This window comes from Streptomyces sp. NPDC059002, from assembly GCF_042740435.1.
In the GTDB taxonomy this organism is placed as follows: domain Bacteria; phylum Actinomycetota; class Actinomycetes; order Streptomycetales; family Streptomycetaceae; genus Streptomyces.
Window position 1 is genome coordinate 1 of the sequence record NZ_JBHYJI010000017.1, and the last position, 111888, is coordinate 111888.

Genomic DNA, 111888 nt, shown 5'->3' on the forward strand with positions numbered 1-111888 from the left:
CCCGGCGGGGGAGTCCGGCCGCCGTGGGCGTATCCGCGGAGCGGATCAGTCGCGCCGCCCGCGCACCGCGGCGAGCACCAGCACGCCGAGCCCGCACAGCGCGGCGGCGACCCCGCCGTACAGCATGGTCGACGAGTCGCTGCCGGTCGCGGCGAGCTGACCGCGCGGGTGCTCGCCCCGCGACCCGGGCTCCTGCGGGGCGGGCCTGCCCTGCACCCGCTGGGCGAGGATCGCCGTGGTGCACGGGTCGTCGCCGCCGCGCGTCGACTTCGCGCAGTTGCTGCCGGGCGCCGTCACCGTGATGACGGTGACCTCGCCCGGGGTGCAGGACACCGTCACCTTCTGGGTGATGGTGACCTTGCCCTTGGCGGGCACGGTGCCCCGCCACACGTACGTCGAGCCCTGCTTGGTGACCGTCCCGGAGCTTGCGACGGGCGTCGAGCCGGGCTTCACGGGCCAGGACGCCGTGGCGCCGATGCGCGGGTCGTCCGACGTGTTCGTGAGGGTGATGGTGTTGGTGGTCGAGCCGCACGCGGGGACGACCCTGCGGACGGGCTGGCTGACCACGGTGATCGGCGGCTCGGGGTAGTCGATGACCGGCTCGGACGTGCAGTTCGGGTCGGTGCTGCCCTGGTCGCAGTTGGAGCGCGGGGTCTCCACGTCGACGTTGTTGAGCAGTTTTCCGTCGCCGCTCACCGGGTCGTTGACGGTGACCGAGTAGGTGACGGTCGCGCTCTGTCCCGCGGCGATGTCACCGACGTAGCTGATCTTCGGCTCCTTGTACGAGACGGTGCCGGTGGACGCCTTCGCGTCGTTGTTGTACGTCGCGTCGTCGAGGTTGCCGCTGAGGTCGTCGCTGAACTTGGCGCCGGGGTACGGCAGTTTGCTGATGTTCTTCGCGGTGACCGTGTACGTCAGCTTCTCGCCCGGCTTGACCTTGGCGGGCGACGCGGTCTTGGTGACCTCCAGGTCGGGCACCGGCACGGAGAGCGCGAGCTGCGAGGGGACGTACACGTCGCCGGTGCTGGTGAAGGTCAGCTTGGCCGAGGTGGCGCCCACGGGGATCGCCCCGTCGGGCACCTCGAAGGCCTTGGCGTCGATGCTCAGGTTGTTCTCGTACTTCGGGTTGACCGCGCCGTCGTCCTCGCTGATGAAGAAGTTGTCGGTCTTCCCGGTGTGCGACTCGGTGACGGGCTGGTCGTTGACCAGGAACTGGTCGCCCTTGGTGTTCCAGTCGCCCTCGTACGCCGTGGTGCTGGCGTGGATGTCGCCGTCGGTGCGGTAGAAGCCGTCCACCGGGATGGTGGTGGAGCCGGCCGGGGCCGCCGCCCGCTTGACCGAGCGCTGGATGACGTGGCCGCCCCAGATGTAGACGTTGCGGCGGTCGGGCGCGTACTGGTCGTTGGGCCCGTCGTACTTGTAGACGACGGTCAGCGACCAGCCGCCGACGCAGCCCTGTCCGTTCGGCGCCCAGATGTTGCCGACGGCCACCTCGACGGGGCTGCCGGTCGCCGCGCCCGCGAAGGAGGAGGTGACGTCGGCCTCCGCCGTGTAGTAGTGCGGGCCCTGGGTGGCGTCGGGGGAGCGGACGGCGTTCTCCACGTTCACCGTGGACTGGGCGCCGCCGCCGACCCGGATGACCGGGCGGGTGGTGAGCGGGTCGCCGGGGGCCGGGTCCACGGGCAGGTTGCCGTCGCGGTTGAGGTCGCAGATGGTGCGGACGGTCCTGCCGAAGCGGTGCGTGCCCGCGTTGCCGCCCCAGAACAGCCGCGCGTAGTCGACCTTCGCGCCGGGCGGGATGGTCACCTGGCCGGTGCTGGAGTCGAAGGTGCCGGTGAGCCCGGCGGTGTCGATGCGGTGCTCGATGAAGTTGTTGTTGTTCTTGGTGCCCTTGGCCTGCTGGGTCTCCTTGCAGGCCGCGGCCACGTCGGCCGGGCTCGTCGGGCAGTCGAGGACCGTGTTCCCGATGGTCTTGAAGTCGCCGTACAGCGATTCCTCGTAGCGCTTGGCGAAGGGCTCGATCACCTCCGCGGCGGCGGGCGTCGCGGTCGCGGTGAGCACCCCGGCCGCGAGGGTGGCGGCGGCGACCGTCAGCGCGCCCGCCCGCCGGATGGCTTTTCCTGCATGTCTGACCCACATAAATGGGCAATGTGGGCAAAACGCATGATCGTCGACGGTTACGCCACGCGACGATGCGCATACTCGGCGATATCGGTCATAGGCGGACGCTCCTCCGTGTCCACCGCATACGTCCGCGGCTCGAACCCGTGCTCGCCCCGCTCGAACTGCGTCAGCTCGGGACGTACGAGATGGCCGCGCGCGAGCCGCAGCTGCGCCGTCCGGTAGATCGCCGCCGCCATCCGCCCGAGCGCCTGCCCGTCCTGGTGCCGGTGCCTGCGCACCCCGACGTCCACCTGCGCGAGGGCGTCGAGGCCCACCGTGTGCAGCGCGTCGACGAGCAGACCGAGCTCCACGCCGTACCCGACGGGGAACGGCAGCTGTTCGAGGAGCGATCTGCGGGCCGCGTACTCGCCGCCCAACGGCTGCACGAAACCCGCGAGTTGGGGCCAGTGCATGTTCAGGAGCGGGCGCGCCATCAGCTCGGTCACCCGGCCGCCCTGACCCGCCGTCCTGCCGGAGGCGGGCGAATCGAACTCGGCGCCCAGCGGCCGGTCGTACATCGCCTTCACGAAGGCCACGTCCGGATCGGTGAGCAGCGGGCCCACGATCCCCGAGACGAAGTCCGCGGAGAACTCCTTCAGGTCCGCGTCGACGAACGCCACGATGTCGCCGTGCGTGACCAGGAGCGAACGCCACAGGACCTCGCCCTTGCCCGGCACCGCGGGGATGCGCGGCAGGATCTCGTCCCGGTGCACCACCCTGGCGCCCGCGTCCGCCGCGACCTCGGCCGTACGGTCCGCGGAACCGGAGTCGACCACCACCAGCTCGTCGACCAGCGGGACCCCCTCGATCAGCTCGCGGCGGATCTCGGCGACGATCGCGCCGACCGTCTCCTCCTCGTCGAGTGCGGGCAGCACGACGCTCACCGAGACGCCGGACGCACGCTTGGCGGCGACGAGCCGGTCCAGCGGGCGGTCGGCGACGGACCAGGAACGCCTGCTCAGCCAGTGCTCGACCTCTTCCAGCACGGTCAGGGTCCTCCCATATGTGATCCATCTCGCGGTTCGGACGACTATCTCAAGGGTCCGGGGCTTCGGTTACAGTCTTGAACAACGCCGGTGACCATCGCATGTCGGGGTCGCCGCCGCGTCGAGATCAACAACTGAAACCCACAATCGAATACCGCTCATCCAGAGGGGCAGAGGGATACGGCCCGTTGAAGCCCCGGCAACCCTCCCGCCGACCGCGAGGTCACGGTGGGGAAGGTGCCAATTCCGTCTCGCGGCGAGATGCGTCGCGAGGAAGATGAGGAGAAAGGGCCTCGCCTCCATGGCTGTGCAGACTGTCGCCGCCGAAAGCACCACCGCCCCCGTCGACCTCGGACCGGCCTCGGGCCTCTCCTGCCGCGAGTGCGGCACCAGGTTCCCGCTCGGACCGATCTTCGCCTGCGCCGAGTGTTTCGGCCCCCTCGAAGTCGCCTACGACCTGCCGCTCGGCGACCCGGAAGCGCTCCGCAAGCGCATCGAAGCGGGCCCCGCCAACATCTGGCGCTACGCCCCGCTGCTCCCCGTCCCCGCCGACGTCGCCGACAAGCCAAACCTCAACCCCGGCTGGACCAAGCTCGTCAAGGCCGACAACCTCGCCGCCGAACTCGGCGTCCAGCAGGGCAAGTTGTTCGTCAAGGACGACTCCGGCAACCCCACGCACTCCTTCAAGGACCGGGTCGTCGCGCAGGCACTCGAAGCGGCGCGCGCCTTCGGCTTCACCACGCTGTCCTGCTCCTCCACCGGCAACCTCGCCGGTGCCGTGGGCGCCGCGGCCGCCCGCGCCGGCTTCCGCTCCTGCGTGTTCATCCCGCACGACCTGGAGCAGGGCAAGGTCGTCATGGCCGCGGTCTACGGCGGTGAACTCGTCGGCATCGAGGGCAACTACGACGACGTGAACCGCTTCTGCTCCGAGCTCATCGGCGACCCGCTGGGCGAGGGCTGGGGCTTCGTCAACGTCAACCTGCGGCCCTACTACGGCGAGGGCTCCAAGACCCTCGCGTACGAGATCTGCGAGCAGCTCGGCTGGGTCCTGCCCGACCAGCTGGTCATCCCGATCGCCTCCGGATCCCAGCTCACGAAGATCGACAAGGGTCTCAAGGAGCTGATCGCGCTCGGTCTCGTCGAGGACAAGCCCTACAAGATCTTCGGCGCCCAGGCCGAGGGCTGCTCGCCGGTGTCCGCGGCGTTCAAGGCGGGGCACGACGTCGTACGGCCCCAGAAGCCGAACACCATCGCCAAGTCCCTTGCGATCGGCAACCCCGCGGATGGTCCTTACGTTCTCGACATCGCCCGGCGCACGGGTGGTGCGGTGGAGGACGTGAATGACGAGCAGGTCGTCGACGCGATCAAGCTTCTTGCCCGGACCGAGGGGATCTTCGCGGAGACCGCGGGCGGGGTGACGGTGGGTGTCACCAAGAAGCTGGTCGAGGCGGGGCTCATCGATCCGTCCCTGACCACGGTGGTCCTCAACACCGGGGACGGTCTGAAGACGCTCGACGCCGTCGCTGAGACGTCGCAGGCCACCGCCACCATCAAGCCCAGCCTGGATGCGTTCCGCGCCGCGGGTCTGGCCAGCTGACTTCCCCTGCGGGCCGGTCGTGGCTGGTCGCGCCCACGCGGCGGAGCCGCATATCGAAACAGCCCCGCGCCCCTGACGGGGCCTACCTTGAGGTGAATCCCATGAGCGTCAACGTCCGCATCCCCACCATTCTTCGCACCTACACCGACGGCAAGGCCGAGGTCGCCGCCGAGGGGGCCACCCTGGGTGAGGTCATCGCCGATCTGGAGCAGAAGCACACCGGTATCGCGGCCCGGGTCCTGGATGATCAGGGCAAGCTGCGTCGTTTCGTGAATGTGTACGTGAATGACGACGACGTCCGTTTTGAGCAGGGCCTCGAGACGGCCACTCCGGACGGTGCCGGGGTGTCGATCATTCCCGCGGTCGCCGGAGGCTGATCTTCCGCAAGGAAGTGCCCGCAGCGTTCAACCGAATTGCCCCCTCCGTGAGAGAAACGGAGGGGGCAATTCTGCATGGTTGAGCGCGGTACAGTTGGGAAGAGAGCTTCGCCGTTAGTGCCGAGCGCATATACGAAGTCGGCCCGGAGCCGACAAGAAGTAGCCAAAGTGTGCTGCCCATTTGGGCCCTTTGTGGCATATGTCGGGCCCGACTTGCCCTGTCTTCGGGCAGAATCTCCGCTTATTTCCGATCGCGCGTGCCCAGAATTCTCGTCCGATTGACCTGTTGCAGACGGCAGTTGGACAGATACATTCAGCCGCGGTCGACGCGTTCCGGCGCACACCCCCATCTCCAATGGGTGGTGGAGGTCTGACCCGGGTCCGCGAAGTGCGGTCCTGTGCAAGGGCCAGTAATAGGGGAGTTAGGCATGGCTCAGGGCACCGTCAAGTGGTTCAACGCGGAGAAGGGGTACGGCTTCATCGCGGTCGACGGTGGTGCGGATGTTTTCGTCCACTACAGCGCGATCCAGATGGACGGCTACCGCACCCTGGAAGAAGGTCAGCGAGTCGAGTTCGAGATCTCGCAGGGCCAGAAGGGTCCGCAGGCGGACATGGTCAAGCTCGCCGTCTAGCTCGGCGCGATCGGCCACCGACGCAAGCATCGCGAGGGGCCCGTATCCCGACAGGGGTACGGGCCCCTCGTGTGTGCGGGGGCGTCCGCGCGGGCAGCTCTGAGGCTGTCCGGGATCCGTAAGAGGCGCTTGCACTCGCAGGGGTCGAGTGCTAATCATTGGGCTTAGCACTCTACGAGTGAGAGTGACAGAACTTGGATCGGGCCGGTGAGGTCCGCAGACCGGGTGGGGCAAGGAACCACAAGGGCTGCAGGCCGTCCGTCGCGGGCACCAGTGCGGTCCGGATTTTCCACCCCTGTCCGGGAGGACCACTTCACATGGCCAAGATCATCGCGTTCGACGAGGAGGCACGGCGCGGCCTCGAGCGCGGCATGAACCAGCTCGCCGACGCCGTCAAGGTGACCCTGGGCCCCAAGGGTCGCAACGTCGTCCTCGAGAAGAAGTGGGGCGCCCCCACGATCACCAACGATGGTGTCTCCATCGCCAAGGAGATCGAACTCGAGGACCCGTACGAGAAGATCGGCGCCGAGCTGGTCAAGGAGGTCGCGAAGAAGACGGACGACGTCGCCGGTGACGGCACGACGACCGCGACCGTCCTGGCCCAGGCCCTGGTGCGCGAGGGTCTGCGCAACGTGGCCGCCGGTGCCAACCCGATGGCTCTGAAGCGCGGCATCGAGAAGGCCGTCGAGGCCGTCTCGGGCGCCCTGCTCGAGCAGGCGAAGGATGTCGAGACCAAGGAGCAGATCGCTTCGACGGCCTCCATCTCCGCCGCCGACACCCAGATCGGCGAGCTCATCGCCGAGGCCATGGACAAGGTCGGCAAGGAAGGCGTCATCACCGTCGAGGAGTCGCAGACCTTCGGTCTCGAGCTTGAGCTCACCGAGGGCATGCGCTTCGACAAGGGCTACATCTCGGCGTACTTCGCGACCGACATGGAGCGCATGGAGGCGGCCCTGGATGACCCGTACATCCTGATCGTCAACTCCAAGATCTCCAACGTGAAGGACCTCCTTCCGCTCCTGGAGAAGGTCATGCAGTCGGGCAAGCCGCTGCTGATCATCGCCGAGGACGTCGAGGGCGAGGCCCTGTCCACGCTGGTCGTCAACAAGATCCGTGGCACCTTCAAGTCCGTCGCCGTCAAGGCCCCGGGCTTCGGTGACCGCCGCAAGGCCATGCTCGGCGACATCGCCATCCTCACCGGTGGCACCGTCATCTCCGAGGAGGTCGGCCTCAAGCTGGAGAACGCCGGTCTCGACCTGCTCGGCCGCGCCCGCAAGGTCGTCATCACCAAGGACGAGACGACCATCGTCGACGGCGCCGGTGACAGCGACCAGGTCCAGGGCCGCGTCAACCAGATCCGCGCCGAGATCGAGAACTCGGACAGCGACTACGACCGCGAGAAGCTGCAGGAGCGCCTGGCGAAGCTCGCCGGCGGTGTTGCGGTCATCAAGGCCGGTGCCGCGACCGAGGTCGAGCTCAAGGAGCGCAAGCACCGCATCGAGGACGCCGTTCGCAACGCGAAGGCGGCCGTCGAGGAGGGCATCGTCGCCGGTGGTGGCGTGGCCCTGCTGCAGGCCTCCCAGGTGTTCGAGAAGCTGGAGCTCGAGGGCGACGAGGCCACCGGCGCCGCCGCTGTGAAGCTGGCCCTGGAGGCCCCGCTGAAGCAGATCGCCGTCAACGCCGGCCTCGAGGGTGGTGTCGTCGTCGAGAAGGTGCGCAACCTGACCGTCGGCCACGGCCTGAACGCCGCGTCCGGTGAGTACGTCGACATGATCGCCGAGGGCATCCTCGACCCGGCGAAGGTGACGCGCTCTGCCCTGCAGAACGCCGCCTCCATCGCCGCGCTGTTCCTCACCACCGAGGCCGTCATCGCCGACAAGCCGGAGAAGGCCGCCGCGGGCGCCGCTCCGGGCGGCATGCCGGGCGGTGACATGGACTTCTGATCCCTCGCGGATCGGCTGTCCTGAGCGCGTAGCTCGTACGAAGGGGCGGCACTCTCCTCGCGGAGGGTGCCGCCCCTTCGGCGTGTGCGCATGCCTATGAGCCGGCGTGCCTTTGCTCACCGTTTACCAAGGACTTAAGTCCCTGGCCCGGGTCTTTTGTCCCGGGTGAGACTTTTGCCCGTGAACTCCCTGGACTCCCTCATCCTGCAAGTGAACGACCGCTTGTGGACGTACCTCCTGATCCCGCTCGTCGTCGGCGCGGGCATCTGGTTCACCGTGCGGTCCAGGGCCGTGCAGCTGCGGCTGCTCCCCGAGATGTTCCGCGTGGTGCGCGAGAAGACGCCCGCGCGGGCCGACGGCCGCAAGCAGGTGTCGTCGTTCGGCGCGTTCACCATCTCCGCGGCCGCCCGCGTCGGCACCGGCAACATCGCCGGTGTCGCCACCGCCATCACGCTCGGCGGGGCGGGCGCCGTGTTCTGGATGTGGGTGATGGCGATCATCGGCGCCGCGTCCGCGTTCGTCGAATCCGCCCTCGCGCAGCTCTACAAGGTGCGCAACGCGAGCGGCGCCTACCGGGGCGGGCCCGCGTACTACATGCAGCGCGCGCTCGGGAAGCGCTGGCTCGGCGTCCTCTTCGCCGTCACCATCACCGTGACGTTCGGCTTCGTCTTCAACGCCGTGCAGTCCAACACCATCACCTCCGTCGCCACCGGATCCATGGGCGCCGGGGAGGCGGAGTGGTTCGCGCCGCTGGTGGGCCTGCTGCTCGCCGCGCTGCTCGGCCTCGCCGTCTTCGGCGGCGTACGCAGGATCAGCTCGGTCACCACCGTGCTGGTGCCCGTGATGGCCGTCATCTACCTGCTGCTCGGCACGGCCGTCGTACTCCTCAACATCGCTGATGTGCCGCGGGTGTTCGCCGACATCGTGGGCGGCGCCTTCGGAGTGCGCGAGCTGGCCGCGGGCGGCATCGGCGCCGCGATCCAGCAGGGCATCAGGCGCGGCATGTTCTCCAACGAGGCGGGCCTCGGCTCCGCGCCCAACGCGGGCGCCACCGCCGAGGTCTCGCACCCCGTCAAGCAGGGCCTCGTGCAGTCCCTCGGCGTCTTCTTCGACACCCTGCTCGTCTGCTCGATGACCGCCTTCATCATCCTGACCGCCAACCCGGAGCTGTCCGGGCGGCAGGGCGCGGACCTCACGCAGACCACGATGACGGACAGCCTGGGCGGCTGGGCCGGGCACGTGCTGACCGCCGTGGTCTTCCTGCTCGCCTTCAGCTCGATGATCGGCAACTACTACTACGGCGAGTCCAACATCCAGTTCATGACGCGCAGGCGCTGGGTGCTTCCGTCGTACCGCTTCCTGGTGCTCGGCACCGTCTTCCTCGGCGCGCTCGGCTCGGTCAGCGTGGTGTGGAACCTCGCGGACGTCTTCATGGGCTTCATGGCACTGGTGAACCTGCTCGCCATCATCCCGCTGTCGACGATCGCCTTCCGGCTCCTCGACGACTATCTGGCACAGCGCCGCGCGGGCCTGGACCCGGTGTTCACCCGGGACCGGATGCCGGGCCTGCGGGGCGTGCAGTGCTGGGAGCCGGACCGCTCCGGTGCGGAGAGGACCGGCTCCGGAGTCAGGTAGCTACGGCAGCCGGTCCAGGATCCAGGTGCAGAGTTCCTCGGTGATCAGGGTGTGGCCCTCGTTCTGCGAGGCGCACAGATACTCGTCGAGTTCGCTCTTCTCGGAGTCCGCGAACGGCTCGTAGAGCTTCTCGTGGGTGTCGATGTCGCGCAGGGCGACCGCGCTGGCCGTCGGCACGAAGCAGTGCGCGCGTTCATCGGCCGTCGAGCCGAGGCCGATGAACGCGGGGATCTTGTTCAGCTCGTCGGCGAGGATCCCGAAGCCCTCCAGGGTGCCGCCGGGGGCGCCGTCGATCTCGGGCAGGCCCGAGGTGCGGATGCGCGGCTTGCGCAGGGTCACCACCCGCAACTGCGCGACGAGTTGGTCCTCGCCCGCGGGCTGGGTGTAGAGGTGGGTGCCGGTGATGGCGAGGCCCCTGCCGTGGAAGGCGCGCTCACCGGGCGCGATGCCGTTGCCCTCGCCGCTCCGTACGCCGTTGGCCACGCCGATCTTCTTCGGCTTGGCGGGCCAGCCGCCGACCCGCTCCAACTCCGCGAGGAACGTGCCGCGTTCCTTGTCCGTCTCGGGGCTGTCCCCCCACTCCGCGATGTGCTGCCACAGGAGCTGGCGCGCGGCCGGGCTGTTCATCTGGTTCGAGAAGGCCGAGTTGAGGCGCCGGATGTAGTGGGCGAACGACTGCAGGGCGATCGGGATCCAGGCGCCGCGGTGCGGGCTGTCGTAGGAGAAGTACAGCTTGGTCTCGTGGTTCTCGTCGTCGTGCTCCATCTTGGCCAGCGCGTACCGCGTGACGAGCCCGCCCATGCTGAACCCGCCCACGACCAGCGGGTGCTGGCCCTTCCGCCGCGCGATCGCCTCCAGGATCGCGGCACGCGCGACATGGGCGTTGTCCAGGATCGAGGCACTCCGCTCGTCGAAGCCGAGCAGGACGACGTCGCGGCCGCGGGCCCGCAGCTCACTGATCAACGGGTACGGGCCGCGCTCCAGTACCTCCCAGGAGAAGTCCAGTTCACTGGGCCCGCTGTTGAACCCGTCGCTCAGGATGACAGGACGGGTCAGCCCCTGCTTGGCATCCGCGAGATACACCCAGGCCGTGCCGCCCGGCAGCGTCCACTCGTCGTCCGGCTCCGGCGCGGCCTCGGTGATCTCGCGGGGTCCTGGCGCGAGCGTGACATGCGCGGCGGACCGCCACGCCTCCGAGATCTGCTGCTCGGTGGGCTCATAGGGCTCGGTGTGCTCATTGCGCTCGGTCATGAAGGGTCCCCTCCGGTCGTGCCGCTGCGGTGATCCCCGCGTGGCCCTGACGTTCGGTGCCATCTTTGGTACGTCAGGTAGCCGCCGACAGACGGCCGCGGCAATCCGCGCGGGTGCCAGGGGCCTTTCGGACAGGGCGACTTCGGCCGGTTCCGGGTGTGACGCGTGGGGCGGTGGCGCCTTGGCCAGTGGCGTCTCGGCGGCCGCGGCGCCGCCGCGGGCGCGGGCCGATGGCGCGTCGGCCATCGGGCCGCCCGGACCGTTCGGCACCGGTCCGCCCCGGGGCGGGAAGTATGTCGCGAAGACGACCGGGAGGGTGGGGTCAGTCGGAGTAGTCCTTGAGTTCTTCGGTGTCCAGAGCGATGCCGACAGGGTCGGGGAGTGCGACGGTTGCGCCGTACGGGTACGAGGGCTGCTGCTGGTACGTCCCGCCCTTCGGCTCGCTGTACACAGTGAGTGTGCTGCTGTCCCGGTCGATGAGGAGGTAGACGGGGATACCGGCCTCCGCGTACCCGAGCGGCTTGTCGACGCGGTCCCGGCGATCGGTGTCGGCATCGTGGGAGGTGATCTCTACGGCCATGAGGACACCGCTGTCTGTGGCCGACCACTCTCCATGGCCCTTGAAGTGCCCGCGAGGCGCTAGAGCCCCGTCTGTCCGGGCACGCCCCTTGCGGTACTTCTCGACCTTGAGGCCGCGCTCGGGCATGAGGTTCAGGTCGGGGCGTTGCTGCATGCACTGACGCATCAGCCACATGAAGATCTCGCCGTGGTTGCCGTCAGGCATGGCCTTGACCTCTAGCCTTCCGTTGATGAACTCCAGCCTCACGGTCTCCGGGGCATGGCGCTCGATCTCCTCGAAGTCCTCGACGGACATCTGCGGGCGCTCTTCGGTGCTGGGGGTCATGGCGTCGCCTCCTCCCCTACATCGTGCCCCGCTTCTGGGGCGGACGGGCTGAACCGTCATGTGTGGCTCCTTGCAGGAGTACGGACCGCAGCGGCACGGACTCGTGCCGCGTGGGCGCGGACCTCGGTGGGTTCCGGAGCCGTGCGGTGACGCACGGATTCGCCACGGCACTCGCCGCACGTGCCGCCAGGCAGGGCCTCGGGGCGGCCGGGGGCGCCGCACGTCCCGCACTCCAGTACGCGGAGTGCGGCGCGCGGCGCGGGCTCAGGCGGGAGCTTCGTGGTCAGGCGGCTGCGTACGAGGGCTGCCGGGCGGTGGACGACGGGCGGAAGCCCGGCGGTGAGCGCGTGCAGGAGGTCCGCTTCCGTGGCGCCCCGGTCGAACCAGCGGGCGGCGTCCGGCGCGAGCGCCGCGCAGTCGGCCTCGGAGAGGGAGAGTGCGGGGGCCGTCCGGCCGAGGGCTGCCAGGAGGATGAACGCGCGGCTTCGGGTGGGGTGTTGGGGTGCGCTCGTATGTGGTTCCGGGACGTCACCCCGTGTGAAGGTCGCCCACCAGATGTCGTCCCGCGCGGTGCGGGAGAACCACGTTCGGGTGATCCAGTGGGCGCTGCCCGTTCCCCGCACGTGTTCCCTGCCGCGCCGCAGATGGCCCGCCGCCTGGAGCCTGTTGAGGGCGGTCCGGAGTGCGCACTGGCCGTACGGGAGGTGCTTGGCCAGTGTCTTCACGGAGATGTCCGTGCCGTCGGGGAGCCGGTCGAGGTAGGCGGCGATTGCCGCTTCGCGGGGTGGTAGGTGGGTGAAGTCGCGTGCCTTACGGGGGCGTTGATCGGGTGCGGATCGCTTTCCGTAACCCGGATTGGCCATCGGGTGCGGGGCTACGTGCGCAGGGCGGGAGGCGGTACTAAGCTTGGCGTCAGCCATGGGATCGCTCGCTTCGATCTTGGTGGTCAAGCCCCCGCAGGTGTTGGTAGCACCTGACGGGGGCTGTTCTGTTCGTTATGCGGGCACGCTAGAGCTTCGTCACGTTGCGTGGCAAGTCGAACGCTGAAAGTGGTCGGCTGTGCCAACTCCCAGGGAGGGAGGGCGGGTTGAGGCCCGCCTCCCGTTCCTTGGAGAGAGGGCTCGGGGCTCGGGGCTTGAGCTCCGGGGTGGCCGGTTGTCAGTTGGCCTTGAGGTCCGTGATGAAGGCGGACCAGGCGGTGGCCCGGAACACGAGCTTCGGGCCGGTGGGGTTCTTGGAGTCGCGGACGGGGACGAGGTTCGGGTGGCCGTCGGCTACTTCGAGGCAGTCGCCGCCGCTCGCTCCGCTGTGGGTGGACTTCCGCCAGCGGGCGACCTCCAGGCAGTTGCCGCCACTTGCATCGCTGTGCGTCGACTTCTGCCAAATGGTGGTATCGAGGTCGTAGTCAGGGCTGGTGCTCTTCATGCGCGTAATCCTCTGCCACTGATTCGATCAGGGCCAGGGATTCTCGGGGTGGGAGTGCGTTGGCCCCGAGTAAATCGTAAGCGAGTTCGTATTGGGCAACGCTTGCGGGATCGTCCTCAAGTCGCCCTGTCCTGAAGCCTTGCAGGTAAGCGAGAGGCGCTGCATCTGTGCAGGACATCAGCTTCAGTGAGCCTTCCATGGCCATGTGGCCCCCGGCCGCGAAGGTGAGTACCTGCACGATGACTCGGCGTCTGCGCCCCAGCGCCGCCACGTGCCGGAGCGCCTCCGCCATGACGGCAGGCCCTCCCACTTGGCGCCGGATCACCGCTTCGTCAAGGACCGTCCACAACAAGGGGGTTGTTGGGTCGTCGAGCAGGTGGGCTCGTTCCAGTCGGGCGGCGACCAGCTCGTCGATCTCGTCGTCCGGCGCGGTGGGGCGACCGTCGCGGAACACCGCCCTCGCGTACTCGCGGGTCTGCAACAGCCCCGGGATCAGCTGAGGCGCGTACTCCCTAATGGCCGTCGCCACGGCCTCCGCCTCGGCCGCCTCCGCGAAGTGGTCCGGGTACTTGGACTTGGCGAGAGCCCGGCAGTTGCGGGTGAAGAAGCCCCCCATGTCAAACGTCTCGTCGAAGTGCGCCGCGTACTCCAGGTGCATCCGGCGCGTACCCGCCTCCAGTTGGCCGATGAACGATCCGCTGACGAACAGCGGCGCGCCCAGCGCCTCCTGGCTGAGGCCCGCCCGCTCGCGGGCATGGCGCAGCTCGGCGCCCAGCAGCGCGCGGGGGTTGGAGGACGGGTCGAGGTCCTTGGGGCGGGTCATGGGCAACTCCTCCGCCGAACACGGGAGTCTGTTGGGTCACCTGCGCTTCTCAGGCTACGCACGCACGAACACTCTGGGTGAGGAAACAGGAACACTCAGTGTGAAAGGCAGAGCTCATGGCGCTGACGACGGAGGAGCGGGTGCGGGCGGCGGAGGAGGCCGTACGGCAGTTGAGAGCGGGCCTGGAACGGGCCGGGATCACGCTGCCGTCGCTGCGCGTGGACCCGCTGACCGCCGCGGGCGAAGGGGCGCTCCCGCTGGTCGAGTTGGGGCGCTGCAACCTCGACACGGCGATGCGTCTCGCCGCCGTACTGGAGGGTGCGCGGTGAACACCGAGGAAGATCCGCGGGTGCCGGAGGCGGGGACGTACGCCGTCGACTACCGGGACGGCAGCGTCGGGCAGGTCATGGGCTGCGAGGGCGGACTCGTGCAGCTCAGGCCGATCGGCGGGGGCAGGGAGTGGGACTGCCCGCCGGGGTCGGTGGGGGAGGCGCCGACGGGGGACGTGCTGCGGGAGCGGGTGCGGCAGGTCAATCGGGAGGGGCGGTTGCCGTGAACCGGGGTGTGTGCGGCGGGTGTTGAGCGTTCGGGCTGACCGCGTACCGGCGCTCGCCTGAGCCGTGGCCGGAAAGGTCGTCCAGGGCGCGGCATCGGATGCGTACGATCCCGGGATGGTGGGATTACTGCTGTTCCTGGTGGTGCTGGTCGCGGCGATCGTGGCCTTGGGGCTCTTCGGGTACGGGTGTGGGGCGGTGACGCGGCGGGGTCCCGCCGTGCGTGCGGTCGCCGCGCTGCTGGGGGCGGTCGCGGCGGCGGCGTACGCGCTGGGTGGGGTCTGTCTGGGGCTCACGGTGCTCGACGCCACGGACGGCGGCGCGGACTCGGCGCCGATGCGGCCGTGCCGGGTGGCGGGGCCCGAGCGAGCGAACCATGTCGTGGACTATGAGGTCGAGTTCGTGCCGTTGGGCTTCACGTGCGTGGTCGAGGACAGTGGGGGCGAAGACTACGGCGTGGGCGACGAGGCTGTTCCGCATGAGCTCAACCTGGTCGCCTTCGGGAGTGGCGCGGCGGCCGTGGGGGCCGGGCTGGCGGGGGCGTACGCGAAGCGGCGGCGTGCGGGTGTGCGGGCGGGCTCGAGTGAGTGAAGCGGCACCCCGGTACAGGGTGAGTTCTGTACCGGGGTGCCGCCTGGCCGGGGGTGTTGGTCAGGCCGTTGCCGGTTGCTTTTCGGGGGGCGGAGTGGTGGCCGGGGCGTCGGACGGGGCCGGGGACGGGGACGGGGCCGTGTCCGTGTTCAGTTCCAGGAGCATTTGCTTGCTGAAGCCGAAGAAGTACGTCGCGAAGAAGCCGACCAGGTAGCCGACGAGGAGGCCGCCGCCGTAGATCGCGACGGTGAGGCCGAGGCCCTTGTTGCCGTCGAGGAGGGGGAAGAGGGCCCAGCCGGAGGGGCCGATGGCCGTGGAGCCGACCTTGTCGCCGATCATCGAGAAGAAGCCGACGAACGCGCCGCCCGCCGCGCCGCCCACGCACGCCGTGATGAAGGGGCGGCCGAGGGGGAGCGAGACGCCGTAGATGAGGGGTTCGCCGACGCCGAGGAAGCCCGCGGGGAGCGCCGACTTGATGGTGGTGCGGATCGAGGTGTTGTGCTTCAGGCGCTTGAACACCGCGATCGCGCAGCCCACTTGGCCCGCGCCCGCCATCGCCAGGATGGGGAGCAGGACGGTGTAGCCCTGCTGTTCGATGAGCGTGGTGTGGATGGGGATCAGGGCCTGGTGCAGGCCCAGCATGACCAGGGGCAGGAAGAGCCCGCCGAGGACGAGGCCCGCGAACGCGCCCGTGTTGTCCAGGAGCCAGTTGGCCGCCGTGCCGATGCCCGTCGACACCTCGCCCGCGAGGAACATCAGGCCGAAGATCGTGACGAGGCCGGAGAGCAGGACCGTGAGGGTGGGTGTCACGAGGACGTCCAGCGCCTCCGGGACCCACTTCCTGCACCACTTCTCGATGTACGTGGCGAGGACCGCGGCGCCGAGCGCGCCGAGGACACCGCCCTGGCCGGGGGAGAGCTTCTGGCCGAACGCCTCGATGTTCGCCACGCCCGCGTACACGATGATCGCCGCGACCGCGCCGCCCAGGATCGGCGTACCGCCGAACTCCTTCGCCGTGTTGAAGCCGACGAACACCGCGATCAGCGCCATGAATCCGGAGGCGATCGCCGCCAGGGCGGGGGTGATCGCCGGGAGCCATTCCAGGTTGATCAGGAGGCCGTTGATGCCCGCGATGATGCCGCAGCCGATCAGGGCGGGGATGAGGGGGACGAAGATGTTCGCGATGCGGCGCAGGAAGAGTTTGAAGGGGGTGGCGTTCTTCGCCTTGCGGGCTTCCTTCATCGCGGCGCCCTGCTCCGCCAACTCCTCGGCGGTCAGGGCGTGTTCGGCGGGTGCCTCGGCGCGGCCCTCCGTCACCATGGCCTCGAACTCCGGGGTGACCCGGGCGACCGTGCCCGGGCCGAGCACGATCTGGTAGGTGTCGTCCTCGACCACGCCCATGACGGCGGGCAGTGCCTTCAGTGCCTCGTCCTGGACCAGGGAACGGTCGGCGAGGCCCAGGCGGAGCCGGGTCATGCAGTGGGCCACGGACGTGATGTTCTGGGCGCCGCCGACGAGGGGGAGGATCGCGGCGGCGGTGGCGCGGTTCTTGTCATCTGGTGCCATGGTGCGGTGCCTTGCTGTGCGGTGCCCGGAGGGCGGGGTTGGTTCAGGTGGCGCGGGCGGCGTCGAGGGCCGCGCGGAGGTGTCCCGACGAGTCCGTGAGGAGGTCCGCGGCGGTGGCGGCGTCGACTCCGCCGAGGATGGTCAGGATGGCGTTCTTCACCTCCCCGTCGGTCGCGGCGAGCGCGGCTTCGATCTCCTCGTCACAGGCGCCGGTGGCGAGGGCGACGATCCGGCGTGAGCGGGCCCGCAGCTTCTCGTTCGAGGCCCGCACGTCCACCATCAGGTTTCCGTACGTCTTGCCGAGCCGGATCATCGTGATCGTCGACAGCATGTTGAGGACGAGCTTCTGGGCCGTGCCCGCCTTCAACCGGGTGGATCCGGTGAGGAGTTCGGGGCCCACGACGACCTCGATGCCGTGCTCGGCGGCGGCCGCGAGCGCGCTGTCCGCGTTGCAGGACAGGCCGATGGTGAGCGCGCCGTACCGCTCGCGGGCGTGCTCCACCGCGCCGATCGCGTACGGGGTGCGGCCCGATGCGGAGATCCCGACGACCACGTCGTCCGCGGTCAGGTCCAGGTCGGCCAGGTCCTGCGCGGCCAGCTCCTTGCTGTCCTCCGCGCCCTCGACCGCCGTGACCATGGCGCTCGGGCCGCCCGCGATGAGGCCGACGACCTCGCTCGGGTCGGTGTTGAACGTCGGCGGGCACTCGGACGCGTCGAGCACACCGAGCCGTCCCGCGGTGCCCGCGCCCGCGTAGATCAGGCGGCCGCCGCGGGCCATCCGCTCGGCGGTGCCGTCGATGGCGGCGGCGATCGCGGGCAGTTGCTCGGCGACGGCGGCGGGGACGGTGGCGTCCTCGCCGTTCATGATCCGCGCGATCTCCTGCGTGGGCAGGCGGTCGATTTCGGAGAGCTCGGGGCGGAACGCCTCGGTGGTGAGGGTGGCGAGCTGGGCGCGGAGCTCGCCGTACGTGCCGTCGCCGGGCTGGGAGGAGGGCTGGGGCGCGGGCTGGGAGGGGGTGGCGTCGGTGGTGGAGGTCATGGCGTCTGCGGCTCTTTCGTGTCCGGTGCGGGGGGTGGGCGCGTACGGAGGTCTGTCCGGGTGCGGCTGCGGGGTCAGCGGCTCCCGCCGCGTGGGCTGTGCCGGTGGGCGAGTGCTTCGTACGAGGCGGCGAGCGCGGGCGCCGCGGTCTCGTACGTCCGCTGGGCGACGCCCACGAACAGGCAGTCCACGACGAGCAGTTGGCTCGTCCGCGAGGACATCGCGGCGGGCCGCAGCTCGCTCTCGCGCGCCGTGGAGGTGGTCAGTATGTGATCGGCGTACTGCGAGACGGCCGCCCCCGGCCGCCCGGTGATCGCGATCGTGGTCGCGCCGTGCTCGAAGGCGACGCGGAGGGGTTCGATCACGTCGCCCGTCGACCCGGAGTGCGTGATCGCGATGGCCACGTCCTTCGCGCGCAGCGTCACCGCGTTCGTGACCGCCAGGTGCGGGTCCGAGTGGGCGTGCGCGACATGTCCGATGCGGAGCAGCTTCTGCGCGAGGTCCTGGGCGACGAGGCCGGATGCGGCGACGCCGTAGATCTCCACGCGCCGCGCGGTGGCGAGCGCGGCCACGGCCGCGCCGAGCTGCACGGTGTCGAGTCCGGCCGCGGTGTCGGCGAGGGTCTGCTGCTCGTCGTACGCCAGTTTCGCCACGACGTCCGACAGCGGGTCGTCGACCGCGATGTCCGCGGTGACGGCGGGCGCCCGGCCCGACTGCTGCTGGGCGGCGAGTCCGGCGAGTGCGAGGCGCAGGTCCCGGTAGCCGGGGTAGCCGAGGAGGCGGGCGGTGCGGACCACCGTCGCCTCGCTGGTGCCGGTGAGCTCGGCGAGGCCGGTGACCGTGAGGGCGGCGCATCCCGCGGGGTCGCCCGCCACGGCCTCGGCGACGCGCTGCATGGAGCGGGTCATCGACGGTGCGAGGGTGCGCACCTTGGCCGCGAGGGCGGCGGGGGCGGGGGGCGCGGTGCCCTCGAAAATTTCCTTCACGTTGTTGGTCACACCTGAAAGATATTTTCGCGACGGGGTGGGGTCAAGAGCCCTTTGGTCCTGAGGTGCGGGGGGACCTTCGGGCGTGCGGGGTTCCGGGTGCGCGGGGTGACAATGGCCTTATGGACGCGATCGACCCCCTGGAGCAGGCGTTGCACGCCGCTCGCGCACTTGTCCTCGCCGACCTCGTCGCCCGTGACGTCGCCGAGGCCGAGGTCGTCTCGCTCGTCGAGGAGGCCGTCGCGCACCGCCGCTGGTGGGTCGAGCAGTGGCCCGAAGGCATCGAGTACGTCGCCGGGCTCGTCGCCCAGGACGTCCAGGACGGGCTCCTGGAGCGGTACGGGCGGTGGCCGCTGTGTCCTGTCTGCGGCTCGGGCGACCCCCACGCGCTGGACGTGGAACCGGAGTTGGGGCCCGATCCGCACTGGGTCTGCGGCAAGGCGGGCGTCGTCGTCGCGCCGGTCGGCGGGCTCGGGGCGGCGGGCTGACATGACCGTCTACATAGACCCGCCCGTCTGGCCCGGCCACGGCCGCCTCTGGTCCCACCTCGTCAGCGACGTCTCGTACGACGAACTCCACGCCTTCGCGGCGGGCATCGGGTGCCCGCCGCGCGCGTTCGAGCGTGATCACTACGACGTGCCGTCGGACCGGTACGAGGACGCGGTGCGGGCCGGGGCCGTCGAGATCGGGTCCAAGGAGCTGGTGCGGAGGCTTACGGGGGCGGGGTTGCGTCGGCCCAAGGGGCGGCCCGCGTAAGGGAGCGGTCAGATGTGCTGTTCCTGGGGGGTTCCCGTCGGGTCCGTGCGCTCCGTGCCCGGCGCCGACGTCGTCACGATGCGGCTCGGCGTCCTCCGGTGCAGGCTCAGCGACAGCGTCACCGCCACGATCGCAAGCGCCGTCATCGCCGCGCCCGCCCATGCCGTCGCCGCGTAGCCGAAGTCCAGGTCGATCACCGTGCCGCCGAGCCACGGGCCGCCCGTGTTGCCCAGGTTGAACGCGGCCGTCGTCGTCGCCCCCGCGAGGGTCGGGGCCGCGCCCGCGACGTTGAACATCCGGGCGTTCAGGGCCGGGGCCGTGTAGAACGCGGACACCCCGAGCAGGAAGCTCAGGGTGATCGCCGCCGCCGGGGTGGCCGCGAACAGGGCCAGCGAGACCAGGAACACCGTGGACGCGGCGATGCCGCTCAGCAGGACCCCGAACAGGTGCGCGTCCGCGAAGCGGCCGCCGATCGCCGTGCCGACCAGGGCGCCGGCGCCGAACAGGCCGAGGATCGTCGGGACCCAGCCCTTGTCCAGGCCCGCCACGTCCGTGAGCAGCGGGGAGAGGTACGAGAACGCGCAGAAGACGCCGCCCGCGGCGAGGGCGGTGATCACGATCGCCAGCCAGACCTGGCGGTCGCCGTAGATGGAGAGTTCCTTCTTGAGCTGCGGCCGCTCCGCGGGGAGCGGGATGCGGGGGATCAGCGTCAGTACGCCGACCAGCGCGATCGCGGAGGCCGCGGCGACCGCCCAGAACGCGGAGCGCCAGCCGAAGTGCTCGCCGAGGAACGCGCCCGCAGGGACGCCGAGGACGTTCGCGATGGACAGGCCGCCGATCATCACCGCCATGGCGCGGGCCCGCTGGTTGAACGGCACCATCGCGATGGCCACGGCGGCGCCCACCGCCCAGAAGCCGGCGCAGGCGAGGGCGCTGATCACGCGGGACGCGAAGAGCACCTCGTACGTGGGGGCCAGGGCTCCCGCGACCTGGCCCAGGCCGAAGACCGTGATCAGCGTGATCAGGGTCGTGCGGCGGGGGAGGCGCAGGGTCGCCACGGCGAGCAGGGGGGCGCCGATGACCATGCCGATGGCGAACGCGGAGATCAGGAGGCCGGCGCGGGGGATCGAGACGTTCATGTCGTCGGCGATCGGGGGGAGGAGGCCGGAGAGCATGAACTCGCTGGTGCCGAGGGCGAAGACGGCCAGGCCGAGCATGTAGACGGCTATGGGCATGCGGGTGGGGGCGGGGTTCGGCATATCTCGTGTGAACGCTGGGGTGTGGTGCGGGATTCCCCTTGGGCTGGTGTTTTCGCCTTGGGTTCGGCTGTGGGGCGGGGCCGCGGGGGTATGTGCGTACTCGCTATCCCGTGGCGGATGCCTCGGTCAGTGTTTGCCGTCACGGTGGCGCACCGTGCTCCGTGCGCACATACCCCCACGTCCCCTCGCGAGCGCTTGCGACTGCGGGTGCGTGGTCGCTCTGCTGTGTGCGCGGCGGCCGCTGGTCGTTCCGCTGTGGGCAGTCGTGCCGCTGGGCGGCACGGGTGGGCACAGCCCACGGTGCAGGGGGCCGCTCACGGAGGCGGGAGGAGGGGGGTGGTCAAGCCCGGCGCAGGCCGTACGCGTGGGTGGGGGCGCGGTCGGGGAGGCGGGTGTAGCCCGTGCGGGTCAGGACCGCGTGGGAGGGGGTGTTCGTGGGGTCGACGCGGGCCAGGAGGGACGTCACGTCGGGGTGGTCCAGGGCCCACTGCGAAAGCGAGCGCAGCGCTTCCGTGGCGTAGCCGTTGCCCCGCGCCGCGACGGCGAGGTCGTATCCGACCTCCACGCAGCCCTCGTCGTCGGGCGGCCCGTGGAACCCCATGCCGCCGACGGCGATCCCGTCGTCGGCGCGGACGAGCACGTGCATGCCCCAGTCGGGCCGGTACACCCCGCCGGCGTACGCCTTGGCCACCATGCCCGCGGCGGTCCGCGTGCCGTCGTAGGGTCCGCCCTCGATCCAGGTGAAGCCACCCGTGCCGCCCGCGGCGAGGTCCGCCGCGACGGCGGGCGTCACCTCGTGGAGGGTGACGTGGCCCGCGGGGATGGTGCGGGCGTTGCGCCAGCGCCAGTGGTCGAGGGGGGTGCGGCCGGGAAGGGGGCCGCGCCCGGTGGCCCAGAGCAGGGTCGCCCAGTGGGTCGCCCCCGTCGGCGCGGGCGGCACATGCGGGAAGAGGTGGGCGAGCAGCGCCTCGCAGAGGTCGGCGGGCGGTTCGGCGTCGACGCCGAATGCCCGCGCGATGTCGTACGCGTGGATGAGGATCTCGGCCACGCCCATCGCCGCGAAGCCCGTCGCGTCCGCGCTGCGGTGCGGGTAGGGGTGGTAGGCCCGTACGCCGGGCGGCGCGGTCCGTACGACGGCGGCGAGGATGCCGCTGGTCGCCTCGATGACGTGGATCGCGCCTTCGGGGTCCGTGCCGTCGTCGAGTGCGATGTCGAAGGGGACGTAGGCGGTGGCGGCCCGCCCTGTCAGCTGGCCCGCGTACCCGACCAGGGCGCCCGCGATGTGTTCCGCCGTCTCCAGGCAGCTCCAGTCGAGCCGGTACGCGGGCACGCTCCAGTCGCGGTCCGCCGTCGCGCGCAGTGTCTTCGCCGCGTGCGCCACGGCCTCGTCGATCCTGTCCCCACCCATGAGAAGCATGCGCAGAGGGTACGGGAGGGGGTGGCGGCGGGGCGCCTGGTTTTACGGGGCCGGCAGGTGTTTCACGGGGCCAGCAGGTCCAGTTCCGTGGTCAGGTTCTCGCGTGCCGGTGCCTCCCAGTTGGCCGCCCCGTACGGCGTCCTGAACAGGCGTGGGAGCGCGAGGAGTTGGCGCAGGATCTCCGCCCTGCCCGATCGGAACGCCTCGTCCGGCACGAATCCGTACTCCTCGCGGACCGCGGCCGCGTAGGCGGCGTACGTGTCGGGGGGTGACGCGAGGATCGCCAGGTCCGCGTCGCACAGCGCCTCGCCGTTGCGGTCGCCGTCGGCGGGGTCGTGCGTGATCGTGAGGCGGACGAGGCGGGCGACCTCGGCGACCGCGGGTTCGCCCAATCCGGCCTCGGTGAGGGCGCGTTCGGCGAGCCGGGCCGAGCGCTCCTCGTTCTCCGAGCGGTCGGGTGCGTACACCGCGTCGTGGAACCACGCCGCCAGACGTACGAGCTCGGGGTCGTCGGCGTGTTCTTCCAGTACGTCGATGTGGTCGAGGACCGCCGCCAGATGGTCGGTGGTGTGGTACTTGCGCTGCGGCTCGGCCCAGCGTGCGAGGAGGCGTTCCGCGTAGGGGGCGGGGTCGGGGGTGCCGCCCTCGGTCGTGCGGTGCAGGGTCGCCGCCCAGCGGGCTCGGAGGTCCTTGTCGTCGGCCATGGGTCGACCCTAACCGTTGAATACCCCCTGGGGGTATGTTACGGTCCCGGACGTCACCTACCCCCGGGGGGTATCTGGCAACTGTCGATCGGACCGTCGTCCGTGGAGGGGAACCGCCATGCAAACCGCCAATCCCATGCGCTGGTGGGCACTGCTCGTGCTCGCCACCGCCCAGTTCATGGTCATCATGGACACCTCGATCATCGGGGTCGCGCTCCCCGAGATGCAGCAGGACCTGGGCTTCTCGCAGGGCGAGTTGCAGTGGGTCTTCAACGCGTACGTCATCGCCTTCGGCGGTCTGCTGCTCCTCGGCGGGCGGCTCTCCGACCTGCTCGGGGCGCGCAAGGTCTTCGTCTCCGGCTGGGTCGTGCTGATCGCCGGATCCGTCGTCGCCGCCGCCGCGCAGACCGCGACCGTCGAGGTCGTCGGGCGCGCCGTGCAGGGCGTGGGCGGCGCGCTCATCGCACCCGCCGCCATGACGCTCCTGATGATGCTCTTCGGGCACAACCCCAAGGAACTCGGCAAGGCCATGGCTCTCTACGGCGCCGCGGCCCCCGCGGGCGGCACGGCGGGCGTCTTCCTCGGCGGCGTCTTCACCGAGTGGCTGAGCTGGCCCTGGGTCTTCATCATCTACGTCCCGATCGGCGTCGCGACGCTCGCCGCGACCCGGCTCCTGCCCGCCGTCGCGGGACGGCGCGGCTCCGTCGACATCCTCGGCGCCGTCTCCGTCACCGCCGGTCTCGCACTCGCCGTCTTCGCCGTGGTGCGGGCGCCGGAGACCGGCTGGGGCTCGACGGGCACCGTGGTCCAACTCGCCGCCGCCGTCGCGCTGTTGGTGCTCTTCCTCGTCATCCAGCAGAAGGTCCGTGAGCCCCTCATGCCGCTGAAGGTGTGGCGCATCCCGCGGCTCGGCTCCGCCAACCTCGCGATGACGCTGCTCGGCGCCGCCTGGATCCCCATGTGGTACTTCCTCAACCTCTACCTCCAGCAGGTCATGGGGTACGGGGCGTTCGCGTCCGGCGCCGCGCTGCTGCCGATGACCGGGCTGCTCATGGTCTTCATGACCGCCGTCACCGCGCGCCTCCTCGGGCGCTTCGGGGCCAAGCCGCTGATCGGCGGCGGGCTGCTCGTCCTCGCGCTCGGCCTGTTCTGGCTCGCGCAGGTCGGTCCGACCGGCTCCTTCGTGATCGACGTCCTGCCCGCTTCGCTGGTCGCCGCGCTCGGCATGTCCCTCGCGTACATCCCGGCGATGATGGCGGCGATGGCGGGGGCGCCGCCGGAGCAGGCCGGGCTCGCCTCCGGCATCGTCAACACGACCTACCAGGTGGGGTCCGCGCTCGGGCTCGCCGCGCTGACCGCGCTCGCCACGTCGCAGGGCGCCGGGGAGCTCGGGAATCTTCCCGCCCTGACGGACGGGTTCAGCGCGGCGTTCACCGGCGCGGGGGCCGTTGCGGTGGTCGGTGGCGTTGTCACCCTGCTGGTGATGCGGAAGGAGGCGGCGGCCTCCGCGGAGGAGAAGGCGGGCGTCTGACGGGGGCGGTGTCCGTCACCGGCTTCGCCGAGTTCGTCCTCGAACGCCGGACGGGCTTATTCGTCCTCAAACGCCGGACGGGCCTATCTGTCCGCAAGCGCCGGACGGGCTGGAAATGGACGGGCTGGAACTTCCAGTCCGTCCGTTGCCATGTGTCCGTCCAGACGGTTGGCTGCCGCCATGACCACTGTCGACGAGACCTACGAACCCGACCGCGCCGCACGGCTCCTGCGGACCGAGCGCGATGCCCTGATCCCCCTGTTGCGGGCCGCGCCCGACGACGCGTACGCGGTGCGGACCTGTTGTCCGGGCTGGACCGTGCGGCATCTGCTGGCGCACTGCGGGGCCGCGTTGACGCGGGTGGTGGAGAGCCGGTTCGAGGAGGGGGTGTACTCGCCCGAGAGCAATGAGAGGGACATCGCCGAGCGGGCGGACTGGTCCAACTCCCGTGTCGTGGACGAGCTGGAGCGCGGCATGACGGAGGCCGGTCCTGCCATCGCGGCGGCCAAGGGGAGGCTCGACGGGGTCGCGCTGGGGGAGTGGGTGCACGCGGGGGACGTACGGGAGGCGTGGGGGAAGCCGGGCGCGTACGGCGGGGAGGGACTCGTCGACGTACTGCCGTTGCTCGGGCAGTTCAGCAGGGGCGCGCACGCCGCCTCGTCGCTGTCGCTGCATGCGGACGTCGACGGCTGGGACGAGCCGGTGATCCTGGGGGTCGCCGACGGGAAGCGGCCGCCGGCCCGCTACATCGGGGACGCGCCGACGCTGGTGCGGCTGGTCGCGGGGCGGCCGCTCACGGGCACGCGGTACGAACTCGCGGGTGCCGCCGAAAAGGAGTTGTGCCTGTTCGGCTGAGGTGGATCATGAGAGGCCCTGCCGACCATTCGTCACGAGGAGCTGTTGCGCGATGCCGTCCGGTGCCGCCGTCCCCGCCGATCCGAACGTGCTGCACCCGATGCCGGGGCAGTCGCGCGTGGTGCTGCTCAAGCCGCTCGTGACCTCGCCGTTGATCGAGGTCGGGGACTTCTCGTACTACGACGATCCCGATGACCCGACCGCCTTCGAGACGCGGAACGTGCTCTATCACTACGGGCCCGAGCGGCTTGTGATCGGGAAGTTCTGTGCGCTGGGGGAGGGCGTGCGGTTCATCATGAACGGTGCCAACCACCGGATGGACGGCCCCTCGACCTTCCCCTTCCCGATCATGGGCGGGTCCTGGAGCGAGCACTTCGACCTGATCAGCGGGCTGCCGGGGCGGGGCGACACGGTCGTCGGCAACGACGTCTGGTTCGGCTACCGGGCCACGGTGATGCCGGGGGTGCGGATCGGGCACGGCGCCGTCATCGCGTCGGGCGCCGTGGTCGTCGACGACGTGCCGGACTACGGCATCGTCGGCGGCAACCCGGCGAAGCTCATCCGGCGCCGGTTCAGCGACGAGGACGTCGACCGGCTGCTCGAACTCGCCTGGTGGGACTGGCCCGCCGAGCATCTGACCGAGCACATCCGCGCCGTCATGTCCGGCAGCGTCGACGAGCTCGCCGCGGTGGCGCCCGCCCCGAACGCGCGTACCCCGAAGGCCGATTGACCTTCGGGGTGCGCGCGTCGCGGGGGCTCAGTGCTGGTGGCCGCCGCCCTGCTCGGTCCCGGCGGGCGCGTCGCCGCCGGTGTGGACCGTGAACGCGGCCGTCCTGACCTTGCCCTCGTGCTTGAAGTCGAGGAACAGGCGGTACGCGCCCTTGCTCGGTGCCGCCGCCATGAACGAGATGCCGGGGCCCGCCTTCGTCTTTCCGTCGCCGGGCTCGCCGTTCGGGTGTACGTGGAGGTAGGCGAGGTCGCCGGAGCGCAGGGCGACCAGGTGGCCGTACGCGCCCAGATAGGGCTGGAGGTCGGTCACCGGCTTGCCGTTCTTCGCCACGTCCAGGGTGAGGTCGCCGCCCGCGCCCGTCTTCAACTCGCCCTTGAGTGTCACGTCGTAGCCGTCCACCGTCGTGGTGGTGCTGTGCGCGGGCAGGTCCTTGGGCTCGAACGCGCCCGCCACCGCGAGGTCTGCGCCGAGGGTGAGGCCCTCCTTGGCGCCCTCGGGGCGGAAGTCGGCGAAGACGCGGTAGCCGCCCGCCTCGGGCAGGCGCACCGGGGTCGACCAGGTGCCGTCCGCCGCGCGGGTCGGGTGCAGATGGCGGTAGCTGGTCAGATCGCGTGAGGCGACGATGAGGTGGAGTTCCTTGTCGTGCTCGGCCCGGTACGCGGTGACGTTGCGGCCCGTGGCGTCCTTGACGACGGCGAAGCGCAGCTCCTGCTCCTTGTCCGCCTCGATGCGCGGGGTCTTCAGGTCCAGCGTGTAGCCGCGGTCCGAGATCTGCAGGCCGCCGGGGGCGGTGGCGCCGTGCCCGGCGTGCTCCCCGTGTCCCGCTTCCTTGCCCGCTGCCTTCTCGCCGCTCATCCGCTTCCCCTTCTCCTGGCCGCCGTCGTGTTCGCCGTGCTGAGCCGCGGGCGCCTTGTCCGTGACGGGGTCGACGGCCGTGCCCACGCCGTACGCGGTACCGAAGGTCGCGGCGACGGCGGCGGCAAATGCGGTGATCTTCAGTCCGGTGTTCATGACGGCTCCCTCGTGATCCCCGTCCGGCTGGTTCCGGTCGGTCGGACTCGATGCACTCGAAGATACCCCCTGGGGGTATGAAGTCAAGCCCGGATCCCCTCTTGCGTTCGGTACCCCCCAGGGGTATACATAGATCTCGTCAGCAGTACCCACCCCGGGTATCGAGACGCAGGTATCGAGTCCCCCGCCGCGGTGGGCCCGCCCACTGACACACGAGGAGCAGCAGACATGTCCACCACCACAAGTCCCGGATCCACCGAGGCGGCCGAGGTAGAACTCGCCATCGGTGGCATGACCTGCGCCTCGTGCGCCGCCCGGATCGAGAAGAAGCTCAACCGCATGGACGGCGTCGAGGCGACCGTCAACTACGCCACCGAGAAGGCCAAGGTCAGCTACCGCGGCGCGGACGTCTCCGTGCAGGACCTGATCTCGACGGTCGAGGCCACCGGATACACCGCGCAGGAGCCCACCCCCGTACGGGAAGAGGCCGACGCGGACGGCGCGGACGAGCGGGCCGCCGACGACGAACTGCGGCCGCTGCGCCAGCGGTTGATCACCGCGGTGCTGCTCTCCGTGCCGGTCATCGCGATGGCGATGGTCCCCGCCCTGCAGTTCGAGTACTGGCAGTGGCTCTCGCTCACCCTCGCCGCGCCCGTCGTGACGTACGCCGCCTGGCCCTTCCACAAGGCGGCCTTCACCAACGCCCGGCACGGCGCCGCCACCATGGACACGCTGATCTCGGTCGGCACCTCCGCGGCCTTCCTCTGGTCGCTGTGGGCGCTGTTCTTCGGCACCGCGGGCACGCCCGGCATGACACACCCCTTCGAACTGACCATCGCGAGGAGCGACGGCGCGGGGAACATCTACCTGGAGGCCGCGGCGGGCGTCACCGCCTTCATCCTCGCCGGGCGGTACTTCGAGGCCCGGTCCAAGAGGAAGGCGGGCGCCGCGCTCAAGGCGCTGCTCCAGCTCGGCGCCAAGGACGTCACCGTGCTGCGCGACGGCGGGCGCGAAGAGACCGTCCCCGTCAGTGAGTTGAAGGTCGGCGACCGCTTCCTGGTCCGGCCCGGCGAGAAGATCGCCACGGACGGCAAGGTCGTCGAGGGTGCCTCCGCCGTGGACGCCTCCATGCTCACCGGCGAGTCCGTGCCCGTCGAGGTCGGCGAGGGCGACCCGGTCACCGGCGCCACCCTCAACGTCGGCGGCCGCCTGGTCGTCGAGGCCACCCGCGTCGGCGCCGACACCCAGCTCTCCCGCATGGCCAAGCTCGTCGAGGACGCGCAGAACGGCAAGGCCGCGGCCCAGCGCCTCGCCGACAAGATCTCCGCGGTGTTCGTGCCGGTCGTCATCGGCCTCGCGCTCGCCACCCTCGGCTTCTGGCTCGGCAACGGCGCGGGCCTGACCGCCGCCTTCACCGCCGCGGTCGCCGTCCTGATCATCGCCTGCCCCTGCGCCCTCGGCCTCGCGACCCCGACCGCCCTCATGGTCGGCACCGGCCGCGGCGCCCAGCTCGGCATCCTGATCAAGGGCCCGGAGGTCCTGGAGACCACCCGCAAGGTCGACACGATCGTCCTCGACAAGACCGGCACCGTCACCACCGGCAAGATGACCCTGCTCGCCACCCACACCGCCCCCGGCACCACCGAGTCCGAAGTCCTGCGTCTCGCCGGTGCGTTGGAGCACTCCTCGGAGCACCCCATCGCCCGCGCCGTCGCCGCCGGAGCGGCCGCCGAGGTCGGCACGCTGCCCGTGCCCGAGGACTTCGCGAACATCGCGGGCCTCGGCGTCCAGGGCATCGTCGAGGGGCACGCGGTCCTGGTCGGCCGCGAGCAGCTGCTCGGCGAGTGGGAGATCAAGCTCCCGGTGGCTCTCGAGCGCGCCAAGGCCGAGGCCGAGGCGGCCGGGCGCACCGCGATCGCGGTGGCCTGGGACGGCGAGGCGCGTGCGGTCCTGGAGGTCGCCGACGCGGTGAAGGACACCAGCGCCGAGGCGATCGAGCGGCTGCGGGCGCTCGGCCTCACCCCGATCCTGCTGACCGGCGACAACAAGGCGGTCGCGGTGTCGGTCGCCGCCGAGGTGGGCATCGCGCCGGAGAACGTGATCGCCGAGGTCATGCCGCAGGACAAGGTCGACGTGGTCAAGCGGCTGCAGGCCGAGGGGCGCAGCGTGGCCATGGTCGGCGACGGCGTGAACGACGCGGCGGCGCTCGCCCAGGCCGACCTGGGCCTGGCGATGGGCACCGGCACGGACGCCGCGATCGAGGCGGGCGACCTCACGCTGGTCCGCGGCGACCTGCGGGCCGCGGCCGACGCGATCCGGCTGTCGCGGCGCACGCTCGGCACCATCAAGTCGAACCTGTTCTGGGCCTTCGCCTACAACGTGGGCGCGCTGCCGCTGGCCGCCTCCGGCCTGCTCAACCCGATGATCGCGGGTGCGGCCATGGCGTTCTCGTCGGTCTTCGTGGTCGGCAACAGCCTGCGCCTGCGGGGATTCAAGCCGCTGTCCTGATCCGCCTCTACGATCACTGCCCGATGTATCGGCACCCCGGTGCGAGCGACTCGGCTCGCGCCGGGGTGTTCTGCGCGTAGGCTGGTAATTGGACTAGACCTATGTGACTGGGATCGCGACCAGAAGGAAGAGACATCCATGAGCAAGCGTGCAGTCCTGGAGGTGATCGCCCTCGGCGCCGAGGACGCCGTCGCCGCCCAGGCCGGAGGTGCGGACCGCCTCGAGCTGGTGACCGACATGGCCGCCGACGGCCTCACGCCGTCCCGCGAGACCTTCGCCGAGATCCGCGCCCGGGTGGACATCTCGCTGCGCGTCATGCTGCGGCTCGCCGACGGATTCGCCGCGGGCGACGTCGACGCGCTCGTACGCCGGGCCCACGAGCTCAGGAGCGAAGGCGCCGACGAGTTCGTGCTCGGCTTCCTCGACGAGGCAGGCGCCGCCGACATCGCGGCCGTGGAGACCCTGGTCGGCGCGCTCGACGGCTGCCGCTGGACGTTCCACCGGGCGATCGACCGGGCCGCCGACCGCGACGCCCTGCGCAAGCAGCTCGCGGATCTGCCCGGGCTCGACACCTACCTCACCGCGGGGGCCGCCGCCGGGGTCGACGAGGGCCTGCCGACACTGCTCGCCGAGGCCGCGCGGCGCGGTGAGCCCGGGTACGAGCCGCAGTTGCTCATCGGCGGCGGCCTCCGGCTTGATCATCTGCCGCGGCTGAAGGAGGCTGGCGTCGACGCGTTCCACATCGGCGGGGCGGCTCGGCCCGGCGGATGGGCCGCGCCGGTCTCCGCCGAGGCGGTCGCGCGCTGGCGGGAGGCTGTCGACGCGTAGCGCTCCGCGGGTTGGGCGGTTCCTGTGCCGCGGGTTCGTCGCGGCCCGGCGTGCCCGCGCGGCGGGCCGCACAGGTCAGAACCCCAGGGGCGCCCCGCAAGGGGCGCCTCGTCGAAGCCGGCCAGAACTGGACCGACCCAAAGGGGACTTCATGACCGCACAGACAGACCGCCCGACGGACCGTCGGGCGAGCCGCGCACTGCCACTCGCGGCGATGCTGCTCACCGGCACCGTCGCGCTCTACATCGCGCTCGTCGCGTTCGGGAACATCACGGACTTCGGCACCAACCAGCAGTTCGTACGCCATGTCCTCGCGATGGACACCACCTTCAAGGGCAACGGCCTGATGTGGCGCGCGGTGGAGTCCACCGCGGTGCAGGACGCGGCCTACGTCGCGATCATCGCGTGGGAGACCGCCGCCGCGGTGCTGCTCATCGCGGCGACGGCGCTGTGGGCCGTCGCCCTGCGCCAAGGACAGGGCTTCCGCAGAGCCCGACGCGCGGGCACGGCGGGCCTCTTGATGCTCATGCTGCTGTTCGGGGGCGGCTTCATCGGCGTCGGCGGCGAGTGGTTCGCCATGTGGCAGTCGGAGAACTGGAACGGCCTCGACGCGGCGACCCGCGTGGTCACCTTCGTGGGCATCGCGCTCATCGTGACCCTCATGCCGTCCGCCGAAACCTCGGCGGACGACGTCAAGACGGCCGTGGGACTACCGGTGGACGACGCGAAAAAGGTCGTGGACTAGGCGAGTTGCCCGGGCAGGTCCGTCGCGTGGACGACGATCAGTCCGGACACGGCACGGGTCAGTGCCACATACAGACGGCGCAGGCCGGTGCGTTCGTCGGGCTCGCCGTCGACGACGGCGGCGGGCTCGTCCAGCACCACATAGTCGTACTCGAGGCCCTTCGCGAGCGACGCGGGCACCAGTGTCAGACGGGTGTCCGGCGTGGTCTCCTCGCCGGGCGACAGATACGTGATCCCGGCCGCCGTCAGCGCGTCGGCGAGCGCGGGGATGCGGGCATCGGCCGCGATGAGCCCGATGGAGCCCTCCTGTCGCAGCGACTCGGCGCAGGCCGCGAGGCACGCCGCGTCCAGGTCGTCGACGCGCCGCACCGCCAGTGAACCCGGCGACTCACGCACCGAGTCGACCTCCGCGAGCCCCGGCGCGATGTCCGGGAGCAGCCGGGACGCGTACGCGATGACCTCGCGCGGCACGCGGAAACCCGCCGTCAGCTCCTCCACCACGGCGTCGCCCTTGCCGAGATGCCCGAGCGCCTCCGCCCAACTCCGCGTGGCCCAGGGCGTGGTGCCCTGCGCGAGATCGCCGAGGACGGTCGCCGAACCCGTCGTGCAGCGCCGGCCCACCGCGCGGTACTGCATCGGGGAGAGGTCCTGCGCCTCGTCGAGCACCACGTGCCCGAGCGAATGCGTGCGCTGGACGAGATCCGTCGCCTCGTCGATCAACACGGCGTCGGCGGCCGACCACTTGGCGGACTTCACGCTCCGCGCGGGCTTCGCCCACAGCACCGCCTTCTGCTCCTCCTCGCTCAGCACCCCCTCGGCGTGCGCGGCGAGGAACTCCGCGTCGGACAGCAGCCGCAGCACCAGCTTCGCCGGATCGACGGGCGGCCAGATCGCCTTCACCGCCGCCTTCACCGCGGCATTGCGCGCCACCGCGTCCTGCACCCGGTCGTCCGGGGCCTCGCCCGACTGCTCCATGCGGACGAGGACCGCGTGCGCGATGCGCTGCGGGAGCGCGTCACGGGCGGCGCCGTACCGGATGTCGCGGTCGAGCAACTCCCTGACGATCTCCTCCAGTTCGTACGCCGGGATCCGCCACCTGCGCGACCCGCGCACGACCACCACCGGCTCCGTCGGCAGCGTGACGTGCGAGCGGACCGCGCCGCGCAGCACCCGGGCCATCCGGGCGTCGCCCTTGACGAGCGCCGCGGCCGCGTCGTCGCTGCCGCGCACCTCGACATGCGCGACGAGACCGTCGACCGTGGCCTGCTTGACCTCCAACTCGCCGAGCGCGGGCAGCACTTGTTCGATGTAGTGCAGGAAGGAGTCGTTCGGCCCGATGACCAGCGTGCCGGTCCGGGCGAGGCGCTCGCGGTGCGCGTACAGGAGATAGGCGACACGGTGCAGGCCGACCGCGGTCTTTCCCGTCCCCGGACCACCCTGCACGCACACGCTGCCGCTCAGGCCACTGCGGACGATCTCGTCCTGCTCGGGCTGGATGGTGGCGACGATGTCCCGCATCGGGCCGACGCGGGGCCGCTCGATCTCCTGCTGGAGCAGCTTGCTGGTCCGCTCGCCCTCCGACGCGTCACTGAGGTGCTCGTCCTCGTACGCGGTCAGGTCGCCGCCCGTGTAGCCGAAGCGGCGGCGCAGCGCGATGTCCATCGGGTCCTTCTTGGACGCCCGGTAGAACGGCTGCGAGACCGGCGCGCGCCAGTCGATGACCATGGGATCGCCGTCGGCGTCGTGCACGTGCCGCCGCCCGATGTAGAACTCCTCGCCCTCCGCACCCTCCGCCTGCTCGGCGCCCGGCGCGTGCAGATAGTCGAGCCGCCCGAAGAACAACGGGGTGTGGGCGAGATCGGCGAGCGACTTGATCCGCTCGTCGAGCTGCCGCTCAAGGACCGCGGCGTTCACCCAGTTCGCGGTGACGTCACGGATGTCGAGGGACTCGGCGTCCTCACGCATGGCGCGCAGGGCGGCGCGGGACGCGGCGAGATGCCCGCGTTCACGGGCGAGGGGATCGGACTGGGCGTGCGCGTGCACGGGATGCCTCCGGCGGTTCTGCGATGTCTTGGTGCGGCCTCTGCTCTTGCACGGGATGTGGCTCGGCAAGGTGCCGACCGGTTTCCGTCCGGGCGGCGGCGCTCCGTGGGGAGGCGGGGAAGGAGGAATCCTAGGACGGGGATGGCTGCCGGGGCCAACGAATTTCCCGGCGCCCCCGAGCGCTCAGTCGTCGGCGAGCTCCGCCACACCCGTGATCCGGTGCAGCGGATACGTGCGCACCTCGTCCGCCGTGTGGTCGTACGCCGTCACGAAGCCGCCCTCCACCCGCACCGGGGCGATCACGCGCTGGCTGGCGGCGCCCTCGGCGTTGACGTAGCCGATCCACACGGCCTCGCCGGTCAGGACCGCCGCCTGCATCGTGGCGAGGGTCTCCGCCGCCGTGGTGCGCGGCAGCCGCCCGTCCGCGGCGGCGGGGGCCTCCTTGCGGGGTGCCGTCGACGCCAGGTCGCCCGCGCGGATCGCCCGCACCGCAGCGCCGACGAGCGTGGCGTCGGGCAGCGGCGGGCCGTCGGGGACCGGCTCGGGGGCCGAGCGCGGCGGGGTGCGGTGGGCGTGCGCCCGGGTGATCAGGACGTCGCCCTCCGCGGACTCGGCGGCGGGCGCGAAGCCCATGGCGCGCAGCCCGTCGAGGAGCGTGCCGGGGTCCGCCTGGGTGGCGAGCACGGTCGGCGCGAGGCGGCGGAGCCGCAGGCCCTGGGAGCGCTTGTCGGCCAGGATTTCGTTGAGCAGCGCCTCGTCGTCGCAGCGCACATACGCGGAGGCGGCACCGATGCGCAGATGGCCGTGGCGGCGCGCCACGTCGTCGATCAGATACGCGAGGGGCTGCGGCACCGGCGTACGGGAGTGCGCGGCGAGGAACGCGTGCAGGTCGGAGGCCGACCGCCCGGCGTCGAGCGCGCGGCGCACGGAACCGGGCGTGAAGCGGAAGACGGTGGCGCCGCCCTTCGACTCGACGTCGGCGAGCACGGCGAGCGCGTCGGCGAGCGGCCGCTCCAGCGGGCCCGGGGCCACCGCGGTGAGGTCGGCCTGGAGCAGCACGTGGTCGAGGGGCTCGGGCAGCAGGGGCGCGAGCAGCCGGGCGGCGCGCGCGGCGGCGACGGCCTGCTCGGCGGGGCTCGTGCCGTCGTCCCCTTCCGCGTCCGCGTCCAGGAGCGCCCGGCCGTGCGTCGACAGCGCGCCGCGCCCCGTGATGCCGAGCAACTCGGCCTCGTTCAGGGTCCATCGGGCGATACGGGAGCGCAGGTCCTGGGACGCCGGGGACGGCCGCTCCCAGCGCAGCCGGGTCAGCACCGCGTCGGCGTCGGGCGAGGCGCCCTCGGGCAGTGCGGCGAGCAGGTCGAGGACCCGGCGGCGGACCTCGGGGGCCGCGGAGCGGTCCAGGTGCGGGCCGAGCGCGGAGAGCGTGCGGTCCTTGCCGTCGCGGCCGCCGATCAGGCCCGCCGTGCGGGTCGCCGCCAGCCAGGCCGTGGCCAGCGCCGACCAGCGCTCGGGGGCGGGCAGCTCCTGCCACTCGTCGTACGCGGGAGTCGCCGCGTACCGCTCGTCGGCCTCGCCGTCGGAGGCCACCAGGCCCGCGGCGTAGGCCAGTTCGACCCAGAAGGCGGCCAGCGGCTCCGGCAGGTCGAGCGCGACCGCCGTCCGCTTCAGGTCGCGCACGCTGAGGCCGCCCGCGCGCAGCACGCCGGGCCCGCCCTCGTCCCAGTCCTTGAGCAGCTCCTCGACGGTGGCCAGCGCGGTGTACGCCTGGCCCGCGGCGGTCGCGTCCACAACCTGTGGACGAGTCTCGCGCGCGGCCACGACCGGCGGCGGCGTCGGCTCGGGGGCACGGTGCGCGCGCCCCGCCCGCAGATGCAGGGCGGCCTCGCGCGGCAGGACGACCGTGCCGGGCGCGGTCGGAAGGAGCAGCCCCCGGTCCATGAGCCAGCGCAGATGCCGGGCCGGATCCGCGGTGACCTGCCCGTACGGCGGCCCCCACACCAGCCGGGACAGCACCTCCACGGACTCCGCGGGCGCCTCGTCGAGCAGGGCCGACATCCGGACGCGGTCCGTGAACAGCGCGGTGAGGGACTCGACGGCGGACACCGGATCGTGCGTGTTCGGCAGCCCGGCCGCCGCCACGATCTCCTGCACCCGGGTCGGCGACATCCCCGCCGTGGCCTCCGCGACCGTCGGCCCGAGACCGGTCGGCGACGGGTACTGCGGCGCGGGCGCGAGCAGCTCACGGGCCGTACGGACGAGCCGCAGCCGGTCGTCCGACCCCCACACCAGGGCCTGCTCATGGAGCGTGGCGAGCGCCCGGGGCAGCGCCTCCTCGACGGCCGCGTCGCCGTCGTCCCCCGCGATCAGCGCCCGCACCTCCCCGTACGACGTGGGGTCCTGGGCCACCGCGAGCGTCTCCGCCACCTGCTGCGCGAACCGGTCGAGCCGTTCCAGGGCGCGCACCACGGAGGCGCGCGTGCCCGCCCGCGTGGCCAGCTGCGTCAGATCGGTGGGGACCGGGGTGAGGAGGTCGGGCCTGGCCCGGAGCAGCGCGGCGAGCGCGCCGTCCGCACGCGAACGGAGCGCTTCGGCGAGAGAACGGGGCGTGTCCGCGGAGCGCGGCGATGCGGTCGCGCTTGCGCTGTCCGTGGGCTGCGGCTCGTCGGTGCTCATCCGGCTCACGGTAGCGGGTCGGCCGGGGGCGGCGGTGCCGTTGCGGGGCGGGGAAGGGGGTGCGCCCCGGGTTGTGACACCGCTGCGGGTTGCGCCGATGCGGCACACTGGACGTTTGGCCTCTCGGAAAGGGCGCTCGCGTGAACGGTCCCCTCATCGTCCAGTCGGACAAGACCCTCCTGCTGGAGGTCGACCACGAGCAGGCCGACGCCTGCCGCCGCGCCATCGCGCCCTTCGCGGAACTGGAGCGGGCCCCCGAGCACATCCACACCTACCGCGTCACGCCGCTCGGGCTGTGGAACGCGCGCGCCGCGGGGCACGACGCCGAGCAGGTCGTGGACGCGCTCGTGGAGTTCTCGCGGTATCCCGTGCCGCACGCGCTGCTCGTGGACATCGCCGAGACGATGGCGCGGTACGGACGGCTCACGCTCTCCAAGCACCCCACCCACGGGCTTGTGCTCACCACCACCGACCGGCCGGTGCTCGAAGAGATCCTGCGGTCCAAGAAGGTCCAGCCGCTGGTCGGCACGCGCATCGACCCGGACACCGTCGTCGTGCACCCCTCCGAGCGCGGGCAGATCAAGCAGACGCTGCTCAAGCTCGGCTGGCCCGCCGAGGACCTCGCCGGGTACGTCGACGGCGAGGCGCACAAGATCGACCTCGACGAGAGCGGCTGGGCGCTGCGGCCCTACCAGCAGCAGGCCGTCGAGGGCTTCTGGCACGGCGGCAGCGGTGTCGTCGTGCTGCCGTGCGGCGCGGGCAAGACCCTCGTCGGCGCCGGGGCCATGGCGCAGGCCAAGGCCACCACCCTCATCCTCGTCACCAACACCGTCTCCGCCCGCCAGTGGAAGCACGAGCTGGTCAAGCGGACCTCGCTGACCGAGGACGAGATCGGTGAGTACAGCGGTACGAGGAAGGAGATCCGGCCCGTCACCATCGCCACGTACCAGGTGCTCACGACGAAGCGGAAGGGCATCTACCCGCACCTGGAGCTCTTCGACTCCCGCGACTGGGGCCTCATCGTCTACGACGAGGTGCACCTGCTGCCCGCGCCGGTCTTCAAGTTCACCGCCGACCTCCAGGCGCGCCGCCGTCTCGGGCTCACCGCCACCCTCGTACGCGAGGACGGGCGCGAGTCCGACGTCTTCTCCCTCATCGGGCCCAAGCGCTTCGACGCCCCGTGGAAGGAGATCGAGGCCCAGGGCTACATCGCGCCCGCCGACTGCGTGGAGGTGCGGGTCAATCTCACCGACAGCGAGCGGCTCGCGTACGCCACCGCGGAGGCCGAGGAGAAGTACCGGTTCTGCGCCACCACCGCGACCAAGCGGAAGGTGACCGAGGCGCTCGTCAAGAAGCACGCCGGGGAGCAGACCCTCGTCATCGGGCAGTACATCGACCAACTCGACGAGCTGGGCGAGCACTTGGACGCCCCCGTCATCAAGGGCGAGACCACGAACGCCCAGCGCGAGAAGCTCTTCGACGCCTTCCGCGAGGGCGAGATCTCCGTCCTCGTCGTCTCCAAGGTCGCCAACTTCTCCATCGACCTGCCGGAGGCCACCGTCGCCATCCAGGTGTCCGGCACGTTCGGCTCCCGCCAGGAGGAGGCCCAGCGGCTCGGCCGCGTCCTGCGCCCCAAGGCCGACGGCCACGAGGCCCGCTTCTACTCCGTCGTCGCCCGCGACACCATCGACCAGGACTTCGCCGCCCACCGCCAGCGGTTCCTCGCCGAGCAGGGGTACGCGTACCGGATCGTGGACGCGGACGAGCTGCTGGCGGGGGGCTGACAGGGGCGACTTCTGGTTGGCTCCCCGTGCTTCACCGACGATCGGTACGCTGGGGAGTCGCCGGGAAGCCGACGGAACCAGCCACGCCAAGGGCAAGGAGGGCGCCATGCCTCACCAGGAAATCTATGAGGTGCTGTACACCGAGCCCGCCGCCCAGGACCGTGACCGCCTCGACCCCGTGCGCAGGGCGTCCTTCGACAAGGCCATCGAGATCCTGGCGCGCGATCCGTACACGGAGCACTCGCGGTCGATCGGCGTGGGCGAGCAGGACCGGGAGATCCGGCTGACCTCACAAATCGTGGCCGAGTACATGGTGTCGCGCGGCCGTCTGCTGCTTGTCGTCCTGCGGGTGTTCGACGACGCGGACATTCTGCTGGCCGAGGACTGACGCAAGCAGCACCACGCCCACCAGCGCGTACGGCGACGCCAACGGCTGCTGCCACCACGGCAGATGGAGGTCCAGGTCGCCCCGGTGCGGGAGCAGCCAGAAGGTGCGGGCCGTGAAGAGCACGGCCACCGCCACCGCCAGGCGCCGCCGGCCCGCCGCGATCAGCAGGGCCAGCAGCGGCACGCACCACACCCAGTGGTGGGACCAGCTGATCGGGCAGACGAGCAGCGCGGTGAAGGCCGTGAGCAGGACGGCCTTCGGGGCGGACCGGGCGTCGACGCGGGCGGCGAGCCAGAGGCCGCACGCCGCGACCAGGACCGCGGGCACCGCCCAGCGCAGGCCCGGCTCCGCGTCGTGCAGGAGCCGGGCGGCAAGCCCCTGCAGCGACTGGTTGTCGACGATCCACGCCTTGCCGACCCGCCCCGTCTCGAAGACGCGCCGCGTGAAGAAGTCGACGCTGGCGGCGGGCAGGACGAGCGCGCCGAGCAGCACGGTGCCGGCGAACGCGGCGAGGGCGGTGACCCCTTCGCGTACCCGCCCGGTCACCAGGCAGTACGCGATGAAGACGGCGGGCGTCAGCTTGATCCCGGCCGCGACGCCGAGCGCGAAGCCCTTGCCGGGGGTGCCGGGCCGCCGGGTGAGGTCCCCCAGGACGAGGCAGGCGAGCGCGAGGTTGATCTGCCCGAACAGGACGGTCTGGAAGACGGGTTCGAGCCAGAGGGCGAGGGCCGTCGCGGCGCACAGCAGCGGGGCGCGGGCGGGCAGGCCCGCCAGGGTGCAGGAGAGCCGGACCAGGAGCGCGAGGAGGGCGACGTTGCCGACGAGGAAGACGGCCTTCAGGGCGCCGAGCGGCAGCCAGGTCGTCGGTACGAAGAGGATCGCGGCGAACGGCGGGTAGGTGGCGGGCAGTTGCCACTCGGTGACCGTGAACCCGTACAGATCACCGCCGCCGGCGACCGCCGCACCCTCGGCCCGGTAGACCAGGGTGTCGGCCATCGGCACGCGCTGGACGACGCAGAGGACGGCCAGGGCGGCGAGGGAGACCGCGAGCAGCAGGGCCGCCGCGGTGGGTGATCGAAAGGTCACGTTCCGTGGTGTCACGGCGTGACCTTAGTGGCTGCGCGGTCAGCGGCGGCGGACGCCCGCCTCCGCCGCGTACTCGCCGAGCACGACGACGCCGAACGCGGCGCTCACGAGGACCTTGGCGGCGCGCAGGGCGCCGCCCACGCGGTGGGGGTGCGGGGTGCCGTCGGTTCCTGCGGCACCGGCGGACGACGGGACGGACGCGGGGGTGAAGGCTGCTGCATTCATGTCTCCATGATGGTTTTCGGACGTCCCCCGCACATCGGCCTGCGGCCCGACCCGGAGATCGCCCTGCGGTGCAACGGGAGGCGGCGTCCGTACGCCTTGAGTCGGACACCGACCCCTGATCGACCCCTAGGGGGACCGGCCCTCAAGTGGGCGCCCCCGCCGGGAGAAGGTACCGTCGAGGGCACCGCGCACCACCGCGCCGCGTCAACGCAGCCGCCCCGGAGGGGACTTCGTGGGGATCGAGAGCGATCAGCTCGTCTACGACTATCTGAGCCGAGTCGGGGACCTCGCCCAGCAGCGGCAGTTGCCGTCAGGGACGCGTATGCGGCTCGTCTCCCGGCTCCGCGACGAGATCGACCGCGGCAGGGCCAAGGCCGTCGCCGACAGCCCCGCCACGATCCGCCGCATCCTGGCCCGCCTCGGCACCCCGGAAGAGGTCGTCGAATCGGCGGGCGACGCGTCCGCCGAGGTGCCGGAGGAGCCGCGCGCACCCCGGGCGGCCGTGCCGTCGCAGCGCGGGCCCCGCGCCCGGCGTACCCCCGGGGAGGACGACGCCCCCAAGGGCCTGCGCCGCATGGTGCCGAGGCCGCGCCGTGCCGCGGCCCCCGACCCCGCGCCCGACGTCCTGCCCGAGGAGCCGCGCCCCTCGCCGCCGCACCTCGCGGGCTCGGACGAGCTGGGGCCGAGCGGTTCGGAGCCTGACTGGTGGCGGGTGGACAGCAGCCCGTTCGGCCTCTCGGACAGCGTTCCCGGTTTCGTCGGCGGCGTGGAGATCCCCGAGATACTCAAGCCCCCGCCGTCCCCCGACGACGAGCGGGGCCCCCGGCTGCGCAAGGGGGGCCCGGCCGTCGAGGACGAGGAGGAGGACGAGGAGGACGGGGAGGACGGGGACGAAGAGCCCGTAGAGGCGGAAGAGACGGGCCACCGACGGCGCTGGCGCATCCCCCGGCCGCGCTCGGGCGGCGACGGCGAGGGCCCCGCCTTCAGCAACCCGCTGCTCCTGCTCGCCGCCGCACTCCTCACCGTCGGCGCCGCCCTCGGCAACTTCCTCGCGCTCGGCGTCGGTTGGCTCATCGCCTACGCCTCCCGCAAACTCTCCCGCAACGAGGCGAAAATGGCCGCCCTCGGCCTGCCCGCCCTCTCGGTGGCCGCGGGGATCGCCTGGCTGTGGGGCCGCAGCGAGGGGCGCTGGGGCGCCCCCATCAAGGAAGGTCACATGAGCGACGCCATGGCCGACACCTGGCCATGGGTGGTCCGCGGCGCAGCCGTCGCCTCCGCGCTCTTCCTGCTGTGGAGATCCCAGCGGCAACGGCCTTGAGGGGCGGGGCTGTCGGGGTGCTACCCAGCCGCCGGCTACTTCTTCTTCGTCAGGTCCGCCTGCAGCTCGTCCAGGATCTTGTCCGCCGCGGTGTAGCCGATGCCCTGGATCCACAGCTCGTCGTCGACCGGGTGGACGTTGCCGGACTTGACGGCCTTCATGTTCTTCCAGAGGCTGCTGCCGACGGTCTGGGTCTGCTTGGCCTTCTTCGGGTCGCCGTACGTGGACTGGAAGATGACGTCCGTGTCCGCGAGGTCGATCTTCTCGGGGGACAGGTCGTAGGAGAAGCCGTCCTTGGCCTTCGCGGAGATCGGGGCGCGGCCGAGGCCGACGTCCTTGAGGATCGTGGCGATGTAGCTCTGCTCGCCGTAGAGGCGGATGTCGGCGCCCTCCATGAAGCGGATGACGTTGACCTTCGTCTGCTCGGCCGCGGCGGGGCCGCCGATGGCGGTGGTCACCTTCTTGGCGTGCGCCGCGTAGTCGGAGACGACCTTCTTCGCCTCGGCCTGCCTGCCGAGCGCGTCGGCGTGCACCTGGAAGTTCTCCTTCCAGGGGTAGCCGGTGGTCTCCGTCATGACGGTCGGCGCGATCTGCTTGAGCTGGTCGTACTTCGCGGCGTGCCGGATCTTCGAGGTGAGGATCAGATCGGGCTTGAGCGCGGCGATGGCCTCCATGTTCGGGTTCAGCATCTCGCCGACGTCCTTGATGCCGCTGACCTTGTCCTTGGGCAGATAGCTCAGGAAGCCCGAGGACGCCTCGACGTGCGTGGCGCCGATCGGCTGCACACCGAGGGTGATCGCGGAGTCCAGCTCGGCGGTGTCGAGGACGACGACGCGCTCGGGCTTCACCGGGACCCGTACGTCCCCCATGGCCGTCTTGACCGTGTGCGTCCTGCCCGATCCCGCGGCGTCCTTGCCGGAGTCCGAGGAACCGCAGGCGGCGAGCGTCAGCGCCCCGGTGAGGGCCAGCGATCCGGTGAGCAGTGCGCGGCGGTGCAGCGGTGCGCGGAAGCGGGTCATGGGGACGCCTCTCATGAGGTCAGGCGGGGGAGGGGGCGGGAGCGGCCGCGGACCACGGCGCCCCGGGGACGACCAGCGGGGAGCCGGTCACGGGGTCCGGGACCACCACGCACTCCAGGCCGAAGACCTCGCGTACGAGCTCCTCGGTGACGATCTTCGAGGGGGCGCCCTCGGCGACGACCTCGCCGCTCTTCATGGCGACGAGATGGTCGGCGTAGCGCGCCGCCTGGTTCAGGTCGTGCAGGACCACCACGATCGTGCGGCCGCGGTCGTGGTTCAACTGGCGTACCAGATCGAGGACCTCGACCTGGTGGGAGATGTCCAGATAGGTCGTCGGCTCGTCCAGGAGCAGCAGCTCGGTGTCCTGGGCGAGGGCCATCGCGATCCATACGCGCTGGCGCTGGCCGCCGGACAGCTCGTCGACGGCGCGTTCGCCGAGCGCGGCCACGTCGGTGCGCTCCATCGCCTCCGTCACCGCCTTCTCGTCCGCGTCGGACCACTGCTGCCACCAGTGCTGGTGGGGCTGGCGGCCGCGCGCGACGAGGTCGGCGACGGTGATCGCCTCGGGCGCGACGGGCGTCTGGGGGAGCAGGCCGATCTGCTGGGCGATCTTCTTGGTGGGCAGTTTCGCCAGGGCCTCGCCGTCCAGCAGGACCGCGCCGCTCTTCGGCTTGAGGAGGCGGCCGAGGGCCCGCAGCGTCGTGGACTTGCCGCAGGCGTTGGGGCCGACGATCACGGTGACCTTGCCGTCGGGGATCGCGAGGTCGAGACGGTCCACGACCGTGCGGTCCTCGTAGGCGAGGGTCAGCTCGCTGGCCGAAAGACGGGCGGTCACGAGGTGCCTCCAGAGCGGACGGAGCGGCTGCGGATGATCAGCCAGATCAGATAGGGGGCGCCGACCGCCGCGGTCAGGACGCCGACCGGCAGCTCGGTGGGCGAGAACAGCCGGCGGGCGAGCAGATCGGCGAGGACCATGATCAGCGCGCCGAGCAGCGCCGAGCAGAACAGCGGGATCTGCGCGGTACGGGTCAGCCTGCGGGCGATCTGCGGGGCGAGCAGCGCGACGAAGTCGACGGGGCCCGCGGCGCCGGTCGCCACCGAGGCGAGGACGACGCCGAGCACGACGAGCCCGAGGCGCACCCGGCCGAGGCGCACACCGAGCGCGGTCGCGGTGTCGTCGTCCATGGTGACCGAGCGCTGGGCGCGGGCCGCCCAGAGGACGAACGGCAGCAGGCAGAGGAGGACAAGGCCGAGCGGTTCCGCCTCGGCCCAGCCGCGGCCGTTGAGGGAGCCGGTCATCCAGATCTGCGCCTGCTGGGCGACGAGATAGTCGCCCTTGGTCATGAAGAGCGTGGTGACCGAGCGCAGGGCGATCGCGAAGCCGATGCCGATGAGGACGAAGCGGGTGGCGTGCAGGCCGCCGCGCCACGCGAAGACGTACACGAGGGCGGCGGCGAGGACGCCGCCGAGCACCGAGAGGTAGGGCAGGGCGGTGTAGGAGGTGATCCCGAAGGTCATCGCGCCCACGGTGAGCGCGCTCGCGCCCTGGCTGATGCCGATGATGTCGGGGCTGGCGAGCGGATTGCGGGCGACGGTCTGGATGAGCCCGCCCGCGACCCCGAACGCGGCGCCGACCAGGAGGCCCACCACCATGCGCGGTTCGCGCAGGGTGCCGACGACGAGTTCGTCGGCGGACGGCTGTCCGAGGACGACCTTCAGGGCCTCGCCGGGCGACACGAAGGACTCGCCGACACAGAGGTACGCCAGGCAGCTCGCGGCGAGCAGCACGGCGAGGCCGACCGCGACGAGGGCGGCGCGGCGGTGGACGAGGAACGCGGCCCGGTGGACGCGCAGGACCGCGTATCCGGCGGGGCGTACGCGCCCCGTGGGCCGCCCTGTGGTCACGGTCGCGCTCACGCGGCCACCGCCTTCCTGCGGACGAGGGTCACCAGGAACGGCACCCCGATGAGCGCGGTCATCACGCCCGCGGGCACCTCGCTCGGCGGGAAGATCACCCGGCCCACGGTGTCGGAGACGAGCAGCATCACGGGCCCGATGAGCGCCGCCATCGGAAGCACCCAGCGGTGGTCGCTGCCGACGATCGCGCGGGCGATGTGCGGCACGGCGAGACCGATGAAGGCGATGGGGCCCGCGGCGGCGACGCCCGCGCCGGTCAGGATCGTCGCGCCGAGCCCGCCGACGATGCGTACCGCCGCGACGTTCTGTCCGAGGCCCTTCGCCATGTCCTCGCCGAGCGCCAGCGCGTCGAGGCCACGGGCGACCGCGAGGACGAGCACCAGGCCCACGAGCAGGAACGGCCAGATCTGGCCGACGATCTCGGCGTCGCGCCCGGAGAGCGAACCCACCTGCCAGAACCGGAACTCGTCGAGGGCGGACGCCTTGGTGGTGAGGACCGCGGTGGTCAGCGAGACGAGCAGCGCGTTGATCGCGGCGCCGCCGAGCGCGAGTTTCACGGGGGTCGCGCCGCCCCGGCCGCCGGCCGCGATCGCGTACACGGCGACCGACGCGAGGCCCGCGCCCACGAAGGCGTACCAGACATAGCCGGTGAGGGTGTGGACGCCCGCGAAGGCGATGGCGCACACCACGCCGACCGAGGCGCCCTGGCTGATGCCGAGGATGCCGGGGTCGGCGATGGGGTTGCGGGTGATGCCCTGCAGGACCGTGCCGGCGAGGGCGAGCGCGGCACCGACCATCAGGCCGATGACGGTGCGCGGCACCCGCATCTCACGGATCACTTCGGCGGCGTCGCTGTGCCCGCCGTTCAGGAGCGCGTCGAAGACCGCGGAGGGCGCGATCGCGCGGGCGCCGACGGCGAGGCTGAGCAGGACCGCGAGCAGCAGGGCCACGACGGCCGCGGTCATCACGACGGCGCGTCTGACGGGCACACGCATCGGCTGGGCTCGTTTCACATGAGGCGTACGGGAGTTGATCGCAGCGGCGGGCAGGGCGCCGGTAAGGCTTGGCTAAGTCTACGTGCGGCCGCCGTCGCGCCCCTCGGCACAATGGGTCCATGACCTCACGCGCGCTGACCGTCGGCTTCGACCTCGACATGACCCTGATCGACTCACGGCCCGGCATCAGGGCGGCCTACCTGGCGCTTTCCGCGGAGACGGGGACGTACATCGACGCGGACCTGGCGATCACGCGGCTCGGCCCGCCGCTGGAGGCCGAGCTGCGGAACTGGTTCCCCGAGGACAAGATCCAGGAGATGGGCGACCGTTACCGGGAGATCTACGTCACACACGCCATCGAGCCCAGCCTCGCCATGCCCGGCGCCCGCGAGGCCGTCGCCGCGGTGCGCGCGCACGGCGGCCGCGCGATCGTGGTGACCGCCAAGCACGAGCCCAACGCGAAGCTGCACCTGTCGCACCTCGGCATCGAGGCGGACGCGGTCATCGGCTGGCTGTGGGCGGAGGCGAAGGCCGAGGCGCTGCGCGAGCACGAGGCGGCCGTGTACGTCGGTGACCACACCGGTGATGTACGCGGCGCGCGTACGGCGGGCGCGCTCTCCGTCGCGGTGGCGACCGGACCGTGTGACGCAGCGGAACTGCGCGCGGCGGGCGCCGACGTGGTCCTCGCCGGTCTTACGGAATTCCCCGCCTGGCTCGACGGCCACCTGGGGCGCGGCGCAGGCAACCGACCGCAGGACAGGCCCTAGGTGGCGCTCGACCTGGCCTGACGCCGCTGCACGGCAATGCCCCGGAGCACGCCCGCCAGGGCGATGAGGAACCCGACACCCATCAGCATGCACACCGCGTACGCGAGGGAAGGGAACGGGTCGGTGCCCAGGAACAGCGGGGCCACGGTGACCAGTGTGGCCACCGCTCCGACGAAGAAGACGATCGCTCCGGTCCGGACCAGTCCGTCGCCGGGTCCGGCGGAATTCGCTTGGGTTTTGTCGCGCACCCCACCAGGGTAGTTCCCAGCGCGTAGGAAGAATCCGGGGACGTCTTGTCACCGGCCCCCGGACCAATAGTCTTGGTCCTGGCGGGTCGGGCGACCCGCTGTAGTGCTATCCAGAGCCGTTTTCGCCCTGTCATTCCGGATGGGCGGACCGGCATAGACGAGTACGACGAGTACGAGGACGAGGACTTCACGTGCCTACCGGCAAGGTCAAGTGGTTCAACAGTGAGAAGGGCTTCGGCTTTCTCTCCCGCGACGACGGCGGCGACGTCTTCGTGCACTCCTCCGTACTGCCCGCCGGCGTCGACACACTCAAGCCAGGCCAGCGCGTGGAATTCGGTGTCGTCGCCGGGCAGCGCGGCGACCAGGCGCTCTCCGTCACGATCCTCGACCCGACCCCCTCGGTGGCGGCCGCGCAGCGCCGCAAGCCGGACGAACTGGCCTCGATCGTCCAGGACTTGACGACGCTCCTCGAGAACATCACGCCGATGCTGGAGAAGGGCCGCTACCCCGACAAGGCGTCCGGCGCGAAGATCGCGGGCCTGTTGCGGGCGGTCGCGGATCAGCTGGACGTCTGAGGCACGGGGCTCCGCCCAGGACCCCGGTCCTCACACGCCGGACGGGCTGAGATTCCTCATGGGAACGCCAGCGCGTCCGGCGCCAGGGCGGGCACGAGCCCTTCGGCCGCCGCCCGCGTCAGGAGCCCACGCACCGCCGCGTAGCCGTCTTCGCCCAAGTCCGCCGTGAACTCGTTCACGTACAGGCCGATGTGCTGGTCCGCGACCGAGGGGTCCATCTCCTGGGCGTGCTCCAGGACGTACGGACGCGAGGCCTCCGGGTCGTCCCAGGCCATGCGGACCGAGGCGCGGGCGGCGTCCGCGAGGGAGCGCAGCAGGTCCTCGCCGAGCGACCGCTTCGCGATGATCGCGCCGAGCGGGATCGGCAGGCCCGTCGTCGCCTCCCAGTGCTCACCCATGTCGGCAAGGCAGTTGAGGCCGTAGTTCTGGTACGTGAAGCGGGCCTCGTGGATCACCAGGCCCGCGTCGACCTTGCCGTCCCGCACCGCGGGCATGATCTGGTCGAAGGGCAGCACCACGATCTCGCCGACGCCGTCGCCGGGGAGCGTGTCCGCGGCCCAGAGCCGGAACAGCAGATACGCCGTCGACTTCTCGCTCGGCACCGCGACCGTCTTGCCCGTCAGTCCCCCAAGCTCTCGGCTTCGCTCGAGCAGGGAGGTGCCCCCTCCCCCGGGCTCCCGGGTCAGCACGAGCGGCCCGCAGCCACGGCCGAGCGCGCCGCCGCAGGGCAGCAGCGCGTACTCGTCGAGCACGTACGGGAGTACGGCGTACGACACCTTCAGGACGTCCAGGTCGGACGCGGTGGGACCGCGCTCGGCGATGCCGTTGGTGATGTCGATGTCGGCGAAGGTGACATCGAGTTCGGGGGCGCCGGGCACCCGGCCGTGCGCCCAGGCGTCGAAGACGAACGTGTCGTTCGGGCAGGGCGAGTACGCGATCCGCAGTGGCTCAGTCATGGTCGTTCCAACCCTCCAGTACCGGCGTGAGCTTCCCGAAAGCCTCGGTCAATGCCGCGAGCGCGGCACCGATCCGCCAGGCGTCACGGTCCCGCGGCCCGACCGCGTTGGAGATCGCACGGACCTCAAGCACGGGCAGGCCGTGCAGGGCGGCGGCCTCGGCGACACCGAAGCCCTCCATCGCCTCGGCCAGGGCGCGCGGATGCCGAAGACGCAGCGCGGCGGCGCGCTCGGCGGAGCCGGTCACGGTGGAGACGGTCAGCACGGTGCCGGTCGCGGCACCCGTGGCGGCGGCCACGTCCCGTACGAGGGAAGGCGGCGGACCATGGGTGACGGTGCCGAACCCGAGCTCGGTCACCGGGGCGAAACCCTCGGGGGTCTCGGCGCCCAGATCGGCCACGGTGATCTCGTCGGCGACGACGAGCGAACCGACGGGCACGTCGGGCGGAAAGCCGCCGCCGATCCCGGCGGAGACGACGAGCGCGTAGGGCCTGCCGGTGGCGGCGGCACGGGCGAGTGCGGTCGCCGTGCCCGCCGCGGCGGACACCGGGCCCACCCCGACGGCCAGCACATCGACGCCGGGGCCCGCGGGCAGCGCCCGCGCCACCGCGTCCCGCTCGGCGGGTACCGCGGTGGCGACGAGGACGCGCGGGGCGCCCTCGCGGGACGCGTCGTACGAGGTCAGGAGTCGGTGTCCTTCTCGAACTTGAACGACCACAGACCCGTGGCCTTCTGCTCGGAACCCTTGCCGCCCTCAAGGAGGCTGACGGTCGCCTTGTTGCCGCCACCGCCGTACTGCTGGTTGAAGAAGACGCTGCCCGGGATCACGACGTACGTCTTCTTGCTCGCCTCGGTCAGCGGCTGACCGTTCATCAGCAGCGTCCAGCCCTTCTCGGCGATCTCCGGGTCGACGCCGAAGCGGACCTTCTCGTCGGGATCGACCTTGATGGACTTCACGTCCTTGTCCTGCAGGCAGGACTTCAGCTGGGAGGGCTTCAGCTCCTTGCCGTCGTTGTAGCAGGAGGCTTCCGTGTTCACCGAGTTGCTGCCGACCGTCACGGTGGCCAGCGGCGTCGGCTTGTCACAGGCCGAGAGGACGAGGAGTCCGGCGGAGACGGCGCCAAGGGCGGCCACGGTGCGGCGGCGGCGCGCCGCGCTGTTCTTCGCGGCTCCGCCGCGGAGCAGGGAGGTCATGGGCGAAGGCTATCGGGCGCGTTGTGGGGTCCTGCTACGTGGGGGTCACGGGCGCGGCGCTCCCCGACCACCCGGCGCCCCCGCGCTCACACCACCCGGGCCCGCCGGGCGCCACCGTGCCGGGCCGTCGCCAGAAGCCCCCGTACGGTCGAAAGCCAGCCGACCGCGACGATGCCCGCCGCCACCGACAGACCGAGCGCCCCGTTCAACGGCAGCGCGATGCCGACGGCGCCACCCACCACCCAGGCCACCTGCAACAGCGTCTCGGAACGGGCGAAGGCGGACGTGCGGACCTCTTCGGGCACGTCCCGCTGGATCAGCGCGTCCAGGGACAGCTTCGACAGGGCCTGCGCGAACCCCGCACAGGCACCCAGACAGGCCACCCCCACCGCGCCGAAGAACAGCGCGGACGTGACCGCCACCCCCAGGACCACCGCCACCACCGTCACGATGATGACCTCGGGCGCCCGCGACTTCAGCCAGGCGCCGACCGCCGTGCCCAGCGCGTTGCCCGCCCCCGCGGCGACCCCGACGATGCCCAGCGAGACCGCGGCGCTCTGCCCGGCCAGCGGATGCTCGCGCAGCAGGAACGCCAGGAAGAAGATGAGGAAGCCGGACAGACAGCGCAGCGCGGCATTGGCGCCGAGGGCGTGCGTGACGGCGGGCCCGACCGTCCGCAGCCCGAGCCGCCGCTTGCGGGACGTGTCCCCGGCGGCCTCGGCACGCGCGTGCAGATGCAGATGCTCCTCGTCCGCGGCGAGCAGCGCCTTCGCCTCGCCCTTCGCCGAATCGACCTTCGGCGGCAGCGAGAACGACAGGAACATTCCGGAGACAAAGATCACGAAAGCGCCGTAGAGCGGCCAACGCGGACCGACGGCCTGCAGCCCCGCACCCACCGGCGCGGCCACGGCGGTCGCGAGCAGACCGCCGAGCGTCACCCTGGAATTGGCCTTGACCAGCGAGAACCGAGGCGGCAGAAGGCGCGGCACCACCGCGCTCCGCACCACCCCGTACGCCTTGGAGGCCACCAGCACGCCCAGCGCGGCCGGATAGAGCTCGACGCTCCCCGTGACCACGGCACCCGACAGGACCAGCGCCAGCAGCGCCCGGGCCAGCATCGCGCCGGCCATCGCCGCACGGCGGCCATGCGGAAGCCGGTCAAGGAGCGGGCCGATGACCGGCGCGAGAAGCGTGAACGGGGCCATCGTGATGGCGAGATAGAGCGCGACACGGCCACGGGCCTCGTCCGTGGGCACCGAGAAGAACACCGTGGAGGCAAGGGCGACGGTGATCATGACATCGCCCGCGCCGTTCACCGCATGCAGCTCGATGAGTTTCCCGAGCCCCGACTCGCCCGCCCCATGCGCGTGCGTCGCCTTGCGGATGCCGCGGGCCGTCCCCGTGAAAGGGAGATGAAGGGCGCGGCCCAGCGCACGGGCGGTCCGTCGCGCCGGGCCCGGCGCGACGACTCCTACGGACGACGACCTGGTGGGGGCCACTCCGTCATAGTGCCCCTTCGGGGGTGGTCCTAGTGCGGATACGTGGCCGGGGGCCTTGACGGGTGTTGCGTGGCCCCGCCCCGGAGCACGGGGAAGAACCCGGTGCCGGGGGTGTGCGGAGGGGGTTTCGTGGGGAACGGGAGACGTCGCGGCGGGCCGGTGCCGGGGCACGGAGTGCAGGATCGGGGCGCGGGCGCGTACGTCGGTGTAGGCCCAGGGGCCAGGAGAAGGTAGCGTGCGTAGCGCGCCTGCGGCGGTTGTTCTTGGCCGCGCGCCTCTCGGTCATCCCGCAGAATGGGTGACGTAGGTGCGCCCGAGAACGTCGGGCGCGGACGTTGACGCGGCCCCCTGGTCCGCTCCGTCCGTACCCCCGCGTAAGGGTGGCGCACTCGTGAGACGGCGTAGGAGAGAAGCGATACCTGTGAGCGCAGCGACAACGCGAAGCCGTACCCAGCGCACCCCGCGTACCCCCGACCGCCTGTGCGCCGAGGCGGTCGGCCTGGCGCGCGCCGCGGCCGAGGAGGCCGCCGCACCCGGCGTGGTCGGTGAGCACGTCGAGGTCGTCGTGGAGGGCGACCGGGTCGTCACACACCTCTTCGAATGCAAGGAATTCGGCTACCGAGGCTGGCGCTGGGCCGTGACCGTCGCCCGGGCCTCCCGGGCCAAGGTCGTCACCCTCGACGAGACCGTGCTCCTGCCCGGCCCCGACGCGCTCCTCGCCCCCGAGTGGGTGCCCTGGAGCGAGCGCCTCCGCCCCGGCGACATGGGCCCGGGCGACCTGCTGCCGACGGACGCCGAAGACCTGCGCCTCGAGCCCGGCTTCACCGGCGAGGAGGAGCCCCCGCCGAACTCCGCCGTCTCCGAGGAGATGGCCGAACTCGTCGAGGCCGAGGACGCCGAAGTCACCGCGGGGCCGCCCGCCGAACTGCCGTTGGCGCCCGCGCGCGGCTCCATCGCGGCCGTCGCCGACGAACTCGGCATGCGCCGGGCCCGCGTCCTCTCCCGGTACGGGCTGCACATCGCAGCCGACCGCTGGGAAGAGACCTACGGCGCGAAGACCCCGATGGCCCAGGCCGCCCCCGCGGGATGCGTGAGCTGCGGATTCCTCGTCGCGATCGGCGGCTCCCTCGGCCAGGCGTTCGGCGTCTGCGCCAACGAGTTCGGGCCCGCGGACGGACGCGTCGTCTCCCTCTCCTACGGCTGCGGCGGCCACTCCGAAGCCGCCGTCATGCCCAAACCCCCGCGCCCCGCCCCGCCCGTCCTCGACGAGACCCGGGTCGACGTACTCCCCCTGCGCCCCGCGGCGGACTCCGGGTCGGTCAGCGCGGAGGGGCCGAGCGAGGAACTCGGCCACTCCTAGTTCCGGCGGCGGTTGAGCCATGAATCCCCGCGGGCCGCGCGGGGGCGGGGCGGGGGCCATGGGGCTCTCGGCGGCGGGTTGCCCCTCGGTACATCGCCCCCCTGCGCGTAGCCCTGGCGGGGTGCCTCTCGGCGCATCGTCCCCCTGCGCGTAACCCGGCCCTCCGTCGCCGCTTCGCGGCGTTCTCCCCACCCACCCGCCCAAACATCCGCCACCGTGCGGCGGCAGGTGCGTGGGTGGGCATCCCGCCGCGGTGCGGAGCAACGGGCGGGCGGGTGGGACGGTCCCGCCGCGGAGCGGCGAAGCGCGCCAGCTGTGCGGTGCGGAGCGTTGGGTGGGCGGGTGGGAAAGCCGTCGCGGAGCGGCGGAGTGCGTTTGCCTGGCGGTGCGGAGTGTTGGGTGGGTGGGTGGGGAGGCCGTCGCGGAGCGGCGGAGTGCGTTTGCCTGGTGGTGCGGAGTGTTGAGCGGGTGGGTGGGAAAGCCGCCGCGGAGCGGTGGAGTGCCTCGTCTGGCGCCGCGGAGCATCGGGTGGGCGGGAAGACCGCGGCGGAGAACGTTCGCCGCGCGGTGCCGAGCAGCAGATGGTGGCCGTTCCGACGAGGGAGACGTCCCGCGGGCCAAGGCCCGAGGACGCGGTACCGTTCGCCCGCAAGGCAACCGCCAAGCAAGCCGCAAGGCAACCGCCAAGCAAACCGCAAGGCAACCGCAGCGCCCCGCAGAGGAGAGACGACCGTGAGCAAGACCGTGCGGCCGGCGGCCGAGGGCATCGACCCGTTCGGCACGGCCCGCCTCCGCCGCGGAGTCCTCGACGCCTGGGCGGCGGCCCCGGCCCGTTTCCGTGAGGACGCGAACGCGGAGGAGGATCTCGCCCTGGGCGGCTACCGCGACCGTCTGGTCGTGGAGCTGGCGCAGAACTCGTCGGACGCGGCGGCCCGCGCGGGCGTGCCGGGCCGGCTGTCCCTGACGTTGCGCGACGGCGTGCTCGCCGCCGCCAACAGCGGCGCCCCGCTGGACGCGACGGGCGTGGAGTCGCTGTCGACGTTGCGCGCGTCCGCGAAGCGGGAGACGCACGAGGGGAGCGTGGGCCGTTTCGGCGTGGGGTTCGCCGCGGTGCTCGCGGTGAGCGACGAGCCCGCTGTCGTGGGCCGTACGGGCGGTGTCCGCTGGTCGCTGTCGGAGGCGCGCGAACTGGCCGCGGAGACGGCCAGGTTCAGCCCGGGCCTGGGGGATGAGATCCGCCGCAGGGACGGTCATGTCCCGCTGCTGCGGCTGCCGATGGCCGCGGAGGGCACGGCGCCGGACGGGTACGACACCGTCGTCATCCTGCCGTTGCGCGACGCGGCGGCGGAGGATCTGGTGGCCCGACTGCTCGACGGGGTGGACGACGCCCTGCTGTTGGCGCTTCCCGGTCTCGCGGAGGTCCGTATCGAGGCGGCGGACGGCACGGTCCGTACGCTGCGGCGCCGCGCCGAGGCCCCGTACACGGTGGTCGACGACAGCCGTGACGGTACGACGCGCTGGCGCACCGTCAGCCGTCAGGGCCCGCTCGACGCGGCCTTGTTGAGGGACAGGCCGGTCGAGGAGCGGCTGCGCCCGCACTGGTCGGTCACCTGGGCCGTGCCTGCCGGGCCGGACGGTGCCCCGGAGCGGCCGCGGTCCACGCCCGTGGTGCACGCACCGACGCCGAGCGACGAGCCGCTGGGCGTACCGGCGTTGCTGATCGCGTCGTTCCCGCTGGACACGGCCAGGCGGCATGCCGCGCCTGGGCCGTTGACCGATTTCCTCGTGGAGCGGGCCGCGGAGGCGTATGTCGAACTCCTCGCCGAGTGGCGGCCGGTGGCGGAGGGGATCATCTCTCTGGTGCCGGGGCCGCTGGGCAGGAGTGAGCTGGACGGCGCGCTGCGGCAGGGCATCCTGGAGCGGCTGCCGCGTACCGCGTTCCTGCCGCCCGCGCTGCCCCGCGCCGAGGGGGACGAGGACGAGCTGCCCGAGGCGCTGCGGCCGCGTGACGCGGAGGTCGTGGAGGGCGCGGGCGCCGATACCGTACGGGTGCTCGCGGAGGTCCTGCCGAGCCTGCTGCCCGCGGGTCTCGAACGCCGTGCCGAGCTGCGTACGTTGGGTGTGGCGCGGGTTCCGCTGACCGAGGCGGTGGACCGGCTCGCGGGTCTGGAGCGGGACGCGGCCTGGTGGCGGCGGCTGTACGACACGCTCGCCGGTGTCGACCCGGACCGGCTTTCGGGCCTTCCGGTGCCGCTGGCCGACGGGCGTACGACGATCGGGCCCCGGCAGGTGCTGCTGCCCGCGCCCGGCGACGACCGTGATCCCGCGTCCCTCGCCCGGCTGGGTCTGAAGGTCGCCCATCCGGAGGCCGCCCACCCGCTCCTGGAGAAGCTGGGTGCGCTCCCGGCCACGCCTCGTGCCGTCCTGACGACGCCGCAGGTGCGTGCCGCGGTGGCCGCTTCCCTCGATGACGACACGTGGGACGAGGAGGCGCTGGACGCCGAGGAGTTGGCGGACGTCGTGCTCGCTCTGGTGCGGGACGCGAATCTCGCGCCGGGCGACGAGCCGTGGCTGGCCGCGCTCGCGCTGCCGGACGAGGACGGTGAGCTCGCGCCCGCGGGTGAGCTCGTGCTGCCGGGGAGCGCGTTCGCCGAGGTCATGCGGGAGGACGAACTGGCGCTCGCGGACCAGGAGTTGGCCGACCGCTGGGGCGAGCAGCCGCTGGCCGCCTGCGGGGTGCTCGCCACGTTCGCGCTGGTGCGTGCCACCGATGTCGTACTCGATCCGGATGAACTGGAGCCGCGCGAGGGCGACTTCGCCGAGCCCGACGACGCGGGTCTGCTGGATGCGGTGGACGTGTGGTGCGAGGACGTCCTCGACCGGCTGCCGGACACGCCGGTGCCGCCGGTCGCCACCGAGATCGTGGCCGTACGGGATCTGGATCTGGTCGACGACGACTGCTGGCCGCAGGCGCTCGCGATGCTGTCGCGCCCGCCGCTGCGGGACGCGCTGACGCAGCCGCTGCGGGTGCTGTTGCCCGACGGCACGACGGAGTCCGTCCGTTCGTACACGGCGTGGTGGCTGCGCGGCCATCGCGTCCTCGGCGGGCGTCGTCCGGCGGGGCTGCGCGCGGCGGGCGGCGATCCGCTTCTGGTGGGTCTGTACGACGCGGCGGACGCCTCGGGCTTCGGCGACGAGCAGGTGCTGCGGGCGCTGGGTGTGCGCACGTCGGTCGAGGCGCTGCTCGCGGAGCCGGGTGGCGCGGCCGAGCTGCTCGATCGGCTCGCGGATCCGGAGAGGACCGTTTCGCCCGCCCAACTGCATGCTTTGTACGGGGCGTTGGCGGATCTCGACCCGGAGCAGGTGACGCTTCCCGACGAGTTGCGTGCGGTGCTCGACGGCGAGGTCGTGGTGGTCGACGCGGCGGACGCGGTGGTCGCCGACGCGCCGGATCTGCTGCCGCTCGCCGAGGGCGTGGCGCTGCTTCCCGTGCGGCCGCGCAAGGCCGGGGATCTCGCGGAGCTGTTCCAGGTGCGCAGGCTGAGCGAGACGGCGGCCGTGGATCCCGCGGGTCACGGTGTCGAGCACGCCGTTCCGGAGTCGGTGCGGATCCTGTTGGGTGCGGCGACCCCGGAGACGTACATCGAGCACGACGAGCTGATCGCGGGCGGCGTGGAGCTGGACTGGCGCCGCACCCCGGACGGCACCGTGCACGCGGCGACGCTGGAGGGCGTCGCGGCGGGTCTCGCGTGGGCGGCGGGCCAGTGGCCGCGCCGTTTCGAGGTGGCGGCGCTGCTGGAGGATCCTTCGCGGACGGAGGAGCTGGCGCGGGACCGCTGGTTCGACTGAGGCCGGTGGACGGCTGCGCCGAGCTCCTGCCCGTAGACCAGCGACTTCATCGACGTCCGCTAGGCCCCCGCCGCTAGGCAGGGAAGCGGCGGTCCACCCAGCGGTAGATGAATTCGATGGCCGCGGCGGCCACCGCCGCGATGCCGACCGCCGCCCACGGCATCGTCGTGCCCACCAGCTTCAGCTGGAAGAAGTCCTGGAGCCAGGGCACGGTCAGGACGAGCAGGAAGCCGAGGCCCATCGCGCCGATCAGGCAGATCCGCCACCACGTGTAGGGGCGGGCGATGATGGCGAGCACCCACATGGCGATCAGGAACAGCGCCAGGGTCGCCGCGCTGGTCTCGGCTTCCCGCGCGCCCGCGCCCTCGTAGTGGTGCCGGGCCAGCAGGTAGGTCGCGAAGGTGGCGACGCCCGCGACGACGCCGCCCGGGATCGCGTACCGCATGACCCTTCGTACGAAGTGCGGCTTCGCCCGCTCCTTGTTGGGGGCCAGGGCGAGGAAGAAGGCGGGGACGCCGATGGTGAGGGTGGAGAGCAGTGTCAGGTGCCTCGGCAGGAAGAGGTACTCGACCTGCGAGCAGACCACGAGCAGTGCGATGACGACCGAGTAGACGGTCTTCACCAGGAACAGCGTGGCGACGCGCGTGATGTTGCCGATGACGCGGCGGCCCTCCGCGACGACCGAGGGCAGTGTCGCGAAGCTGTTGTTGAGGAGCACGATCTGGGCGACGGCCCGGGTCGCCTCCGAGCCCGAGCCCATGGAGACGCCGATGTCGGCGTCCTTGAGGGCGAGCACGTCGTTCACGCCGTCGCCCGTCATCGCGACCGTGTGGCCGTGCGACTGGAGGGCGCCCACCATGTCGCGCTTCTGCTGGGGGGTGACCCGGCCGAAGACGGTGTTGTCGTCGAGGCTCTGGGCCAGCTCCTCCTTGTCGGTGGGCAGCCTGCGCGCGTCGACGGTGTTCTCCGCGCCGGGCAGGCCGAGCTTGCCCGCGACCGCGCCGACCGAGACCGCGTTGTCGCCGGAGATGACCTTGGCGGCGACGTCCTGCTCCTCGAAGTAGCGCAGGGTGTCGGCGGCGTCGGGCCGCAGCCGCTGTTCCAGGACGACCAGCGCGGTGGCCCGTGCCCCCGCGGCCACCTCGGGGTCGTCGAGGTCACCGGCCGCGCGGGCGAGAAGCAGCACGCGCAGGCCCTGCTGGTTGAGCCCCTCGATCTCGGCGAGGGAGGGGTCGCCTTCGGGGAGCAGTACGTCGGGGGCGCCGAGCAGCCACGTCGAGTCGGTGCCGTCGCCCTCGCTGAAGGAGGCGCCGCTGTACTTGCGGGCCGAGGAGAAGGGCAGGGACTCCGTGCAGCGCCAGTCCTCGCTGTCGGGGTAGGCGTCGATGATGGCCTGGAGGGACGCGTTCGGCCGAGGGTCGGATTCGCCGAGGGCGCCGAGGACCGTGCGTACGTACGTCTCGTCACTGCCGTTCAGCGGACGCAGCTCGGTGACGTCCATGCCGCCCTCGGTGAGGGTGCCGGTCTTGTCGAGGCAGACCGTGTCGATGCGGGCCAGGCCCTCGATCGCCGGGAGTTCCTGCACCAGGCACTGCTTGCGGCCGAGCCGGATCACGCCGATCGCGAAGGCCACGGAGGTGAGGAGCACGAGCCCCTCGGGGATCATCGGGACGATCCCGCCCACCGTGTACGCGATGGACTCCTTGAAGTTGTCGTCCTTGACGACGAGCTGGGAGACGACCAGGCCGATCGAGGTCGGGATCATCAGCCAGGTGACGTACTTGAGGATCGTGGAGATGCCGGTGCGCAGCTCGGAGTGGACGAGCGTGAAGCGGGACGCCTCCTCGGCGAGCTGTGCGGCGTACGCCTCGCGGCCGACCTTGGTGGCGGTGAACGCGCCGCCGCCCGCGACCACGAAGGACCCCGACATCATCTTGTCGCCGGGCTTCTTGATGACCGGGTCGGCCTCACCGGTCAGGAGCGACTCGTCGACCTCCAGGCTGTCGGTCTCGACGGCCTCGCCGTCGACCACGATCTTGTCGCCGGGCCCGAGTTCGATGACGTCCCCGAGCACGATCTCGGACGTGGAGATCTCGCAGGCGCGGCCGTCGCGGCGCACGGTCGGCTTGGCCTCGCCGATGACGGCGAGGGAGTCCAGGGTCTTCTTGGCGCGCCACTCCTGGATGATGCCGATGCCGGTGTTGGCGATGATCACGTAGCCGAAGAGGCTGTCCTGGATCGGCGCCACGAAGAGCATGATCACCCAGAGCACGCCGATGATGGCGTTGAAGCGGGTGAAGACGTTGGCCCTGACGATCTCGCCCAGCGAGCGGCTGCTGCGGATCGGGACGTCGTTGACCTCGCCGCGGGCGACCCGCTCGGCGACCTCGGCGGTGGTCAGTCCCGTGGCCCGCCCGCCGGGGGGCGGCACCGGGTGGACCGGGTCGAGTTCGGCGCCCGCGTCGATATGCGTCATGCCTCGACGGTAAAGGGGGTCAGGGGGCTTCACCCCTTGAGTGCCGAAAAGATCCGACTTCGGGAGGACGGGTCCAATCCTGTGGTCGTACGTGCCGCAGGGCCCCCGGGACCTTCCTACTGCGGCTCAGGGACCTTCGACCCCTTGCTCTCGGCGTCCCGCTTGATCGCCGCGTCCCGCAGCCGCACGTACCAGATGCCGATGAGGCCGAGGCCGCCGCCGGCCAGGCAGGTCCACACCCACCAGGTCGCGTCGCGGTCGTCGAACCAGCCGTAGAACGGGAGCTGGGCCAGGAAGAGGACGAACCAGATGATCGTGCCGCCCGTGATGGTGGCGACCACGGGCCCCTCCAGGGGCTCCGGCGCCTCGTGCGTTGGGGTCCACTTCGCCATGCGTACAGCTTATGCCCGGCCCCCGGGCCTCGGCCGAGGAGGCTCCGAACCCTTGGGGCGCAAGGGTCTACGCGCGGAGATAGCGATCTTCGCCTTATGTCTTCATACTGAAACGGCTCGTTTATGGCCGCTTTCTTTCGTAAGAAAGCACAATCAGGGCGTGACGAGGATGAAACGCGAGGGCGGGACGATCAGTTCCCGCGCTCCGCGCGATTTGCCACCCGCACAAGATTCATGAGGTCCGCATGTCTCCCTCGGCCAGCGCCCCGGTCGACGCCAAAACTCCGAACCCGAACCCCCCGCAGAGCGGTCTGGACGGGTACTTCAAGATCACGGAGCGGGGCTCCACCCTGGCCAGGGAAGTCCGCGGCGGCTTCGCCACCTTCTTCGCGATGGCCTACATCATCGTGCTCAACCCGATCATCCTGGGCAGCGCGAAGGACATGTACGGGCACCAGCTCGACAACAAGCAGCTGGTCACCGCGACCGTGCTGACCGCCGCCTTCACCACGCTCCTCATGGGCGTCATCGGCAACGTCCCGATCGCGCTCGCCGCCGGACTCGGCGTGAACACCGTGGTCGCCCTGCAGCTCGCGCCCCGCATGTCGTGGCCCGACGCCATGGGCATGGTCGTCCTCGCCGGATTCGTCGTGATGCTGCTCGTCGCGACCGGTCTTCGCGAACGCGTGATGAGCGCCGTGCCGCTCGGCCTGCGCAAGGGCATCGCGATCGGCATCGGCCTCTTCATCATGCTGATCGGCCTCGTCGACTCCGGCTTCGTCTCGCGCATCCCGGACGCCGCGCACACCACCGTCCCCCTGCAGCTCGGCGGCGACGGGCACCTCAACGGCTGGCCCGTCCTCATCTTCGTGCTCGGCGTGCTGCTCACCCTGGCCCTCATGGTCCGCAAGGTGCCCGGCGCCATCCTCATCAGCATCGTCGTCATGACGATCGTCGCGATGATCATCAACTCCGTCGCGGACATCCCCTCCTGGGGCCTGACCACCCCGGAGTGGCCCGGCAACCCCGTCTCGACCCCGGACTTCGGGCTCGTCGGCGAGATCAGCATCTTCGGCGGCTTCGAGAAGGTCGGCGTCCTGACCGGCATCCTCTTCGTCTTCACCGTGCTGCTCTCGTGCTTCTTCGACGCGATGGGCACGATCATGGGCATCGGCGACGAGGCCAAGCTGACCGACGACAAGGGCAACATGCCCGGCATCAACAAGGTCCTCTTCGTCGACGGCATCGCGGTCGCCGCCGGTGGCGCCTCGTCCTCCTCGGCCACCACCTGCTTCGTGGAGTCCACGGCGGGTGTCGGCGAAGGAGCCCGCACGGGCTTCGCGAACGTCGTCACGGGCGGGCTCTTCGCCGTCGCGCTGTTCCTCACGCCGCTCGCCACGATGGTCCCGTCCCAGGCGGCCACGCCCGCGCTGCTCGCGGTCGGCTTCCTGATCCTCTCCGGGTCCATCCGGGAGATCGACTGGAGCGACTACACGATCGCGATCCCCGCGTTCGTGACGATGCTGATGATGCCGTTCACGTACTCGATCACGAACGGCATCGGCATGGGCTTCATCAGCTTCACGGTGCTGAGGCTGGCCGCGGGCCGTGGGCGTGAGATCCCGGTCGCCATGTACGCGGTGTCGGCGGTCTTCGCGTTCTACTACCTGATGCCTGCGCTGAACCTGACGTAGCTCTGTCGTTCCCCGCGCCCCTTACGCCACCCCGTAGAACTTCTCCGTCTCCTCGACCGACGTCGCGAAACGTTCGTCGAAGTCGTCGCGAATGAGCGTCCGGACCACATAGTCCTGGACGCTCATTCCTCTTTTTGCCGCGTGCTGCCGGAGCCGGTCGAGCAGCTCACCGTCTATCCGCAGGCTGAGCACTGTCGATCCCATGCGTGACAGGGTCCACGGGCCCCGCGGGCGGATGCGTCGCTTTCCGAAGTCACCTCACTCATATGGGTGACGAAAAGGTTCGGTGCCGCGCATGCGGGAAACCGAGTGGTCTTTAGCGAGGGTAATGAGTTACGCTAACAAACATGCCGGACCTCTCCCATGGTGACGACGCCGTCGCCGTGAACGCCCTGCGCTCCGCCGTGATGCGCCTGTCCCGTCGACTCAAGCACCAGCGCGTCGACGAGTCGCTGAGCCCCACCGAAATGTCGGTGCTCGGCACCCTTGCCCGCTGCGGCAGCGCCACTCCGGGCGAACTCGCCCGCAAGGAGCATGTGCAGCCGCCGTCGATGACCCGCATCGTCGCCCTGCTCGAGGCCAAGGGGTTGGTCCGGCTCGAGCCGCACCCCGAGGACCGCCGCCAGAAGGTGGTGACCCAGACGGAGACCGCCGAGGCCATGCTCGAGGAGAGCCGCCGCAAGCGGAACGCCTGGCTGGCCGGTCTCGCCGACCACCTCGACGAGGACGAGTGGGAGCGGCTGCGCGCGGCGGCTCCCGTACTGGAGAAGCTCGCGCACTTGTAAGCGACCCAGCAGGGCAGTGCCCACTGCCACGTACGCCAAAGGAGGCGAACCCACTTTGAGTACGGGATCCGGAGCAGACTCCGCCCCCGCACCAACCGCCCTCGACTCAGCCGTCCGCCCCCGTAAGTCCTCGATGTTCAGCTCGCTGAAGATCCGCAACTACCGGCTCTTCGCGACCGGGGCCGTCGTCTCCAACACCGGTACCTGGATGGCCCGCATCACCCAGGACTGGCTGGTGCTCAGCCTCACCGGTTCCTCCGCGGCCGTCGGCATCACCACGGCCATGCAGTTCCTGCCGATGCTGCTCTTCGGCCTGTACGGCGGCGTGATCGCCGACCGGTTCGCCAAGCGGAAGCTGCTCTTCTGCACCCAGGGCGCGATGAGCATCAGCGGGCTCTTCCTCGCCGCGCTCACGCTCAGCGGCCACGTCCAGGTCTGGCACGTCTACGCCGCGGCCTTCTTCACCGGCCTCGTCACCGTCGTCGACAACCCGACCCGGCAGTCCTTCGTGTCCGAGATGGTGGGACCCGACCAGGTCCGCAACGCCGTCTCGCTGAACTCCGCCAACTTCCAGTCCGCGCGCCTCATCGGCCCCGCCGTGGCCAGTGGTCTCACCGCGGCCGTCGGACCCGGCTGGGCGTTCCTCGCCAACGGCCTCTCGTTCCTCGCGCCGCTGACCGGACTCATGCTGATGCGCACCTCCGAACTGCACCACACCCCGCGCAAGCCGCGCGGCAAGGGGCAGTTGAGGGAGGGCCTCACCTATGTCTCCAAGCACCCCGAGCTGATCTGGCCGATCGTCCTCGTCGGCTTCATCGGCACCTTCGGGTTCAACTTCCCGATCTGGATGAGCGCCTTCGCGGACGACGTCTTCCACGGCGGCGTGGGGATGTACGGGCTCTTCAACACGCTGATGGCGGTCGGCTCGCTGGCCGGTGCGCTGCTCGCGGCCCGCCGCGGCACCTCGCGCCTGCGGCTGCTCGCCGGGGCCGCGATCGCCTTCGGCGCGCTGCAGATCGTGGCCGCTTTCGCGCCCGAACTGTGGATGTTCGTCGCGCTGATCGTGCCGATCGGCATCCTCGGCCTGACGGTGAACGTCACCGCCAACTCCTCGGTCCAGATGGCGACCGACCCGGAGATGCGGGGCCGTGTCATGTCGCTGTTCATGATGGTCTTCACCGGCGGCACGCCCCTTGGCGGACCGCTCTTCGGCTGGCTCGCCGACGCCTACGGGGTCCGGGTCAGCATGGCCGTCGGCGGCCTCGTCTGCGCGCTCGCCGCGGCCGGTGTCGGCCTGATGCTGGCCCGCGCCGCGAACCTGCGGCTCAAGGTGGACCTGCGCCGCGGCCGGCAGCACCTGCAGTTCGTGCCGAGGGAGCGGGAGCTGGCGACCGCGGCGTGACGCCGCGCGGGGGTCAGGTGTGCGGGGCCGGGTCAGACCCGCCGCGCGAGCACCTGGCCCGGCCAGCCGTTCGTGCCGGTGAACGCCTCGGCCCGGGTGAAGCCGTTGCCCTCGTAGTACGCGACGAGCTTGCCGTCGTCGCCCGCGTAGCAGTCGACCCGGAGCAGGGAGACGCCCTGCCTCCGGGTCTCCTCCGCCGCGTGCGCGAGGAGCGCGGCGCCCACCCCGAGGCCCGCGAACCGGCGGTCGGCGACGAGCAGGTGGACGTACCGCTCGGGTTCGGCCACGGCCGGGATGAACTCCCCGGGTCCTTCGGTGAGAGTGACCGTGCCCGCCGTCGTCCCGTCGACCTCGGCGACCCACGGGTAGCCCGTGGTCAGGTACTTCTCCACCAGGGCGACCGCCTTCGGATTGGCCGACCAGGGCTTGTCGCCCCACTGTCCGGTGCGGCCCTGCGTGACGAGCCACTCGACGGCGCCGTCGAAGAGGGCGAGCACGGCGGGCAGGTCGGCGGCGTCGCCCGGGCGGATGCTGATCTTTCCCCTGTGATCCATGAGCGGCAGGCTAACCCCATGAGACTCTTCGCAGCGGTGCTCCCGCCGAAGGCCGCGACCTCGGAACTTTCCGCCGCCACGGCCGCGTTGCGGCGGCTGCCCGGCGCCGACGCGCTGCGCTGGACGGCCCGTGACAGCTGGCACTTCACGCTCGCGTTCATGGCGGAGGTGCCGGAGGAGACCGTTCCGGACCTCTGTGCCCGTCTGGAGCGGGCCGCGCACCGTACGGCGCCGTTCTCGCTCGCCCTGCACGGCGGCGGGCACTTCGGCGGCCGGGCGCTGTGGGCGGGCGCCACGGGTGACGTGGCTGCGCTGCGCCTCCTCGCGCAGCGGGCGGACGCGGCGGCCCGCAAGGCGGGCGTCACCATGGAGGAGCACCGGCACTACCGCCCGCACCTGACGCTGGCGCGCGGCAAGGGGGATCCAGGTCTCGGCCCGTACGTCGACGCGCTCCGCCCCTTCGACGGCACGGCCTGGACGGTGGCCGAGCTGACTCTCGTACGCAGCAATCTGCCCGTGAGCGGGGTGCCGGGCCTGCGGCCGCGCTACGAGGCGGTCGGGCGGTGGGTGCTGGGAGGCGGCGCGGAGGTGTCCGGCGGGGCCGGTTAACCTCGATGTGTGGACCCGAAAACCAGGAACCGGATCATGGCCGGTGTGCTTGTGCTGATGTTCGTCGTGGTGGCGGTGGCGGCCGCGTTCGGCGGCTGAGCGCTGCGCTGACGGAGCGGTCAGGGGTCTGTCCGGTTCGCCGGACAGACCCCTGAGCCGCCGCCGTCCGCTACCAGGCGAACGACTCCGGCGAGGGGCCGGGGCCGGGGAAGATCTCGTCCAGTGAGCCGAGGAGTTCCGGCGAGAGCTCCAGGTCGACGGCGCGCAGCGCGGAGTCCAGCTGGTCCGCGGTGCGGGGGCCGACGATCGGCGCGGTGACGCCGGGCCGGGTGAGCAGCCAGGCCAGGGCGACCTCGCCGGGTTCGAGCCCGTGCTTGTCGAGCAGCTCCTCGTACGCCCCGACCTGCGCGCGGACCTCCGGCTTCGCGAGTTCCGCGGCGGCCCGTCCGCCGGTGCGGCGGGCGCCCCCGCCCGCCTTCTTCAGGACACCGCCGAGCAGGCCGCCGTGCAGCGGGGACCACGGGATGATCCCGACGCCGTAGTCCTGTGCGGCCGGGATGACCTCCATCTCGGCGTCGCGCACGGCGAGGTTGTACAGGCACTGCTCGCTGACCAGGCCGTAGCTGCCGCGCTGCCGTGCCCGCTCATTGGCCTGCGCGATCTTGTAGCCGGGGAAGTTGGACGACCCGGCGTACAGGATCTTCCCCTGCTGCATGAGGACGTCGATGGCCTGCCAGATCTCGTCGAACGGGGTGTTCCGGTCGATGTGGTGGAACTGGTAGATGTCGATGTGGTCGGTCCGCAGCCGCTTCAGCGACGCCTCCACGGCCCGGCGGATGCTGAGCGCGGAGAGCCGGTCGTGGTTGGGCCAGGTGGTTTCCCCGTCCCGGGTCATGTTCCCGTACACCTTGGTGGCGAGCACGACCTTGTCGCGCCGCTCGCCGCCCTGCGCGAACCACGTCCCGATGATCTCCTCGGTGCGGCCCTTGCCCGCGCTCTGTCCGTAGACGTTGGCGGTGTCGAAGTAGTTGACGCCCGCGCCGAGCGCGGCGTCCATGAGCGTGTGGCTGTCCCGTTCGTCGGTGAGCGGCCCGAAGTTCATGGTGCCGAGCGTGAGCCGGCTGACCCTGAGCCCTGTGCGTCCCAGCTGTGTGTACTTCATGGGCGCCCAGCCAACGTCCTGGAGTGGGCTCCAGGCAAGGGAATCGGCGCGACGCGCGGACTCGGGCGCGGCTGCGGGCCGGGTCACCGGCGGTGGTACATCACGCGCCGCAGCCCCGCCTCGACCGGCCCGCGTCGTCCGGCCCGCTCCAGGGCGTAGGCGCCGACCACCGTCACCAGCCACACCCCGACCGCGAACAGGGCCATCGTCGCGCTGGTCAGATGCGCGCCGAGGCCGAGGCCCCAGGCGGCGAGGAGGGGAGCGAAGAGGAGCGAGTGCGTGAGGTAGCAGGAGAGGGAGCGTTTGCCGACGGCGGAGACCGCGACGACGGCCCGCGCGCCGCGCCTCGCCGGGCGCCGCGTCCACCAGTGGGCGAAGAGGGTGACGGCGGCGACGTAACCGATCCCTGCGGCGTTCCCGGTGGTCTCGCGCAGGATGGTCAGCGCCCCCGATTCGCTCTGTGCGTCGTCCGGTACGGCGAGCGCGCCGATGTGCGCGAGCGCGGCGGGCAGCGCGCCGAGCCAGCCGATCGCGATGCCGATGACGGCGGTGCGGCGCAGCAGCGGCAGGTGCCGCCCCGGCTCCTCCAGGATCCGGCGGCGCGCGGCCCAGAAGCCGAGCAGGAAGACGGTGAAGCCGCCGCCGACGAGGGAGAGCGGGGCGGCCACGAAGGTGACGAAGAAGCCGCTCTCCAGACGGGTGCCCGCCGCGTCGAGCCAACTCGGGTCGCCCGCCGCGTACCCGGTCGCGCCGGGCTCGGCACCGGCGTCCCCCAAGGACCCCAACTCGCCCCGGAGCGCGGCCGATACGACCGGCTCCGCCGCGCCCCACAGCAGCAGTACGGCGCCGATCCCGATCCACCACTTCAGCGCGCGGTCGCCGCGGCGCAGGAAGAGCAGGCCGAGGCCGAGGCTCAGCAGTCCGTAGTAGCCGACGATGTCGCCCGCCATGAGGAGTGTGGCGTGCGCGATCCCGATGACGATCAGCAGCAGGCTCCGCCTGCGGAGGATCCGCGCGGCGCCGCGCGGGGAGGTCCCCGCGGCGGTCTGGCGCAGGTAGAGCTGCGTCATGCCGTAGCCGAAGAGGAAGGCGAACAGCGGGTACACCCGGAGATCGAGCCCGGTGATCATCGCGAACTGGACGACACGATCGGCCACCCCGCCGTCCACGGGCTGCCACCCCGAGGGCCCGTGCTCGGCCTTCCACAGGTGGAAGGCGGTGTTGGACAGCACGATGAGCAACAGCATGGCGCCGCGGGCCAGGTCGGGGGCGAGGGCGCGTTCCTTGGCGGCCATGCCCGCGGGCCGGGCGGCCGCCGCCTGTTGCGTTGTCGTCTCGGTGGTCATGCCTGGACGGTAGGAAGCGGGGCGGGGCGCCCGCGTCCGTCCAAGGGCTAGGGGGCGCAGACCAAAGTGGCGTTCGCGGGGCCTCCGGTGTCCCCGAGTGCACGGGGCGATTCTGCCGTCTCACGCCGGGCCGGTGGGGGCGCGGTAGCGGCCGGGTGTGGTGCCGAAGGTGCGGGTGAAGGCGTGGGAGAGGGCGTAGGGGGAGCTGTAGCCGACCTGGCGGGCCACCGTGTCCAGGGAGGCCGTCGTGTCGCGCAGGAGTGCGGCCGCGCGGGACATGCGCCACCAGGTGAGGTACGCCATGGGGGCGCGGCCCACGAGGGGGGTGAAGCGGCGGGCGAGGGTGGCGCGGGAGACGCCCGTGCGGGCGGCCAACGTGTTGTTGGTCCAAGGGGATTCGGGCGACGCGTGGAGGAGGCGGAGGGCCTCGGCGACCACCGGGTCGGAGAGCGCCGCGGTCCAACGCGGGCCCGGCGTACGGGAGTCGGACGCGCTGTCCGTCATCCAGGCCCGCACCATGTAGACCAGGAGCAGGTCGAGGAGGCCGGGGAGCACCACGTCCGCGCCGGGGCGTGCCGCGCCCGCCTCGCGGCGGAGCAGGTCGATCGCCGCGCGGAGTTCCGGGTGGTGGCCGGGGCGGCGCGGCAGGTGCACGATGTCGGGGATCTCGGCGAGGAGCGGGTGGGCGTGGCCGCGGCCGAGACGGTATTTGCCGCACAGCAACTCCGTTGCGGCACCGCCCTGTTCGGGAGGCCCTGTGGCGGCGTCCTGCGTCATCGGCAGGCCGTGCTCGGCCAGCCACGGCTCGAAGGGGATCGCCCGTGCGACCGTGCGGTCGTCGGCGGGGGAGTCCGCGAGCACATGGCCCGCGCCGCGCGGCAGCAGCACCGCGTCGCCCGCCGCGAGGGTGAAGGGCGCGCTCCCGTCGTCGGGCAGCAGCCAGCAGCTGCCTTCGAGGACCACACGGAAGCCCATCCCGTCGTACGAGGGGAGGCGGCTGCACCACGTGCCGGACACCCTGACCCGGTTGGAGTCCGGCTGCCCGATCCGCGCGGCCGCTATCGCGTCGCTCACCACGTCCATGGCGACAGCCTAGTGGGGGGTGAGACGCATGCGTATCTGTTTGAGCCGTGCGGGCATTGGGACGCTCAGGCGGTCGTCCTACGGTCGGGTCATGGAGGAACGAGTCATGGAGGAACAGGCTGTGGAGGGACGGGCCGTGGGGGGATGGACCGCGGAGGGACCTCTCGCGCTGGGCGACGTCGGTGTCAGCAGGGTCGTGGAGCTGCGGAGCCCCTTCCTGCCGGCCGGTACGTTCGTGCCCGGTGCGCCCGAGGACGTGTGGCACGCCAACGAGGACTGGCTCGCACCCGACTTCTGGGATCCGGGCAGCGGCCGCGTCGTCGCCACCGTGCAGACCTGGGTGCTGAGGAGCGAGGGGAAGGTCGTCCTCGTCGACACGGGGGTCGGCAACGGCAGGGAGCGGCCCGGCTCACCTCACTTCGAGCACCTCGACACCGACTTCCTCGACCGGCTCGCCGCCGTCGGCGTGCGTCCCGAGGACGTCGACGTCGTCGTCAACACGCATCTGCACGGCGATCACGTCGGCTGGAACACCCGTGACGTGGACGGGGATTGGGTGCCCACCTTTCCCAACGCCCGCTATCTCGTCCCGGCCGCCGACCACGCGTACTTCGGGCCTGACCGCGGGGACGCCGTGCGCGAGGACCACCGGATGATCTTCGCCGACAGTGTCGCGCCCGTCGTCAGGTCGGGGCAGGCCGTGCTCTGGGAGGGCGCCCACCGCATCGACGGCAACCTCGTCCTGGAGTCCGCGCCCGGGCACACGCCGGGATCGTCCGTGCTGCGGCTCGATTCCGGCGGCGAGCGGGCCGTGTTCGTCGGGGATCTGCTGCACACGCCGGTGCAGATCCTCGAACCCGGCTGCAGCAGCTGCCTCTGCGAGGATCCGCGGCAGGCCGCCGAGAGCCGGATCCGGGTGCTCGGACGGGCCGCGGACGAGCGGGAGTTGGTGGTTCCCGCGCACTTCGGCGGGTCGGGCGCGGCCGAAGTGCGGCGTGCGGGCGGGAAGTTCGAGATCAGCCGGTGGGCAGCGTGAGCGCCTCGGCGCGTGGGGCGTCCGCCGCCGCGCAGGGCCCGCCGATTCCCCAGGCCTGCGCCATCGCCGTGGCGAACGCCCCGGCCAGCTTGTGTTCGCCGCTCGCGTTCGGGTGCGTGCCGTCGTAGGTGTCGGCGTGGATGTCGTACGACGCCGGGCGCGAGGCGAGGAGCAGTGGCGAGGCGCCGGTGTCGAGGTCGGCGACGGCCTTCGCGAGCAGTTCGTTGAAGCGGGTGACCTCGGCGGCGAAGGGCGCGTCCGACTCGGCGCGGACGTTGGGGATGACGGGGAGCAGGACCATCCGGATCCGCGGGTTCGCGGTGCGGGCCCCGGCGACGAAGGAGCGGACGTTCCGCGCGGTCTGTTCGGCGTTCGTGTAGAAGCCGAGGTCGATCAGGCCGAGGGAGATGAGCAGCACGTCGGCCGGGTCGCGGGTGAGCGCGCCGGAGATCTGCGGGGCCATGTGGAGCCAGCCCTCGCCCCAGCCCGCGAGGTGGTGGCGGGGGAAGTCGGGTGACGCGTCCGCGTAGTCGTGGGAGAGGGGTTCTCCCGCCGTCTTGTCGAACAGGGCGCTGCGCGGGCCCACCACGGCGAAGCCCTCGTCGCCGAGGGTGTCCCGGAGGTGCTGCCACATCCGGTATCGCCAGGTGTGTTCCCCGGCGCTTCCGATCGTCATCGAGTCGCCGACGAACATGAACCTGAGCATCCGCTCATCATGGCCGATCAGGCGGGCCACCTGCGATGTGAGGCTGAGCACGCCGCACGGCCGCGCGGATGGCACGCTTGGGCGCATGCGTTCGCTTCGGTCTCTTCCGTCCGTTCTCGCCGGTGCCGTACTGGCCTTCGCCGTCGCCGCACCCGCGGCGGCCGACGACCACGACGGATTCACCATCAAGGATCCGCGGATCGTCGAGTCCAGCGGTCTCGCCGCGTCCCGCGCCCACCCCGGCGTGTACTGGACGCACAACGACCAGGACAAGGGCGCCTTCCTGTACGCCGTCGACTCCAGGACGGGCAGGACGGTCGCCACGATCACCATGACCGGGGTCGGCGCGCCCCGCGACGTCGAGGCGATCTCGGTCGGCAGCGACGGGAACATCTACGTCGGCGACATCGGCGACAACCTCAACGGCACCTGGTCCAACGTCTGGGTCTACAAGCTGCCCGAGCCGAAGAAGCTGACCGACCAGACCGTGCGCGCCACGCAGTACGTCGTGAAGTACGCGGACGGGGCCAGGGACGCCGAGGCGCTGATGGTGCACCCGAAGACCGGGCGCCTCTACATCGTCAGCAAGAACGAGGACGGCGGCGGACTCTACGAGAGCCCGGAGCGCATGTCGGCGTCGGGCACGAACGTCTTCCGGCGCATCGCCGACATCGACCTCTGGGTGACCGACGGCGCCTTCTCGCCGAACGGCGAACAGCTCGCCCTGCGCGGCTACTTCGGGGGCATCTGGTACGCGTGGCAGGGCGAGGGGAAGAAGCCGCAGCGCAAGGGGCGGCTGAGCGTGCCGTTGCAGCGGCAGGGCGAGTCCGTCACGTACACCCTGGACGGCACGACGCTGATGTACGGCACCGAGGGCGAGCAGAGCGCGGTCACGCCCGTGGAGGCGCCGGGCGGCGGCGAGGGCGGCAAGTCGCCGTCGGGCGACGGCGGTTCGGACGACGGCGGGGGCGGATCCGGGGTCGACGGGGGCTTCAGGACGGGGGCGATCGTCCTCGGTGCGGTGCTGCTCGCCGTGTTCGGCCTGAAGCGGCTTTCGCGGCGCGGCGGCAAGTAGGGGGGCGGCAAGTAGCGGGGCGGCGGCCGGGGGGTCAGGCCGTGCCGCGCCGGGCGACCAGCGCGTCCAGGCCGTCGAGCAGGCGCTGCAGGCCGAACTCGAAGTGGTCGAAGTCCGGGCCGAAGGCGTCCTCGGTGAGGTTCGCGAGTGAGGGGTAGCGGCCGCTGCGCATGATCCGTTCCAGGGCGGGGGCCTGCGCCTCCCAGAACGCCCGGTCGGAGAGGCCGGTCTTCTTCGCCGCCTCCGCCTCGTGCACCTGGGTGCGGGCGACCCCGGTGACGTATCCGTCGGTCATCACGATCACCCCGATCAGCTCGGGGTCGGTCAGGCCCATCGGCTTGATCCGGGACAGGGTCCTGTCGAGGCCGCCGACCGTGCCGGGGCCGAGCACCGGGCGGGCCTGGTTGACGTGCAGCAGCCAGGGGTGGCGGCGGTAGAGGACGAGGGTGTCGCGGGCGTACGCCTCGACGGCCTCGCGCCAGCCGCCGGTCCAGGGCTCCGTCTCGTCGGCGGGCGCGAAGACGCGGTCCAGCATCAGGTCGAGCAGGTCGGCCTTGCCGGGGACGTAGCGGTACAGCGACATCGTGCCGGTGCCGAGCTCCGTGGAGAGGCGGCGCATGGAGACCGCGGCGAGCCCTTCGGCGTCCGCGAGGCGCACCGCCTCGGTGACGATCCGGTCCAGGGTGAGCGCCGGCTTGGGTCCCCGCGTCGGGCGCTCGCTCTCGCCCCAGAGCAGTTCGAGGCTGCGGGTGATGTCGCTGCCGGTGCGCTGGACGGCGCCGCCGTTCGTGCTCGTCATACCGCTCAGCCTAATCGCCCGCTCAGAAATTGGGTACGCCGTACCCGAAAAACTGGGTACGCTGTACTCGCTACTGGGTACGCCGTACCCAGATGTGCGTACCCAGATGTGCGTACTCAGCCGGGCCCGACCGGACGACCGGGCTCAATCGGACGACGCGGGAGAAAGGCAGTCGATGAACGGGAACGGCTTCGCGGTACGGGCCGAAGGGCTCGAGAAGCGATACGGGGAGAAGCGCGCCCTCGACGGATTCGACCTGCACGTCGAGCGGGGCACGGTGCACGGCCTGCTCGGACCCAACGGCGCGGGCAAGACCACCGCCGTACGGATCCTCTCCACCCTCGTCCGGCTCGACGGCGGCCGCGCCGAGGTGGCCGGCGCCGACGTGGTGCGCGAGCCCGGACTCGTCCGCGGCCGCATCGGCCTCACCGGGCAGTACGCGGCGGTCGACGAGGTCCTCACCGGACGGCAGAACCTGGAGATGTTCGGCCGCCTCTTCCACCTCGGCGCCCGGCGCGCGGCCCTGCGCGCCCAGGAACTCCTGGGGCAGTTCCGCCTGGAGGACGCGGCGGAGAAGGGCGCGGGGCAGTACAGCGGCGGCATGCGGCGCAGGCTCGACCTCGCCGCCTCGATGATCCTCGCGCCCGCCGTGCTCTTCCTGGACGAGCCGACCACCGGCCTCGACCCGCGCAGCCGCCTCGAAGTCTGGGACACCGTACGGGACTTGGTCGCGGGCGGCACGACCGTCCTGCTCACCACCCAGTACCTGGACGAGACCGACCGGCTCGCCTCCCGCATCACCGTCATCGACCGGGGCAGGGCCATCGCCGACGACACCCCCGACGGCCTGAAGAACACCGTGGGCGGCAGCCACCTCGACGTCGTGGTCGACGAGGCCGCCGACCTGCCCGCCGCGGTCAAGGCCGTCGCCCGCGTCTGCGCAGGGGAACCGCTGGTCATCGACGCGGAACGCCGCGTGCAGGCCCCCGTGACGGACCGGGTCGGCGCCCTCACCGAGGTGGCGCGGACCCTGCGGGACGAGGGCATAGCGGTCGAGGACATCGGGCTCCGCAGGCCCAGCCTGGACGACGTGTTCCTGCGCCTGACCGGTCAGATGTCCGAGAGCGACGAGAAGAAGGAGGCCGCGGCATGAGCGTCGCCCTCACCGCCGACACCTCGCACGGGCGCCTCTTCTGGGCCCTCGCCGACTGCTGGAACGTCACCCGCCGCTATCTCACCCACTTCCGGCGCCAGCCGATCAACATCGCCTGGCAGCTGGGCTTTCCCATCATCAGCGTGCTGCTGTACGGCTTCGTGTTCGGCGAGGCGATGAAGGTGCCGGGCGGCGGCGAGGACGGCGACTACAAGCAGTTCCTGATGCCCGGCATGTTCGTGATGACCATGGCCTTCGGGTTCATGAACACCGCGATGGGCGTCGTCACCGACTCGACGAAGGGCGTCATCGACCGCTTCCGCTCGATGCCGATGGCCCCCTCGGCGGTCGCGTCGGGCCGCGGTCTCGCCGATCTCATCGTGGCCTGCGCGGAGTTGACCATCCTCGCGCTGACCGCGCTGGCCATCGGCTGGCGCTCCAGCGCCGGATTCCTCGACACCGTCCTGGCCTTCGGCCTGCTGCTGTTCCTGCGGTTCAGCCTGATCTGGGTCGGCGTCTTCCTCGGCCTCGTCGTACCGACCCCGGAGGCGGCCGGCGGACTCTACGCGGTGGCCTTCCCGCTCACGATGATCTCCAGCGTCTTCGTGGCGCCGTCCCTGATGCCGGACTGGCTGGCCCCGATCGCCGCGTGGAACCCCGTCTCGTCGACGGGCACGGCCACCCGCGAACTCTTCGGCAACCCCGGCGCGGGCGGCGCCAGTTGGGTCGAGCAGAACGCGGTCCTGATGGCGGTGGTGTGGCCGCTGCTGATCTCGCTGCTCTTCTTGCCGCTGGCGGTGCGGAAGTTCAAACAGCTGAGCCGCTGAGCCCCGTAAGGGGCGCGGGGAACTGCGCGACCGGCCACGACGAAAGCCGCGGCCGGTCGCTCAGCGAACAGGACAGTCAGAGCTGCTCGATGACGTAGTCGATGCACTTGGTGAGCGCCTCGACATCCGCGGGGTCGATCGCCGGGAACATCGCGACCCGCAACTGATTGCGCCCGAGCTTGCGGTACGGCTCGGTGTCCACGATGCCGTTCGAGCGCAGAGCCTTCGCCACGGCGCCCGCGTCGATCTCGTCCGCGAAGTCGATCGTCCCGATGACCTGCGACCGCTTGGCCGGGTCCGTGACGAACGGCGTCGCGTACTTGGACTCGTCGGCCCAGCCGTACAGCGCCTGCGAGGACGCGGCGGTGCGGCCGGTCGTGAACTCCAGGCCGCCCTGGCCGTTCATCCAGTCCAGCTGCTCGGCGAGCAGGAACAGCGTGGCGAGCGCAGGGGTGTTGTACGTCTGGTTCTTGCGGGAGTTGTCGATCGCCGTGGGGAGCGAGAAGAACTCCGGCACGTGGCGGCCCGAGGCGTGGATCCGCTCGGCGCGCTCGATCGCCGCGGGGGAGAACGCGGCGAGCCACAGGCCGCCGTCGGACGCGAAGGACTTCTGCGGGGCGAAGTAGTAGACGTCCGTCTCGGCGATGTCGACCGGCAGGCCGCCCGCGCCGGACGTGGCGTCCACCAGGACGAGGGACCCGGCGTCCGCGCCCTCGACGCGCTTGATCGGGGCTGCGACACCCGTCGAGGTCTCGTTGTGGGTGAAGGCGTAGACGTCGACGCCCGCCTCCGCCTTCGGGTCCGGGTGCGTGCCCGGGTCGGAGGAGATCACGGTGGGCTCGGCCAGCCACGGGGCGAGCTTGGCCGCCTTCGCGAACTTGGAGGAGAACTCGCCGAAGCTGAGGTGCTGCGACTTGTTCTCGATCAGGCCGTGCGTCGCCACGTCCCAGAACGCGGTGGATCCGCCGTTGCCGAGGATCACCTCGTAGCCCTCGGGGAGGGAGAAGAGGTTCTGCACACCCTCACGCACCCGGCCGACCAGGTTCTTGACCGGGGCCTGGCGGTGGGAGGTGCCGAGCAGGGAAGTGCCGGTGGCGGCCAGGGCGTCCAGCGCCTCCGTACGCACCTTGGAGGGGCCCGCGCCGAAACGGCCGTCGGCGGGCTTCATGTCAGCGGGAATCTGGATCTCAGCCACGGGGTGAGCCTAGCGGCTCAGGGCGCGGGGGATTTTGGGTGTCCGGCGGGTGAGATCTGGTGCCTCACGGGGTGGACGACTCGGGGCTCTGCCCCGGACCCCGCTCCTCAATCGCCGGAGGGGCTGAGAATCATCGGCCGGAGCTGCCCAGAATCACTGGCAGCTCGTACAAGTCGTTCTGCGTCACCACCGGCTTGTTGCGGAGCTCTGTGCGCGGGACCGCCAAGGTCAAGTCCGGGAAGCGGGCGTACAGCGCCGGGAGTGCCACGCCCGCCTCCAGGCGGGAGAGGGCCGCGCCGGGGCAGACGTGGGGGCCGTGGCCGAAGGAGATGTGGCGGGTGGGGGACGTGCGGGTGATGTCGAAGGAATCCGCCGTGGGCCCGTGCGCCTGTTCGTCGCGGCCTATCGCGGCGTACGAGACGATCAGTGCGTCGCCCTGGGGGATCACCTTGTCGCCGACGGGGACGTCCTGCGCGGCGAAGCGGATCAGGACGTGGGAGGTGGGGGTGGAGTGGCGGAGGGTCTCCTCGACCACCGCGTCCCAGCCGACCTGGCCGGAGCGGACGAGTGCGAGCTGTTCGGGGTGGGCGCAGAGGTTGACGACGGCGTTGACGATGAGGGAGATCGTCGTCTCGTGGCCCGCCGCGACCATCAGCTGGAGGGTGGAGAGGATCTCCGCGTCGGTGAGGTGGTCGCCGTCCTCGGAGGCCTGGATCAGCGCGCTGGTCAGGTCGTCGCCGGGTTCCGCGCGGCGGGCGGCGACGACCTTGCCCATCATCTCGGCGAGTTCGCCGAGGGTGGCCACGACCTCGTCGGGCGGCGTCTGGGTGGAGAAGAACTTGTCGAAGAGGACCTTCAGGCGCGGGTGGTCGGCCTCGTCGATGCCCATGAGGTCGCTGATGACGTACATGGGCAGGGGGTAGGCGAACTCGGCCTTGAGGTCGACCACTTGGGAGCCCGCCGCGGGGAGCCTGTCGAGGAGGCCGTCCGTCAGCTCCGCGATCCGCTCCCGCATCCGCTCCACCCGGCGCGGCGTGAGCGCCTGCGCGACCAGGGTGCGCATCCTGCGGTGTTCCTCGCCGTCGACCGTCAGCATGGAACGGCCGGGGTTGGCGAGGCCGATCAGCGGCCAGTCGGCGGGGATCTCGCCGCGCCGCCAGGCGCCCCAGACCTCGATGTCCTTCACCAGGCGCTTGTCGGTGAGCAGTTGGCGGGCCTCGGCGTGGTGCGTGACCGCCCACACCGGTACGCCGCCGGGCAGCTCCGCCTCGGCGAGCGGTCCCGCCGCGCGCAGCCGTGCGCTCTCGCCGTCCAGGTCGGTGACGAACGGGTCCAGGGCGATACGCGTCATCTGGAGTCTCCAAACGCTGAGGTCGGGGTCGGGGTGAAGCGCACCGGCAGATCGGTGAGACCGCGCAGCCAGGGGGAGGGGCGGCGGGTGAGGTCCTGTGCGGGGACCGCGAGGTCGAGGTCGGGCAGCCGGTCGAGGAGCACCTCGATGCCGGTCCGCGCGATGACCTCGGCGACCTCCTGGGCCGGGAAGGGGCAGCGGTGCTCGCCGTGCCCGAAGGCGAAGTGGGCGCTGTTGCCGCCGGTCAGCGCGGAGCCGTCGGTGCGGACCTGCGGGTCGGCGTTGGCGGCGGCGAGGCCGAGCAGGAGCAGGTCGCCGGAGTTGATGCGGCGCCCGCCGAGCTGGGTGTCGCGCGAGGCCCAGCGGCCCGCGACGTTCTGGGTGGGGGTGTCCTCCCACAGGACCTCGTTCATGGCCTCGGCGACGCTGTGCCTGCCGCCGAAGAGGGAGGCGGCGAAGCGGTCGTCGGTGAGCATCAGGCGCAGCGAGTTGCCGATCCAGTCGGCGGTCGGCTGGTGGCCCGCGGCCATCATGACCATGAGGTCCTGGGCGATCTCCTCGTCGGTGAAGCCCGAGGTGTCGTCGAGCATGGACGAGGCGACGTCCTGGCCGGGGTCCGCGTGCTTGTCGGCGATCAGCGCGACCATCGACGAGGCGAGGTGCTGCTGTCCCGCGAGGGCCCGTTCGCGGCCGTCGATCATGTCGTTCATGGCGGTGACGAGGCCGGGGCCCTGTTCGTCGGGGAAGCCGTAGATGCGGGCGAGGACGCGGACGGGGAGCAGCATCGCGTAGTCGGCGATGATCTCCGTGGCGCCCTTGCCGCAGAAGGCGTCGATCAGTTCGTCGGCGAACTGCTCGGCGTGCGTCCTGAGTTCGAAGGGGTCGACGGCTTCGAGGGCGTGCGCGATCATCGCGGCGCGCTGGGTGTGCCGTTCGCCGACGGTGTAGAGGATCGACGGCTGCTTGTGGCCGATCATCGGGAGCAGCGGCCAGTCGGCGGGGATGTTCGGCCACTGGTTCCACAGGTCGGAGTCGCGGCTGAAGAGCATCGGGTCGCCGGTGACCTGGTGCAGTTCGCGGTAGCCGAGGACGAGCCAGGCGGGCACGTCGCCGTCGAGCAGGACGGGGGCGACGGCGCCGTGGTCGCGGCGCATCTCCCGGTAGAGCTCGGCGGGTTCGGTGGCGAACCGGGGTCCGGACAGCGGGACGGCGGCGCCGGTTGCGGGGCAGGTCACGGGGCGGTCTCCTGGGGGACGTACAGGGACTTGAGGTGCTGCACGAGCGTGATCAGCACGTCCTTGCTGGACTCGCGGGAGCGTGCGTCGCAGTCGATCAGCGGGACGCCGGGGTCGAGGTCGAGGGCCTCGCGCAGCTGGTCGGCGGTGTGTGCGGGGCCGCCGAAGTCGTTGCGGGCCACGATGAACGGCGTGCCGTGGTGCTCCAGGCGGTCGATCGCGTACCAGGAGTCGGCGAGGCGCCGGGTGTCGACGAGGACGACGGCGCCGAGCGTGCCGGAGAAGAGGCGGTCCCACAGGAACCAGAAGCGTTCCTGTCCCGGGGCGCCGAAGAGGTAGAGGACGTTGTGCTCGTCGAGCGTGATGCGGCCGAAGTCGAAGGCGACGGTCGTGGACGTCTTGGCGCGCAGTCCTTCGAGGTCGGCGAGGTCGTCGATGCCCTGCCCGGCCTGCGTCATGGTCTCCTCGGTGTTGAGGGGACGTATCTCGCTGACCGAGCGGACCAGGGTCGTTTTGCCGACGCCGAAGCCGCCGACGACGACGATCTTCAGACCGTTGTCGGCGGTCGCGGTCAACTCTCTTCGGGCAGCACTGCGTTCAGAGATTGCGGAGTCCAACGAGCACCTGCTCCAGAAGGTCGGGGTCGGGAACGCTGTGGGGGGCGGCCGAGCGCGGATGGCGGGCGCTGATCCGGCCCGCGTCGAGCAGGTCGGAGAGCAGGATGCGGGTGATGCTCACCGGCAGGCCCAGCTCGGCGGCGATCTCGACGACGGCGGTGGGCAGCCGGCACATCCGCAGGATCGCGGTGTGCTCGGACTGCATGCCGGGGACCGGATCGCACTCGCTGACCACGAGGGTCACCAGGTCGAAGGGGGCGTCGGGCGCCGACCTGCTGCGTCCCCCGGTGAGGGTGTACAGCCGGTCGGGGGAGTCGTCCCGGCCGGGGCGGCTCATGAGGCGGGCAGGGTGCGGGGGTCTTCGGTCGCGCGCGGTGCGGCGCGCAGGTGCTCGCCGAGCTGCTCGACCAGTTCGCTCATGGTGTGCCCGACGAGCCCGGCGTCGGCGTCCTCGGCGGCGATCACAGCGAGGTGCGCGCCCTCGCCGGCCTCGACGATGAAGAGGATGCCGCCGTAGAACTCGGCCATCGCCGAGCGGACGCCGCCGCTGCCGTCGCCGAACTCGGCGGACGCGCCGTGCGAGAGGGACTGGATGCCGGCGGCTATCGCGGCCAGCTGGTCGGCCTGGTCGACGGAGAGCTCGGGGGTGCGGCACAGCTTCAGGCCGTCCCGGGACAGCACGAGGGCGTGCCGGGCGCCGGGGGTGCGCTCCAGGAGCCCTTCGAGCAGCCAGGTGAGCTTGGCGTCGGTCGTGGTGGTGCCGGTGTGGCCGGTCGTCATCGGGGGGTGTCGCCTTCCGGGTGCGGGGGAGTTGCGGGGGCGTCCGGCTCGTCGGAGGGGGTGGCGCGGACGGCCTGGCGGAAGCTGCTGAAGCGGGCCGCGGTGGTGCGCGCGTCGGCGGCGGTACGAGTGGCGGGCGCGGCCTCGGCGGCCCGGGCGCGGGCGCTCTCGGCGGCGGCGAGGGTCCGGCCGCGGGGGCGCTTGGGGAGCCCGCCCGCGGGGGCGGGCGCCTTGTCGGCGGCGGACTCGTGGGTGGGCACGGGGTCGCGGTCGACGGGTGCTTCGGTGAGGGCTGAGATGTCGGTGATGGCTGAGATGTCGGTGGTCTCGGTGGTCTCGGCGGTCTCGTACGCCCGGGTGGTCCAGGTCTCCGGGACGGTCACGGGGACCGTGGCGGAGGTCGGGGTCGAGGTGGCGACGGGGGCCGGTGCCGCGGCGGGGAGTTCGGCCGGGGCGGGGGCGATGTCGGAGGGGCGGGAGAGCAGTTCCTGCGGGATGAGTAGGAGCACGCCGGTGCCGCCGCGCGCGGAGGGCCTGAACGACACGGTGAGGCCGTGCTTGCGGGCCAGCCTGCCGACGACGGGCAGGCCGAGCCGGGTGCCGGACAGGCCGCCGAGGCCGGTCGTCGTGCCGGACACGGCCCGCTCGGCGCGGCGCTGCTGCACGGGGCCCATCACCAGGCCGCTGTCCTCGACGGAGACGATGACGCCGGCCGCGACCTCTTCGATGTAGACGTGCACTTCGGAGGTGGGCGGCGAGAAGTTGGCTGCGTTGTCGAGGAGTTCGGCCAGTGCGTGCATGACGCCTTCGGCGGCGTGGCCCGCGACGGCGACCTCGCTGGCGGAGTGGACGCGCACGCGCTGGTAGCCGCCGATGCGGCCCATGGCGCCGCGCAGGATGGACTCCATGACGATGGGGCGGGCCCAGCGGCGGCCCGAGCGGGCACCGGTGAGGACGGCCACGGAGTCGGCGATGCGGCCCGCCTGCGCGGTCCTGTGGTCGAGGTGGAGGAGGTCGGTGAGGACGTCCTCGTCGGCGTGCCTGCTCTCCATCTCGCGCAGGTCGGCGAGCATGCCGGTGGCGAGGGCCTGCATGCGGCCCGCCGCGTTGGCGCAGGCGGCGAGGGCGGCGGCGCGCTCGGACTCGGCGGTGCGGGTGCGTTCGGTGAGCACGGCCTTCTCGCGCTCGTGCTCGGCACCGAGGCGGGCGTGCTCCTGGCCGAACTCGGTGGCGCGCCTTGCCTGTTCCTGCTGGAGGCGGGCGATGTCCTGGCGTGCGGTGGTGAGGCGGAGCCGCAGCAGGCCCGCGGTGCGTATCGCGTGGAAGGCCACGGTCACGGCGGCGGTGAGCGCGAGGGACGCGGCACCGGCGCCCCAGGCGAGGGGGACGTGTACGGAGGAGGGCGCGAGGGCGACGGACGCCCCGGTGAGCGCCGCGGTGACCAGGGCGCAGGTCAGCAGGACGAGCGCGGAAGGGCGCAGCGGAGCCTGCTCCGTCCCGGTGCGCGCTGTGGGGGTTGGCGCGGTCATCAATCGGGTTCCTCGATCGGAAGCGACACACTCTGCTCGAACGTGCTCGGTCGTATCTCAAGCTCTGCTCAAGTTCGCGGCCACTATAGGAGAGTTGATGACCATAGTGGGAATGTTCCATTCCGGATCGTGACATAACGGGTGAGGCGGGGTGGCCGCACCGGGCCCCCGCGGATGCATCCTGGACGGCATGAGCGATCTCGACGGTGGCCGCGGCAGCGAACGCGACGACGATCCCGGCGGCCTTGGACGAGCCCTCCGCGCCGCGGTGCGCGGCGAGGTGGACCTCTCCGTCACCGCACGGGCCCTGCACACCATGGACGCCTCCAACTACCGCCGCGTGCCCGCCGCGGTGCTCGCCCCGCGCGACGCCGACGACGTGGCCGCGGCACTCGCCGTCTGCCGGGAACGGTCCGTTCCCGTCGTGGCGCGCGGCGCGGGCACCTCGATCGCCGGACAGGCGACGGGAGTCGGCGTCGTCCTCGACTTCACCCGGCACATGAACCGCCTCGTCTCCCTGGACCCCGCGACCCGCACGGCCGTGGTCCAGCCGGGACTCGTCCTCGACGACCTGCGCGCCGCGGCCGCCCCGCACGGCCTGACCTTCGGCCCCGACCCCTCCACACACAGCCGCTGCACCCTCGGCGGCATGATCGGCAACAACTCCTGCGGCTCCCACTCGGTGGCCTGGGGCACCACGGCGGACAACGTCCACCGCCTCTCGGTCGTCAGCGGCAGGGGCGGGACCCACCGCATCGGCCAGGGCTGGGACGGCGCCCCCGAGGCCCTGCGCCCCCTGGTCGACGGCGACTTGGCGCTCCTGCGCACCGGCTTCCCCGAGCTGCCGCGCCGCATCTCCGGATACGCCCTGGACGCACTGCTCCCCGAACGCGGCGTCGACCACGCCCGCGCGTTCTGCGGCTCCGAGGGCACGCTCGGCATCCTCACCGAAGCGGTCGTACGCCTCGTCGAAGCACCCCGCGCGCGGGCACTGGCCGTCCTCGGATACACCGACGAGAGCGCGGCGGCCGAAGCGGCGGCCGGGCTTCTGCCGCACGGCCCCCTCACGGTCGAGGGCATGGCGGCCGACCTCGTCCGCGGCGCCAACGGCCTGCCCAAGGGCGGCGCCTGGCTCTTCGTGGAGACCGGCGGCGCGAGCCCCGCGGAGGCCCGCGCGCAGGCCGACGCGATCGTGCGGGCGGCCGACGCCCTTGACGCCGTGGTCGTCGAGGACCCGGCGGGACAGCGGGCGCTGTGGCGCGTGCGCGAGGACGCCAGCGGCACCGCGACCCGTATGCCGGACGGCAGCGAGGCCTGGCCCGGCTGGGAGGACTGCGCGGTGCCACCGGCCCGACTCGGCGCGTATCTGCGGGACTTCAGGTCCCTGCTCACCGAACACGGCCTGCGCGGCACCCCCTACGGACACTTCGGCGACGGCTGCATCCATGTCCGCATCGACTTCGACCTGCTCGGCACGGAGGGCATCGCCCGCTTCCGCCGCTTCTCCGAAGAACTCGCCGACGTGGTCGTCGCCCACGGCGGCTCGCTCTCCGGAGAGCACGGCGACGGACAGGCCCGCGCGGAACTGCTCCCGAAGATGTACGGCCCCGAACTCATCGCCCTCTTCGGGCGCGTGAAGGACATCTGGGACCCGGCAGGACTGCTCAACCCCGGCATGCTCGTGCGCCCCGCCCCGCTCGACACCAACCTGCGCTTCGCCCCGCTGCCGCGCGAACCCGTCGACGTGGCCTTCGGCTACCCGCAGGACGGCGGCGACTTCACGGCGGCGGTCAGGCGGTGCGTGGGCGTCGCCAAGTGCCGTACGTCGACGGCGACTTCACCCACAGGGGTGATGTGCCCGTCCTTCCGCGTGACCGGCGAGGAGGAGCACTCCACGCGCGGCCGCGCCCGCCTCCTGCACGAGATGCTCGCGGGCGAGGTCGTCACCGACGGCTGGCGCTCCACCGAGGTCAAGGACGCCCTCGACCTCTGCCTGTCCTGCAAGGGCTGCCGCTCGGACTGCCCGGTGGGCGTCGACATGGCCACGTACAAGGCGGAGTTCCTGCATCACCACTACGAGGGACGGCGCAGGCCCGCGGCCCACTACACGATGGGGTGGCTGCCGCGCTGGCTGCGCGCCGTCGCGGCGACGCGCACGGCCCCGCTCGTCAACGCCCTTGCCGGGATCGGCCCGTTGGCGGCGCTCGGCAAACGGCTCGGCGGGATCGCGCCCGAGCGGTCGGTCCCGCAGGTGGCGCCGCGCACGTTCCGGCAGTGGTGGCGGCGCACGGGGAACACGAGGAAGCAGCCCCCGGCCGCCCCGCACGTCGTGCTCTGGCCCGACACGTTCACCGACCACCTCGCGCCGTCGGTGGGCCGGGCCGCGGTGCGGGTCCTCGCGGACGCCGGGCTCACCGTCGCGCTGCCGCCGGACGGCGTCTGCTGCGGCCTGACGTACGTCTCGACGGGCCAGCTCGACCGCGCCCGCACCGTCCTGCGCACCACCCTGGACCGGATGGGCCCGCTCCTGGACGCGGGGACGCCGGTCGTCGTCCTGGAGCCGAGCTGCGCCGCGGCGCTCAAGGCCGACCTCGCCGAACTCCTCGGCGACGACCCGCGCGCCCACCGCCTCGCCGCCGCGGTCCGCACCTTCGCACAGGCCCTGGAGGAACTGGCCCCCGACTGGCGGCCGCCCCGCGTCGACCGCCCCGCGGTCGGCCAGACCCACTGCCACCAGCACGCGGTCCTCGGCGACGCGGCCGAACGGCGCCTTCGCGCAAAGGCTGGACTGACCGGCGAGTTGAGCGGCGGCTGCTGCGGGCTCGCCGGGAACTTCGGTTTCGAGCAGGGGCATTACGAGGTGTCGGCGGCCTGCGCGGAGGAGCAACTGCTGCCCGCGGTGCGCGCCGCCGGTGCCGCCGTGGTGCTCGCCGACGGCTTCTCCTGCCGGACCCAGTTGGGGCAGTTGGCGGGGGTGCGGGGGAGGCATCTGGCGGAGGTCCTCGCGGAGGGGATCCCTGGGCCGAAGAGGTGAAGCCCCAACACCTCTGCCGGGCTGGGGCGTTGCCTCTGACGTCAGCGTGATGCGAGTGCCGCAGCGGCACTCCGGGGCGTGACCGTCGCGCCCCGTGGAGCACGTTGCCGGAAGGAAACACGAACCATGAAGATGGCCAAGACTGCCGCGGGGATCGCCGGAGTCGCGCTGGTGCTGGGTGCGGCGTCGACGGCCGTCGCCGCCCCCGCGGGCGACGACAACCAGCTCGTGGACTCGAACACCGTGTCCAAGAACGAGGTCAAGAACCCGCTGAAGGACATCAACGCCCAGGTTCTGATCGCCGGCCTCACCAAGGTCGCGGACAAGCTGAAGACGCAGAACGACCTCGCCAGCAAGACCAACGCCCTCCAGGGCGCGCAGGTCGGCCGCTAACCACCGGGCCCGGGCCCTCGGCGCTCCTCTCCCCCCCTCGGGGCGCCGAAGGCCCGTCCGCCGGTCGATTCGGGACCAAAGTCCCTGGCGGAAGGGACCTTTGCGGGTGAGGTCCGCTGTCCGGTTGAGGCAGGATCAGGATGGTTCATGATCATCTGTCGAGGCGTCAGCTGTCCTGCGCCCGTGAGAAGTCTGGTTGTGCCCGTGCCGGAAGAGCCGAAGGAACCCGAGCAGCGGAAGGGCCCCGAAGGGCCCGATGAACCGGCAGGCGCGGGGGACGGCGCCGGTGCCCGCGCCCTGGTCGTACGCAATCGCCACGACTCCATACCGATGGATCTGCTCTTCCGCGGGGACACCGCCGAACTCGCGAAGCCGCCGAAGAAGACGCTCCCGGCGGCGCATCCGGTGAAGACACCCGGAGCGGCGAAGACCCCGAACCAGCAGCAGACCCCGCACCAGAACCAGCAGCAGACCCCGCACCAGAACCAGCAGAAGCCCCCGAACCAGCAGCAGACCGGGAACCAGCAGAAGGCGCCGGGCTCCTCGCCCCGCCCCGACCGTGATCTCGTCGAACGGCGCGGCCCCGCCTGCTCCGGCTGGTGGGCCCTGCTCGTGGCGCTCCTGTCCCTCGCCGGAGCGGCCGCCCTGATCTGGTCGGGCGGACTCCTCCCCGCACGGCTCACGGAATTCCTCTCGCTGCCCGACCCGCCCCACGACGGGCTCGTCGCCTGGCAGTGGGCGGCGGTCGGCGGCTGCGGGGTCGTCACCCTCTTCACGCTCGGCGGGCTCACCAGGGGCCGGGTCGGCAGCGCCTGGACCCTGTCGCTGTTCGGCCGCTACCGGGGGAGCGTGCGGCGCACGGGACTCGTCTGGATCAGCCCCCTGATGCTGCGGCGCCGCGTGGACGTACGGCTGCGGCACTGGCGCAGCGAACCGATGACGGCCGTCGACGCGCAGGGCGTCGAACTGCGGGTGGTCGTCCTCGTGGTGTGGCAGGTCAAGGACGCGGCGCGGGCGCTGTTCACGGTCGACGACCACACCGCGTATCTGCGGGAGCAGGTGGAGGCGGTGACCGCGCGGGTGGCGTCCAGGCTGCCCGCCGACTCGTTCCGGGAGCCCGCCGACGACGTGCCGACGCTGCGGGACGCGGAGGCCGTCGGCGACGCGCTGAGCGCCACGCTGGCTGCGGAGTGCAGGGCGGTCGGCATCGAGGTGTTCTCGGCGCGGCCCACGCGCGTGGAGTACGCCCCCGAGGTGGCCGCCGCGATGCAGCGCAGGCAGATCGCCGCCATCGACGCCAAGCACCGGGACACCGTGCTGACCTCGGTGCTCGACGCGGTGGACGACACCGTACGGCGGCTCACCGAGCGGGGGCTCGTCACACTCGACGACTACGAACGGAAGGCCCTGGTCAAGGACTTGACCGTGGCCTTCTACACGGCGCGCGGGAACGCCGTCGACACCCACTGAGCGGACGCAGGGGGGCGCCGCAGAACCCGACGTACCGAGGAGAGGCCGAAGTGCAGACACCCCGATTCACCGAGGAGATACCCGCCGACTGCGCGTGCGGACACTGCGCCGCGGCCCCGTCCGCCGCCCGCGAGAGCGGGCACCGCTGCGGTGTGCGCGGCGCCCTGGTCGCCGCCGTGGGAGCGGCGGTCCTCGTGGGCGGCGCGTCGGGCACCGCGTCCGCCGAACCCGCGCCGAGCCACGCGGGCTGGGACGGTGCCAAGTACTGGTACAAGGACGCGACCGGCTGGTGGCGGTGGACGTCCCACTACGACAAGTACCTGGCGCGGTCGGGGAAGACGGGCGCGCACAAGACGCCGAAGAGCACGTCCTCGCGCCGCTCCTCCGCCTCCGCCGAGCCGACCTTCCGGGGCCGTCAGGGCTGGGACGCCACCGACCGCGTGTACTGGTACAACAAGGCCGGGCACTGGTACTGGACCAGCCACCGGGACAAGTACGAGCGCTACACCGGCCGTTCGGGAGGCCACACCGCGAAGCCCGCACCCCACCGCGGGGGATCCGGGCACGCGGGCGGCGGCCAGGGCTCGGGCACGCCGAGCCGGCACGGCACGGAGGCCGCCATCTCGTTCGCCATGTCGCACCTCGGCGACCGCTACGTGTGGGGCGGCAACGGCCCGCACGGCTGGGACTGTTCGGGCCTGGTGATGGCGGCCTACCGGCAGGCGGGCATCAGCCTGCCGCGGGTCGCCGACGCCCAGTACCGCGCCACCCGCCCGATCTCGCGCGACCAGCTGCGCCGCGGCGACCTGGTGTTCTGGAGCAGCAACGGCAGCTCGTCCGGCATCCACCACGTGGCGATCTACCTGGGCGGCGGCCAGTACCTGGAGGCCCCGCGGCCCGGCAAGAACGTCCGGGTCTCGTCGTTCAGCTGGTACAACCCGAACATGTACGGCCGGGTCCGCTAGCCCCGGCCCGTGACCTCGCCCGCGAGGGCGCACAGGGCGTGCAGGGACGGGTGGCTCGGGGGCCCGTCGCGGCGGGCGAGGAAGACCGGGATCCGCGGGGCGTCGGGCAGCGGGACATAGCCGACGCCGGGGTGCGGATGCAGGTCGGCCGTCGCGGTGGAGGTGACACCGACCGCGCCGGACGCGGCGATCGCGGCCAGCCAGTCGTCCGTGTTGGCGACGGTGATCATCGCGCCCGGGCGGGCGTCGGCGGGCCACAGGTCGGGGGTGGTCGTGCCCGACACCGTGTTGAGGGCGACGGTGTGCTCCGCGAGATCCGCGAGAGCGAGCCGCGCACGGGACGCCAGCGGACTGTCGACGGGAACGGCGGCCACCCGCCCTTCCGTATAAAGAAGTTCCGTGACCAGCCCCGGGGTGTCGACGGTCCCCCGGAGCAGCGCGGCATCGACGGCGCCGCGGGCGAGCCCCGCCGTACGGTCGTCGATGCGCAGGAGTTCCAGGGGTACGTCGGGGTGCGTGGCGCGCCAGCGGCGCAGGAGCGGCGTCGTATACGGCCCCGCGGCCGACCAGGCGTGCCCGAGCCGCAGCGGACGGCGCACCGAACGCCCCGTGTCCAGCGCGTCCTCGAACGCGGCGACCGCGACGGCGGCCTTGTCCCGGAAGGCGCTGCCCTCCGCGGTGAGCGTGAGGTGATGGGTGGACCGGTCCACGAGACGCGAACCGAGTGCCTCCTCCAGCGCGGCGAGCGTGCGGGACACGGCGGGCTGGGTGATGCGGAGGCGGGCGGCGGCGCGGGTGATGTTGCCTTCGTCGGCGATGGCGAGAAAGCAGCGCAGATGACGCAGTTCGAGGGAGCGGAGCCCTGAACGACCGGGGCTGCTCACGAGCCGCTCCCGCCGCCCACTGCCACGCACTGCCCGCACACCACACTGCTCACGCCCGTCCAACCCGCCCGACCTGTCATGCCTGCGGAGCATAACGGGAGCGCAATCGGCATTTCACGCGCCGCGCGGAGAGCCGTACCTTCGCCATATGGACAGACCTTGCGTACAGCAGCAAAAGGGCTCCACAATCCTGTCGTAGTCCACTAGCTTGGACGGTGAAGTCCAGAGGATTGCACTGATGGCGGGCCGGGTGATCCGGCGGACGGAAGGCTCAGAAGTGAACGTGTCGCGTACCGACCAGGGGGCGGCGACCGGCAGGCGGGGCGCCCTCGGGCCCGTCGGGCTCGTGCTCGCGGGCGGCATCTCCGTGCAGTTCGGCGGGGCGATCGCCGTGAGCGTCATGCCGAAGGCCGGCGCGCTCGGCATCGTGGCCCTGCGGCTCACCTTCGCGGCGCTCGTCCTGCTCATCGTCTGCCGCCCCCGGCTGCGCGGCCACTCGCGCGCCGACTGGGGCACGGTCGTCGCGTTCGGCATCGCCATGGCCGCCATGAACGGGCTCTTCTACCAGTCCGTCGCCCGCATCCCCATGGGCCCCGCCGTCACGCTGGAAGTCCTCGGCCCGCTCGCGCTCTCCGTCCTCGCCTCGCGCCGCGCGGTCAACCTGATCTGGGCCGGGCTCGCACTCGGCGGTGTGTTCCTGCTCGGCGGCGGGGGCGGATTCAGCGGCCTCGACCCGGTCGGTGTCGCGTACGCGCTCGGTGCCGGTGCGATGTGGGCGACGTACATCGTCTTCAGCGCGCGTACGGGGCGGCGGTTCCCGCAGGCCGACGGGCTCGCGCTCGCCATGGCCGTGGCGGCCGTCCTCTTCCTGCCGCTCGGCCTCGTGGAGTCCGGGTCGAAACTGGTCAAGCCGGAGGTCCTCGCGCTCGGCGCGGCGGTCGCCGTGCTGTCGTCCGTGCTGCCCTACACGCTCGAACTCCTCGCGCTGCGGCGGCTTCCCGCGTCCACGTTCGCCATCATGATGAGCCTCGAACCGGCGATCGCCGCGATCGCGGGCTTCCTCATCCTGGGACAGGCCCTCGCCCTCACGGAGGCGCTGGCGATCTCGCTCGTCATCGCGGCGAGCATGGGGGCGGTGCGGTCGCAGGTGGGCGGCCGCGTCCGCAAGCCCGCACCCACGGTGCCGCCCGCGCAGGCTGCGCCCCTGGACCCGACCCCGACCCCGACCCCGGAACGCGTCCCGGGCCCCACGCACTAGCGGCACCGTGGGCTGCGCCCGGCCTGCTCCGTCCTTACGCCTCCGTGAGCGACCCCCGGCACCGTGGGCTGTGCCCACCCGTGCCGCCCAGCGGCACGATTGCCCACAGTGGGACGAACCCGCAGCCGCAAACGCTCGCGAGGGGACGTGGGGGTATGTGCGCACGGAGCACCTTGACCCACGCTGGCGGCAAGCACTGACCGGGGCGTCAACCCCGGGATAGCGAGTACGCACATACCCCCGCGGCCCCGCCCCACAGCCGAACCCAAGGCGAAGACCCCGGCCGAAACTCATGCAAGCATGCTTGCTTGTTTATGGGAGGCGCTGGCATGCTCCAGGCACACCACCGTGCCCCGATAGGAGCGCCCCGTGTCCGAAGTTCTGCCTGTGTTCGTCGACCTGCGCCGGGAGAGTGAGGAACTCGACCGGATCGTAGGGGAGTTGCCGCACGACCGGTGGGGCCTGAGGACGCCCGCCCCGGGCTGGAGCATCGCGCACCAGGTGGCCCACCTCGCCTGGACCGACAGAGCCGCCCTCCTGGCCGCCACCGACCCCGCCGCCTTCGCGACCGAGGCGGCGAAGGCCGCCACCGCCCCCGATTCGTTCGTGGACGACGGAGCGGAGGAAGGCGCGACCCTGCACCCCGCCACGCTGCTGGCCCGCTGGCGCGCAGGCCGCGACGAGCTGTGGCGGATCCTGAGCGAGGCCCCGGCGGGCACCCGACTGCCCTGGTACGGACCGCCGATGGCCGCGCCCTCGATGGCGACCGCCCGCCTCATGGAGACCTGGGCGCACGGCCAGGACATCGCGGACGCGCTCGGCGTGACGAGGAAGCCGACGGAGAGACTGCGGCACGTGGCGCGCATCGGCGTACGGGCGCGCGACTTCGCCTTCGCCGTAAGGGGGTTGACCGCGCCGACGGAGGAGTTCCGCGTGGAGCTGACCTCGCCGGTGACGGACGAGGTGTGGACGTACGGCCCCGAGGACGCGCCCCAGCGGGTCAGCGGCCCCGCGCTGGACTTCTGCCTCCTGGTGACGCGCCGCGCACACCGCGCCGACCTCGCCGTACGGGCGGAGGGCCCGGACGCGGACCGCTGGCTGGACATCGCGCAGGCGTTCGCGGGCCCACCGGGACCAGGCCGCAGCCCGCGCGAGGAGCCCACCCGATGACGCCGCCCCCGACCTCACCCCCGCCCCCACTCCGGATAGGCAACGCCTCCGGCTTCTACGGCGACCGCTTCGACGCCATGCGCGAGATGCTCACCGGAGGCCCGCTCGACGTCCTCACCGGCGACTACCTGGCCGAGCTGACCATGCTGATCCTCGGCCGTGACCGCCTCAAGGACCCGGGGCGTGGCTACGCGAAGACGTTCCTGCGCCAGTTGGAGGAGTGCCTGGGGCTCGCGCGGGAGCGGGGCGTGCGGATCGTGGCGAACGCGGGCGGGCTGAACCCGGCCGGACTGGCGGACGCGGTAAGGGAGTTGGCGGACAGGCTGGGCATCGCGGCGCGGGTGGCGTACGTCGAGGGGGACGACCTCACGGCCCGCTTCCCCGGCGCACTGACCGCCAACGCCTACCTGGGCGGCGCCGGAATCGCGGAGTGCCTGCGTGCGGGCGCGGACGTCGTCGTCACGGGACGGGTGACCGACGCGGCGCTCGTCACCGGCCCCGCGGCGGCGCACTTCGGGTGGGGCCCCACGGAGTACGACAGGCTGGCGGGCGCCGTGGTCGCGGGCCACATCCTGGAGTGCGGAACGCAGGCCACCGGCGGCAACTACGCCTTCTTCGCGGAGCGGGCCGCCGCGGGCGACCTGCGCCGCCCGGGCTTCCCGCTGGCCGAGGTGCACGAGGACGGCTCGGCGGTGATCACCAAGCACGCGGGCACGGACGGTTTCGTGGACGTGGGGACGGTCACCGCGCAGCTCCTGTACGAGACGCAGGGGGCGAGGTACGCGGGCCCGGACGTGACCGCGCGCCTTGACACGGTGACGCTCGCGCAGGAGGGCCCGGACCGCGTACGGGTGTCAGGGGTGCGGGGCGAGGCGCCGCCGCCCACGCTGAAGGTGGGCCTGAACCGGCTCGGCGGCTTCCGCAACGAGGTGGCGTTCGTGCTCACGGGCCTCGACATCGAGGCCAAGGCGGCACTGGTCCGCACGCAGCTGGAGGACGCCTTCGAACGGGCGAAGTCCCGCCCTGCGGAGGTGCGTTGGGAGCTGGCCCGCACGGACCGCGAGGACGCGGCCACCGAGGAGACGGCGAGCGCGCTGCTGCGCCTGGTGGTGCGGGACGCGGACGTGGAGGCGGTGGGCAGGGCGCTGAGCGGCGCCGCGATCGAGCTGGCGCTCGGCAGCTTCCCCGGCTTCCACGTCATGGCCCCGCCGGGGAGGGGCGCGCCGTACGGGGTCTTCGAGGCGGCGTACGTGGCACGGGACGCCGTGGGACACGTGGCGGTCCTGCCGGACGGACAACGCAAAACGATCGCCGAAGGCCACACGGGTGCCCACGCACCCGAAGCCCCACCCCCACCGGACCAAGCCCCACCATCCCCCCTTCCCCCAGGCCCCACCCGCCCCGCCCCCCTAGGCCTGATCGCCGGAGCCCGCAGCGGCGACAAGGGCGGCGACGCGAACATCGGCGTATGGGTGCGGACGGACGAGGCGTGGCGGTGGCTGGCGCACGAGTTGACGGTGGAGCGGCTGTGTGAACTGCTCCCGGAGACCGCCGAGTTGACCGTCGTACGGCACGACCTGCCCAATCTGCGCGCCCTGAACTTCGTCGTGGAGGGGCTGCTCGGCGAGGGCGTCGCCGCGCAGGCCCGTTTCGATCCGCAGGCCAAGGGCCTGGGGGAGTGGCTGCGCGCCCGCCACCTGGACATACCGGAGGTACTCCTGTGACCGTCCTCGCCTCCGCGCTCGACCCCGCGAGCGCCGAGTACGCCGAGCACCGCGAGGCCATGCTGGCCAGGCTCGCCGAGCTCGACGCCGAGCAGGCCAAGGCCCTTGAGGGCGGCGGTGAGAAATACGTCCAACGGCACCACAAACGCGGGAAGTTGCTCGCGCGCGAACGCATCGAGCTGCTGCTCGACCCGGACACGCCGTTCCTGGAGCTGTCCCCGCTGGCGGCCTGGGGCAGCGACTATCCGGTCGGCGCGTCCATGGTCACGGGGATCGGCGTCGTCGAGGGCGTGGAGTGCCTGATCACTGCCAACGACCCGACGGTGCGCGGCGGGGCGAGCAACCCGTGGACGCTGAAGAAGGCGTTCCGGGCGCATGAGATCGGGCACGCGAACCGGCTGCCGTCGATCCACCTCGTGGAGTCCGGCGGCGCGGACCTGCCGTCCCAGAAGGAGATCTTCATCCCGGGCGGCGCCCTCTTCAAACATCTCACGCAGTCGTCGGCGGCCGGGATCCCCACCGTCGCCGTCGTCTTCGGCAACTCCACGGCGGGCGGCGCCTACGTCCCCGGCATGAGCGACCACGTGATCATGGTCAAGGAGCGGGCGAAGGTCTTCCTCGGGGGGCCTCCGCTGGTGAAGATGGCGACCGGCGAGGAGAGCGACGACGAGTCGCTCGGCGGCGCCGAGATGCACGCCCGCACCTCGGGCCTCGCCGACTATCTGGCCGAGGACGAGCACGACGCGCTGCGCCAGGCCCGCAGGGTCGTCTCGCGCCTCAACTGGCGCAAGGCGTACGCCGATCCGGACCCGGTCGCGGTCGTGCCGCCCAAGTACGAGGAGGACGAGCTCCTCGGCATCGTCCCCGGCGACCTGAAGAAGCCGTTCGACCCGCGCGAGGTCATCGCCCGGGTCGTCGACGGCTCCGACTTCGACGAGTTCAAGCCGCTGTACGGGCCGAGCCTCGTCACGGGCTGGGCGCGGCTGCACGGCTATCCGGTCGGCGTCCTCGCCAACGCGCAGGGCGTGCTCTTCAGTGAGGAGTCCCAAAAGGCGGCGCAGTTCATCCAGTTGGCGAACCAGCGGGACATCCCGCTGCTCTTCCTGCACAACACGACCGGTTACATGGTCGGCAAGGAGTACGAGCAGGGCGGCATCATCAAGCACGGCGCGATGATGATCAACGCCGTCTCCAACTCGAAGGTGCCGCACCTCTCCGTCCTCATGGGCGCGAGCTACGGCGCGGGCCACTACGGCATGTGCGGGCGCGCCTACGACCCCCGTTTCCTCTTCGCCTGGCCGAGCGCCAAGTCGGCGGTGATGGGGCCGCAGCAGCTCGCCGGGGTGCTGTCCATCGTCGCGAGGCAGTCCGCGGCCGCGAAGGGGCAGCCGTACGACGATGAGGCGGACGCCGCGCTGCGCGCCATGGTGGAGCAGCAGATCGAGTCGGAGTCGCTGCCGATGTTCCTGTCGGGGCGGCTCTACGACGACGGGGTCATCGACCCGCGCGACACCCGCACCGTTCTCGGATTGTGCCTGTCCGCGATCCACACGGCCCCCTACGAGGGCGCGCGCGGCGGCTTCGGCGTCTTCCGGATGTGAGGAACTCCCCATGATTACTTCCCTGTTGGTGGCCAATCGGGGCGAGATCGCCTGCCGTGTCTTCCGTACCTGCCGGGAGCTCGGCATCGCCACGGTCGCCGTGCACTCCGACGCCGACGCGGACGCCCTGCACGTACGGGAGGCGGACTGTGCCGTACGGCTTCCGGGGGCGTCGCCCGCCGAGACGTATCTGCGCGGCGAGCTGATCGTGAAGGCCGCGCAGGCGGCGGGCGCGGACGCCGTCCACCCCGGCTACGGCTTCCTCTCCGAGAACGCCGACTTCGCGCGCGCCGTCCTCGACGCGGGCCTGGTGTGGATCGGTCCGCCGCCCGAGGCGATCGAGGCGATGGCGTCCAAGACGCGCGCCAAGGAACTGATGGGCGTCGAGCCGCTCAAGGAGGTCACCGAGGCCGATCTGCCGGTCCTGGTGAAGGCGGCGGCGGGCGGCGGCGGGCGCGGTATGCGCGTCGTGCGGGAACTGGCCGCGCTGGACGGGGAGTTGGCGGCGGCGCGGGCCGAGGCGGCGAGCGCCTTCGGGGACGGCGAGGTGTTCGTCGAGCCGTTCGTCGAGGGCGGGCGCCACGTCGAGGTGCAGATCATGGCCGACGCACACGGCACGGTGTGGGCGCTCGGCACCCGCGACTGCACGCTCCAGCGCCGCCACCAGAAGGTCATCGAGGAGTCACCGGCGCCGGGGCTGTCCCCGGAGCTCGTCGGCGAGCTGCACGCGCAGTCCGTGCGCGCCGCCCGCGTCACGGACTACCGGGGCGCGGGCACGGTGGAGTTCCTCGTCGCCGATGGCCGGGCGCACTTCCTGGAGATGAACACCCGCCTCCAGGTCGAACACCCCGTCACCGAGGCCGTGTTCGGGGTCGACCTGGTGGCGCTGCAGATCCGCGTCGCGGAGGGCCACGCGCTGGAGGAGGAGCCGCCGCGTGCGCACGGGCACGCCGTCGAGGCCCGCCTCTACGCCGAGGACCCGGCGGCGGGCTGGGCCCCGCAGACCGGCACCCTGCACCGCATCGCCGTGCCCGGCGTGCGCCTCGACACCGGGTACGCGGCGGGCGACACCATCGGCGTGCACTACGACGCCATGCTCGCCAAGGCCGTCGCGCACGCCCTCACGCGCGCCGAGGCCCTGCGGGCGCTGTCCCGCGCCCTGGAGCGGGCCGAGGTGCACGGCCCCGTCACCAACCGCGACCTGCTCGTACGCTCCCTGCGGCACCCGGAGTTCACCGGCGCCCGGATGGACACCGGCTTCTACGACCGGCACCTCGCCGACCTCGCGGCCGCCGCACCCGACCCGCACGCCCCGCTGGCCGCGGCGCTCGCCGACGCGCACGGCCGCTCCCGGTTCGGCGGCTGGCGCAACCTCCGCTCACAGACCCGCGTCAAGCGCTACCGCACCGAGCCCGACGGCACCGAGCACGAGGTCCGCTACGACCACACCAGGGCCGGTCTCACCGCCGAAGGGGTGCGCGTCGTCACCGCGACCTCCGCCCGCGTCGTACTCGAAGTCGACGGCGTACGACGGGAGTTCACGATCACGCGGTACGGCGACGGCGACGGCGACCGCGTCTACGTCGGAACCCCCCGCGGCGTCACCGCCCTCACCGCGCTGCCCCTGCTCCCCGAACCCACCGCGCGCCGCGAGCCGGGCTCGCTGCTCGCCCCGATGCCCGGCACCGTCGTCCGCGTCGCCGAGGGACTCGCCGAAGGGGCGCGGGTCACCGCCGGGCAGCCCCTCATCTGGCTGGAGGCCATGAAGATGGAGCACCGCATCTGTGCCCCCGCCTCCGGAACGCTCACCGCCCTGCATGCCGCCCCCGGCCGTCAGGTCGAGGTCGGCGCGCTGCTCGCCGTCGTACAGGACTCCAACGGAGTCGTACAGGAGGAAGAGTCCGTATGAGCACCGCACGCAGCACAGCTCGCAGCACCGTCCTCGAAACCGAGGAGCACCAGGCCCTGCGCGCCGCCGTCGCCGCACTCGGCAAGCGCTACGGCCGCGACTACATGACCCGCGTCGTCCAGGGCGAAGGACACCCCGACGAACTGTGGGCGGACGCCGCCAAGCTCGGCTACCTCGGCGTGAACCTGCCCGAGGAGTACGGCGGCGGGGGCGGCGGCATCGCCGAACTCTCCATAGTCCTGGAGGAGTTGGGGGCCGCCGGCTGCCCCCTGCTCATGATGGTCGTCTCGCCCGCGATCTGCGGCACCGTCATCGCCCGCTTCGGCACCGAGGCGCAGAAGCGGGCGTGGCTGCCCGGGCTCGCCGACGGATCGCGCACGATGGCCTTCGGCATCACCGAGCCGGACGCGGGCTCCAACTCGCACCGCATCACCACCACGGCCCGCCGCGACCCCGACACCGGCGACTGGCTCCTGACCGGCCGCAAGGTCTTCATCTCCGGCGTCGACATCGCCGACGCCACCCTGATCGTCGGCCGTACCTCCGACGCCCGCACCGGCAACCTCAAGCCCTGCCTGTTCATCGTCCCGCGCGACGCCGAAGGCTTCCAGCGGCGGCAGATCGAGATGGAACTCCAGGCCCCGGAGAAGCAGTTCGAGCTCGTGCTCGACGACGTACGGCTGCCCGCCGACGCGCTCGTCGGCGACGAGGACGCGGGCCTGCTCCAGCTCTTCGCGGGGCTCAACCCCGAGCGCATCATGACGGCCGCCTTCTCCCTCGGCATGGCCCGCTACGCACTGCACCGCGCCACCGGGTACGCCAAGGAACGCAGCGTGTGGAAGTCCCCGATCGGCGCCCACCAGGCCATCGCGCACCCGCTCGCCCAGTCCCACATCGAGATCGAACTGGCCCGCCTGATGATGCAGAAGGCCGCCAGGCTCTACGACGACGGGGACGACACCGGCGCGGGCGAGGCCGCCAACATGGCCAAGCTCGCCGCCGCCGACGCCTGTGTGAAGGCCGTCGACCAGGCCGTGCACACCCTCGGCGGCAACGGCCTCACCAAGGAGTTCGGGCTCGCCTCGCTCATCGTGGCCGCGCGGGTGGCGCGGATCGCGCCGGTGAGCCGGGAAATGATCCTCAACTACGTGTCCCACCAGACCCTCGGCCTGCCCAAGTCGTACTGAGGAGCCCGCCCATGAGCCTGTCCGTCTCCTCGGCCCCGCGCGGCATCGTCACCGTCACCCTGGACCTGCCCGAGCGGCGCAACGCGCTCTCGGCCGGCCTGGTGGGGGCGCTGACCGAGGCGCTCGACGACCTCGGCGGCGACGCCGACTGCCGCGCCGTCCTCCTCACCCACACCGGCGGCACGTTCTGCGCGGGCGCCGACCTGAAGGACCCGCCGGACCCCGCGGAATTCGTGGCGCTGCTCCGGCGGATCGTCGCGCTGCCCAAACCGGTGATCGCCCGGGTGGACGGGCACGTACGGGCGGGCGGGCTCGGACTGCTCGGCGCCTGCGACCTGGCCGTCGCGGGCCCCGCGTCCTCCTTCGCGTTCACGGAGGTGCACATCGGCGTCGCGCCCGCCGTGATCTCCATGCCCCTGCTGCCCCGCCTCGACCCGAGCGCCGCGGCCCGCTACCACCTCACCGGGGAGCGCTTCGACGGCGCGGAAGCCGCGCGGATCGGCCTCGTCACGGCGTACGCCACCGACGTGGACGGCACGCTCCAGGCCATGCTCGACGGGGTGCGCAAGGCCGCTCCCGGCGCCCTGGCCGAGACGAAGAAGCTGCTCACGGTTAAGGTGCTCGACGCATTCGACCACCAATCGGACGCCCTCATCGCCCTGTCCGCACGGCTCTTCGGCTCCGCCGAGGCGGCGGAGGGCATGGCGGCGTTCTTCGAACGACGGGAGTGCCGATGGGCGCTTTGACCGCCGCCGACCGCGCGCCCAAGCAGGACCGCAGCCGTGCCACCCGCCAGAAGCTCCTTGAGGCCGCCGTGTCCTGCCTCGCCGAGCACGGCTGGGCGGGCTCCACGGTCTCCGTGGTCGCCGAGCGCGCGGGGGTCTCGCGGGGCGCGGCACAGCACCACTTCCCGACCCGCGAGGACCTCTTCACGGCCGCCGTCGAATACGTCGCCGAACAGCGCTCCACGGCCCTGCGCGCCCTGCCCGCCCAGGACCGTGCCTCCGTCGTCGCCGCCCTCGTCGACCTCTACACGGGCCCCCTCTTCCGCGCGGCCCTGCACCTCTGGGTCGCCGCGTCCAACGAGCCCCAACTCGGCTCCCGCGTCACGGAACTCGAATCCCGCGTCGGCCGCGAGACCCACCGCATCGCGGTGGAACTCCTCGACGCCGACGAGTCCCGCCCCGGCGTCCGGGAGACGATCCAGGGCCTCCTGGACATGGCCCGCGGCCTCGGCCTCGCGAACCTGCTCACGGATGACGGGGCGCGACGGGAACGGGTGGTGGCGCAGTGGACGGTGCTGGTGGGCTCGGCGCTCGGCTGACGGCGCGTCGTCCTCAATCGCCGGGGAAATCCAGCCCCTCCGGCGATTGAGGAGCGGGGTCCGGGGCAGAGCCCGAGGCATCGGCCCACGGAGGCGTCAGCGGGAGATCTCGTCGTACCCCTCGATGGCCTGGGGAGCCCGCGCCGCAGGACCCACATACCGAGCCGAGGGGCGGACCAGCCGCCCCGTCCGCTTCTGCTCGAGAATGTGCGCCGACCACCCCGCGGTCCGCGCGCACGTGAACATCGACGTGAACATGTGCGCCGGCACCTCCGCGAAGTCGAGGACGATCGCCGCCCAGAACTCCACGTTGGTGGCGAGGACGCGGTCGGGACGGCGGGCGTGCAGCTCGTCGAGGGCCGCCTTCTCCAGCGCCTCGGCGACCTCGAAGCGGGGCGCGCCCAGCTCGCGGGCGGTACGCCGGAGCACGCGCGCACGCGGGTCCTCCGCCCGGTACACCCGGTGCCCGAAGCCCATGAGCCGCTCGCCCTTGTCGAGGGCCTGCTTGACGTAGGCGACGGCGTCCCCCGTGCGCTCGATCTCCTCGATCATGCCGAGGACGCGGGAGGGGGCGCCGCCGTGCAGCGGTCCCGACATGGCGCCCACGGCCCCGCTCAGCGAGGCCGCCACGTCGGCGCCGGTGGACGCGATGACGCGGGCGGTGAACGTGGAGGCGTTCATGCCGTGTTCGGCGGCCGAGGTCCAGTAGGCGTCGACGGCCCGGACGTGCTTGGGGTCGGGCTCTCCGCGCCAGCGCTTCATGAAGCGCTCGACGACGGTGTCGGCCTTGTCGATCTCCCGCTGCGGGACCATCGGCAGGCCCTGTCCGCGGGCCGACTGGGCGACGTAGGACAGCGCCATGACGGCGGCGCGCGCCAGGTCGTCGCGGGCCTGCTGCTCGCTGATGTCGAGGAGCGGGCGCAGCCCCCACACGGGCGCGAGCATCGCGAGCGCGGACTGGACGTCGACGCGGATGTCTCCGGAGTGCACCGGGATCGGGAAGGGCTCGGCGGGCGGCAGGCCGGGGTTGAAGGCTCCGTCGACGAGCAGGCCCCACACGTTCCCGAAGGAGACGTGGCCGACCAGATCCTCGATGTCGACGCCCCGGTAACGGAGGGCGCCGCCCTCCTTGTCCGGTTCGGCGATCTCCGTCTCGAACGCGATGACTCCTTCAAGTCCGGGTACGAAGTCGGACATCAGGCGGCTCCTCGTGATGTGTTCGACAAGATGGCTGCGAGAGATGGGTTGCGATCAGCTCGTGACCATGTGTCAGAAATGGGCAATCTCGGTCCGGTTACGCGGTCGTATGCGTCGACTTCGCCGACTCGCGGTCCGGAACGGTCACCCCGGTCATGCCCCGTGAGGCTGGTGGTCACCCAACCGATTCGGCAGCAGGACGATATCCCTTGGTGCCACCGTTGGCGATGGAATGCGGCACTCAGTGCCACACGTCACCTCTCCATGGCCCAGTGCGCCCCCTCGGGCGCCCCTTCGTATACGGCAAGATGACCGCGTGACCGACTCCAGTGCCCCCGTTCCCGAACCGGCCCACATGCGCGAGCAGTACGGCACCGAAGGGTTCGCCGAGGCCGCGCTGCCCGCCGACCCCCTGGAGCAGTTCGCGCTCTGGTTCAAGGAGGCGGTGCGCGACACGGACGCCATCCACGAGCCGAACGCCATGGTCGTCTCCACGGCCGACGCCGAGGGCCGGCCCAGCTCCCGCACGGTGCTCCTGAAGGGCTTCGACGAGCGCGGCTTCGTCTTCTTCACCAACTACGAGTCCCGCAAGGCCCGCGAGCTCACCGCCAACCCGCACGTCTCCCTGCTCTTCCCCTGGCACCCCATGGCCCGCCAGGTCATCGTCTCCGGCACGGCGGCCCGCGTCGGCCGCGAGGAGACCGTCGCCTACTTCCGCACCCGCCCGCACGGCTCCCAACTCGGCGCCTGGGCCAGCGCCCAGTCCTCCGTGCTCGCCTCACGGGCCGAACTCGACCGCGCGTACGCCGACTTGGCGGCCCGCTACCCCGAGGGCGAACAGGTCCCCGTCCCGCCGAACTGGGGCGGCTTCCGGGTCACCCCGACCGCGGTGGAGTTCTGGCAGGGCCGCGCGGACCGCCTGCACGACCGTTTGAGGTATGTGCGGGCGGGTGGCGGGAGCGGCTGGAGGGTCGTGCGCCTCAGCCCGTGAATATCCAGCCCGTCCGGCGTTTGAGGACGAGCCGGGCCGCAGGCCGCGACTCACCACGGTGCCGACCGGCGATTCACCCCGTCAGGACCCCGTCCAGAAACGGCTCGATGGCCGCGCGCCAAGCGTCCGGCTGGTCGTAGTGCACGAGATGCCCCGCATCGGCCACCTCCGCGTACTCCCCACGGGGCAGCACCCGCACCATCTCCTGGGACTCCGCACGGCCCAGCTCGCCGTCCAGGCCGCGGACGACGAGGGCGGGACAGCGGACCTGGATCAGCTCCTCCCAGTGCGCGTCGTGCACCCACGTCTCGCGGGACTTGAGCATCTGGGCGCGGTCGAAGACGGGCCGCCAGCCGTCCGGGCCCTCGGTCATCACCTCGGCGAAGAACTCGCCGCGGGCGGGGTTGGGGCGCTCCACCCAGGGGTCGTCCTCGCCGAACCACTTGCGTACGTCGGCGAGCGTGGCGAAGGGGACGGGCCAGGACTTGAACCAGTCCTCCCATTCGCGCTGCGACGCGGCGCCGAGCGCGGAGGCCCGCATGTCGCAGATGATCAGGCCCCGGACGAGATCGGGGCGGCGCGCGGCGAGCTGCCAGGCGGTGAGGGCGCCCATGGAGTGGCCGATGAGCACGGCGGGCGCGAGGCCGAGCTGGACGAGGGCGGCCTCGGCGTCGTCCACGTAGGCGTCGCGGCTGTAGGGGCCCTCGGGGGGTTTCTCGCTCCGGCCGTGGCCGCGCTGGTCGAGTGCGACCGCGCGATGCCGTTCGGAGAGCCAGCGGGCGGTGCCCGCCCAGTGGGATGCGCGGCCCATGAGGCCGTGCAGTAACAGCACTCCGCCGGGTGATCCCTCGGCCTCCCTGAGCTTGGGAGGATCGGCGAACTCCCAGGCGGCGAGGTGTACGCCACCCGCGCCCGTCACGTCGATGCGCCGCACCATGTCTTCTGGCACCCCCCTTGATTCCGCTCGGGATCCACACCTGGTCCTGCTCCGCACCCCCGCACGCTATCGAACCCCCTTTCGAAAGCGCCCGGCTCGGCGACAACACCCCTCGTTCGGGTGACCGGCCTCAAGGATTGACCGGCGCTGCCGAGGGGAGATCTTCATCGGGAGGCGGGCCGCTCGGGGAAATCGGTCCGAGGGGAATGACCCTGGGAGCTCGGGGCTCCGGGTCAGCACAGGGGAGGACAGGCCCCGGCGCTCAAGGGCGCCGGGGCCCTCTGCTGGTCCGCGGGCGGCACGCGCACGCGCACCAGGCGGACGTTCGCGCTCACCAGACGGGCGCATCCTCCCGCCCCCTCTCCGGCCGTGCGGCCAGACCCGGTGCCGACACGGTCAAGAGCCCTCAGGTCATATGCCTCTCGCGACAGCCTTGCACGCAAAACGCTCGGGCGCTGCGATTCCGCACACTGAATCTTGGACTCCAGGGGATCTCGCGGAGAACCCTGAGTCCGGTCAACTTCCCCTTCCACAACGGAAGTTGACCTCAGTGCCCACATCCGGCGACGGGCGCCCCAACGCTCGGCGACCGCCGCCAGGGCGGAACGCTCAGCGCTTGGCGACGAAGACGTGCGAGGCGATCTCCGAGGCCAGCTCCGCGGCCTCACCGCTGCTGCCCACGAGCACCCCGCCCGCGGACTCCGTCACGCTCACCACGGAGCCGGGCTGCACGCCCGCACGCCGCAGCGTGTACATCAGCTGGGCGTCCGTCTGGATCGGCTCGCCGATGCGGCGCACCACGACGGTCTTGCCCTCGGTGCCCGGGTCGAGCTCCATCAGGGAGACCATGCCCTCGTCGAGGAACGGGTCCGCGCCGTCCTTCTCGCCCAGCTCCTCCAGGCCCGGGATCGGGTTGCCGTACGGAGACTCGGTGGGGTGGCGAAGCAGCTCGAGGACGCGGCGCTCCACCGCCTCGCTCATCACATGCTCCCAGCGGCACGCCTCGGCGTGCACCTGCTCCCACTCCAGCCCGATCACGTCGACGAGCAGGCACTCCGCCAAGCGGTGCTTGCGCATCACACGGGTGGCCAGCCGACGGCCCTCCTCGGTGAGCTCCAGGTGACGGTCGCTCGCGACCGCCACCAGGCCGTCGCGCTCCATGCGCGCCACGGTCTGGCTCACCGTCGGTCCGCTCTGGTCCAGCCGCTCGGCGATCCGGGCGCGCATGGGGACCACACCTTCCTCCTCCAGCTCGAGGATGGTGCGCAAATACATCTCAGTGGTGTCAATCAGCCCCGACATGGGTGCCCCTCAGAATTCGCTCGTGCGCTGGCCCTGCCCTCAATTCTGACGCATACCACTGACAACCGTGCCGCGCCGGTGGAATTCCCGCCGCTGACGGGCCTGCGGCAGTGTTGACACGGTGCAGGTCCAGACCGCAACGTGATGCGAATGAGCGCCAAGAGCGAGAGCAAACTGATCGGCCAGTACTTCGACGCCGCCATCGACCTGCTTCAGCGCGTACGCGACGAGGAGTCCGGGAACGTCGCGGCGGCGGGCACCCTGCTCGCCGACGCCGTCGAGGGCGACGGGCGGCTCTTCGCCTTCGGCGCGGGGCACTCCTCGCTCGCCGCGCAGGACGTCGTCTACCGCGCGGGCGGCCTCGCCCTGATGAACCTGCTCGCCGTGCCCGGCGTCGTCGGCGTCGACGTCATGCCCGCGACGCTCGGCTCCGCCCTGGAGCGGGTCGACGGGCTCGCGGGCGCCGTCCTCGACTCCTCGCCGGCCAGGCCCGGCGACGTACTCGTGATCATCTCGCTCTCCGGGCGGAACTCGCTGCCCGTGGAGATGGCGATGAACGCCCGCGCGCTCGGCCTGAAGGTCATCGGCGTCACATCGGTGGCGTACGCGACGCAGACCCGCTCCCGGCACGTCTCGGGGACGTTCCTCAAGGACCACTGCGACGTGGTGATCGACTCCAAGGTCGCCGTGGGGGACGCGGAGCTGTCCCTCGACGGGGTCGACGCGCCCTTCGGGTCGGCGTCCAGCGTGGTCACCAACGCGCTCATGCAGTCGATGATGGCCGCGGCCATCGAGCAGCTCGCCGCGCGCGGGGTCCAGCCGCCCCTCCTGCGCTCGGGGAACGTGGACGGCGGCCACGACTGGAACGGCCATGTCTTCGAGCAGTACGGGGACCGGATCTTCTACCGCCGCTGACCCGGCGGGAACCGCACCCGGACGGTGAGCCCGCCGTCCCGGTTGGCCTCGGCCGCGACGTCCGCCCCGTGCGCCCGCGCGATCGCCGACACGATGGACAGGCCCAGCCCGGCACCCTCCCCACGCGCGTGGGTGCGCTCCCGCAGCCGCCGGAACGGCTCGAAGAGCTGCGGCACGGTCTCCGGGGGGACCTCCGGGCCCGTGTTGGCGACCTCCAGGGTGCCGTCCTCGTCGACGCGTACGGTGACGCTGCCGGCCGGCACGTTGTAGCGGACCGCGTTCGCCACCAGGTTGTGGACGAGGCGGTCCAGGAGCACCCCGTCGCCCTCCACCGTCAGCGGCCCGGCCGCGACGGACACGGTGACGTCGTGCTCGGCGGCCTCTTCGGAGAGGCCCTCCGCGACCGCGTGCGCGAGCACGTCCACCGCGACCGGCTCCCACCGGTCCAGGCCCTGCTCCGAGGCGGCGAGCAGCAGCAGCCCCTCGATGAGGTGCTCGCTGTCGTCCGCCACGGAGATCAGCTTCGAGCGGATCATCGCCACCCGCTCCGGGCCGGGATCGCCGGAGAGGCCGATCTCGGCGGCCGCCCGCTGCACGGCGAGCGGGGTGCGCAGCTCGTGGGCCGCGTTGGCCGCGAACCGCTGCTGCGCGCCGACCAGGCGCTCTATCCGGTCCAGCATCTCGTCGAAGGTGTCGGCGAGCCGCTTCAGCTCGCCCGGCGGGGCGTCCAGGGCGATCCGCTCGTGCAGATTGGCGCCCGAGAGCCGGCGCGCGGTGCCGGTGATCACGGCGACGGGGCGCAGCACGCGTCCCGCCATCCACCAGGCGAGGGCGATCGACAGCACGGCGTACGCGGCGAACACGATGACCGAGACCGTCAGGAGGCGGTTCAGGGCGGCCTCTCCCGCGACGTCGCTGACCCTCGCGAGGGCGAGGCTCTCGGCGTCGATGGCAAACCGCGTGCCCTGCACCGGGGTGGCGGGAACCGCCGTGACGGCCGAGAGCGGGAGGCTGTTCTTCCACGGCGGGGTGGGGTCCCGGGGGACGGCGGTGGTCACCGCCGTACTGATGGAGGAGTAGAGCCCCTGCTCCACCAGCAGATACACGAGGCCCGTCAGGAGTGCCCCGGCGAGGACGAGAAGCCCGCCGTACAGCGTGGTCAGCCTGGCCCGTTCGCTGCTCATCCGCAGCCGCAGGGGAGCCCCGCCGATCACAGGGACCGCCCCGTGATCCGGTACCCGGCCCCCGGCACCGTCTCCACCACCTGCGGCTCGCCCAGCTTCGCGCGCAGCTTGGAGAGGGTGACGCGGACCGCGTTGGTGCGGTAGCTGGTGTCCTCCTCCCAGACCTGCTCGATCAGGTCCTCGCCGCTGACCACCGCGCCGTCCGCCCGCAGCAGCGCCTCGAGGACCGCGAACTCCTTGCGGGACAGGGCGAGATGGCGCCCGTCCCTGCTGGCCTGGCGGCGCGCGGTGTCCAGGACGAGACCGGCCCGCTCGATCACCGGCGGCAGCGCGGGCCGGGCACGGCGGCCCAGCGCGAGGACCCGGGCGAGCAGCTCGTCGTACGCGAAGGGCTTGGTCAGATAGTCGTCCGCGCCGAGTCCGAGCCCCGCGACCCGGTCACGCACCGTGCCCGCCGCCGTCAGCATCAGGACCCGGGTGAGGAGCCGCTGCTGTACGACGCGGCGGCACACCTCGTCGCCGTGCAGGCCCGGCAGATCGCGGTCCAGGATCATCACGTCGTACTCCCCGAGCTGCAGTTTGCGCAGCGCGGTCAGGCCGTCGGACGCGATGTCGACGGCCACCGCGTCACGCCGGAGCCCGTCGGCGATCATCTCGGCCAGGAAGTCCTCGTCCTCCACCAGCAGTACGCGCATGCCGCCCTGTGTACCTGAGAGTGACCTTTCGTCGGTGTAAGCGTCTCCGTTGAGAGAAACGAAACCCCGCTTCCCACCAGCCTGTGGCCGTCACCCACGCCCCACGTGAAGGGAAGCCACGTCATGAGGACTCGCAAGCGCTCAGCGGCTCTCGCGTCAGGATTCGCCGCCCTCGCCCTGTTCGCGGGGGCCTGCTCCGGCGGCTCCGACGACTCCGCGGCGAGCGGCTCGGGCAGCGGCAGCGGCGGCGGCAAGGGCGCCGAGGCCGACAAGGCGTTCAAGCAGCGCGAATGCCTGCGCAAGCACGGATTGAAGGTGCCCGAGCCCAAGTCGGGCCAGGACTCCCGTGGCCTGACCATCGGCGGCGACCTGCCCAAGGAAAAGATGGAGAAGGCCATGAAGGAGTGCGGCCTGGGCGGTACGTCCAAGGGCGGCGGCGTCTCGCAGGCCGACAAGGACAAGATGCTCAAGTACGCCCAGTGCATGCGCAAGAACGGCTACAACATGCCCGACCCAAAGTTCGACGGCGGAGCCATGCAGGCCCTGCCCATGCCCAAGGGTGCTGACGCCAAGAAGATGGAGAAGGCCGCCAAGGCGTGCAAGGGCATCGTCGAATGAGGCGCCGCACCGCCGTCGTCGCCACCGTCGTGGCGCTGCTCGCCGTCACCGGCGGCGGCATCGCCGTCACCGCGCTCGCCGACGCGGACGACGACCACGGGTCCGCCGGGCGGGACGCCGGCCTCCCGGCCGCCACCGCGTCCGTCGAGCGCGGCGACCTCACCAGCGGCTCCCAGGTGGACGGCACCCTCGGCTACGCCAAGGAACGCAAGGTCAACGCGGGCGCCACGGGCACCCTCACCTGGTCCGCCGAGTCCGGCTCCACGGTCCGGCGCGACGGCCGCCTCTACGAGGTGAACGGCGCCCCCGTCCGCCTCATGTACGGCTCCGAGCCCATGTACCGCACGCTGAAGCCGGGCGACAAGGGCAACGACGTACGGCAGTTGGAACAGAACCTGGTGGCCCTCGGGTACGGCACCGGGCTCGCCGTCGACGACACCTACACCGACGGCACCGCCGTCGCGGTCAAACGCTGGCAGAAGGCCCACGACCGCAAGCAGACCGGGCGCGTGGGCCCCGAGCAGATCTCCTTCCAGCCCTCCGCGGTCCGCGTGAAGTCCGCCGAATCCACCGTCGGCGACCAGGTCGCACCCGGCAAACCCGTGCTCGCCACGACCGGTTCCGAACGCGTCGTACGCATCCAACTCGACGTCGCCGAGGGCAAGTTGGCCAAGAAGGGCACGAAGGTGACCGTCACCCTGCCCGACGGCACCACCGTCGACGGCAAGGTCGCCGCCGTCGGCAAGACCGCCAAACCCGGCGACGACCCCAGCGACAAGACCCCCAAGATCCCGGTCACCGTCACCTTCGACGACCCCGGCAAGGTCGACGGATTCGACCAGTCGCCGGTCACCGTCAATCTCACGGGCGAGACGCGCGAGGACGTCCTCTCCGTACCCGTCAACGCGCTGCTCGCGCTGCCCGGCGGCGGCTTCGGCGTCCAGGTCGTCGAGGGCGGCCGCGCCCACGAGGTCAAGGTCGGGCTCGGCATGTTCGGGCAGGGCAGGGTCGAGGTGAGCGGCGGGGGACTGCGGGCCGGGATGAAGGTCGGGGTGCCGAAGGTATGAGCCCCCCTCAAGAGGCGCCGCCCGTCGTGGAGCTGGCCGGTGTCACCAAGGAGTACCCCGGCGGGGTCGCCGCCCTGCGCGGCGTCGATCTGACCGTCGCGCAAGGAGAACTCCTCGCCATCGTCGGACCCTCCGGATCCGGCAAGTCGACGCTCCTGCACATCGTCGGCACCCTCGACCGGCCCACCGCGGGCTCCGTCGCCATCGCCGGGCACGACGTCGCGGCCCTCGCCGACCGCAGCCTCTCCGCGCTGCGCGCCCGGCACATCGGCTTCGTCTTCCAGGCCTTCCACCTGGTGCCCGGCATCAGCGCCCGCGACAACGTCGCCGAAGGGCTGCTGTACTCCGGCCTCCCGCGCGCCGAACGCCGCCGCAGGGCCGCGTACGCCCTGGAACGCGTCGGCCTCGCCGACCGCATGAAGCACCGGCCGCACGAACTCTCCGGCGGCCAGAAGCAGCGCGTCGCCATCGCCCGCGCGGTCGTCGGCGAGCCCGACCTCCTCCTCGCCGACGAGCCCACCGGCGCGCTCGACTCGGAGTCCGGCGACGCGGTCATGACCCTGCTGCACGACCTCAACGCGGAGGGCGCCACCATCGCCGTCATCACCCACGACGTGGAGATCGCCGAGCGGTTGCCCCGGCAGGTGCGGATTCGGGACGGGCGGGTGGTCGCGGATGTGCGGGTGGCCGAGGCTGAAGCGGGGGTGGGGTTCGGTGCGTAGGAACGCCCGGTTGAAAGCCGCCCGGCTCGGGCCGCGGGACGTTCTGCACGTCGGGTCCGCCGGGCTGCGCAGTCGGCCCGTGCGCGTCGTCCTCTCCGCGCTCGGCATCGCCATCGGCATCGCCACCATGGTCGCCGTCGTCGGCATCTCCTCGTCCAGCCAGGCCCAACTCATGCGGGAACTCGACAAGTTGGGCACGAACATGCTGGTCGCATCGCCGGGCGAGGCGATGTTCTCCGGTGAGTCGGTGACGCTGCCGCCCGATGCCGCCGGGCGGGTCTCGCGGATCGACGGGGTCGAGGACGTCGGCGCCACCGGCGATCTCGAACGGTCCGTGCGGCGCAGCGAGAAGATCTCCGAGGAGGAGACGGGCGGCATCTCCGTGAAGGCCGCCACGGAAGGCCTGCTGAAGGTGTTGCGGGGGCGGATGGCGCAAGGGAGCTGGTTCAACGCCGCGAACAGCCGCTATCCGTCGGTCGTCCTCGGCGGTGTGGCCGCCGAGCGGCTCGGCATCACCTCGCCCGGGCAGCAGGTCTGGCTCGGTGACCGGTACTTCACCGTCATCGGCATCCTCGGCCCGCTGCCGCTCGCGCCGGACATCGAGCGGTCCGCGCTGACCGGGTGGGACGCCTCGAAGAAGCTGCTCGGCTTCGACGGGCATCCGACGTCGGTGTACGAGCGCTCCACGGACGCCTCCGTACGCGATGTGCGGAGCCTGCTCGCCCCGTCCATCGACCCGGAGAATCCGCGCAACGTCCAGGTCACCGATCCGTCGTCGGCGCTCCAGGCGAAGGCGGCGACGGAGGGGGCGTTCTCCACGCTGCTCCTCGGGCTCGGCGGGATCGCGCTCCTGGTGGGTGGCGTCGGCGTCGCCAACACCATGATCATCTCGGTCCTTGAGCGGCGGTACGAGATCGGCCTGCGGCGGTCGTTGGGCGCTACGCGGGGGCAGATCAGGATCCAGTTCGTCACTGAGTCCCTGATGCTGTCCGGGCTCGGGGGGCTTGCGGGGGTCGTGCTCGGCGCCGGGGCCACGGCCGCGTACGCCGCTTCGGGTGGGCTGCCGTGGGTGGTGCCCATGTGGGCGGCGGCGGGCGGGTTCGGCGCGACGCTGGTCATCGGGACGGTGGCGGGGTTGTATCCGGCGGTTCGGGCGGCGCGGTTGTCGCCTACGTTGGCGTTGCATGCGGTGTGAGGTTGTTGCTGGCGGGGGCGCCTTGGGTTCGGCTGTGGGGCGGGGCCGCGGGGGTATGTGCGTACTCGCCATCCCGTGGCGGATGCCTCCGTCAGTGCTCACCGCCACGGTGGGCCAAGGTGCTCCGTTCGCACATACCCCCACGTCCTCTCCGGCGCGTTTGCGCCTGCGGGTGGGTGGGACTTGCTCCGCTTCTCCCGCGCTTTGCCGCCCGGGTGGGCGCAGCCCACGGTGCCGGTGGTCGCGGACGGAGGCGTGGGGCGGGTCAGTGGGGGAGGGACTGGGCCAGGTCCAAGGAGGCCGCTACGCGGGAGGTCACGCTTTCTGCGTAGGTGGCGTCGGGGCGTTCGAAGGGCGCCCGACCCGCCCCACGGAGGAACGTGACGACGCCGAGCGTCCGCCCCCGGCTCCGCAGCACCGCGCACAACGCGTGTACGGAACCCTCCGGCCACTGCCGGGCGTCGGCCCACTCGCGGGCCCGCTCCGGCGGGACGGGCCCGGCGCTGGCCCGCACCGAGCCGGCGCGGTCCACGCACTGGGGGGCGGGGTGGCCCTCGGGGTAGCGGACGGGGATGCCCGCCATGCTGACCGGCACGCAGGGCCCGGGCGCCCCGGCGGGCGTCGCGGCGACGCGGACGAGTCGTACGGGGTCCTCGTTCGCGAGGAGGTCCACCAGGGCGTGGTCGGCGAACCCGGCGAGCGCGAAGTCGAGGTGGACGGTGGCCGCCTCCATGGGGTCCTCGCATTCCGCGGCGGCCCGCGCCGCCCGGTGCAACTGCTGGGACCTGAAGCGGAGTTGGGACGCTTCCTGCTCGGTCAGCTTGGCTTCCGTGACGTCCTGGAAGAGCCATCCGACGCCGAGCGGCACGGGCTCTTCCGCGAGCGGCGAGGCGAGGCGTACGAAGCCGGAGCGCCAGCACCGCCGCTCGTAGCCCCCGCCGCCCTCCTTTCCGGTGTCGGAGCGTTCGGACCGTACGGAGACCCATAGTTCCGCGGGCGCGGGCGGCGACCCTTCGCCCAGTACGTGGGTGAGCGCGCTCTCCAGCTCCTCGACGCCCTGCCCGAGCAGATCGGCGAGCGGCCTGCCGAGTACGGCGGTGCGGCCCACGCCGAGCGCGCGTGCGGCGTGTTCGTTGACCACGGCGGGCCGCAGGTCGGCGTCGACGAGCACGACGCCCCACGAGGCGTCCTCGAAGAGGGCCTCGCTCAGGGCGATGGACCGTTCCAGGTCGATCTGCGCGTGGACCTCGCTGAAGGCGCAGTACACCCCTGCGGGCTTGCCGTCCCCGCCGCGTACGGACGCGGACTGCATACGGACGAGCACCCGGCCGCCGTCCTTGGTGACCAGGGCGAACTCGTGCACCTGCCGCCCGGGGGAGTCCATCGCGGACAGCAGCCGCCCCCGGACCTCCTCGGCGTCGGCGGCCCGCACGGCCCACCCCGAGAAGCCCTGCCGTCCGACGGCCTCCGCGGCCGTCCAGCCGAGGATCCGCTCGGCCTCGCGGTTCCAGTGCGTCACCACGCCGTCGGCGTCGAGTGCGCACAGGGCGGCGTCCATGCCGTCGAGCAGCGCCGCGAGCAGTTCGGCGCCGCCCGGCTCGGGCTCTTCGGGGCCCAACTCGTCGGTGGTTCCGCTCCGTCGGGAAGCACTCACCTGGGACCCCCTGCAGGCCGTGTCCTCGTCCTCATGAGCTACCTGTACTGCAAGCCGTGCGAGCCACGCATTTCGCACGTGGGATCATTCAACTCGAACGTGACGCACCCCACAGGGAGTTCCCGGAAGTTGGAGGGAATTGAGGGAAATCGTCGCGGGGAAAAAATCGGTTGAGCGTCGTCGATCCGCTTCCTAGGGTGTTCCTCACTCGACGAAAGGAGGTGATCCGGCAGTGATTTCATTGCGGACGCGAGAGGTGGCTGCGGGCTAGCGGCCCGTCACCACACCGAGTGCGGTGTCGGACCAGTGCGCGAGACGAGCGTACGGCCGGCCCAATCCCAAGCAGTCACCCGACCCGCGAGCTGCCGGTACGTCCGGCCGGCTTCCTCCCGTCCCGTACGGGGGGAACCACATGGCTCGCGGGTCGCCTGCGTGTCAGCCCTTGCTCACCGCGGTGAGGATCTCCGGGAGCCGCCGGGCGAGCCTGGGCGCCGCGAGCCGCGATCCGGCCTCCGTGAGCACCGCTCCGTAGGCCGTGCCCACCGGGAGCAGCAGCCAGCTCCAGGACGCCGAGCCCGAGGCGTGCAGCCAGATCGTGAGGGCGAGGACCGGGGCGCACAGCAGGGCCGCGGCGACCATGCCGCCGAAGATCGAGATCCAGGCGAGGCCCGCCTGCCCGGTGGCCACGTTCTTGTAGCCCTCCTGCGGGATGGAGTACGGGAAGCGGGTCGACGACCACGCGCCCGTGGCCAGCATCGCGCCGAGCAGCGCGAAGGAGAGGCCGAGCACCTCCGGCAGGGTGTGCCACTCGCCGAGCATCGCCGTCGTGAGGACGGTGACCAGCGCCGCGTACGGCAGGGTGATCACGAGGAGGGCGAGGGCTCGGCCCCGGAGTTCCACATAGGCGTCGCGCGGCGACGAGATCGTCATCGCCACCATCCAGAACGCCGAGGTGTCCTGGCCGAACTGGTTGTACATCAGGATCCCGAGCATCCCCGCCGCGAAGCACGCGAAGTAGACGGAGCCCGTGCCCTGCAGGGCGTTGAACAGCGGCACGATCAGCCCGATGGCCAGGGACGTCACCCAGGCCGCCTTCGTCTTGGGGTCGCGCCACACATAGCGCAGGCTGCGCTCCATCACGGTGCCGGTGCGGCCCGCGGGCAGCAGCGCGCCGAGTGCGCCCGATGAGCGCGACGCGCCCTTCTCCGGTTCCGCAGCGGCCAGCGTCGAGCCGTCCGGGGTCGTCATCAGGCGGGTCAGGCTGCGCTGCCAGAGGGTGAGGAGGCCGAGCAGGGCCAGTACGCAGAGGGCGAGTTGGGCCGCTCCCTTCGCGTACGACCCCTCGCTCACCGAGTCCACCGCGCCGAGCGCGGCCGCGGGCGGGATCCAGCGCACCACGTCCGCCGCCGGGTCGAGGGTGCCGAGCCCGGCCGAACCGAGCTTCTGCGCCCCGAAGTTGACGACCTGCGCGCCGACCGCGATCACCAGACCGCTGAGTACGGCGAGGTCGCGGCCCTTGCGGCTGGTCAGCAGGCGGATGTTGGCGGCCGCGACGGCCCGCGCGAGCGCCACGCACACCAGCAGTGTCAGGGCCACGGCGAGGACGGCGACGACGGCCGCGGCCGCGCCGTGCGCGAGCGCGATCGCCGCACCGGCCGCGAGGCAGAGCGTGAACAGCGGTCCGATGCCGACCAGGGACGCCACGAGCAGCGCCCGGACGAGCGGGCGCGGGCGCAGCGGCAGCATCACCAGGCGGGTGGGGTCCAGGGTCTCGTCGCCGCTCGGGAAGAACAGCGGCATGACCGCCCAGCCGAGCGCGAGGATCCCGACGAGCAGCACACAGACGGTGGCGGCGTGGGTGGTGCCGCGCATCATGATCAGACCGAGCAGCTGCAGCGCGGCGAAGAGCAGGGCGACGACGACGGACGCGAGGTAGGCGGCCCGCCGTCCCGCCGACTGCCGCAGGCCGTTGCGCAGCAGGGACAGCTTCAGGCGTACGAAGACGGGGGTGATCCCCTGGACGGCGGTGGGGGCGGTCATCGGGCGCCGCCGCCCAGCCAGTCGAGGTCGGAGCCGGTGTCACGGCCGTTCGCGCCGACGAGTTCGAGGAACGCCTCCTGCAGCGAGGGCGCCGCGCCCCGCACGTCGGCGAGGGTGCCCTGCGCGCGGATACGTCCCGCGGCCATCACGGCGACCCAGTCGCAGAGCGACTCGACGAGCTCCATGACGTGCGAGGAGAAGACGACGGTGGCGCCGGACGCGGTGTAGCGCTCCAGGACGCCGCGGATGGTCTGCGCGGAGACGGGGTCCACGCCCTCGAACGGCTCGTCGAGGAAGAGCACTTCGGGGTTGTGGAGCAGCGCCGCCGCCAGGCCGATCTTCTTGCGCATACCCGTCGAGTAGTCGACGACCAGCTTGTGCTGCGCGCCCGCGAGATCGAGTACGTCGAGGAGCTGGGTGGCCCGCTTGTCGACCTCGGCGCCCGGCAGGCCGCGCAGCCTTCCGGTGTACGCGAGGAGTTCGCGCCCCGAGAGCCGCTCGAAGAGCCGCAGGCCCTCGGGGAGTACGCCGATGCGGGCCTTGACCTCCACCGGGTCGCGCCACACGTCGTGCCCGACGACCTCGACGGTGCCCCGGTCCGGCCTGAGCAGGCCGGTGACCATGGAGAGGGTGGTGGTCTTGCCCGCGCCGTTCGGGCCGACCAGGCCGATGAACTTGCCCGCGGGCAGGGTCAGGTCGATCCCGGCGACCGCGACCTGTTCGCCGAACCGCTTCCAGAGCCCCTGGACCCGTACCGCCGCCGGTGCTGCCTCGGTCACCCGTTCCGCCCTCCGTCGCGAGACTGTCCCCGTGGTCGCACGATACGTGGGGCCACGGGCTCTCGGCGGGCAGTGAGGTGTCGCGCCCGTAAGGGGCGCGGGGAACTGCGCGACCAGCCACGACCGGCCCGCGGGTGGAGCGCCTGCCCGCAGTGGCAGCTGCTACCGGCGGGCCTCGCGTCCGCACGCGTACGCCAACGGGGAGATGATCTCCTCCGCGTCCGGCAGCCACCGGTTGGCCGCGGTGGGGCGGCAGGCCCACTGGACCGCGCCGGACGCGCCGAAGCGGGTCGGGGGCGCTGCCACGTACGTGCCCTCGCCGAGGGCGACCAGGTCGATCGCGGCGGGGGGCCAGCCCAGCTTGCGGACGAGGTCGGGGACCTTGACCGTGGCGCCGGGGAGCACGAAGAACTGCATGCGCCGGTCGGGGGTGCAGGTCACCGGGCCGAGCGTGAGTTCCATGCGCTCCATGCGGGCGAGCGCGAGGAACCCGGCGGTCTCGGGCACGTCGATCGCGTCGAACGTCCGCCCCGTGGGCAGCAGGATCGACGCCTTGGGCTGCTTCTGCCAGAGCCGCCTCGCCACCGTCGCGCTGCCGGTGGCCTGCGTGGCCCAGTCCTCGCGCGCCGGGTGCGCGCCGGGCGAGGCGCACGCGGCATCTCCGCACGAGCACTGCTCGGCGCCTTCGGCGGACTCCAGCCAGGTGCCGGGGAACACGTCCCAGTGACGCTCTTCCGCGTATCGCACGGCCGTGTCCAGCAAGGCTTCTCCGCGCTGCTTCGGGATCTGCGCGGCTGACGTGACTCCGATGGTCTCTTCCACGCAGTTCTCAACTCCCGCCGCCACCTCGGGTTACGGGCGCACGCGAGGGCGGAGGAGGAGCATCGATCCTGCGAGCGGGGCGCATGGGTGCACGGGTGGGGGCGCGCAGGGGAAATGGCTTCCATGTGCGGGTAGCCAGGTCAAGGGCAATCAGAGGGCGCCCGGGTTCGCACTTATCGCCCGTTTGTGGCGCATCTTCCGTTTGCTCCAAGGGCATTGATCATCGAAGGACGGCCCACGGCGGCCGCCCGGTTCGATGGTCCCGGTGCACACAGGGGGTACGCCATGGCCGCAAGGCCGCTCGTCGCGCGGCAGCCGAACGAAAGGCTGCAGG

The 111888-nt window shown here is 71.9% G+C and carries 103 protein-coding genes and 1 riboswitch (1 of these 104 only partly in view); of the genes, 50 read left to right on the forward strand and 53 right to left on the reverse strand.

The window, feature by feature from the left end; genetic code table 11:
* Positions 1–45: 45 nt before the first annotated feature.
* Together ACFWZ2_RS17530 and ACFWZ2_RS17535 are read right to left on the reverse strand one after the other, a co-directional pair.
* Positions 46–2139: a hypothetical protein gene (locus tag ACFWZ2_RS17530; protein ID WP_384546495.1), complete on the reverse strand. Its 2094-nt coding sequence runs from the start codon at positions 2137–2139 to the stop codon at positions 46–48.
* A gap of 38 nt (positions 2140–2177) precedes the next feature.
* Positions 2178–3149 carry a glucosyl-3-phosphoglycerate synthase gene (locus tag ACFWZ2_RS17535; protein WP_384546497.1) on the reverse strand — a complete coding sequence of 324 codons (972 nt, stop codon included), beginning with the start codon at positions 3147–3149 and terminating at the stop codon, positions 2178–2180.
* Between the two features lie 155 nt (positions 3150–3304).
* Positions 3305–3433: riboswitch (SAM riboswitch) on the forward strand.
* Positions 3434–3450: 17 nt separating this feature from the next.
* Between ACFWZ2_RS17535 and thrC the strand changes: the two genes are divergently transcribed.
* From thrC to ACFWZ2_RS17560, 5 genes are all read left to right on the forward strand, one after another.
* On the forward strand, positions 3451–4746 hold the full coding sequence (gene thrC / locus ACFWZ2_RS17540; protein WP_384546499.1) for a threonine synthase: 1296 nt from the start codon (positions 3451–3453) through the stop codon (positions 4744–4746).
* A gap of 101 nt (positions 4747–4847) precedes the next feature.
* Positions 4848–5123, forward strand: a complete 276-nt coding sequence (locus tag ACFWZ2_RS17545; RefSeq protein WP_384546501.1) for a ubiquitin-like small modifier protein 1 — start codon at positions 4848–4850, stop codon at positions 5121–5123.
* A gap of 428 nt (positions 5124–5551) precedes the next feature.
* Complete coding sequence (locus ACFWZ2_RS17550; protein WP_005315736.1) at positions 5552–5755, forward strand: cold-shock protein; 204 nt, start codon at positions 5552–5554, stop codon at positions 5753–5755.
* Between the two features lie 317 nt (positions 5756–6072).
* Entirely contained in the window at positions 6073–7698 is a 1626-nt protein-coding gene (gene groL, locus ACFWZ2_RS17555) for a chaperonin GroEL (protein ID WP_363269784.1), read from the forward strand.
* 180 nt (positions 7699–7878) lie between these two features.
* Positions 7879–9333 (forward strand): alanine/glycine:cation symporter family protein, encoded by a 1455-nt coding sequence (locus ACFWZ2_RS17560; protein ID WP_384546503.1) that lies wholly within the window; start codon positions 7879–7881, stop codon positions 9331–9333.
* Here the strand turns inward: ACFWZ2_RS17560 and ACFWZ2_RS17565 are convergent, their stop codons facing one another.
* The 5 genes from ACFWZ2_RS17565 to ACFWZ2_RS17585 form a co-directional block, all read right to left on the reverse strand.
* A complete protein-coding gene (locus ACFWZ2_RS17565) occupies positions 9334–10584 on the reverse strand; it encodes an esterase/lipase family protein (RefSeq protein WP_384546505.1) in 1251 nt (416 codons plus the stop codon).
* Between the two features lie 322 nt (positions 10585–10906).
* Positions 10907–11488 (reverse strand): Uma2 family endonuclease, encoded by a 582-nt coding sequence (locus ACFWZ2_RS17570; protein WP_384546507.1) that lies wholly within the window; start codon positions 11486–11488, stop codon positions 10907–10909.
* A gap of 56 nt (positions 11489–11544) precedes the next feature.
* Entirely contained in the window at positions 11545–12351 is an 807-nt protein-coding gene (locus ACFWZ2_RS17575) for a hypothetical protein (protein ID WP_384546509.1), read from the reverse strand.
* A gap of 295 nt (positions 12352–12646) precedes the next feature.
* Positions 12647–12913 (reverse strand): DUF397 domain-containing protein, encoded by a 267-nt coding sequence (locus tag ACFWZ2_RS17580; RefSeq protein WP_384546511.1) that lies wholly within the window; start codon positions 12911–12913, stop codon positions 12647–12649.
* Complete coding sequence (locus ACFWZ2_RS17585) at positions 12894–13736, reverse strand: Scr1 family TA system antitoxin-like transcriptional regulator (protein WP_384546513.1); 843 nt, start codon at positions 13734–13736, stop codon at positions 12894–12896. The genes ACFWZ2_RS17580 and ACFWZ2_RS17585 overlap by 20 nt, the downstream gene beginning before the upstream one ends.
* A gap of 116 nt (positions 13737–13852) precedes the next feature.
* Between ACFWZ2_RS17585 and ACFWZ2_RS17590 the strand changes: the two genes are divergently transcribed.
* From ACFWZ2_RS17590 to ACFWZ2_RS17600, 3 genes are all read left to right on the forward strand, one after another.
* On the forward strand, positions 13853–14065 hold the full coding sequence (locus tag ACFWZ2_RS17590) for a hypothetical protein (protein ID WP_384546515.1): 213 nt from the start codon (positions 13853–13855) through the stop codon (positions 14063–14065).
* On the forward strand, positions 14062–14292 hold the full coding sequence (locus tag ACFWZ2_RS17595) for a hypothetical protein (protein ID WP_384546517.1): 231 nt from the start codon (positions 14062–14064) through the stop codon (positions 14290–14292). The genes ACFWZ2_RS17590 and ACFWZ2_RS17595 overlap by 4 nt, the downstream gene beginning before the upstream one ends.
* Positions 14293–14407: 115 nt before the next feature.
* On the forward strand, positions 14408–14881 hold the full coding sequence (locus ACFWZ2_RS17600; protein ID WP_384546519.1) for a hypothetical protein: 474 nt from the start codon (positions 14408–14410) through the stop codon (positions 14879–14881).
* Between the two features lie 60 nt (positions 14882–14941).
* Here the strand turns inward: ACFWZ2_RS17600 and ACFWZ2_RS17605 are convergent, their stop codons facing one another.
* From ACFWZ2_RS17605 to ACFWZ2_RS17615, 3 genes are all read right to left on the reverse strand, one after another.
* Positions 14942–16447 (reverse strand): PTS transporter subunit EIIC, encoded by a 1506-nt coding sequence (locus ACFWZ2_RS17605; protein ID WP_384546521.1) that lies wholly within the window; start codon positions 16445–16447, stop codon positions 14942–14944.
* A gap of 43 nt (positions 16448–16490) precedes the next feature.
* Positions 16491–17486: an N-acetylmuramic acid 6-phosphate etherase gene (gene murQ, locus ACFWZ2_RS17610; protein ID WP_384546523.1), complete on the reverse strand. Its 996-nt coding sequence runs from the start codon at positions 17484–17486 to the stop codon at positions 16491–16493.
* Positions 17487–17560: 74 nt separating this feature from the next.
* Positions 17561–18484 carry a MurR/RpiR family transcriptional regulator gene (locus tag ACFWZ2_RS17615; RefSeq protein ID WP_384546525.1) on the reverse strand — a complete coding sequence of 308 codons (924 nt, stop codon included), beginning with the start codon at positions 18482–18484 and terminating at the stop codon, positions 17561–17563.
* A 110-nt stretch (positions 18485–18594) separates the two neighbouring features.
* Between ACFWZ2_RS17615 and ACFWZ2_RS17620 the strand changes: the two genes are divergently transcribed.
* Together ACFWZ2_RS17620 and ACFWZ2_RS17625 are read left to right on the forward strand one after the other, a co-directional pair.
* The gene (locus ACFWZ2_RS17620) at positions 18595–18960 is read left to right on the forward strand and encodes a hypothetical protein (protein ID WP_384546527.1); all 366 of its coding nucleotides are present in this window, start codon (positions 18595–18597) and stop codon (positions 18958–18960) included.
* 1 nt (position 18961) lies between these two features.
* A complete protein-coding gene (locus ACFWZ2_RS17625; RefSeq protein ID WP_384546529.1) occupies positions 18962–19228 on the forward strand; it encodes a DUF4031 domain-containing protein in 267 nt (88 codons plus the stop codon).
* An 8-nt stretch (positions 19229–19236) separates the two neighbouring features.
* Here the strand turns inward: ACFWZ2_RS17625 and ACFWZ2_RS17630 are convergent, their stop codons facing one another.
* The 3 genes from ACFWZ2_RS17630 to ACFWZ2_RS17640 form a co-directional block, all read right to left on the reverse strand.
* Positions 19237–20463, reverse strand: a complete 1227-nt coding sequence (locus tag ACFWZ2_RS17630; protein WP_384546758.1) for a Cmx/CmrA family chloramphenicol efflux MFS transporter — start codon at positions 20461–20463, stop codon at positions 19237–19239.
* Positions 20464–20827: 364 nt separating this feature from the next.
* Positions 20828–21904: a GNAT family N-acetyltransferase gene (locus ACFWZ2_RS17635; protein ID WP_384546530.1), complete on the reverse strand. Its 1077-nt coding sequence runs from the start codon at positions 21902–21904 to the stop codon at positions 20828–20830.
* A 62-nt stretch (positions 21905–21966) separates the two neighbouring features.
* Positions 21967–22608 (reverse strand): hypothetical protein, encoded by a 642-nt coding sequence (locus tag ACFWZ2_RS17640; protein WP_384546532.1) that lies wholly within the window; start codon positions 22606–22608, stop codon positions 21967–21969.
* Between the two features lie 118 nt (positions 22609–22726).
* On the opposite strand from ACFWZ2_RS17640, the gene ACFWZ2_RS17645 reads away from it, so the two are divergent.
* The 3 genes from ACFWZ2_RS17645 to ACFWZ2_RS17655 all read left to right on the forward strand — a co-directional run bounded on the left by ACFWZ2_RS17645 (position 22727) and on the right by ACFWZ2_RS17655 (position 25724).
* Complete coding sequence (locus ACFWZ2_RS17645; RefSeq protein ID WP_384546533.1) at positions 22727–24139, forward strand: MFS transporter; 1413 nt, start codon at positions 22727–22729, stop codon at positions 24137–24139.
* Between the two features lie 180 nt (positions 24140–24319).
* On the forward strand, positions 24320–24994 hold the full coding sequence (locus tag ACFWZ2_RS17650) for a maleylpyruvate isomerase family mycothiol-dependent enzyme (protein WP_384546535.1): 675 nt from the start codon (positions 24320–24322) through the stop codon (positions 24992–24994).
* A gap of 52 nt (positions 24995–25046) precedes the next feature.
* The gene (locus ACFWZ2_RS17655; protein ID WP_384546537.1) at positions 25047–25724 is read left to right on the forward strand and encodes a CatB-related O-acetyltransferase; all 678 of its coding nucleotides are present in this window, start codon (positions 25047–25049) and stop codon (positions 25722–25724) included.
* Positions 25725–25751: 27 nt separating this feature from the next.
* On the opposite strand, the gene ACFWZ2_RS17660 is transcribed toward ACFWZ2_RS17655, so the two are convergent.
* On the reverse strand, positions 25752–26735 hold the full coding sequence (locus ACFWZ2_RS17660; protein WP_384546539.1) for a hypothetical protein: 984 nt from the start codon (positions 26733–26735) through the stop codon (positions 25752–25754).
* 228 nt (positions 26736–26963) lie between these two features.
* Between ACFWZ2_RS17660 and ACFWZ2_RS17665 the strand changes: the two genes are divergently transcribed.
* The 3 genes from ACFWZ2_RS17665 (at position 26964) to ACFWZ2_RS17675 (ending at position 30816) form a co-directional block, all read left to right on the forward strand.
* Positions 26964–29243, forward strand: a complete 2280-nt coding sequence (locus ACFWZ2_RS17665) for a heavy metal translocating P-type ATPase (protein WP_384546541.1) — start codon at positions 26964–26966, stop codon at positions 29241–29243.
* Positions 29244–29381: 138 nt separating this feature from the next.
* Positions 29382–30071: a copper homeostasis protein CutC gene (locus tag ACFWZ2_RS17670; RefSeq protein ID WP_384546543.1), complete on the forward strand. Its 690-nt coding sequence runs from the start codon at positions 29382–29384 to the stop codon at positions 30069–30071.
* A gap of 151 nt (positions 30072–30222) precedes the next feature.
* Positions 30223–30816, forward strand: a complete 594-nt coding sequence (locus tag ACFWZ2_RS17675) for a DUF2165 domain-containing protein (protein ID WP_384546545.1) — start codon at positions 30223–30225, stop codon at positions 30814–30816.
* Here the strand turns inward: ACFWZ2_RS17675 and ACFWZ2_RS17680 are convergent.
* Both ACFWZ2_RS17680 and ACFWZ2_RS17685 read right to left on the reverse strand, forming a co-directional pair.
* Positions 30813–32858, reverse strand: coding sequence for a HelD family protein (locus ACFWZ2_RS17680; RefSeq protein ID WP_384546547.1), 2046 nt, complete (start codon positions 32856–32858; stop codon positions 30813–30815). The genes ACFWZ2_RS17675 and ACFWZ2_RS17680 overlap by 4 nt on opposite strands.
* A 183-nt stretch (positions 32859–33041) precedes the next feature.
* Entirely contained in the window at positions 33042–35531 is a 2490-nt protein-coding gene (locus ACFWZ2_RS17685; RefSeq protein ID WP_384546548.1) for a helicase-associated domain-containing protein, read from the reverse strand.
* Positions 35532–35671: 140 nt separating this feature from the next.
* Between ACFWZ2_RS17685 and ACFWZ2_RS17690 the strand changes: the two genes are divergently transcribed.
* Positions 35672–37315 (forward strand): DNA repair helicase XPB, encoded by a 1644-nt coding sequence (locus tag ACFWZ2_RS17690; RefSeq protein WP_384546550.1) that lies wholly within the window; start codon positions 35672–35674, stop codon positions 37313–37315.
* Between the two features lie 106 nt (positions 37316–37421).
* Positions 37422–37703 carry a hypothetical protein gene (locus ACFWZ2_RS17695; RefSeq protein WP_098243282.1) on the forward strand — a complete coding sequence of 94 codons (282 nt, stop codon included), beginning with the start codon at positions 37422–37424 and terminating at the stop codon, positions 37701–37703.
* On the opposite strand, the gene ACFWZ2_RS17700 is transcribed toward ACFWZ2_RS17695, so the two are convergent.
* Positions 37605–38789, reverse strand: a complete 1185-nt coding sequence (locus ACFWZ2_RS17700; RefSeq protein WP_384546552.1) for a glycosyltransferase 87 family protein — start codon at positions 38787–38789, stop codon at positions 37605–37607. The two genes, ACFWZ2_RS17695 and ACFWZ2_RS17700, sit on opposite strands and share 99 nt — an antisense overlap.
* 39 nt (positions 38790–38828) lie before the next feature.
* Positions 38829–39014, reverse strand: coding sequence for a hypothetical protein (locus ACFWZ2_RS17705; protein ID WP_384546554.1), 186 nt, complete (start codon positions 39012–39014; stop codon positions 38829–38831).
* 232 nt (positions 39015–39246) lie between these two features.
* On the opposite strand from ACFWZ2_RS17705, the gene ACFWZ2_RS17710 reads away from it, so the two are divergent.
* Positions 39247–40332: a hypothetical protein gene (locus ACFWZ2_RS17710; RefSeq protein WP_384546556.1), complete on the forward strand. Its 1086-nt coding sequence runs from the start codon at positions 39247–39249 to the stop codon at positions 40330–40332.
* Positions 40333–40367: 35 nt separating this feature from the next.
* Here ACFWZ2_RS17710 and ACFWZ2_RS17715 read toward each other — a convergent pair whose 3' ends face one another.
* Genes ACFWZ2_RS17715 through ACFWZ2_RS17730 form a run of 4 tightly spaced genes read right to left on the reverse strand, consistent with a single transcriptional unit; the run spans position 40368 to position 44263 of the window.
* Complete coding sequence (locus tag ACFWZ2_RS17715) at positions 40368–41351, reverse strand: ABC transporter substrate-binding protein (protein ID WP_384546558.1); 984 nt, start codon at positions 41349–41351, stop codon at positions 40368–40370.
* 19 nt (positions 41352–41370) lie between these two features.
* Positions 41371–42186, reverse strand: a complete 816-nt coding sequence (locus ACFWZ2_RS17720; protein WP_384546560.1) for an ABC transporter ATP-binding protein — start codon at positions 42184–42186, stop codon at positions 41371–41373.
* Positions 42183–43268: a FecCD family ABC transporter permease gene (locus ACFWZ2_RS17725; protein WP_384546562.1), complete on the reverse strand. Its 1086-nt coding sequence runs from the start codon at positions 43266–43268 to the stop codon at positions 42183–42185. Before ACFWZ2_RS17725 ends, ACFWZ2_RS17720 begins: the two co-directional genes overlap by 4 nt.
* On the reverse strand, positions 43265–44263 hold the full coding sequence (locus tag ACFWZ2_RS17730) for a FecCD family ABC transporter permease (RefSeq protein WP_384546564.1): 999 nt from the start codon (positions 44261–44263) through the stop codon (positions 43265–43267). The genes ACFWZ2_RS17725 and ACFWZ2_RS17730 overlap by 4 nt, the downstream gene beginning before the upstream one ends.
* 119 nt (positions 44264–44382) lie before the next feature.
* On the opposite strand from ACFWZ2_RS17730, the gene ACFWZ2_RS17735 reads away from it, so the two are divergent.
* Positions 44383–45030 (forward strand): HAD family hydrolase, encoded by a 648-nt coding sequence (locus ACFWZ2_RS17735; RefSeq protein ID WP_384546566.1) that lies wholly within the window; start codon positions 44383–44385, stop codon positions 45028–45030.
* On the opposite strand, the gene ACFWZ2_RS17740 is transcribed toward ACFWZ2_RS17735, so the two are convergent.
* Positions 45027–45278, reverse strand: a complete 252-nt coding sequence (locus tag ACFWZ2_RS17740; RefSeq protein WP_384546568.1) for a hypothetical protein — start codon at positions 45276–45278, stop codon at positions 45027–45029. The two genes, ACFWZ2_RS17735 and ACFWZ2_RS17740, sit on opposite strands and share 4 nt — an antisense overlap.
* A 191-nt stretch (positions 45279–45469) precedes the next feature.
* Here ACFWZ2_RS17740 and ACFWZ2_RS17745 point away from each other — a divergent pair, with 191 nt between their 5' ends.
* Positions 45470–45853: a cold-shock protein gene (locus ACFWZ2_RS17745; RefSeq protein WP_055701393.1), complete on the forward strand. Its 384-nt coding sequence runs from the start codon at positions 45470–45472 to the stop codon at positions 45851–45853.
* Between the two features lie 56 nt (positions 45854–45909).
* Here ACFWZ2_RS17745 and ACFWZ2_RS17750 read toward each other — a convergent pair whose 3' ends face one another.
* The 4 genes from ACFWZ2_RS17750 to ACFWZ2_RS17765 all read right to left on the reverse strand — a co-directional run bounded on the left by ACFWZ2_RS17750 (position 45910) and on the right by ACFWZ2_RS17765 (position 49502).
* Positions 45910–46809, reverse strand: coding sequence for a 1,4-dihydroxy-6-naphthoate synthase (locus tag ACFWZ2_RS17750; protein ID WP_384546571.1), 900 nt, complete (start codon positions 46807–46809; stop codon positions 45910–45912).
* Complete coding sequence (locus tag ACFWZ2_RS17755) at positions 46802–47494, reverse strand: futalosine hydrolase (protein ID WP_384546761.1); 693 nt, start codon at positions 47492–47494, stop codon at positions 46802–46804. The genes ACFWZ2_RS17750 and ACFWZ2_RS17755 overlap by 8 nt, the downstream gene beginning before the upstream one ends.
* Positions 47491–48003 carry a DUF2771 domain-containing protein gene (locus ACFWZ2_RS17760; protein WP_384546573.1) on the reverse strand — a complete coding sequence of 171 codons (513 nt, stop codon included), beginning with the start codon at positions 48001–48003 and terminating at the stop codon, positions 47491–47493. Before ACFWZ2_RS17760 ends, ACFWZ2_RS17755 begins: the two co-directional genes overlap by 4 nt.
* An 86-nt stretch (positions 48004–48089) precedes the next feature.
* Complete coding sequence (locus ACFWZ2_RS17765) at positions 48090–49502, reverse strand: MFS transporter (protein WP_384546575.1); 1413 nt, start codon at positions 49500–49502, stop codon at positions 48090–48092.
* 421 nt (positions 49503–49923) lie between these two features.
* Here ACFWZ2_RS17765 and ACFWZ2_RS17770 point away from each other — a divergent pair, with 421 nt between their 5' ends.
* Together ACFWZ2_RS17770 and ACFWZ2_RS17775 are read left to right on the forward strand one after the other, a co-directional pair.
* Entirely contained in the window at positions 49924–50862 is a 939-nt protein-coding gene (locus ACFWZ2_RS17770; protein ID WP_384546577.1) for a DUF3027 domain-containing protein, read from the forward strand.
* 732 nt (positions 50863–51594) lie between these two features.
* Positions 51595–54711 (forward strand): sacsin N-terminal ATP-binding-like domain-containing protein, encoded by a 3117-nt coding sequence (locus ACFWZ2_RS17775; protein ID WP_384546579.1) that lies wholly within the window; start codon positions 51595–51597, stop codon positions 54709–54711.
* 73 nt (positions 54712–54784) lie between these two features.
* On the opposite strand, the gene ACFWZ2_RS17780 is transcribed toward ACFWZ2_RS17775, so the two are convergent.
* Together ACFWZ2_RS17780 and ACFWZ2_RS17785 are read right to left on the reverse strand one after the other, a co-directional pair.
* Positions 54785–57187, reverse strand: a complete 2403-nt coding sequence (locus ACFWZ2_RS17780) for an HAD-IC family P-type ATPase (RefSeq protein ID WP_384546581.1) — start codon at positions 57185–57187, stop codon at positions 54785–54787.
* A 116-nt stretch (positions 57188–57303) separates the two neighbouring features.
* Positions 57304–57579: a DUF2530 domain-containing protein gene (locus tag ACFWZ2_RS17785; protein WP_384546583.1), complete on the reverse strand. Its 276-nt coding sequence runs from the start codon at positions 57577–57579 to the stop codon at positions 57304–57306.
* A 245-nt stretch (positions 57580–57824) separates the two neighbouring features.
* On the opposite strand from ACFWZ2_RS17785, the gene ACFWZ2_RS17790 reads away from it, so the two are divergent.
* Positions 57825–59273 (forward strand): NCS2 family permease, encoded by a 1449-nt coding sequence (locus ACFWZ2_RS17790; RefSeq protein WP_384546585.1) that lies wholly within the window; start codon positions 57825–57827, stop codon positions 59271–59273.
* 21 nt (positions 59274–59294) lie between these two features.
* Here the strand turns inward: ACFWZ2_RS17790 and ACFWZ2_RS17795 are convergent, their stop codons facing one another.
* Positions 59295–59477: a ribbon-helix-helix protein, CopG family gene (locus ACFWZ2_RS17795; protein WP_384546587.1), complete on the reverse strand. Its 183-nt coding sequence runs from the start codon at positions 59475–59477 to the stop codon at positions 59295–59297.
* Positions 59478–59620: 143 nt separating this feature from the next.
* Here ACFWZ2_RS17795 and ACFWZ2_RS17800 point away from each other — a divergent pair, with 143 nt between their 5' ends.
* Complete coding sequence (locus tag ACFWZ2_RS17800; RefSeq protein ID WP_384546589.1) at positions 59621–60058, forward strand: MarR family winged helix-turn-helix transcriptional regulator; 438 nt, start codon at positions 59621–59623, stop codon at positions 60056–60058.
* Between the two features lie 55 nt (positions 60059–60113).
* Positions 60114–61460 carry an MFS transporter gene (locus tag ACFWZ2_RS17805; protein WP_384546591.1) on the forward strand — a complete coding sequence of 449 codons (1347 nt, stop codon included), beginning with the start codon at positions 60114–60116 and terminating at the stop codon, positions 61458–61460.
* Between the two features lie 32 nt (positions 61461–61492).
* On the opposite strand, the gene ACFWZ2_RS17810 is transcribed toward ACFWZ2_RS17805, so the two are convergent.
* On the reverse strand, positions 61493–62014 hold the full coding sequence (locus tag ACFWZ2_RS17810) for a GNAT family N-acetyltransferase (RefSeq protein WP_384546593.1): 522 nt from the start codon (positions 62012–62014) through the stop codon (positions 61493–61495).
* A gap of 18 nt (positions 62015–62032) precedes the next feature.
* On the opposite strand from ACFWZ2_RS17810, the gene thpR reads away from it, so the two are divergent.
* Positions 62033–62623, forward strand: coding sequence for an RNA 2',3'-cyclic phosphodiesterase (gene thpR, locus ACFWZ2_RS17815; protein WP_384546595.1), 591 nt, complete (start codon positions 62033–62035; stop codon positions 62621–62623).
* 169 nt (positions 62624–62792) lie between these two features.
* Here thpR and ACFWZ2_RS17820 read toward each other — a convergent pair whose 3' ends face one another.
* The 3 genes from ACFWZ2_RS17820 to ACFWZ2_RS17830 form a co-directional block, all read right to left on the reverse strand.
* Positions 62793–63785, reverse strand: coding sequence for an aldo/keto reductase (locus ACFWZ2_RS17820; protein ID WP_384546598.1), 993 nt, complete (start codon positions 63783–63785; stop codon positions 62793–62795).
* 83 nt (positions 63786–63868) lie between these two features.
* Complete coding sequence (locus tag ACFWZ2_RS17825; RefSeq protein WP_384546600.1) at positions 63869–65131, reverse strand: DUF418 domain-containing protein; 1263 nt, start codon at positions 65129–65131, stop codon at positions 63869–63871.
* A gap of 120 nt (positions 65132–65251) precedes the next feature.
* Positions 65252–66214 (reverse strand): AraC family transcriptional regulator, encoded by a 963-nt coding sequence (locus ACFWZ2_RS17830; RefSeq protein ID WP_384546602.1) that lies wholly within the window; start codon positions 66212–66214, stop codon positions 65252–65254.
* 106 nt (positions 66215–66320) lie between these two features.
* On the opposite strand from ACFWZ2_RS17830, the gene ACFWZ2_RS17835 reads away from it, so the two are divergent.
* Positions 66321–67250, forward strand: coding sequence for an MBL fold metallo-hydrolase (locus ACFWZ2_RS17835; protein WP_384546763.1), 930 nt, complete (start codon positions 66321–66323; stop codon positions 67248–67250).
* Here ACFWZ2_RS17835 and ACFWZ2_RS17840 read toward each other — a convergent pair.
* Entirely contained in the window at positions 67231–67956 is a 726-nt protein-coding gene (locus ACFWZ2_RS17840) for a GDSL-type esterase/lipase family protein (protein WP_384546604.1), read from the reverse strand. The genes ACFWZ2_RS17835 and ACFWZ2_RS17840 overlap by 20 nt on opposite strands.
* 85 nt (positions 67957–68041) lie before the next feature.
* On the opposite strand from ACFWZ2_RS17840, the gene ACFWZ2_RS17845 reads away from it, so the two are divergent.
* Positions 68042–69031: a WD40 repeat domain-containing protein gene (locus tag ACFWZ2_RS17845; protein WP_384546606.1), complete on the forward strand. Its 990-nt coding sequence runs from the start codon at positions 68042–68044 to the stop codon at positions 69029–69031.
* 34 nt (positions 69032–69065) lie between these two features.
* On the opposite strand, the gene ACFWZ2_RS17850 is transcribed toward ACFWZ2_RS17845, so the two are convergent.
* A complete protein-coding gene (locus ACFWZ2_RS17850) occupies positions 69066–69830 on the reverse strand; it encodes a TetR/AcrR family transcriptional regulator (protein ID WP_384546607.1) in 765 nt (254 codons plus the stop codon).
* 175 nt (positions 69831–70005) lie between these two features.
* Between ACFWZ2_RS17850 and ACFWZ2_RS17855 the strand changes: the two genes are divergently transcribed.
* Both ACFWZ2_RS17855 and ACFWZ2_RS17860 read left to right on the forward strand, forming a co-directional pair.
* On the forward strand, positions 70006–70983 hold the full coding sequence (locus ACFWZ2_RS17855; RefSeq protein WP_384546610.1) for an ATP-binding cassette domain-containing protein: 978 nt from the start codon (positions 70006–70008) through the stop codon (positions 70981–70983).
* Positions 70980–71810: an ABC transporter permease gene (locus ACFWZ2_RS17860; protein WP_384546612.1), complete on the forward strand. Its 831-nt coding sequence runs from the start codon at positions 70980–70982 to the stop codon at positions 71808–71810. The genes ACFWZ2_RS17855 and ACFWZ2_RS17860 overlap by 4 nt, the downstream gene beginning before the upstream one ends.
* Before the next feature lie 76 nt (positions 71811–71886).
* Here the strand turns inward: ACFWZ2_RS17860 and serC are convergent, their stop codons facing one another.
* From serC to ACFWZ2_RS17895, 7 genes are all read right to left on the reverse strand, one after another.
* Positions 71887–73005 (reverse strand): phosphoserine transaminase, encoded by a 1119-nt coding sequence (gene serC / locus ACFWZ2_RS17865; protein ID WP_384546614.1) that lies wholly within the window; start codon positions 73003–73005, stop codon positions 71887–71889.
* 130 nt (positions 73006–73135) lie between these two features.
* The gene (locus ACFWZ2_RS17870) at positions 73136–74356 is read right to left on the reverse strand and encodes a cytochrome P450 (RefSeq protein ID WP_384546616.1); all 1221 of its coding nucleotides are present in this window, start codon (positions 74354–74356) and stop codon (positions 73136–73138) included.
* Positions 74353–75591: a cytochrome P450 gene (locus ACFWZ2_RS17875; RefSeq protein WP_384546618.1), complete on the reverse strand. Its 1239-nt coding sequence runs from the start codon at positions 75589–75591 to the stop codon at positions 74353–74355. The genes ACFWZ2_RS17870 and ACFWZ2_RS17875 overlap by 4 nt, the downstream gene beginning before the upstream one ends.
* Positions 75588–76208 (reverse strand): ATP/GTP-binding protein, encoded by a 621-nt coding sequence (locus ACFWZ2_RS17880; protein ID WP_384546620.1) that lies wholly within the window; start codon positions 76206–76208, stop codon positions 75588–75590. The genes ACFWZ2_RS17875 and ACFWZ2_RS17880 overlap by 4 nt, the downstream gene beginning before the upstream one ends.
* Positions 76189–76545, reverse strand: coding sequence for a DUF742 domain-containing protein (locus tag ACFWZ2_RS17885; RefSeq protein WP_384546622.1), 357 nt, complete (start codon positions 76543–76545; stop codon positions 76189–76191). The genes ACFWZ2_RS17880 and ACFWZ2_RS17885 overlap by 20 nt, the downstream gene beginning before the upstream one ends.
* Positions 76542–76988, reverse strand: coding sequence for a roadblock/LC7 domain-containing protein (locus ACFWZ2_RS17890; protein WP_384546624.1), 447 nt, complete (start codon positions 76986–76988; stop codon positions 76542–76544). Before ACFWZ2_RS17890 ends, ACFWZ2_RS17885 begins: the two co-directional genes overlap by 4 nt.
* Positions 76985–78517: a sensor histidine kinase gene (locus ACFWZ2_RS17895; protein WP_384546626.1), complete on the reverse strand. Its 1533-nt coding sequence runs from the start codon at positions 78515–78517 to the stop codon at positions 76985–76987. The genes ACFWZ2_RS17890 and ACFWZ2_RS17895 overlap by 4 nt, the downstream gene beginning before the upstream one ends.
* Positions 78518–78707: 190 nt before the next feature.
* Between ACFWZ2_RS17895 and ACFWZ2_RS17900 the strand changes: the two genes are divergently transcribed.
* The 4 genes from ACFWZ2_RS17900 (at position 78708) to ACFWZ2_RS17915 (ending at position 84379) form a co-directional block, all read left to right on the forward strand.
* Positions 78708–81551 carry an FAD-binding and (Fe-S)-binding domain-containing protein gene (locus ACFWZ2_RS17900; RefSeq protein WP_384546628.1) on the forward strand — a complete coding sequence of 948 codons (2844 nt, stop codon included), beginning with the start codon at positions 78708–78710 and terminating at the stop codon, positions 81549–81551.
* 126 nt (positions 81552–81677) lie between these two features.
* Positions 81678–81944: a hypothetical protein gene (locus tag ACFWZ2_RS17905; protein WP_384546630.1), complete on the forward strand. Its 267-nt coding sequence runs from the start codon at positions 81678–81680 to the stop codon at positions 81942–81944.
* Between the two features lie 183 nt (positions 81945–82127).
* Positions 82128–83414 (forward strand): SPFH domain-containing protein, encoded by a 1287-nt coding sequence (locus ACFWZ2_RS17910; RefSeq protein ID WP_384546632.1) that lies wholly within the window; start codon positions 82128–82130, stop codon positions 83412–83414.
* Between the two features lie 50 nt (positions 83415–83464).
* Positions 83465–84379, forward strand: a complete 915-nt coding sequence (locus ACFWZ2_RS17915; protein ID WP_384546634.1) for a C40 family peptidase — start codon at positions 83465–83467, stop codon at positions 84377–84379.
* On the opposite strand, the gene ACFWZ2_RS17920 is transcribed toward ACFWZ2_RS17915, so the two are convergent.
* Positions 84376–85263, reverse strand: coding sequence for a LysR family transcriptional regulator (locus ACFWZ2_RS17920; RefSeq protein ID WP_384546636.1), 888 nt, complete (start codon positions 85261–85263; stop codon positions 84376–84378). The genes ACFWZ2_RS17915 and ACFWZ2_RS17920 overlap by 4 nt on opposite strands.
* A gap of 238 nt (positions 85264–85501) precedes the next feature.
* Between ACFWZ2_RS17920 and ACFWZ2_RS17925 the strand changes: the two genes are divergently transcribed.
* The 8 genes from ACFWZ2_RS17925 to ACFWZ2_RS17960 all read left to right on the forward strand — a co-directional run bounded on the left by ACFWZ2_RS17925 (position 85502) and on the right by ACFWZ2_RS17960 (position 95436).
* The gene (locus ACFWZ2_RS17925) at positions 85502–86521 is read left to right on the forward strand and encodes a DMT family transporter (protein WP_384546638.1); all 1020 of its coding nucleotides are present in this window, start codon (positions 85502–85504) and stop codon (positions 86519–86521) included.
* A 369-nt stretch (positions 86522–86890) separates the two neighbouring features.
* Positions 86891–87691, forward strand: coding sequence for a TIGR03084 family metal-binding protein (locus ACFWZ2_RS17930; RefSeq protein WP_384546640.1), 801 nt, complete (start codon positions 86891–86893; stop codon positions 87689–87691).
* Complete coding sequence (locus ACFWZ2_RS17935; protein ID WP_384546642.1) at positions 87688–89415, forward strand: acyclic terpene utilization AtuA family protein; 1728 nt, start codon at positions 87688–87690, stop codon at positions 89413–89415. The genes ACFWZ2_RS17930 and ACFWZ2_RS17935 overlap by 4 nt, the downstream gene beginning before the upstream one ends.
* The gene (locus ACFWZ2_RS17940; RefSeq protein WP_384546644.1) at positions 89412–91016 is read left to right on the forward strand and encodes an acyl-CoA carboxylase subunit beta; all 1605 of its coding nucleotides are present in this window, start codon (positions 89412–89414) and stop codon (positions 91014–91016) included. The genes ACFWZ2_RS17935 and ACFWZ2_RS17940 overlap by 4 nt, the downstream gene beginning before the upstream one ends.
* A 10-nt stretch (positions 91017–91026) precedes the next feature.
* On the forward strand, positions 91027–92925 hold the full coding sequence (locus ACFWZ2_RS17945; RefSeq protein ID WP_384546646.1) for an acetyl/propionyl/methylcrotonyl-CoA carboxylase subunit alpha: 1899 nt from the start codon (positions 91027–91029) through the stop codon (positions 92923–92925).
* Positions 92922–94112, forward strand: a complete 1191-nt coding sequence (locus ACFWZ2_RS17950) for an acyl-CoA dehydrogenase family protein (RefSeq protein ID WP_384546648.1) — start codon at positions 92922–92924, stop codon at positions 94110–94112. Before ACFWZ2_RS17945 ends, ACFWZ2_RS17950 begins: the two co-directional genes overlap by 4 nt.
* 11 nt (positions 94113–94123) lie before the next feature.
* Positions 94124–94858 (forward strand): enoyl-CoA hydratase family protein, encoded by a 735-nt coding sequence (locus tag ACFWZ2_RS17955; RefSeq protein ID WP_384546650.1) that lies wholly within the window; start codon positions 94124–94126, stop codon positions 94856–94858.
* Entirely contained in the window at positions 94846–95436 is a 591-nt protein-coding gene (locus tag ACFWZ2_RS17960; RefSeq protein ID WP_384546652.1) for a TetR/AcrR family transcriptional regulator, read from the forward strand. The genes ACFWZ2_RS17955 and ACFWZ2_RS17960 overlap by 13 nt, the downstream gene beginning before the upstream one ends.
* A 96-nt stretch (positions 95437–95532) precedes the next feature.
* Here ACFWZ2_RS17960 and ACFWZ2_RS17965 read toward each other — a convergent pair whose 3' ends face one another.
* Entirely contained in the window at positions 95533–96633 is a 1101-nt protein-coding gene (locus ACFWZ2_RS17965) for a citrate synthase 2 (protein WP_384546654.1), read from the reverse strand.
* A gap of 355 nt (positions 96634–96988) precedes the next feature.
* Between ACFWZ2_RS17965 and pdxH the strand changes: the two genes are divergently transcribed.
* On the forward strand, positions 96989–97624 hold the full coding sequence (pdxH, locus tag ACFWZ2_RS17970) for a pyridoxamine 5'-phosphate oxidase (RefSeq protein WP_384546765.1): 636 nt from the start codon (positions 96989–96991) through the stop codon (positions 97622–97624).
* 73 nt (positions 97625–97697) lie between these two features.
* On the opposite strand, the gene ACFWZ2_RS17975 is transcribed toward pdxH, so the two are convergent.
* Together ACFWZ2_RS17975 and ACFWZ2_RS17980 are read right to left on the reverse strand one after the other, a co-directional pair.
* Positions 97698–98561: an alpha/beta fold hydrolase gene (locus ACFWZ2_RS17975; protein ID WP_384546656.1), complete on the reverse strand. Its 864-nt coding sequence runs from the start codon at positions 98559–98561 to the stop codon at positions 97698–97700.
* A 609-nt stretch (positions 98562–99170) separates the two neighbouring features.
* Positions 99171–99863, reverse strand: a complete 693-nt coding sequence (locus tag ACFWZ2_RS17980) for a metal-dependent transcriptional regulator (RefSeq protein ID WP_384546658.1) — start codon at positions 99861–99863, stop codon at positions 99171–99173.
* A gap of 150 nt (positions 99864–100013) precedes the next feature.
* On the opposite strand from ACFWZ2_RS17980, the gene ACFWZ2_RS17985 reads away from it, so the two are divergent.
* A complete protein-coding gene (locus ACFWZ2_RS17985) occupies positions 100014–100778 on the forward strand; it encodes an SIS domain-containing protein (RefSeq protein WP_384546660.1) in 765 nt (254 codons plus the stop codon).
* On the opposite strand, the gene ACFWZ2_RS17990 is transcribed toward ACFWZ2_RS17985, so the two are convergent.
* Together ACFWZ2_RS17990 and ACFWZ2_RS17995 are read right to left on the reverse strand one after the other, a co-directional pair.
* Positions 100766–101962 (reverse strand): sensor histidine kinase, encoded by a 1197-nt coding sequence (locus ACFWZ2_RS17990; RefSeq protein ID WP_384546662.1) that lies wholly within the window; start codon positions 101960–101962, stop codon positions 100766–100768. The two genes, ACFWZ2_RS17985 and ACFWZ2_RS17990, sit on opposite strands and share 13 nt — an antisense overlap.
* A gap of 26 nt (positions 101963–101988) precedes the next feature.
* On the reverse strand, positions 101989–102657 hold the full coding sequence (locus ACFWZ2_RS17995; RefSeq protein ID WP_384546664.1) for a response regulator transcription factor: 669 nt from the start codon (positions 102655–102657) through the stop codon (positions 101989–101991).
* A 123-nt stretch (positions 102658–102780) separates the two neighbouring features.
* Here ACFWZ2_RS17995 and ACFWZ2_RS18000 point away from each other — a divergent pair, with 123 nt between their 5' ends.
* From ACFWZ2_RS18000 to ACFWZ2_RS18015, 4 genes are read left to right on the forward strand one after another with little or no spacing between them, the layout of a single operon-like run.
* Positions 102781–103275, forward strand: a complete 495-nt coding sequence (locus ACFWZ2_RS18000) for a hypothetical protein (protein WP_384546666.1) — start codon at positions 102781–102783, stop codon at positions 103273–103275.
* The gene (locus ACFWZ2_RS18005; RefSeq protein WP_384546668.1) at positions 103272–104342 is read left to right on the forward strand and encodes a peptidoglycan-binding protein; all 1071 of its coding nucleotides are present in this window, start codon (positions 103272–103274) and stop codon (positions 104340–104342) included. Before ACFWZ2_RS18000 ends, ACFWZ2_RS18005 begins: the two co-directional genes overlap by 4 nt.
* Positions 104339–105064, forward strand: coding sequence for an ABC transporter ATP-binding protein (locus ACFWZ2_RS18010; protein WP_384546670.1), 726 nt, complete (start codon positions 104339–104341; stop codon positions 105062–105064). Before ACFWZ2_RS18005 ends, ACFWZ2_RS18010 begins: the two co-directional genes overlap by 4 nt.
* The gene (locus ACFWZ2_RS18015; RefSeq protein ID WP_384546673.1) at positions 105018–106259 is read left to right on the forward strand and encodes an ABC transporter permease; all 1242 of its coding nucleotides are present in this window, start codon (positions 105018–105020) and stop codon (positions 106257–106259) included. The genes ACFWZ2_RS18010 and ACFWZ2_RS18015 overlap by 47 nt, the downstream gene beginning before the upstream one ends.
* A gap of 265 nt (positions 106260–106524) precedes the next feature.
* Here ACFWZ2_RS18015 and ACFWZ2_RS18020 read toward each other — a convergent pair whose 3' ends face one another.
* The 4 genes from ACFWZ2_RS18020 to ACFWZ2_RS18035 all read right to left on the reverse strand — a co-directional run bounded on the left by ACFWZ2_RS18020 (position 106525) and on the right by ACFWZ2_RS18035 (position 111554).
* On the reverse strand, positions 106525–107913 hold the full coding sequence (locus ACFWZ2_RS18020; RefSeq protein ID WP_384546675.1) for a PAS domain-containing protein: 1389 nt from the start codon (positions 107911–107913) through the stop codon (positions 106525–106527).
* A 435-nt stretch (positions 107914–108348) separates the two neighbouring features.
* On the reverse strand, positions 108349–109953 hold the full coding sequence (locus ACFWZ2_RS18025) for a transporter (RefSeq protein ID WP_384546677.1): 1605 nt from the start codon (positions 109951–109953) through the stop codon (positions 108349–108351).
* Positions 109950–110732 carry an ABC transporter ATP-binding protein gene (locus ACFWZ2_RS18030; RefSeq protein ID WP_384546679.1) on the reverse strand — a complete coding sequence of 261 codons (783 nt, stop codon included), beginning with the start codon at positions 110730–110732 and terminating at the stop codon, positions 109950–109952. Before ACFWZ2_RS18030 ends, ACFWZ2_RS18025 begins: the two co-directional genes overlap by 4 nt.
* Positions 110733–110894: 162 nt before the next feature.
* Positions 110895–111554 (reverse strand): bifunctional DNA primase/polymerase, encoded by a 660-nt coding sequence (locus ACFWZ2_RS18035; protein WP_384546681.1) that lies wholly within the window; start codon positions 111552–111554, stop codon positions 110895–110897.
* A gap of 285 nt (positions 111555–111839) precedes the next feature.
* Here ACFWZ2_RS18035 and ACFWZ2_RS18040 point away from each other — a divergent pair, with 285 nt between their 5' ends.
* Positions 111840–111888, forward strand: partial view of a transcriptional regulator gene (locus tag ACFWZ2_RS18040; protein ID WP_384546683.1) — the 5' portion only. The gene runs 1340 nt beyond the window's last position; the window shows 49 of its 1389 coding nt (coding positions 1–49); it begins with the start codon at positions 111840–111842; its stop codon lies beyond the right edge, outside the window.

Coding starts and splice junctions, on each gene's coding strand:
- ACFWZ2_RS17530 (WP_384546495.1), bottom strand. CDS start 2,139: ATGTGGGTCAGACATGCAGGAAAAGCCATCCGGCGGGCGGGCGCGCTG.
- thrC (WP_384546499.1), top strand. CDS start 3,451: ATGGCTGTGCAGACTGTCGCCGCCGAAAGCACCACCGCCCCCGTCGAC.
- ACFWZ2_RS17545 (WP_384546501.1), top strand. CDS start 4,848: ATGAGCGTCAACGTCCGCATCCCCACCATTCTTCGCACCTACACCGAC.
- ACFWZ2_RS17550 (WP_005315736.1), top strand. CDS start 5,552: ATGGCTCAGGGCACCGTCAAGTGGTTCAACGCGGAGAAGGGGTACGGC.
- groL (WP_363269784.1), top strand. CDS start 6,073: ATGGCCAAGATCATCGCGTTCGACGAGGAGGCACGGCGCGGCCTCGAG.
- ACFWZ2_RS17565 (WP_384546505.1), bottom strand. CDS start 10,584: ATGACCGAGCGCAATGAGCACACCGAGCCCTATGAGCCCACCGAGCAG.
- ACFWZ2_RS17570 (WP_384546507.1), bottom strand. CDS start 11,488: ATGACCCCCAGCACCGAAGAGCGCCCGCAGATGTCCGTCGAGGACTTC.
- ACFWZ2_RS17575 (WP_384546509.1), bottom strand. CDS start 12,351: ATGGCCAATCCGGGTTACGGAAAGCGATCCGCACCCGATCAACGCCCC.
- ACFWZ2_RS17580 (WP_384546511.1), bottom strand. CDS start 12,913: ATGAAGAGCACCAGCCCTGACTACGACCTCGATACCACCATTTGGCAG.
- ACFWZ2_RS17585 (WP_384546513.1), bottom strand. CDS start 13,736: ATGACCCGCCCCAAGGACCTCGACCCGTCCTCCAACCCCCGCGCGCTG.
- ACFWZ2_RS17590 (WP_384546515.1), top strand. CDS start 13,853: ATGGCGCTGACGACGGAGGAGCGGGTGCGGGCGGCGGAGGAGGCCGTA.
- ACFWZ2_RS17600 (WP_384546519.1), top strand. CDS start 14,408: ATGGTGGGATTACTGCTGTTCCTGGTGGTGCTGGTCGCGGCGATCGTG.
- ACFWZ2_RS17605 (WP_384546521.1), bottom strand. CDS start 16,447: ATGGCACCAGATGACAAGAACCGCGCCACCGCCGCCGCGATCCTCCCC.
- murQ (WP_384546523.1), bottom strand. CDS start 17,486: ATGACCTCCACCACCGACGCCACCCCCTCCCAGCCCGCGCCCCAGCCC.
- ACFWZ2_RS17620 (WP_384546527.1), top strand. CDS start 18,595: ATGGACGCGATCGACCCCCTGGAGCAGGCGTTGCACGCCGCTCGCGCA.
- ACFWZ2_RS17625 (WP_384546529.1), top strand. CDS start 18,962: ATGACCGTCTACATAGACCCGCCCGTCTGGCCCGGCCACGGCCGCCTC.
- ACFWZ2_RS17630 (WP_384546758.1), bottom strand. CDS start 20,463: ATGCCCATAGCCGTCTACATGCTCGGCCTGGCCGTCTTCGCCCTCGGC.
- ACFWZ2_RS17635 (WP_384546530.1), bottom strand. CDS start 21,904: ATGCTTCTCATGGGTGGGGACAGGATCGACGAGGCCGTGGCGCACGCG.
- ACFWZ2_RS17640 (WP_384546532.1), bottom strand. CDS start 22,608: ATGGCCGACGACAAGGACCTCCGAGCCCGCTGGGCGGCGACCCTGCAC.
- ACFWZ2_RS17645 (WP_384546533.1), top strand. CDS start 22,727: ATGCAAACCGCCAATCCCATGCGCTGGTGGGCACTGCTCGTGCTCGCC.
- ACFWZ2_RS17650 (WP_384546535.1), top strand. CDS start 24,320: ATGACCACTGTCGACGAGACCTACGAACCCGACCGCGCCGCACGGCTC.
- ACFWZ2_RS17655 (WP_384546537.1), top strand. CDS start 25,047: ATGCCGTCCGGTGCCGCCGTCCCCGCCGATCCGAACGTGCTGCACCCG.
- ACFWZ2_RS17660 (WP_384546539.1), bottom strand. CDS start 26,735: ATGAACACCGGACTGAAGATCACCGCATTTGCCGCCGCCGTCGCCGCG.
- ACFWZ2_RS17665 (WP_384546541.1), top strand. CDS start 26,964: ATGTCCACCACCACAAGTCCCGGATCCACCGAGGCGGCCGAGGTAGAA.
- ACFWZ2_RS17670 (WP_384546543.1), top strand. CDS start 29,382: ATGAGCAAGCGTGCAGTCCTGGAGGTGATCGCCCTCGGCGCCGAGGAC.
- ACFWZ2_RS17675 (WP_384546545.1), top strand. CDS start 30,223: ATGACCGCACAGACAGACCGCCCGACGGACCGTCGGGCGAGCCGCGCA.
- ACFWZ2_RS17685 (WP_384546548.1), bottom strand. CDS start 35,531: ATGAGCACCGACGAGCCGCAGCCCACGGACAGCGCAAGCGCGACCGCA.
- ACFWZ2_RS17695 (WP_098243282.1), top strand. CDS start 37,422: ATGCCTCACCAGGAAATCTATGAGGTGCTGTACACCGAGCCCGCCGCC.
- ACFWZ2_RS17705 (WP_384546554.1), bottom strand. CDS start 39,014: ATGAATGCAGCAGCCTTCACCCCCGCGTCCGTCCCGTCGTCCGCCGGT.
- ACFWZ2_RS17715 (WP_384546558.1), bottom strand. CDS start 41,351: ATGACCCGCTTCCGCGCACCGCTGCACCGCCGCGCACTGCTCACCGGA.
- ACFWZ2_RS17730 (WP_384546564.1), bottom strand. CDS start 44,263: ATGCGTGTGCCCGTCAGACGCGCCGTCGTGATGACCGCGGCCGTCGTG.
- ACFWZ2_RS17735 (WP_384546566.1), top strand. CDS start 44,383: ATGACCTCACGCGCGCTGACCGTCGGCTTCGACCTCGACATGACCCTG.
- ACFWZ2_RS17750 (WP_384546571.1), bottom strand. CDS start 46,809: ATGACTGAGCCACTGCGGATCGCGTACTCGCCCTGCCCGAACGACACG.
- ACFWZ2_RS17760 (WP_384546573.1), bottom strand. CDS start 48,003: ATGACCTCCCTGCTCCGCGGCGGAGCCGCGAAGAACAGCGCGGCGCGC.
- ACFWZ2_RS17780 (WP_384546581.1), bottom strand. CDS start 57,187: ATGACGCATATCGACGCGGGCGCCGAACTCGACCCGGTCCACCCGGTG.
- ACFWZ2_RS17785 (WP_384546583.1), bottom strand. CDS start 57,579: ATGGCGAAGTGGACCCCAACGCACGAGGCGCCGGAGCCCCTGGAGGGG.
- ACFWZ2_RS17790 (WP_384546585.1), top strand. CDS start 57,825: ATGTCTCCCTCGGCCAGCGCCCCGGTCGACGCCAAAACTCCGAACCCG.
- ACFWZ2_RS17795 (WP_384546587.1), bottom strand. CDS start 59,477: ATGGGATCGACAGTGCTCAGCCTGCGGATAGACGGTGAGCTGCTCGAC.
- ACFWZ2_RS17800 (WP_384546589.1), top strand. CDS start 59,621: ATGCCGGACCTCTCCCATGGTGACGACGCCGTCGCCGTGAACGCCCTG.
- ACFWZ2_RS17810 (WP_384546593.1), bottom strand. CDS start 62,014: ATGGATCACAGGGGAAAGATCAGCATCCGCCCGGGCGACGCCGCCGAC.
- thpR (WP_384546595.1), top strand. CDS start 62,033: ATGAGACTCTTCGCAGCGGTGCTCCCGCCGAAGGCCGCGACCTCGGAA.
- ACFWZ2_RS17820 (WP_384546598.1), bottom strand. CDS start 63,785: ATGAAGTACACACAGCTGGGACGCACAGGGCTCAGGGTCAGCCGGCTC.
- ACFWZ2_RS17825 (WP_384546600.1), bottom strand. CDS start 65,131: ATGACCACCGAGACGACAACGCAACAGGCGGCGGCCGCCCGGCCCGCG.
- ACFWZ2_RS17830 (WP_384546602.1), bottom strand. CDS start 66,214: ATGGACGTGGTGAGCGACGCGATAGCGGCCGCGCGGATCGGGCAGCCG.
- ACFWZ2_RS17835 (WP_384546763.1), top strand. CDS start 66,321: ATGGAGGAACAGGCTGTGGAGGGACGGGCCGTGGGGGGATGGACCGCG.
- ACFWZ2_RS17840 (WP_384546604.1), bottom strand. CDS start 67,956: ATGCTCAGGTTCATGTTCGTCGGCGACTCGATGACGATCGGAAGCGCC.
- ACFWZ2_RS17845 (WP_384546606.1), top strand. CDS start 68,042: ATGCGTTCGCTTCGGTCTCTTCCGTCCGTTCTCGCCGGTGCCGTACTG.
- ACFWZ2_RS17850 (WP_384546607.1), bottom strand. CDS start 69,830: ATGACGAGCACGAACGGCGGCGCCGTCCAGCGCACCGGCAGCGACATC.
- ACFWZ2_RS17855 (WP_384546610.1), top strand. CDS start 70,006: ATGAACGGGAACGGCTTCGCGGTACGGGCCGAAGGGCTCGAGAAGCGA.
- ACFWZ2_RS17860 (WP_384546612.1), top strand. CDS start 70,980: ATGAGCGTCGCCCTCACCGCCGACACCTCGCACGGGCGCCTCTTCTGG.
- ACFWZ2_RS17870 (WP_384546616.1), bottom strand. CDS start 74,356: ATGACGCGTATCGCCCTGGACCCGTTCGTCACCGACCTGGACGGCGAG.
- ACFWZ2_RS17885 (WP_384546622.1), bottom strand. CDS start 76,545: ATGAGCCGCCCCGGCCGGGACGACTCCCCCGACCGGCTGTACACCCTC.
- ACFWZ2_RS17890 (WP_384546624.1), bottom strand. CDS start 76,988: ATGACGACCGGCCACACCGGCACCACCACGACCGACGCCAAGCTCACC.
- ACFWZ2_RS17895 (WP_384546626.1), bottom strand. CDS start 78,517: ATGACCGCGCCAACCCCCACAGCGCGCACCGGGACGGAGCAGGCTCCG.
- ACFWZ2_RS17900 (WP_384546628.1), top strand. CDS start 78,708: ATGAGCGATCTCGACGGTGGCCGCGGCAGCGAACGCGACGACGATCCC.
- ACFWZ2_RS17905 (WP_384546630.1), top strand. CDS start 81,678: ATGAAGATGGCCAAGACTGCCGCGGGGATCGCCGGAGTCGCGCTGGTG.
- ACFWZ2_RS17925 (WP_384546638.1), top strand. CDS start 85,502: ATGGCGGGCCGGGTGATCCGGCGGACGGAAGGCTCAGAAGTGAACGTG.
- ACFWZ2_RS17935 (WP_384546642.1), top strand. CDS start 87,688: ATGACGCCGCCCCCGACCTCACCCCCGCCCCCACTCCGGATAGGCAAC.
- ACFWZ2_RS17945 (WP_384546646.1), top strand. CDS start 91,027: ATGATTACTTCCCTGTTGGTGGCCAATCGGGGCGAGATCGCCTGCCGT.
- ACFWZ2_RS17950 (WP_384546648.1), top strand. CDS start 92,922: ATGAGCACCGCACGCAGCACAGCTCGCAGCACCGTCCTCGAAACCGAG.
- ACFWZ2_RS17955 (WP_384546650.1), top strand. CDS start 94,124: ATGAGCCTGTCCGTCTCCTCGGCCCCGCGCGGCATCGTCACCGTCACC.
- ACFWZ2_RS17960 (WP_384546652.1), top strand. CDS start 94,846: ATGGGCGCTTTGACCGCCGCCGACCGCGCGCCCAAGCAGGACCGCAGC.
- ACFWZ2_RS17965 (WP_384546654.1), bottom strand. CDS start 96,633: ATGTCCGACTTCGTACCCGGACTTGAAGGAGTCATCGCGTTCGAGACG.
- pdxH (WP_384546765.1), top strand. CDS start 96,989: ATGCGCGAGCAGTACGGCACCGAAGGGTTCGCCGAGGCCGCGCTGCCC.
- ACFWZ2_RS17975 (WP_384546656.1), bottom strand. CDS start 98,561: ATGGTGCGGCGCATCGACGTGACGGGCGCGGGTGGCGTACACCTCGCC.
- ACFWZ2_RS17980 (WP_384546658.1), bottom strand. CDS start 99,863: ATGTCGGGGCTGATTGACACCACTGAGATGTATTTGCGCACCATCCTC.
- ACFWZ2_RS17985 (WP_384546660.1), top strand. CDS start 100,014: ATGAGCGCCAAGAGCGAGAGCAAACTGATCGGCCAGTACTTCGACGCC.
- ACFWZ2_RS17990 (WP_384546662.1), bottom strand. CDS start 101,962: ATGAGCAGCGAACGGGCCAGGCTGACCACGCTGTACGGCGGGCTTCTC.
- ACFWZ2_RS17995 (WP_384546664.1), bottom strand. CDS start 102,657: ATGCGCGTACTGCTGGTGGAGGACGAGGACTTCCTGGCCGAGATGATC.
- ACFWZ2_RS18000 (WP_384546666.1), top strand. CDS start 102,781: ATGAGGACTCGCAAGCGCTCAGCGGCTCTCGCGTCAGGATTCGCCGCC.
- ACFWZ2_RS18005 (WP_384546668.1), top strand. CDS start 103,272: ATGAGGCGCCGCACCGCCGTCGTCGCCACCGTCGTGGCGCTGCTCGCC.
- ACFWZ2_RS18010 (WP_384546670.1), top strand. CDS start 104,339: ATGAGCCCCCCTCAAGAGGCGCCGCCCGTCGTGGAGCTGGCCGGTGTC.
- ACFWZ2_RS18015 (WP_384546673.1), top strand. CDS start 105,018: ATGTGCGGGTGGCCGAGGCTGAAGCGGGGGTGGGGTTCGGTGCGTAGG.
- ACFWZ2_RS18025 (WP_384546677.1), bottom strand. CDS start 109,953: ATGACCGCCCCCACCGCCGTCCAGGGGATCACCCCCGTCTTCGTACGC.